This is a genomic window from Mesorhizobium sp. SARCC-RB16n, from assembly GCF_008520305.1.
In the GTDB taxonomy this organism is placed as follows: domain Bacteria; phylum Pseudomonadota; class Alphaproteobacteria; order Rhizobiales; family Rhizobiaceae; genus Mesorhizobium.
On the sequence record NZ_ML703270.1, the window covers coordinates 1 to 102,004 of the forward strand.

Genomic DNA, 102,004 nt, shown 5'->3' on the forward strand with positions numbered 1-102,004 from the left:
GTGAATCACAATGCCAGAATTGTGCAACAGGCCCACGAGGGGGGAGATTGGATGCACCTCGACTTTCGCCAACTGCCAACGTCGAAAAAGGGGCGGGACCGCCAAGTTGCCAATCTCCCCCCATGTGGACCCCATGTGGGGAGATGCCCGGCAGGGCAGAGGGGGGCGCCTCGCGCCTACATCTCCTATTTCTGTCGGCTCACCACGGCACGACCGAAATCTCCGGCCATTTCTCCCGCGCCCGCTTGCCCTTCGCCTCATGTGTCCGCCGATTATCCATCACCCGGTTCGGTATGATGCGAAACGAGAAGATATCGTCGAGCCCGAACGGCGCCACCAGCTCCAACTGCCCGTCGGTGTCGTAGCGCACCCCGACCGCATGCGTCTTCGAGGCGAAATAACCGACGGACTCACTGGCACTCGTATAGCGCGGGCAGGGCTGGCCGAACTTCTGCGGATACCACAGATGCACGCGGGCCTGGTTGCGCACTTCGACCGGCAGCGGCAGTCCCTCGAAATGCGCCGCCGCCCGGCGGATGACGCTGTCCTCTGCCTCATAGGACAGGTCGGAGTCATCGAAATAGAAGAGGTCGACATCCCTGACGCCATAACCCGACGGCTTGCCGGTCAGATGGTTCCAGACGCTGTTATAGAGCGCGCCGGACACGACGAGCCAATCCGGCAAGGCAAACGCGCGCACCCGTGCCAGCGTTTCGACAAGCAGCGGATCAGCCGCGACGATGTCGAGAAACGCCGCACGCTGTACCTCGAAGGGAAGCCCGGAATACGAGAGATGGTTCATCGCCTTTTGGAGGGCGATTCGCCACCTGCTCGCAATCCTGAATTCTCTACGCCCTCAGCACGCCGCCCGTCTGCTTGCCGACATTGTCGACGATGCGCTTGGCCAGCGCCTCGAAATCCTCGTCGGTCAGCGTCTTCTCGACCGGCTGGATCGACACTTCGATGGCGATCGACTTCTTGCCTTCGCCGAGCGACGCGCCCTCGAAGACGTCGAAGACCGAAACGGCTGTGATCAGCTTCTTGTCGGCGGCAAGTGCGGCGCGCACCAGTGTGCCTGCCTCGACCGCTTTGTCGACGACGAAGGCGAAGTCGCGCTTCACCGCCTGGAAGGCGGAGAGTTCGAGCTTCGGCTTGGTCTTGGTCGGCTTGGCCTTCGGCTCGGGCACGGCATCGACGAACACCTCGAAGCCGCACAGCGGCCCGGAAACATCGAGCCCTTCCAGCGTCTTCGGATGGAACTCGCCGAATGTGCCAAGCACGGTCTTCGGACCGAGCTTGATCGTGCCGGAGCGGCCGGGATGATACCAGGCCGGTCCGCCTGCCTCGATCTGCAGCCGGTCGACCGGCGCGCCACAGGCTTCGAGGGCGGCGATCGCGTCGGCCTTGGCGTCGAACACGCCGACCGAGCCCGAATTGCCGGCCCAGTTGCGGCCGGAGCCGTCGAGCTTGGCCGTGCCGCGCCGCACGCCGGCGGCGACGCGGCGCTGCTGGTCGGCGCCGTCGCCTTCATAAGTGCCCGACACTTCGAACAGCGCCACGTCGCCAATGCCCTTGTCGGCATTGCGCTGTGCGGCCGAAATCAGCCCCGGCAGCAGCGAAGGCCGCATGTCGGACATGTCGGCGGCGATCGGGTTGGCCAGTTTCAGCGCCGTCTGGCCGCCGCCGAACAGTTCGGCGTGTTTGGCCGGAATGAAAGACCAGGTAACGGCCTCCATCATGCCCCGCACGGCAAGCGAACGCTTGGCGGCGCGGGTGCGGATCTGCAGCGTGGTCAGGATCTTGCCGTTGACCGCGTCATGCGCGCCGAGCGGCTGCGGCGCGATGTTGTCGACGCCATGGATGCGCATGACTTCCTCGACCAGATCGGCCTTGCCGTCGATATCGGGGCGCCAGGAGGGCACGGTCACGTCGACGACCTCGCCCGATCCCTGCGCGTGGAAGCCGAGATGCGACAGGATGTCGAGGCTCTCCGCCTTTGGCACCTCGATGCCGGTCAGCCGCTTCACTTCCGACAGCGGGAAGGAAACGATCTTCGGCTGATGTCCGGCATAGCCGGCCACCTCGGTCTCCGTCGGCGTGCCGCCGCAGAAGTCGATCACCAGCTTGGTCGCCAGCTCGATACCCGGTACCATGAATTCAGGGTCGACACCGCGCTCGAAGCGGTAGCGCGCATCGGTGATGATGCCGAGCGTGCGGCCGGTGCGGGCCGTGGTGATCGGGTCCCAAAGCGCCGATTCGATCAGCACGTCCGTCGTGTTCTCGTCGCAGCCGGAATGCTCGCCGCCCATGATGCCGGCAATGGACTCGACGCCATTGTCGTCGGCGATCACGCACATCTCCGGCGTCAGTGTGTATTCGCGCCCATCGAGCGCCTGCACCTTTTCGCCATCCTTGGCGCGGCGCACGACGAGATTGCCGGCGACCTTGGCGGCATCGAAGACGTGCAGCGGCCGGCCGCGATCGAAGGTGACGTAATTGGTGATGTCGACCAGCGCGCTGATCGGCCTGAGACCAGTGGCGATCAGCCGCTGCTGCAGCCACTTTGGCGACGGCCCGTTCTTGACGCCCTTGACCAGCCTGAGCGCGAAGCCGGGGCAAAGTTCCGGCGCTTCGATCGTCACCTTGACCGGACACATGCCGCTGCCGACATGCGGCATGATCGCCCCGCCGACGAGGCGGCCGAGGCCGCTCGCCGCCAGATCCCTGGCGATGCCGTAGACGCTGGTGGCATCGGGCCGGTTCGGCGTCAGATTGATCTCGATAACCGGATCGTCAAGATTCGCATAGGCGGCGAAGCTGGTGCCGACCGGCGCATCCTCAGGCAGGTCGATGATGCCGTTATGCTCGTCGGACAGTTCCAGCTCGCGCTCGGAACACATCATGCCATGGCTTTCGACGCCACGGATCTTGCCGACCGTCAGCGTCACGTCGATGCCGGGCACATAGGTGCCGGGCGCGGCGAAGGCGCCGATCAGGCCCGCCCGAGCGTTCGGCGCGCCACAGACGACCTGCACCGGCGGCTTGCCGTCACCGGTATCGACGGTCAGTACCCGCAACCGGTCGGCGTCGGGATGCTGCACCGCCGTCAGCACCTTGGCGATGACGAAGGGTTTCAGGCCCGCCTTGTCGTCGACATGCTCGACCTCGAGGCCGATCGACGTCAGCCGCTCGACGATCTCATTGAGCGAGGCGCCGGTCTCGAGATGATCCTTGAGCCAGGAGAGGGTGAATTTCATTGGGCTGTTCCGTAATAGCTGGCAGCAGGAGTCTTCAGGAAAGTCACGGGCTCAGGCCCCCGAACAGCGTCGGCATATCGAGCGGACGGAAGCCGTAATGCGACAGCCAGCGCACATCCGCGTCGAAGAAGGCGCGCAGGTCCGGCATGCCGTATTTCAGCATGGCGATGCGGTCGATGCCCATGCCCCAGGCAAAGCCCTGGTATTCGTCGGGGTCGAGCCCGCCGGCCCTGAGCACGTTGGGATGCACCATGCCGCAGCCGAGGATCTCCATCCAGTCGGAGCCTTCGCCGAAACGCACTTCGCCCGGCCGCGAGCGATCGCACTGGATGTCGACCTCGAGGCTCGGCTCGGTGAACGGGAAGAAGGACGGCCGGAAGCGCATCTTGACCTGCGGCACTTCGAAGAAGGCCTTGCAGAACTCTTCCAGCACCCACTTCATGTTGGCGACATTAGCCGTTTTGTCGATCACCAGCCCTTCGACCTGATGGAACATCGGCGAATGGGTTGCGTCGGAATCCTGGCGGTAGGTCTTGCCGGGAATGACGATGCGGATCGGCGGCTTCTGCTTCTCCATGGTGCGGATCTGCACTGGCGAGGTGTGTGTGCGCAAAAGCTTGCGTTCGCCCTTCTCGTCCGGCTGGAAGAAGAAGGTGTCGTGCATCTCGCGCGCCGGGTGGCCCTCGGGAAAATTCAGCGCGGTGAAATTGTAATAGTCGGTCTCGATATCGGGACCCTCTGCGATGGCGAAGCCGAGATCGCCGAAGATCGCCGCGATCTCATCGATGACCTGGCTGATCGGATGGATGCGGCCGCGCTCGGCCGGCGACTGCCGCACAGGCAGGGTGACGTCGACCTTCTCGGCGGCAAGCCGTGCGGCGATCGCCACGTCTTTCAGCTCCGACTTGCGCAGAGCAAGCGCCTCGGTGACGCGGTTCTTCAGGCCGTTGATAACAGGGCCCTTCACCTGCCGTTCCTCGGCGGTCATGGCGCCAAGCGTCTTCAGCATCTCGGACACGGTGCCCTTCTTGCCGAAGGCAGCGATGCGCACGGCCTCGATGGCCGGCTCATCGGCGGCCGATGCGATGTCGGCAAGCAGTGAAGCTTCCAGGGTTTCAAGATTTCCAGCGGTGGCGTTCACGGCGAAACTCTCTCGATCGGCGACCGATACCATTTTGGTTTCGGTGTCACCATTTTGGTTACATCAGGCATAAGAAAAACCCGCGCCAGCCGTGCCAGCGCGGGTTCCCCAAATCAGAATTGCGAATGCTTGGGAAGCGCTGGTCTTAGGCGACAGCGCTCTCAAAAGCGTTCGGCGTAGTGTTCTTCAGATATTCGAGCGCGACCTTGGCCTTGGCGACCAGGGCGGCGAACGCCTGCGGCTCGTGGATGGCCATGTCGGACAGGATCTTGCGATCGATCTCGATGCCGGCCTTGTTCAAACCGTCGATGAAGCGGCCATAGGTCAGGCCGTGCTCGTGGGTCGCGGCGTTGATGCGCTGGATCCACAGCGCGCGGAACGAGCGCTTGCGGTTCTTGCGGTCGCGGTAAGCGTACTGCAGCGACTTTTCCACCGCCTGCTTGGCGATGCGAATGGTGTTCTTGCGGCGGCCGTAGAAACCCTTGGCGGCTTTCAGGACCTTCTTGTGCTTGGCGTGCGAGGTGACGCCTCTCTTTACGCGTGCCATGTCATGATCTCCTTAAAAACTTAAAGGCCGTTCGGAAGAAAATTCTTGATGACCTTCTTGCCATCCGGTTCAGCCAGAACCATCGTGCCGCGGGCATTTCGAATGAACTTGTTGGAACGCTTGATCATGCCGTGACGCTTGCCGGCCGCAGCCGACAGGACTTTACCCGTACCTGTGATCTTGAACCGCTTCTTGGCGGCCGATTTGGTCTTCATCTTGGGCATTTTGCTACTCCGTATTGTTGGCGCACGATCGCGCTTCTTGTTCGCTCCGGGCCGACCAAAGCCCGAAAAGCAAATGAAACCGCCACGGCATGCCCTGCCGGGCGGTTTTCTTGGAACGCGGTGCTATAGATCAAAGACGGCGCGGGCGCAACACCTGAAGCCGTGCGACGCTCTGCCCCCGGTCAGGGCAATGTGAACCAGACCGGCAGCATACCCGACTGCTGGGCGCCATCGATCAGTTCGAAAGCCGGCAGCGCTATGAGAAACACAAGGCCGTCGAGCAGGGTGGTCAAAAGCAGGCGCGGCTTGAAGCTGCCGGTGTCGCCTTCCTGGTAGAGCGAAAGCTTGGGGAAGAAGCGCGGCACGCGCGCCAGATAGTCGGCATACGGGGCGCCGAGCGCTTCCTTGAGGAATTTCTCCTCGCGCAGGATGACGATATGGAACGCACCAGCGCACAGAACCGCGAAAAGGATGATGCCGGAGAACGAGCCGATCTGCGCGCCAACGCCGGCGGCGGCCACGGTCGAGAACACATAGAGCGGGTTGCGGGTGATCGAATAGGGCCCACCGGTCACCACCTCGGAGGATTTGCGCCCGCCAATATAGAGCGTCGCCCAGAGGCGTCCGACGATGCCGAGGAAAATCAAAAGCACGCCGAACATCTCGATCGTTTCGTGCACCGGCGTGTCCGGCGGGAACGTCGACTGGCCGAACAGCAGCGCCAGAAACAGCACCACCACGAGCACGGCAAGCACCAGCCGGCGCATCTGCTGGTAGTTGCCCAGCCCGTGTTTGTATTCTGTGTCCAAGGTTGGGATCCGATCGTCGAGGAGCTTAGCCGGCGATCGCAGCTCTAGCCAGGAAACAGGCGTCCCGCCGATCGTCGGGACGCCCTGTAGCACAATTCAGGCGGATTTTAGCGCGATAACTGGGTCTGACGTCATCGTGATCCAAGCGGGTTCCGCCAAAGTGTCCATGGTTTTGCGGTGAGAACCCGCGACAACCATGGAAACCATGCGGACGACGCGTTGCGAAGCGAGCGGAGCCTGCTCAGCGCGGCGCCAGCACCATCATCATTTGGCGGCCTTCGAGTTTCGGCTCGGCTTCCACCTTGGCGATGGTCGACACTTCCTCGCGCACCTTGTTCAGAAGCTGCATGCCGAGCTCCATATGCGCCATCTCGCGGCCGCGGAAGCGCAGCGTCAGCTTGACCTTGTCGCCTTCCTCGAAGAAGCGGCGGACCGCCTTCATCTTGGTCTCGTAGTCATGGCTGTCGATGTTCGGGCGCATCTTGATCTCCTTGATCTCGATGACCTTCTGGTTCTTGCGCGCCTCGGCCGCCTTCTTCTGGTTGGCGTATTTCAATTTGCCGAGATCGAGGATTTTTACGACGGGCGGCACCGCGTTGGGCGATATTTCGACCAGATCGAGCCCGGCCTCTTCGGCGAGCAGCAATGCGTCGTTGATGGAAACATCGCCGCGGTTCTGGCCTTCGGCGTCGATAAGCTGGACCCGGGGAACCCGGATGTCACGGTTGGAGCGCGGCCCATCCTTGGTCGGCGCCGCTGCTTTGAAAGGTCTGCGAATGGTCGTGGTCTCCTTGGCCGTTTCGTTCAGGGTTCGGACAAATCTGTGTGCGGACGCGCAATGTGGGAAGCGCGCGGCGCAAGTCAATAGCACAACGTTCTCAAGAAATCACCTGATCACGAGCCTGTGCCAAGCAAAGAAACGTCGCGAGCACTTTCCGCCTTGCCTTTGGCCGTGCCAAAAGCGAGGCGTGAAAAAAACCAGGACCGCCCCACAGCCATGACCGCCGCTCCGACCTTTCTGGATGTTGATGGATCCGATATCGCCGTGCGCCATACGGGCGGCTCGACGCCCGGCATCGTCTGGCTGGGGGGCTACAAGTCGGACATGCTGGGCACGAAGGCAGAGACGCTGTCGGACTGGGCAGCACGGGAAGGCCGCGCCTTCCTGCGGCACGACTATTCGGGCCATGGCGAATCCGGCGGCGCCTTCGCCGACGGTACGATTTCGAAATGGCTTGCGCAAAGCCTTGCGGTTTTCCGGCATTTCGCCAAGGGCGATCAAATACTGGTCGGTTCGTCGATGGGTGCCTGGATCGCGCTGCGCATGGTGCAGGAATTGCGCAAGGCGGGCGACGCAAGCGTCGTCGGCCTGGTGCTGCTGGCGCCGGCGCCCGATTTTACCAGCGACCTGGTCGAACCGATGCTGACCAAGGCGCAGAAGCGCGACCTCGCCAAAAAGGGCTACTTCGCGGAGCCGTCGGACTATTCCGCGGAACCCTACATCTACACGCGTGCGCTGATCGAGGACGGGCGCGAAAACCGCGTGATGACCGGGCCGATCGACACGCATTGCCCGGTTCACATCTTGCAGGGTCTGGCCGATGCGGACGTGCCGTCGAGCCACGCGTTGAAACTCGCCGCCCTGCTGCCGGCCGACGATGTCACGCTGTCGCTGATTCCTGACGGCGACCATCGCCTGTCGCGGCCACAAGACCTCGACATGCTGGTGCGGGCCGTCGGCGACATGGCCGGACGGGGCAAATGACGATGCGCCTTTCCATCCCGATCTCCGCCTTCGTCGCGGCAATCGTCGGCTTTGGCGGCACGCTGGCCATCGTCATTGCCGCCGCCAAGGCGGTCGGGGCGACGCAGGTCGAGACGGCAAGTGGCGTGACGGCGATCTGTCTGGCCATGACGGTTGAGTGCCTGTGGTTGTCATGGCGCACCAAAATGCCTGTCATCACCGCCTGGTCGACACCGGGCCTGGCACTGGTCGCCGCCTCGAGCGGCTTTTCGATGGGCGAGGCCGTCGGCGCCTATATCGTCACGGGCGTGCTGCTGGTCGCAACCGGCCTGTTTGGGCCGCTGACCCGGTTGATATCGAGGATACCGGCTTCGGTCGCCTCAGGCATGCTGGCTGGTATCGTCGTCACCTTCGCCATCAATGCCATGAAGGCCATTCCGGCGGACCCTTGGCTCATCCTGCCGCTGATCGCGGCATTCTTTGTCATCCGGCTGTTCAATCCGGCTCTATCGGTGCTGGCGGTGCTGGTTGGCGGCGGCCTGGCCGCTTTCCTGACCGGCCGCGTCGGCGGCTTGCCCGCGCCCGAACTGTCGACACTGACGTTTATTGCTCCCCATTTCACCGCAAAGGCGATCATCGGCCTGGCGCTGCCGCTCTATCTCGTCACCATGGCCTCGCAGAACCTTTCCGGCCTCGCTGTGCTGCGCGCCGCGGGGTACCACCCCGAGCCCGGCCCGCTGATCGGTGTCACCGGCCTGTTTTCGCTCTTGTCGGCGCCATTCGGGGCCGGAACCACCAATCTGGCGGCGATCTCGGCGGCGATCTGCACCGGGCCTGACGTGCATCCCGATCCGGCTGAGCGCTGGAAGACCGGCCCGTTCTATGCGCTCGCCTATTTGATCTTCGCGATTTTCGGGGCCTCGCTGGTGGCGATCTTCGCCGTCCTGCCGCAGAGCCTGATCGTGCTGGTGGCGGGTCTCGCACTGATGGCGTCGCTTGCCAACGCGCTGGCGATCGCGCTCAAGGATGAGGGCGACCGCATGGCCGCCACCGTCACCTTCGTCGTCACCGCCTCCGGGCTGACGCTGTTCGGCGTCGGTGCGGCATTTTGGGGCCTGATCGCCGGCTTGGCCGTGCTTTTCCTCGATATGCTCAAAAAGCGACAATCATTTCAGAAGCTTGTCCGGTTTTGGCCGACATTGTCTTGAATCGCCGTTTTCGCCTTCCCATTTCGATTCCACGCAGCCGGTTCTGGCTGTCTCCAACCGAAGGAATGGGAGAAAATGAACACATCTGCATTGATCCGCCCGGCCTGGACGCCGGCGACCATCGCGTTGATGGTGATCGGCTTCATGGTGTTCTGGCCGCTCGGCTTCGCCATGCTCGCCTACATCATTTGGGGCGACCGGCTCGAGGGCTTCAAGCGTGACGTCAACCGCGCGACCGACGGCATCTTCGCCGGCTGCCGCCGTGGTTCCGACAAGGCCGCACGCTGGGGTAACGGCTCCGCTCGCACCGGCAACGTCGCTTTCGACGACTGGCGCGAAAAGGAGCTTGAGCGCCTGAACGAAGAGCGCCGCAAGCTCGACGAGATGCTGACCCAGTTCGACGAGTACGCTCGCGAATTGCGCCGCGCCAAGGATCAGGACGAGTTCGACCGATTCATGGCCAACCGCAACAAGTCGACCGCCCCGACCAAGACCGATCCGAGCACCGAAACGACTTCCACCAAGCGTGGCAAAGGCTCGAACCTGCTCGACGACTAAGGCCTAGCGACAGGGCCAAGGTAGGATGACGGCGTCGCGCGAGCGGCGCCGTTTCTTTTTTGTTCTATTCGTTTTCCTCGAATCGCGTATCGTCCCGCCATGACCATTGGGTTCTTCCGCAATCTGACGAAGCCCAAACCCACGCCTGCCGTGGAGCGGGAATATTGTGTCGCCGGCCGCACCCTGCCGCTCAAGATCGTCGAGAGCGCCAGGGCAAAGCGCCTGACGCTGCGCATCGATTCCGGCGGTCAGGGCCTGCGCATCACCGTGCCGCCGGGCTTGCGCCGGGGCGAGGTGGACAGGTTCCTCGACCGCCACCAGGACTGGCTGGAGCAGCGGCTGGCCAAGGTGCCGACGCGGCCGCAGGTGCGGCCCGGCATCAAGATCCCGGTGCGCGGCGTGCCGCACCGCATTGTCCATGAACCATCAAAGCGCGGCACCGTCACCATATCGCGCGACGAGCGCGGACCGCTGCTCATCGTGCATGGCGAACGCATCCATCTGCCGCGCCGCATCGCCGACTTTTTGAAGCGCGAGGCCAAGAAGGAGATCGAGAAGCTGGTCGTCAGACACACCGAGGCGCTCGGCAAGCGCGCCAAGGCGATCCGCTACAAGGACACCTCCAGCCGCTGGGGCTCCTGCACCTCCGAAGGCAATCTGTCCTTTTCCTGGCGCATCATGATGGCGCCGCAGCCGGTCATCAACTACCTCGTCGCGCATGAAGTGGCGCATCTCAAGGAGATGAACCACGGTCCGAAATTCTGGAAACTGTGTGAAAAGCTCTGCCCCGACACCGACCGCTGCAAGGATTGGCTGAAGCGCAATGGCGGCGCGCTGCAGGCTATCGTGTTCGAGTAGGGGACGACCGCGTTTCAGCTACCGGCCGCCACTTAATCATCATTCGCCGCGTTGAGCTCATCCGGCCGCAATCCCTCATCGCCATGATGCGGCCAGGGCAGAAAGTTCCGGTCGAAGCCGTCGCTGCCGAAATATTCCAGCGCCCGATGTGCTTCGGCGCCGTTGAAGGCGGCCTTGTCCATCAGATGCGCGATCACCTCGCGCGCCTGGGCGATCTTCTGCTTCAGTTCGGCAACGGTCTGGTCGGCCATGGTCTTTCTCCCGCCTGGCATGCTGTCCATCCATAGGTAGCGCCTTTGGCCTTGCCGGCAAACAGCATGCTTTTTCTCGACTCTTGGCGCTTTTCGTGCCAATTCCGCGCCATGGCGCTCGACATCAAGATCTGCGGCTTGAAGACCGACCAGGCAATGGCGGCGGCGCTGGCCGGCGGCGCCAGCCATGTCGGCTTCATTTTTTTCGCCAAAAGCCCGCGTTACGTCGAACCGGCCGAAGCCGGTCGTCTGCGCGAAGCGGCGCGTGGCAAGGCCTTGGCGGTTGCCGTCACCGTCGATGCCAGCGACGCCTTCCTGGATGAAATCGTGGAAAAGATGCAGCCCGACATGCTGCAACTGCATGGCTCCGAGACCCCCGAGCGAGTGGCCGAACTGAAAGCCCGCTATGGTCTGCCGGTGATGAAGGCGTTGCCACTCAGCGACGCTGCCGATCTCGACCGGATCAATCCGTTCATCGGCATCGCGGACCGCTTCCTGTTCGACGCAAAGCCGCCAAAGGGCTCCGAGCTGCCGGGCGGCAATGGCGTCGCCTTCGACTGGCGCATCCTCGCCGGCCTTGACGCCGGGATCGATTACATGCTTTCCGGTGGGCTCAACGCCGCCAACATCGGCGATGCCCTTCGGCTTTCCAATCCGCCCGCAATAGACATTTCGTCGGGCGTGGAAAGCGCGCCGGGCGTCAAGGATCCGGCGCTGATCGAACAGTTTTTCCGGGCCGTCAGGGCCGCGCGGGACGACCGCGCCGCCTGAACAGAATTTCGAACCCTGAGCATGTCCCGGAAAAGTGGAAACCGGTTTTCCGACAGGGACATGCTCAAAGTATAGATCTAGGAGATCGGCGATGAACAAGCCGGCGACACCCAATTCCTTCCGCACCGGACCTGACGAGCAGGGAATGTTCGGCATTTTCGGCGGACGTTTCGTTGCCGAAACGCTGATGCCGCTGATCCTCGACCTGGAGAAAAACTGGAACGAGGTCAAGAACGATCCGGATTTCAGGGCTGAGCTGACCGATCTGTCGACCCACTATGCCGGCCGGCCCTCGAAGCTCTATTTCGCCGAAGGCCTGACCAGACATCTCGGTGGCGCGAAAGTCTATTTCAAGCGCGAGGATCTGAACCACACCGGCTCGCACAAGATCAACAATTGCCTCGGCCAGATCCTGCTGGCCAAGCGCATGGGCAAGAAGCGCATCATCGCCGAAACCGGCGCCGGCCAGCATGGCGTGGCGTCGGCGACCGTCGCCGCCCGCTTCGGCTTTCCCTGCGTCGTCTATATGGGGGCGACCGACGTTGCCCGCCAAAGCCCCAATGTCTTCCGCATGAAGCTGCTGGGCGCCGAAGTGCGGCCGGTCACCGCTGGCCACGGCACGCTGAAGGACGCCATGAACGAAGCCCTTCGTGATTGGGTGACCAATGTCGAGGACACCTATTATTTGATTGGCACCGCCGCCGGTCCGCACCCCTATCCGGAACTGGTGCGCGACTTCCAGTCGGTGATCGGTACCGAGGCGCGCGCGCAGATCCTCGAACAGGAGGGACGGCTGCCCGACACCATCATCGCCGCCGTCGGCGGCGGTTCCAATGCCATCGGCATGTTCCATCCCTTCCTCGATGACAAAGAGGTTCGCATCATCGGCATCGAAGCGGGCGGGCGCGGCCTCGACGGCATCGAGCATTGCGCCTCGATGAATGCCGGTTCCCCCGGCGTGCTGCACGGCAACCGCACCTATCTCCTGCAGAACGCTGACGGGCAGATCATGGACGGCCATTCGATCTCCGCCGGCCTCGATTATCCCGGCGTTGGCCCGGAGCATTCCTGGCTGCGCGATTCCGGCCGTGTCGAATATGTGCCTATCCTCGACGACGAGGCGCTCGAAGCCTTCAAGCTGACGACGCGCGTCGAAGGCATCATCCCGGCGCTGGAATCGGCGCACGCCATCGCTCATGCGGTCAAGATCGTACCAGCCATGGACAAGGACCAGATCGTCATCGTCAACCTGTCCGGCCGTGGCGACAAAGACGTGCACACGGTGGCCTCGATGCTGGGCATGGAGATCTAGGCCCTTTGGACAGTTTCGATTTGGGAGTTGATTATGAGCAAAATTCGTCCAAAGGGCCAGACATGGTGACCCGCATCGACCGCCGCATGGCGAAGCTCAGGAACGAAGGCCGCCCGGCGCTCGTCACCTATTTCATGGGTGGCGACCCCGACTATGACACCTCGCTGTCGATCATGAAGGCGCTGCCCAAAGCGGGCGCTGACGTGATCGAGATGGGAATGCCGTTTTCCGACCCGATGGCTGACGGCCCGGCCATCCAGGCAGCCGGCCTGCGCGCGCTGAAGGGTGGCCAGACGCTGGTCAAGACGCTGAAACTGGCGTCCGACTTTCGCGCCGGCGACGACGAGACGCCGATCGTGCTGATGGGCTATTACAACCCGATCTACATCTACGGCGTCGACCGTTTCCTGAAGGACGCGATCGCCAGCGGCATTGACGGGCTGATCGTCGTCGACCTGCCGCCGGAGATGGACGAGGAACTCTGCATCCCGGCGCTCAAGGCCGGCATCAACTTCATCCGGTTGGCGACGCCGACCACCGACGACAAGCGCCTGCTCAAGGTGCTGCAGAACACCTCCGGCTTCGTCTACTACGTGTCGATGACCGGCATCACCGGCTCGGCGCTAGCCGACACCGGCAAGGTCGCCACGGCGGTCCAGCGCATCAAGGGTCACACCAACCTGCCGGTCTGCGTCGGCTTCGGCGTCAAGACCGCCGAACAGGCGCGCGTCATCGGCGCCAATGCCGACGGCGTGGTCGTCGGCACGGCAATCGTCAATGCGGTTGCCAATGTGCTGGGGCCGAAGGGCGAAAAGACCGCCGATCCGGCCGAGGCCGTCGCCACGCTGGTCAGCGGCCTTGCGCAAGGCGTGCGCTCGGCCCGCCTTGCTGCCGCCGAATAGTTTTCTTATCTCTTCCCCACTCTTCGTCAGGACAGGAGCCGAAGCGATGAACTGGATCACCAATTACGTTCGCCCGAAGATCAACTCGATGCTCGGCCGGCGTACCGACATGCCCGAGAATCTCTGGATCAAGGATCCCGAGACCGGCGAGATGGTGTTCCACAAGGACCTGGAATCCAACCAGTTCGTCATCCCGTCTTCCGGCCATCACATGAAGATCTCGGCCAAGGAGCGGCTGAAATACTTCCTCGACGACGGCAAATACGAGCAGCTCGAAAACCCCAAGGTCGTGCAGGATCCGCTGAAGTTCCGCGACGAGAAGCGCTACACCGACCGGCTGAAGGACGCCAAGGCCAAGACCGGCCTGGAAGATGCCATCATCAATGCGCTGGGCACCATCGAGGGCCTGCCCGTGGTGGTGACGGTGCAGGATTTCGCTTTCATGGGCGGTTCGCTCGGCATGGCGGCCGGTGATGCCATCGTACATGGCTTCGAGGTCGCCCTGCAGCGCAGACGGCCGCTGATCCTGTTCGCTGCTTCCGGCGGCGCCCGCATGCAGGAAGGCATCCTGTCGCTGATGCAGCTGCCGCGCACCACGGTCGGCGTCGACCGGCTGAAGGAAGCCGGCCTGCCTTATATCGTCGTGCTGACCAATCCGACCACTGGCGGTGTCACCGCCTCCTACGCCATGCTGGGCGACGTGCACATCGCCGAGCCAGGCGCGCTGATCGGTTTTGCCGGGCCGCGTGTCATCGAGCAGACCATCCGCGAGAAATTGCCGGACGGCTTCCAGCGCTCCGAATACCTGATGGAGCACGGCATGGTAGACATGGTGGTGTCCAGGCTGGAAATGCGCCAGACGATCGCGCGGCTCCTGAAAATGCTGCTCAAGATGCCGGAAGAGCAAAAGCCGCTTGAGCCGGAAATCCTGCCGCCGGCCGTGCCTGCCGCCGAAGCCCGGCCGCAGGCTTGACGCTACAATGGCCGGACGCGACACCAGCTTGACGCGACACTGGTTGCCGCGAACAGCGATTGCACAGCATCCGTGGCGCGCTGTAGCCTTTTGATAGCCGTGGTCATTGCGGGAGCGATTCTGGCTCTCGGGCCATGCGCCGGGATTGTGCCATGACGACGCTTGCCGCCGACCGCGAAATCGAAGCCCTGATGGCGCTTCACCCGAAAGGCTTCGACCTTTCGCTCGACCGCATCACGCGGCTGTTGGAGCGGCTGGGCAATCCGCAGGACCTGCTGCCGCCGGTCATCCACATCGCCGGCACCAACGGCAAAGGGTCCTGCGCCGCCTTCTCGCGGGCGCTGCTGGAAGCTTCCGGCCGGCTCGTCCATGTCCACACCTCGCCGCATCTGGTCAGCTGGCACGAGCGCTACAGGCTGGCCGCCGAGGGCGGCGGCAGGCTGGTCGACGATGACATCTTCGCAGAGGCCATTGCCCGCGTCGCGAAGGCCAATGCAGGCCAGAAGATCACCGTCTTCGAAATTCTCACCGCGGTCACCTTCATCCTGTTTTCGGAACATCCGGCCGATGCCGCCATCATCGAGGTCGGTCTTGGCGGCCGCTTCGACGCCACCAATGTCGTCGCGCGGCCGGCCGTGTCGGTGATCATGCCGGTGTCGATGGACCATGAGGCCTATCTCGGCGACCGTGTCGAACTGATCGCCGCCGAAAAGGCCGGCATCATGAAACGCGGCTGCCCGGTGGTCATCGGCGCGCAGGAAAGCGAGACTGCGCTGCAGGTGTTGATCGACACCGCCGAGCGGCTGGAATGCCCGACCCTCGTCTATGGCCAGGATTTTCTCGCCTTCGAGGAAAACGGCCGCATGGTCTACCAGGACGATGATGGGCTGATGGACCTGCCGCCGCCTCGCCTGCCGGGTCGCCACCAGTTCGCCAATGCCGCCGCCGCGATCGCCGCGGTCAAGGCCGCCGGCTTCGAGATCAGCCACCGCGCCGCCGAGAAGGCGCTGACCAACGTCGCTTGGCCCGGCCGCATGCAGAAGCTGGGGCAGGGCCGGCTGGCCGAACTTGCGCCGAAGGGCGCCGATATCTGGCTCGACGGCGGCCACAATCCGGGCGCCGGCGTGGTCGTCGCCGAAGCGCTGGCCGAGCAGGAAGAAAAGAACCCCCGTCCGCTCTTCCTCATTTCGGGCATGATCAACACCAAGGACCAGAGCGGCTATTTCAGCGCCTTCAAGGGCTTGGTCAGGCATGTCTACACGGTGCCGGTGAGCCAGAGCGACGCCGGCGTGCCCAACGACGAACTGGCCATCCGCGCCACGGAAGCCGGGCTGACGGCCGAGCCGGTAAGCTCCGTCGCCAGCGCGCTGATGCTGCTGCGCGACACCTGGGACGGCCCGACGCCGCGCATCCTGATCGGCGGCTCGCTCTATCTCGCAGGCGCGGTGCTGGCGGAGAACGGCACGCCGCCAACCTGAGAACGGTAACAATTTACGCCCTGCATCTTTAGACGCCTGCGGCGGAATTCTGCCCTATCTCGCTTTTGACCGAAAGATCCAAGGGCCGTTCAGAAGTCCCACGGCGAGATCAGGTCAAGGCTGGTGGCACCAAAGTCATTGAGATTACGCGTTGCCAGTCGACCACCATTCACGCGCGCGATCGCGGCAATCATTCCGTCGGGAGCCGACATGCCGCGGCCTTGGCGCGCCGCGGCCCCCATGATCTCGCCATAAGCCAAGGCAGCCTCTTCCGTCAGCCCAAAAATCCGGTCGGCAAATCGATGGCGCCATTGGGAAAGGCCCTGCTCCAGCCGATCGGCACGCTCGTCAGGTCTTATTTTTTGAATGCCGAAGGCAATTTCGGCAATCGCCACTGTGGGAAGGGCCAGTTCAGCATCATTCCGGACAAGCCACGCCAGGACGGCCGCATCCGGCGCCTTCCTCAAGGTCTCCGAAATCACATTGGTATCGACAAAAATCAAAGCTCAGGTCCTGGATGGACCTGGCGGCCTTCGCGGATAATCTTCTCCAGATCGATGTCGGTGCCACTGGTTGACGCAAGTCGAGCATAAAAGGTGGATGCCGGTTCGCGACCCGCTTCACGAATCTCGTAGGATTCAAGCGCACGTTCGACCACATCGGCTATCGAACGATTTTCGCGGCGAGCAAGTCTATGGGCTAGGTCGCGCGCTTTTGCACTGCGGACTGAGAGCTGTGGTTCGGCCATTTCAAACTCCCGTTCGAAAAGGGACATATATATCGATTAGGGTGTGCCATCAAGATGGCAGTTGATGGCATGCCATCAACCCTGGCAGCTACTTCAGCTCGATCTCGATAAAGGCGTACTCGCCCTCATTGGCGCTGATGACGTCATGTTCGACGCCCTCCTTGCGGAAATAGGGGGAACCTTTCTTCATCTCGGCGAAGGTTTCGCCGTCCTTGGTCACCAGCTTCAGCTTGCCGTCCATCAGCGGCACGACGACATAGTCGTGGCCATGGCGATGCCAGCCGGTGTTGTCGCCCGGCTGGAAGCGGTACTCGGTGACGATGACGCGCTCATTGTCGATGAAGACGGTGGCCTTGGCGGATCCGGTCATTTCTCTCTCCCTGCTTCTGCTGCCAACAGAGGACATGGAGTGCCCCGATGTGAGGGCCAGAGCGGCGCACCGATGACGCCAACAAAAAGCCCGGCGATGGCCGGGCTCATGCTTCGAATGCAGATAGTATCAGGCGAGATTGCCATTGACCCAGTGCGACAGCGCGGTCTTGGGCGCGGCGCCAACCTTGATGTCGGCCACTTCGCCACCCTTGAAGATCATCAGCGTCGGGATCGAGCGCACGCCAAACTGGGCGGCAAGCTCCGGGTTCTCGTCGATGTTCAGCTTGGCGATCTTGACCTTGGCACCGAGTTCGGTGGCGATGTCCTCAAGCGCCGGTGCGATCATCTTGCAAGGGCCGCACCATTCCGCCCAGAAATCAACCACGACCGGTACCTGAGCATTGAGCACATCGGCCTGGAAATTGTTCTTGTCGACCTTGACGGTGGTCATGCGGAAATCCTTTCGAAATTTTTCGTCGCACCAAATGTGGTGGTTGTCGCGCCCTTCTTCAAGCAGTTCTTGTGTCACGCTCCCGTGAGTCGGGCAAGGGCGTCGTCCATCGCCCGGGCCGGGAGCTCGATCAGTCTTGGCGCTTCGGTGAACAGCAGGGCCGCCTTGACTTCTCGCCCGGGATAGAGCGGCTGCAGCAGGGCGCGATAGAGCGCGAGCTGAAGCAGATAGGCGGCGGGGACGTCGGCCAGAGAGGTGGGTGCTGGCCTGTTGGTCTTGTAGTCGACGATCGAAACCGTATCGGGCGTCGCCGCCAGCCGGTCGATCTTGCCGGAGATGGAGCGGATTTTCCCCTTGACCTCCAGGCTGCCCATGATCGCGACCTCGGCGCGTGACGATGGCGCGAACAGTTGACCGAGGGCGGGGTCGGCCAGGATGGCCATGACCGATGCCAGGGCCTTTTCACGCTCGGCTTGCGGCCATGCCGCACCCGTTCGCGAGAGGTAACGCTCCGCCGCACTTTGACGTTCGCTCTCGGCAATGCCGGGCAGCATCTGCAGCAGTTTGTGCAGGGCGAGCCCGCGCAGCACGGCAAAACCCGGCTCGGCATCGGCGTCCAGCACCGGCGACGCCTTGTCGACCACCGCTTCCTTGCCTTCCTCGATCAGCGCCGAGGCGCCCGACGGCGACAAGGGGCGCGGCAGGTCCTCGAAAGGTGGCAAGGGCCGGAACAGGGTCGCCGGCAATGGACCGAAAGCATCTGCCTGCCGCGCCTGCTCGCCCGGAGCGGGCGCAACCGGCGGCAGTTTGGTGACGTGGAAACGGTAGACAGGCTCGCCGCCAGCAGGATGCGGACGCTGTCCGCTCTCGGGTGCGTCGCTCAGCGCGCGGCTGACGATCGAATGCCAGGTGCCGGTGTTCGGCGCCCGCTTGCCATGGTAGCCGCAGACGATAAGCCGGTCCTCGGCACGCGTCATGCCGACATAGAGCAGCCGGCGGTACTCGTCGTCCGCAAGTTCGCGTGCCCTCGCGGCTGCCGTTTTCGAGAAGCCGTTGGCGACGTCGCCGGCAGAACGCCAGAGATAGCCCTTGCCGTCCCAATGCCGGCCCGAGCCGTCGAAAGGCATCAGGCGCGGCAGATGCTGGTCACTGAACGGGGCGGAACCGCCGTCGACCAGGAACACCACCGGGGCCTCCAGGCCCTTCGCAGCATGCACGGTCATCACCCGGACCTCGTCGCGGGTCTGATCCATCTCGCGTTTGATCTCGGGGCCGGCGTTTTCCAGGGTCGACAGGAAGGCTTCCAGCCCCGGCAGGCCGGTCCGCTCCTCGGCAAGGCAGAAGCTCAGGAACTCATCGAGAATATCGCCGGCTTCCGGCCCGAGCCGCGCGACCATCTTGCGGCGCACGCCATCGCGCGCCAGCAGGGCGGCGTAGAACTCGAACACCGGCTTGAAGGCAGCCTCGTCAGCCCAGGCGTCGAGCCGCGTGACGATCGCCGCGAGCGCTTCGCTTTCGCCGGCATGCTGGCGCAGGGACGCCGCCAGCGACACGCCGGGCGGCCGCTGCGCGGCGAGCGTGAACAGCGTCTCCTCCGGCAGGTCGAAGATCGGGCTGCGCAGGACGGCGGCCAGCGACAGGTCGTCCTGCGGTTGGATCAGCAGGTGGCCGAGCGCGATCAGGTCCTTGACCGCGATATGGCCGGGCAGGCTCAGCCGGTCGGCGCCGGCAACCGGGATGTCGCGCCGTTTGAGCGCTCGCGTCAGCGCATGGACGAAGCTGTCGCGCTTGCGCACCAGCACCAGCACGTCGCCCGGCCGCAGCCGCTTGCCACGGCCCTCGATGACTTCGCCCTTGCCGATCCAACCGGCAATGGTGGCCGCGACATTCTCGGCCACACGCACCGCCGGCGCATGGGCATGGTCGATCGCCTGCGTCCAGTCGTCGGGCTCGTCGACGGCCTCGGCGCCGATCGACGGCCAGACCTCGACATAGCCCGGCGCATCGGTGCGGATCGCCTTGTGGTTCAGCGGATCGGGATCGTGGCTGATGCCGCGCCGCACGATTGGATCGGCAAAGACGCGGTCGACGGCGGCCAGTACATCGTCCGTGGAGCGGAACGACCAGGTCAGCTTGAGGTCGGCGAAGGACGCCTCGGCGTCACGCACCCGCCCGGCGAACAACAACCGGCTGTCGGCGAAGGAATCCGGGGCAGCACCCTGGAAGGAATAGATCGACTGCTTCTCGTCGCCGACGGCGAAGACCGTGCGGTGGACCCGGTCGCGGGAGCCGAAGCCGGCAAAGAATTCTTCCGCCAACCGTTTCACCACCTCCCATTGATCCGGGCTGGTGTCCTGCGCCTCGTCGAGCAGGATGTGGTCGATGCCCTGGTCGAGCTTGTACTGCACCCATGGACCGGCATCGGGCCGCGCCAGAAGGTTCACTGTGCGGGTGATCAGGTCATTGAAGTCGAGAAAGCTGCGGCTGCGTTTCAACACTTCGTACCGCGCGATCAGCCAGTCGGCGATGGTCAGGGCCGCGCGTGTGCCTTCCAGCATCCGGAACAGCGCCAGCCGGTCGGCGGTCTCCATGATGGCGCGGGCAGCCGAGAGATAGCGCTCGGCCAGGTCCGGCAGCCGGTCGGTGAGCGCCTTCTTGAAGGCGTTTGCCGGGTCGTAGGGGGCGCCATCGGTCTTGAGGAAGGCTCTTGCCAGCAGTTGCAGCCGGCGCAGAGGATCGCTTTCTGCAAAGGCCTGACGCGCATAGGGCAGGATGTTGTTCAACACCGATCTGGCTTCGGTGGCTTCGGCGGCCTGGGCAAAGCCGGCGAAATAGTCCGGCAGGAAGCCGGGCAGCGGCCATATCGATCCCGCCAGGCCCTCGGCGGTCAGACCGGAGCGGAAATGGAATTCATCGAACAAGGGCTGGAAGCCGTCACGCCCGACGGCATCGAGGAATTGGCGCAACCCGTCGCGCTTGCGCACGATCTCGCCGAGCAGGGCGTCGAGGCCGGCTTCGCCGCCGCGTTCCAGGACAGTGGCGAAGGCCTCCGCCAGAGCCCTGTCGCCGGCGGCGGAAATCATCTCGCGGCGCGCGGCGGCAAAAAGCGAGGCCTCCATCTGATTGTCGAGCATTTCGAAATGGGCCGGGATGTTGGCTTCCAGCGGGAACTGGTGCAGCACCGATTCGCAGAAGGCGTGGATGGTCTGGATCTTCAGCCCGCCAGGCGTCTCCAGGGCCTCGGCGAACAGGCGGCGGGCCCTGCGCATGGTGTCCCGATCGGGCCGGCGCCCCTCCAGCCCCTCGACTTTGGAGCCCAGATCGGCGTCGCTAAGCGTCGTCCACTCCGAAAGCGTGGAAAAAACCCGGTTCGACATGTTGGCGGCGGCGGCACGCGTATAGGTCAGGCACAGGATCTTCGACGGGTCGGTGCCGTTGAGCAGCAGCCGGATGACACGCTGGGCAAGCACATGGGTCTTGCCCGAGCCGGCGTTGGCCGACACCCAGGCGGAATTGCCGGGATCGGCGGCGCGGGCCTGGCTCGAAGCGGTATCGCTCGGGATCGGATAGGCTTTCTTCATGCCTCCCCTCCCTCATCCCCGGCATCTCCGCCGGCGGACCATTCGAGCACGCGGGCGAGATGGTCGTAGTCGCCATCGGTTTCGCCTTCGCGAAACGGCAGCGCCCGCGACAGATAGCCGGTCGCCGGGTCGGCATAATGGATCAGCAGTTTCTCCAGCCGCGCCCAGGCCTCTTCGGCGAGATCGGCCGCGGTGCGTGGCTGGCGGTTGTGTTCGAGAATGGACTCCTCGAACACCTCGCCATTCGGCTTCAGCCTGATGAAGGCCAACTGCGACGGTTCGCGTGCGCCCAAATCCTTGAACGCGCCGCGCCTGAGCAGTGCGCCTTCCAGTGCCAGCTGAGGCGCCAGCAGCGTATGCGCCTGCGCCTTGGAGGGCGAGGACCCGGTCTTGTAGTCCAGAATATCGGCCATGCCGCCGGCCAGCAGATCGACCCGGTCGGCATAGCCGGACAGCGTCACGCCGGACTGGCCGACCACGGTCTTGCCGGCCCTCTCCTCGGCATGCCGCCGCGCCACTGCGTCGGCGCGCGTGCGCTCCCATTCGACGATGTTGGCCGCGAGTTTTTCGAAGCGCGGCCACCACACCGCCTCGACATCGGCCGGAAGCGCCGCCTCGGCAAAGCAGGCGCGGCCGGCGGCGATGAGCCCGGCCAACGCGTCCGGCGCGCGCGGGTCGGCCACCTCGGACGAGAAGAGATGCAGGATGGCGTGAAACAGCGTGCCGCGCTCGGCCGCACCGGGATCACGGATGAGAGGATCGAGCGCCATCAGGCCGAGGATTCTCCGGGCGTAGATGGCGTAGGGGTCGCGGCGCAGCGTCTCGATCTCGGTGACGGAGAAATGCGTCGGGCGCACCGAAAGCGGCGGCTTCGGCTGCGGTCGCGGCGCGAAATCCCGCTTCGGCCCTGTGTCCAGCGCGCGTGCCCAGGCAAGCAATTCATCGCCGCGCCGGCGTAGCACCGCTGCGTGGTCATTGCCTATAAAGGTGAGCAGCCGCTGCAGCCAGCGCGACGGGACGGCAGGTGCGTCGCCGGCACGCGCCGAGCGGGCCAACAACACCTTCCTGGCGCCCATGGCCATCTGGAAATCATGCGCGGCTAGACCGATGCGCCGCTCCGGCGGCTCGAGATCGATGCCGGTCTTCATCAGCCGCGACATGAAGCGGTCGCTCTCCGGCTTGCGCGGCCAGACACCTTCGTTGAGCCCGCCGATGACCAGCGTGTCGACATCCTGCAGCCGCGCTTCCAAGGCGCCCCAGATCGCGATGTTTCTGTCGGTGCCTTGCGCCGGCTTGACGGTCTCGGGCGCGATCAGCGCCTCCATCACGTCGGGCCATTCGATTGCTGAGAGCGACAGTGGCGCCGAAGCCGCGACCAGCCCGCGCAAAAGTTCGGCGAGCTTTTCGCCGGCGTCGCCGGCGTAGAGTTCGCCAAGGCCGCCATCCGCCGAGCGGCCAAGATTCTCCAGGGCAACGACGCTGGCTTCGACCAGCGCGGCAAGGCCGGCTTCCGCCTGGCCGCGAAGGACCGAAAGCGGCGCCAGTGCTTCAGTCAGGCGTGCGAGAAGGATCCGCGCGCTTTCGATGGAGCGTACGGTCAGCCGGGCAAACCAGAAGGGAGGGCGGCTGTCGCCTCCCAGGCCGGTGAGGCGAGCCTCGAAAAGATCCGGCAGTGACGCGATGTCGGGGCGGCCGGTGCCGCCGCGCAGCGCGACCAGCTCGACCAGTTCCGCCGCGTGACGCACATCGGCCCTCTCCAGGCCAAGGCCAAGCAGGGGATGCTTGAGCAGCGACAACAGGCCGACCGGGTCGCCCGGCCGGAACATCGCTTCAAGCGCCAGCCTGAGCAGGCTGGCCGCCGGGGTGTTGGAAAGCGGCGTGCCGCCGGAATCGTCGGCAACAACACCGAAGCGCTTGAGTTCGACGCTGACGCGACGTGCCAGGGCGCGGTCACCGGTGACGAGCGCCGCTCTCTGGCCTGGTTCTTCGACCGCGCGCTTGAGCGCGACGGCGATCGCGACGGCCTCATCGCGTTCGCTTGCCGCTTCGAGTAGGGTCACGTCGGCAAAGGCGCCGGCAATATCGGACGCCGAAAACCCACCGCGCGTCTCCGCCCACAATTCGGTGGTCTCGGCCGGCCGCAGCGCCTCGCCGACAAGGGCGGCGCGGAGCGCAAGCCTCGGCTCGGCCACGCCGATCTCCTCGACATCGCCGCGCAGCACGCCAATCCTGCCGATCAGCTTCGCCAGGCCGTATTGCGGATGGCCAAGCACGGCTGGACGCGCGCCAGGTGCGACGAGCGCCTGGAAGGAGGCTTCGTCCAGCATCTGGTCGAGCCCTGGCAGCACGACGGCGCCGCCTGAGAGCCCGGCGATGGTCGCAAGCAACTCCGCCGTGGCTGGGATGGAGCCGGTGGATCCCGCGGCTATGACCGGCCCGGTGGACGGATTGCGTCGCAGCCGCGCGGCCTCTGCACGGATCAGGGCGCTGCGATGCGCGGCCGGGTTGGAGCGGTCGCTCTCTTCCAGGAATTTTGGCCAGGCATCGGTGACGATACCGAGGAATTCGAGCGTCACCTGCCACCATCCGGCAAGGTTCCCGCTCACAAGGCCGGCGAGTTTGGCCCAATCGGTGCCTTCCGTCTCGATCTCGTCCATCAGGCCTGCCAGATCGCGCGCCAGCCAGATCGCGTCGGTCGTGGAGGCAGGCACAACGATCTCCTCGGCGAATAGGGCCGCGACATGGGCGGGCAAGCGGCGTTTCCACGCCCGCACCAGCGGCGTAAGCAGCAACAGCCGTTCGGTCGCCGAGATCGGTGGCGCGAGATCGATTGCCGCAGTTGGCTCGGCATCGAACGCGGCCTCATCCTCGTCGAATTCGCCGAGCGGACGGATTACCGGCAGGATCGCCGAACCGCCGCCGCCACGCGCCTTCAGGCTGTCGACGAACACGCCGCGCAAGGCCCGTGCGGCGCGGCGCGTCGGCACATAGATGGTAACATCGGCCAAAGCGAGCGGGTCGCCGTCGAAACGAAACCCGGGAACAAGGCGGCCGTCAAGCAGCGCCTCGGCCAGCGTCGGCAGAAACGGCGCTCCGGAGGGAATGGAGAAAACGCGGCTCGAGCCGCTCATTGCGATCCGATGAGTGCGCCGGCCACCGCGTCTTCGGCGAGCGGAATGGCATCGGGCGTGCCGACGGTTATCCAGTGGCCATGCATCGGCATGCCGAACAGGCGGCCGGCGGCAATCGCCTTGTCGAAATAGGCGTTGAGCGAATGCGGTTCGGCGGGTGCGTCCTTGAACAGGCGCGGATGGATGATCGCGGCGCCGGCATAGACCAGGCCGGCAGGATCGCCTTTCGAACGCCGCAGGGCGCCGTCCGGCGCCACCAGGAAATCGGTGTTGCCACAATGTCCTGTCGCCTGATGGAGATCCGCCAGCATCAGCAGAATATCCATTTTCGCCGCGTCCCATGCAAGGGCAAGCCGCCCGAGATTGAGCGGGCCGTGGTCGATCCAGAATGTATCGGCGTTGAGGATGTAGAACGGCTGTTGACCGAGCTCCGGCAGCGCCTTGACGATGCCGCCGGCGGAATCGAGCAGCCGGTCGCTCTCGTCGGAAATGACGATGCGCGGCGCGCGGCGCGCGGCGACATGGGCGACGATCTGTTCGGGAAGGTAATGGACGTTGACCACCGCCTTGCCGACGCCGGCCGCGGCCAGGCTGTCGAGGCCCCAGTCGAGCAGCGTCTTGCCGGCGATGCGGACCAGCGGCTTGGGGATGGTGTCGGTGATCGGCCGCATGCGCTTGCCGAGCCCGGCGGCAAGAACGATGGCGGTGTCCGGTCTCGTTGTCACAGCGCTCGTTCCTCCAGCAACCCGTGCGCGCTGTAGAAATCCCGCAGGTCGGCGAGCGCGGGATGCGACAGCGCCCGCCTGAGATAGTCGCGAATGCGCGGCAGGTGCTTGAGATAATAAGGCTTGCCGTCGCGCTTTTCGAGGCGCACGAAAATGCCGAGGATCTTGGAATTGCGTTGCGCGGCCATGATCGCATAGGCTTCGAGGAAGGCAGCTTTGTCAAATGGGCCGGCGGCCTGGCGCGCGGCGACGTAGGCGGCAAGCGTCCGCTGTTCCATATCGGGCGAGATGGTGACGCGCGCGTCCATGGCAAGCGAGGCGACGTCGTAGGCCGAAGGCCCGATCAGCGCGTCCTGCACGTCCACGATGCCGAGCCGGTCGAGGCCCGACCGCTCCCCGCGCCAGATGATGTTGGGCGAGTGGAAGTCGCGCAGCATCAGCGTGTATTCGCTGTCCTGCAACCGGTCGAGAAGCGCGTTCCATTTTCCGTGATAGCCGGAACGCAGCGCGTCGCTTGCCGGGCGGCCCGATATCGCTGGCACGTACCAGTCGATCAGCAGGTCCGCTTCGATCAGCATGGCGTCGCGATCGAAGGGCGGCACGTCATGGACGACGCCGGGAGCCGCCTCCATGCGGTGAGGCCAGGCATTGCCGTGCATCATGGCGAGAAGTTCGGCCGCCGCCTCATACCGTTCGGCGACCGGCTCGTCATTGCCGTCGAGGAAGCCTTCCGAGCCCAGATGCTCGAGCAGCAGGAAACCTTGGTCGAGATCCTGCGCGTCGATCCTGGGCACCGCGACCCCGGCGGCCAGCAGCGCACGGTCGATGGCGACGAAGGCGGACACCGACTGGGCGGTGTGGGCGATCACGGCATAGGGTTTGCCGTCGCGCACGGGAGGGCCGAGCACCAGCCGCGGCGAATTCATCAGCACGCGCGGCGCCTCGCCGGGAAGCGACACGATCTCGTAGGAACGGGCCGAGGCATCGCCGATGAAATGCCGGCGACGCGCTTGCCCCCATCCGGCGCTCTCCAGGAAGCCGCGCATGGCCAGCGAGCGCGCGACACGGTCGAAGGTCGCGCCTTGCCCCGACAGGCGTGCCAGCCGACCCTCGCCATGCTGGACGAGTTCGATCAGCACTGTCGTCTTGGGCAGATAGCCGTCAGCCCGTTCCGGCCATTCGATCAGGGCAGCACCTTGCGCCAGCGCCTCATCGAAGCCGAGTTCGTCCAGTTCGGCCGCCGACGACAGCCGGTAGAGATCGAAATGATGGACGGGGATGCGTGTGTCGTAGCTCTGCACCAGCGTGAAGGTCGGGCTCGGCACTTCGAGAGCGGCATCGTCGGCCAGTGTCCAGATCAGCGCTCTTGCCAGCGTCGACTTGCCGGCGCCGAGATCGCCCTTGAGCGCCAGCACGTCGCCCACGCGCAGCGCCAGCGCCAGGTCCTCGCCCAGCCGCGCCGTCTGGGTCTCGTCGGCGAGCAAACGCTCCAGCACCGGTTCCATCATCGAGCGCGCTACTCGGCCGCTGCGCGGATACCCGGCATGTCGGGAAAGGTGCAGATGACGGTCGTGCCCTTGTCCTTGCCGGTTTCGATGCGAACGGCGCCGCCGTGCAGTTCGACAAAGCTCTTGACGATCGACAGGCCGAGGCCGGCGCCGCGCCGGCGGCCGCCATTGGCGCGCGGCTCGAAGCGGCGGAATACCGAATCGAGCACGTCGGGCGGCATGCCTGGCCCATCATCGTGGACCGAGAATTCCACCCCGTCCGCCAACTGGCGGCAGGCCAGCCGGATGGTGCTGGCCTCCGGCGCGTAGTTGGCGGCGTTGCTCAGCAAATTGTAGAGGATCTGGCGGATGCGGGTTTCGTCGCCGTGGAACGTCTTCGGCGCGGCGGCGGCGTCGACCGCAAGCCGGATCGAATGCTCCTCCAGCCGGTCGGCGACAAGCTCGGCCGCGGCCGCGATGGTGCGGTCGACATGCACTTCGGAAATGTCGAGCTGCATAATGCCGGCATCGACCGTCGCCAGGTCGAGTATGTCGTTGACGATGGTCAGCAGCACCGAGGAGGACGAGCCGACATGCTCGACATATTCGCGCTGCTTCTGCGTCAACGGGCCGGTAGACGGCAGCGACAACAGCTCGGTGAAGCCGATGATGTTGGTCAGCGGCGAACGCAGTTCGTAGGACACATGCTGGACGAATTCGTTCTTGAGCTGGTCTGATTTCTCGAGCGCCTCGTTCCTGTCCTTGAGCGCGCGTTCGACATGGACGCTGTCGGTGACGTCGACGAAGGTCATCATCACTTGCCCGTTGGGCAGCGGGATCACGGCGTAACGCAGCACGGTGCCGTTGTTGAGCTCGGTCTGGCCGTGGCGGTCGCGGCGCTCGTCGTCGAAGCCGGTGATGGCGGCGACGAAGCCGGGCCAGGGGCTCTCGACCGCTTGCCGATCGGAGAGATCGCGTATGGCCGATACATGCACATTGGGCTTGGCCGCTTCCCTGTCCAACCCCCACAGAGTGGCGAAAGCCGGGTTCGACAGCCGCAGCCGTCCGTCGGGGCCGAACACCGCGACGCCTTCGGCGAGATTGTCGAGTGTTTCACCCTGGACCCGAACCGCGGTGCGGTAGCGGCTTTCGAGATCCATCTTCTCGGTAAGGTTCTCGAACACCCACGTGACGCCGCCCTTGGGTTGCGGGTTGGCGACGACGCGGATCGTCTTGCCGTCCGGCAGGTGCCACCAGTGTTCCTGAGATTCGACCGCACGGTAGGCGCCGAGCAGGCCTTCCTTCCAGCGGCGCCATTCCGGCTGTTCAGCGATCTTGCCCTCGCTGCGCAGCCGGTCGAGCAAAAGGGCATTGTCAGGCGCGCTGTGCAGGAAGCCGCTGTCGAGCCCCCACAGTTTCTGGAAAGCCTGGTTGAAGAAGCGCAGCTTCTCGTCGGTGTCGAAGATGGCGACCGCGGTATTGAGCTGGTCGAGCGTATCGGCGTGGCTGCGTACGGTCCGCTCATATTCGCCACGGATGGCTTCGATGGCGCTGGTGTCGCAGGCAAGGCCGGCCGAACCGTCGGCGCCGGCAAAGTCGGTCACGGCGAACACGCGGCGGTCGCCCTCGATCACCGTCGAAAGCGACTGCTCGAACACCGGATGCGATTTGTGTTGCGTGGCGATGGCCTCGCGCGCCTGGCCGCCGAGGAACTCCTTGGCGTCACGCACCGCGGCTTCCGCGCTCTCGGCTTCGACCGCGTCGGCATAGGCCCGGTTGACCCATTTCAGGCGGCCATGCTCGTCACGCAGCCATGCCGGCATCTTCAGCGCCTCGAGCAGGCCGATCATCGTGTCATGGTCGGTGGCCAGCCGCTGGTTGTCGATCTTGAGCCGGGCTTGGCTGCGCTGTGTCTCGGACAGCGAAACGAACCGCACCAGCACATGCGCCGCGCTCTTGCGGCCGTGCACTTCCAATGGAGCGCCGGCCTGGGATTCGATCACCAGGTCGAACGGCCTGCCTTTTTCGCGCAGACCCGCCACGGCATGTTCGAGTGCCGCGGCCGAACGCGGCATCAGCCAGCGGCCAAAGGCGAGGAACGCGGACCGTTCCTCCGGCGCGCCGCTTTCGGTCGGCAATGTGCCGATGAGTTCGGGTTTCTTGTTTTCCGAGGCCCAGACGACGACACGCTGATCGCGCAAATTGAGCAGTGCTTCCGAACGCCGCAACGCCGCGCTGATATCGGCGACGCGGCTTCTCAGTTCGACATTCTCCGCCGAGGTACGCGCCCGTTCGCGGATGAGAACGATGGCCGACAGGAATGCCGTACCCGTCACGCCGACGAATACGGCCAGTTGTACGACCTCGACGGTGCTGATCGAAAGATTGGCCACCGAGGCGCCGGCGGCCTGGGCATGCGCGACCGCGCTCGCCAAGGGACAGGCAAGAGCGGAGCCGGCAAGGAGCAATCCCGCACGGGCGCGCCATGAAAGGCGCTCGCCTCGCGTGGCGGAGCCCATGGTCCTCGAATCGTCATGGCCGCCGGAAACGGCCTGTCCCGCGTGAAGCGGGTTATCCCCCGGCATGTCTTGGTCCTCTTCGCCGCCTGAATGCAAGACCGCCCTGATGCGTGCGCCGATCCTCGTCCCCGGACCCGCGAATCACAACAATAGCGCCTGCCGGAATCGGCGTGAAGAATCATTCGGCGCAAAAATAAAGCCGGGCGAAAAGTCAATCGCCCGGCGTCAATATCTGGTGGCAAATTTGGATTTGGTTAATAGCGGTAGTGTTCCGGCTTGAACGGACCCTGCGGCGTGACGCCGATATAGGCTGCCTGCTCGCCCGATAGTTCGGTCAACCGGGCGCCGAGCTTGTCGAGATGCAGGCGCGCGACCTTCTCGTCAAGATGCTTGGGCAGCACATAGACCTGGTTCTGGTACTGCTCGCCCTTGGTGAACAGTTCGATCTGCGCCAGCACCTGGTTGGTGAAGGACGCCGACATGACGAAGCTCGGATGGCCGGTGGCGTTGCCGAGATTGAGCAGGCGGCCCTCCGACAGGAGGATCATCCGCTTGCCGTCCGGGAAGGTGATCATGTCGACCTGCGGCTTGACATTGGTCCACTTCAGATTGCGCAGCGAGGCGACCTGGATCTCGTTGTCGAAATGGCCGATGTTGCCGACGATCACCATGTCCTTCATCGAGCGCATATGGTCGAGGGTGACGACATCCTTGTTGCCGGTGGTGGTGATGACGATGTCGGCGGTCGGTGCCGCATCTTCCAGCGTGACCACTTCAAAGCCGTCCATCGCCGCCTGCAGCGCGCAGATCGGGTCGACCTCGGTGACCTTGACGCGGGCGCCCGCACCCTTGAGCGAGGCCGACGAGCCCTTGCCGACGTCGCCATAGCCGCACACGACCGCGACCTTGCCGGCCATCATCGTGTCGGTGCCGCGACGGATGCCGTCGACCAGCGATTCCTTGCAGCCATATTTGTTGTCGAACTTCGACTTGGTGACCGAGTCGTTGACGTTGATGGCGGGGAAGGGCAGCAGGCCCTTCTTCTGCAACTGGTAGAGCCGGTTGACGCCGGTCGTCGTCTCTTCAGTAACGCCGCGGATCGCCGCCTTCTGCTTGGTGAAGAAGCCAGGCGAAGCCTTCAGGCGCTTCTTGACCTGGGCGTAGAAGTATTCCTCTTCCTCGCTCTGCGGATTGGACAGCACGTCCTCGCCGGCCTCGGCGCGGGCGCCGATCAGGATGTACATGGTGGCGTCGCCGCCATCATCGAGGATCATGTTGGAGAGGCCGCCATCTGCCCACTGGAAGATCCTGTCGGTGTAGTCCCAGTACTGCTCGAGGCTCTCGCCCTTGACGGCGAAGACCGGAATGCCGGTCTCGGCAATGGCCGCGGCGGCGTGGTCCTGGGTCGAGAAGATGTTGCAGGAAGCCCAGCGGATGTCGGCGCCGAGCGCCTTCAGCGTTTCGATCAGCACCGCCGTCTGGATGGTCATGTGCAGCGAGCCGGTGATGCGCGCGCCCTTGAGCGGCTGCTTGGCGCCGAATTCCTCGCGGCAGGCCATCAGGCCCGGCATTTCGGTTTCGGCGATATCGAGTTCCTTGCGGCCCCAGCCGGCAAGCGAGATGTCGGCGACCACATAGTCTTTGCTACCCGTCATGGCAGTGCTCCGATGCGAATTGTTATGCGTGCGAATTGTTTGCGGATGCGCCCGTGCCGGAAGACATTTCCAAGGGCGCGAATTGCCGGCCTGACTAGCAGATCAGGCTTCGCACGACAATGGGATATAAAGAAATCTTTATTCGTGCATGTCCCGGAGACCTGACTTGGGGGTCAGCACTCTTCGCCGAAACGGGAGGCGACAAGCTGCTCCAGCGCATCCATGACCTCGAGCGCCTCCGGTCCGCTGGCGGTCACGCGGATCGAGTATCCCGGGCTGGCGGCCAGCATCATCAGGCCCATGATCGAGGTGCCGCCGACTTTGACGCCGTCCTTTTCGACATGGACCGAAGCGTTGAAACCGCTGGCAAGCTGGACGAATTTCGCCGAAGCGCGCGCATGCAGGCCGCGCTGGTTGACGATCGGAAACTCCCGGACGATCTGGTCTTTTTCCGGGGATATCGCGTTCATTTACTGCTCAGAAGCTGGCTGGCGACGTTGATGTATTTGCGGCCTGCGGCCTGCGCCTCGTCGAGCGCGGCCGCCATGTTGTCGCCCTTGCGAATCGACGACAGCTTGATCAGCATCGGCAGGTTCATGCCGGCGATCACCTCGGTGCGGCCGGACTCCATCACCGAGATTGCCAGGTTGGATGGCGTGCCGCCGAACATGTCGGTCAGCACGATCACACCTGCCCCGGTATCGACGCGGGCGACCGCGTCGACGATGTCGCGGCGACGCTGCTCCATATCGTCGTCGGCACCGATCGCCACGGTTTCGAAATTGTCTTGTGGCCCGACGACATGTTCGACGGCATGTCGGAACTCGGTGGCCAGTTGACCGTGCGTTACAAGCACGAGTCCGATCATTCTTTGGTGGCTCCCGTCATCGACGCTTCACAGGCGCATTTTATGCTCGCCAGCCATTCCAGGCGGCGGGAGCGCTATCTTGTCGACGCGCGGCCCGTTGACAAGCCCAAAATTGCGCCGGCCCATGCCATTTTGACGCATTGCAGCAAAAAACCCTGGGCGGATCATAGAAAAGGCGCGATCGACAGCCGCGCCATGATGGCCGGCAAGGCCGTGGCGGCGTTGCGCTCGGCAAGGTCGATACGCGGCACCGGGCAGCCTGCGACCGGCTCACTGAGTTCCTCCTGGAAACGGGCCATTTCCGCCTTCGGCACAAGCCGCACATGCAGGTCGATTACGCCGCCCGGCTCGAATGGCAGCGGGCGCGGCATGAACCCAGGCACCTCGGCGAGACCAGCGATGGTCGGCGGCACGCGGCAGACCAGCCGCCCGGCGTGGGCCGAGGCAAGCAGCCTGTCGTCGCCGATCAGCCGCGAGAACAGCGCGCGCGCCCGGCAGTGGTCCAGGAGTGTCAGCGCCAGTGTCGTCTTGCCGGCGCCGGACGCCCCGGTGATGAGAACGCCGCGATCGCCGATCAGGATCGCGGTTCCGTGGATGTTTTCAGGCTGCGCGGCGGCTTCGGGCATGGTTATGTTCGAGCCAAGGTCATCCCTCGGCCGGCAGCGTCACGACGAAGCGTGCGCCCTTGATCTCGCCAGGCTTGGTGCCGGGAATGTTTTCGGCGGTCAGCGTACCGCCATGGGCCTCGACGATCTGCCTGGAGATCGACAGGCCAAGGCCCGAATTCTGGCCGAACGCCTCGCCGGCGGGCCGGTCGGTATAGAAGCGTTCGAAGATGCGGTCGATGTTGTCGGCGCGGATGCCGGGACCATTGTCGTCGACGGTCAGGATGTTGAACTTGCCGGCGCGCGCCAGCGACAGGCTGATGTGGCCATGGTCCTCGGGCACAAAGGAGCGGGCGTTCTCGATCAAATTGGTGATGACCTGGCCGATGCGCAGGTCATGACCGACGACGACATAGCCCTTGGCGCCCTGCGGTAGCTTGGCAACCTTGAGCTCGATCTCGACCGCCTTCTTGTTGCGCGTCGCTTCACGCGAAACAGCGACGAGGTCGGTAACGAATTTCTTCAGGTCGACGGTTCCCGCGTCCTCGCGCGCCAGTTCGGCGTCGAGACGGGAGGCATCGGAAATGTCGGTGATGAGGCGGTCCAGCCGTTTGACGTCATGCTGGATGATCTCCATCAGACGCGCGCGAGAGGTGTCATTCTTCGCCAGGGGCAGTGTTTCGACAGCGCTGCGTAGCGACGTCAACGGGTTCTTCAGCTCATGCGAAACATCGGCGGCGAAGCTCTCGATCGCCTCGATGCGCGCGTAGAGCGCGTTGGTCATGTCGCGCACAGCGATCGACAGATTGCCTATCTCGTCCTGGCGGTCGGAAAAATCCGGGATTTCTTCGCGGCTCTTGACGCCGCGCCTGACCCGTACGGCAGCGGCGGACAGACGCCGCAGCGGATTGGCGATGGTCGAAGCCAAGAGCATCGACAGGATGGCCGTGACGAGGGCCGCGATGCCGAAGACGCGCAGGATCGCCTTGCGTTCGGCGGCGACGATCTTGTCGATATCGCCGCCTTCGGTCGACAGCATCAGCACACCGAGAACGGCGCGAAAACGCTGGATCGGCACCGCCACCGAGACGATCTGCTCACCCTGTTCCGAGACGCGCACGATGGTCGACGGGCTGCCGGTCAGCGCCTTGACCACTTCCGGATAGGCGGCACCATTGCCGCCCGGCTGCTCGTGATAGACCGGCAGGTCGGTATTGCGGAAGAAGTCGAAGATGAATTTCTGGATGCTCTCGACAAGGTCGGGCTCTTCCTCGTCGACCGGCGGCAGGTCGTAGCGCAGGATCTGGCCGCGCGAATAGAGATGGCGCGAATCGAGCAGCAGGTTGGCGTCGCGGTCATAGATGCGGGCGCGAGTACGGGTCGGCGAGATCAGCCGCCGCAGCACCGGCGCCACGCGCTCGGGATTGATCGGAAAATCCAGATTGTCGAGCTGGTCCGAGCCCGGCCCCAGGCTTTCGCCGGCCTGCAGCTCGAGCAGCTTTTCCGGGTCGATGCTGATCGAATCCGTCTCGACCGTCGCCGACGCCGCGATGGCGCCGGCGATGATCTCGCCCTGCGTCATCAAGCTTTCGACACGCGCGTCGATCAGCCCGTCGCGGAAGGTGTTGAGGTAGAGAATGCCGGTGACCAGGACAGCCAGGCCGGCAAGGTTGAGGAAGAGGATACGCCGCGTCAGGCTGGAAAAGATATGGTGGCCGAGGAAACGGCGCATCGGCACCGTGAATTTCGACACGAAGGACGGCATGATGCGCGACGGCCGCCTGGCAGCGCCCGCCGGTCTTGTTCGCTGTGCTTCCACTGCCATCGAATAGCAGCTCCCGCTAGTCCTTGGTTTGACGCATGTCGCAGTCCCGAGCCCAGGACCGCTTTTGGTCGACATACATCAAATTATGCTTCGCGGAACCGGTATCCGACTCCGTAAAGGGTTTCGATCATCTCGAAGTCGTCATCGACGGCCTTGAACTTCTTGCGCAGCCGCTTGATGTGGCTGTCGATCGTGCGGTCATCGACATAGACCTGCTCATCATAAGCCGAATCCATCAGCGCATCACGGCTTTTTACCACGCCGGGGCGTTGCGCCAGCGAATGCAGGATCAGGAACTCGGTGACGGTGAGCGTCACCGGTTCGCCCTTCCAGGTGCAGGTATGGCGTTCCTGGTCCATGACGAGCTGGCCGCGCTCGAGCGAGCGGGCCTGCTGGCTCGGCGCTTTTGCCGCAGCCTCGCGGGCGCTGGCCCGGCGCAGCACGGCGCGCACCCGTTCGACCAGCAGGCGCTGCGAGAACGGTTTGCGGATGAAGTCGTCGGCGCCCATCTTGAGACCGAACAATTCATCGATCTCGTCGTCCTTGGAGGTCAGGAAGATCACCGGCAGATCGGATTTCTGGCGCATCCGGCGCAGAAGCTCCATGCCGTCCATGCGCGGCATCTTGATGTCGAGGATGGCGAGATTCGGCGGCCGGGCCGCCAGGCCTTCCAGCGCGGACGCACCATCCGTATAGGTCTCGACGCGATACCCCTCGGATTCGAGGGCGATCGACACCGACGTCAGAATGTTGCGGTCGTCATCGACAAGCGCGATTGTTGCCATTTCAAGCGGCTCCCTCATGAGCTGTCCCTTCTGTCGTAAGAGAAGGGGCTTTTGCAGGACAAATTAGGTACAAAATGTGGCATAGGCCTTGTCCGCTGTCACGAGCGGCGTGCCGGCGGCCACAATCCTACCTCGCCGAGGATTGGACGAACGAGCACCGCCAATCCTTTGGGCAACCACCAAACTTTTTGCATATATAAACGATTTAAACAACTTTCAAAATATTTAAATCGATTAAAGATTTGATATCATTTGGCTTTTCTGGTTCTGACCATCTATCCTGCTTAGTAGGTTGCCGGAAATATGCCGGCACAGATGCGGCAAATCTTGAGAAGGGTCACCAATGTCGGAAGTCGGCAAACGCAATCCTGCCTGCGCGATCGATCGTATCGGTCTGAAAACCTCCGGCGTGGTGCGCTACAATTTCGGCGCGGCCGCCCTTTACGAGGAATCGATCCGGCGCGGAGAGGCCCGGCTGACCGCGCATGGCGCGCTTGTCGCCGAGACCGGCCAGCACACCGGTCGCTCTCCCAAGGACAAGTTCGTCGTTCGCGACGGCGCCACCGAACCGCAAGTCTGGTGGGACAATAACAAGGCGATCTCGCCGGCTCAATTCGACACGCTGCTCGCCGATTTCCAGGCCCACGCCGCGGACAAGGATCTCTATGTGCAGGATCTGGTCGGCGGCGCCGACGCGGAGCTCAAGCTGCCCACCAGGGTGATCACCGAATTTGCCTGGCACTCGCTGTTCATCCGCAACCTGCTGATCCGTCCCGGCGCGGCCGAACTCGAACAGTTCGAGCCCGGAATGACGATCATCGACCTGCCGTCTTTCCGCGCCGATCCCGCCCGCCATGGCAGCCGCGCCGAGACGGTGATCGCCGTCGACCTGACGCGCAAGATCGTGTTGATCGGCGGCACCTCCTATGCCGGCGAGATGAAGAAGTCGGTGTTCACCATGCTCAACTACCTCCTGCCGGCGAAGGGCGTGATGCCGATGCACTGCTCGGCCAATGAGGGACCGGCCGGCGACGCCGCCATCTTCTTCGGCCTGTCGGGCACCGGCAAGACCACGCTGTCGGCCGATCCGTCGCGTACATTGATCGGCGACGACGAGCATGGCTGGGGCCCGCACGGCATCTTCAATTTCGAAGGCGGCTGCTACGCCAAGACGATAAAGCTGTCGGCGGAAGCCGAGCCGGAGATCTTCGCCACCACGCAGCGCTTTGGCACGGTGCTGGAAAATGTCGTGCTCGACGCCGACGCCGTGCCGGATTTCAATGACGGGCGGCTCACCGAAAACACACGCTGCGCTTACCCGCTCGACTTCATCCCGAATGCGTCCAAGACCGGGCGCGCCAATCACCCGAAAAACATTATCATGCTGACCGCCGACGCTTTCGGCGTGATGCCGCCGATCGCCAGGCTGACGCCGGCGCAGGCGATGTATCATTTCCTCTCCGGCTACACGGCCAAGGTGGCGGGAACGGAAAAGGGCGTGACCGAGCCCGAAGCGACCTTCTCGACCTGTTTCGGCGCGCCGTTCATGCCGCGCCATCCGTCGGAATATGGCAATCTTCTGCGCGAGCTCATTGCCCGCCATGGCGCCGATTGCTGGCTGGTCAACACCGGCTGGACCGGCGGCGCCCATGGCACCGGCAAGCGTATGCCGATCAAGGCGACGCGCGCCTTGCTCGCCGCCGTCCTCGACGGCTCGCTGAAGGCAGGCGCGTTCCGCACAGACGCCAATTTCGGCTTCGAGGTGCCGGTGGCGGTGCCTGGCGTCGACAGCGCCATTCTCGACCCGCGCTCGACATGGGCCGACAAGCTTGCTTATGACCGACAGGCGGCAAGGCTGGTCGGCATGTTCGCCGTCAATTTCGAGAAATTCGAACCGCATGTCGATGCAACCATCATGGGCGCGGCGCCCCGCATGCAGGAAGCGGCGGAGTAATCGCCAAGGCATCGTTGCGGCTCAGCACCATTGAAGGCTCGGTTTCGATCGGGCCTTTTCTTTTTCGGTCCGCCGCGCCATGACTGCGGCATGCCGATCGACGACGACATCATCATCTCAGGCGAGGCCGTGATACACCCGGGCGACCTGCACGAGGATTTCATCCGCTCGTCCGGTCCGGGCGGCCAGAATGTCAACAAGGTGGCGACGGCGGTGCAGCTTCGCTTCGACGCGCAGAACGCGGAGGGCCTGTCGGAGCGCGTGCGCGAGCGGACCATAAAACTTGCTGGCCAACGCGCCACCAAGGACGGTGTCATCGTCATCGAGGCAGGACGCTTCCGCACGCAGGAGCAGAACCGCGCCGATGCGCGGGCCAGGCTCACGGCACTGGTGGCCAAGGCCGCCGAACCCCCGCCGCCGCCGCGCAAGAAGACACGGCCGTCCAAGGGTGCGGTCGAGCGGCGGCTGAAGAGCAAGGCGGGACGCGGTACGATCAAGAAGCTGCGCGGCCGGGTAGAGAACGATTAATCATCCCCATCATGTGTACAAACGGTCTCCCATTCTTGTTCATCAACCGCCTTTGGCCACTTGGGAAACGCGAATTCACCGCCTATTCCCGCTTCCGAAATTTCAGTGAGATCGACGACGGATTTCGGGTCGCCCCATGCCTGTGATGGTGGCATCCTGTGGCTCCGAACATCCGCGAGGTGAGCCAATCCCATGCTCGTTCTGCCCAAGGGCGTCCGCCACATGCCGGGCCATCTGTCCCGCGCCATCCAGGAGACGCTGGTCGAGGAAGTGAGGAGCATCGTCCAGCAAGCGCCGCTGTTCGTGCCGGCCATGCCGCGGACCGGCAAGGAGATGAGCGTGCGCATGACCAATTGCGGTCCGCTCGGCTGGGTCACCGACAAGGAACGCGGCTATCGCTACCAGCCGACGCATCCGCTGACCGGAGAGCCATGGCCGCCTATCCCCGACAGCCTGCTCGACTTGTGGCGGCAGGTGTCGGGCTATCCGAATCCACCGGAGGCCTGCCTGATCAATTTCTACGCGCCTGACGCGAAGATGGGCCTGCATCAGGATCGCGACGAGGCCGATTTCTCGGCACCCGTCGTCTCTGTCTCGCTGGGCGACGACTGCCTGTTCAGGGTCGGCCAGACAACGCGCGATGGCGCCACCAAATCGTTCAGGCTGAAAAGCGGCGATGTCGTCGTGCTTGGCGGCGAGGGCCGTCTTGCCTTCCATGGCGTCGACCGCATCTACCCTTCGACCTCGGCGCTGCTCAAAAACGGCGGCAGGATCAATCTGACGCTGCGGCGGGTGACGAAGCCCGACGAGACCTCCAAATAAGCCGATCTTAACGCGCGTCCCCTATCAAGGCTGCCAGGGTCTTGAAAAACAGCGCAATGGCATCAGTCAACCAGACTGCCCCCAATCGATCCGATATCCGTTTCGCGGCACTTGTGCTGTGCACCGGGATTCTGATCGGGCTGCGCTATCACCTGGGATTGTGGACATCCGACGAGCGCGGCTTGTCCGTGGTCAGCCACGGAATGCCCTATTGGGACTTCACAAACCTCTGGGCGGGCGGACGCATGGCGCTCGACGGGCATGTCGCGTTCCTGTTCGACATGGACAGCTACCGCGCAACCCTGCGGCACATGTTTTCGCCAGACCTCCCCAACCAGGAGTGGAGCTACCCGCCCAGCATCCTGATTTTCGGCGCGCCGCTTGCGCTGCTGCCGATATTTCCCGCCTATCTCGTCTGGACCTTGGGCACGGTGTTTTGTCTCTGGCTGGCCATCCGGCCGCTGCAACTGGGCAAGGCTGCCGAAGCAGCCATCCTCTTTTGTCCGGCGGTGCTGCTCAACGCGGCCTTCGGCCAGAACGGCGCCCTGACGACGGCCTTGCTCATCGGCGGATTGGCGGCGGTGCCGAAGCGGCCGGTCCTGGCAGGGCTGCTCTTCGGCCTGCTGACGGTAAAACCGCATCTCGGCATACTGGTGCCATTCTGCTTGCTGGCGAACGGCAACTGGCGCGCCATTGTCGCCGCCGCGCTGTCGTCGTCGGCCCTGATCGTCCTGACCGGCCTGCTGCTGGGCTCCGAGGTCTGGACGCTGTTCTGGACCGAGACCCGTCCCCTGATGACGAAGATTCTCGAGGCTCCCTACCCTCAGCCCTATCAGTCGAATGCGGCGACCATGTTCTTCCTGGCTCGTGCATCGGGTCTGGGACTGACCGCGGCCTATGCGCTGCAAGCCATTGCCGCGGTCGCGGCGATCGCAACGGCGATCTGGATCTGGTTGCCATGGCGGCGGGTCGAGCACCGCGAACGGGTCGTGCTCACCGCCGTGCTGGCGACACTGGCGACGCCTTACGGCTATAGCTACGATACGATCGGCCTAGCCGTTGCCGTCGCCTATCTGTTCTCGACGCGCAATGCCATGCCAAGGATTTTTCTGGCTCTGATCTGGCTATACCCGGCCATCGCCCATCTGGTGAACAATGCCGGGCTTGGCGTCGGCGTGCTGGTACCGTTGTTTCTGTCGGCATGGATGCTTGCCGACATAATAGCCCGCGAGCGCAGGACCACGGTTGGCGGCACGCCTGGCATCGACATGCCGTCGTAGGACGCTTGGCTGTAAATATCTATTGGCGGGCCTTGACGTCGGCGCGGATGAACACGGTCACCGACCCGTTCTGAAGCAATGGGCGGTAATCCGACAAGGTCTTGGCGATTGCGATGTTGTCCCTCAAGGGTATTGGCGCACGCGGCTCCGCCGTCCCGTCGTCGACCACGATGTCGGGCCGCTTCGCGGCAAGTTCGCCGGCGATCGCCGCGGTATATTGCTGGCGCAAGGTTTCCAGATCCAGCCGTTGGGCAGGGTCCTGCGCCAACTGAATGAGGATCCCGGCATCGTTGACCATCCAGGCGGACGGGTTACGCGCCACGACACGGGCGCCCGTCATTCGGGCGAGGGGGTTGCCGGCTTGCAGCCGCGAGCCGATCGACATGAAAGTTGGATGGTCGATCGCGCGGGTGACGGCGACCGCCGCCGCGTCGAGATCGCCGCGTGGCTGAGTGAATGCCAGACCTTGCTGCGCCACGACCAATTTCACGATCGAAAACAGCCCAAGCGCGGTCCCAAAGATGGCCGGCGAGGGGAGGCTTCGCAATGGTCTCAGCCTGACAGACTGCAGCATCAATGCCAGGACCCCGACTGTCAGGAACGGCAGCGCCTGATACGTCCACCCCTTGCCCATGATGACGAAGGCAGGGACATAGGCCGCTCCCGCCAGAAGCAGTATTTGCGCATCGCGATGAGGCCGGCCGGGATAAGCCATCACCAGTGTGGCCCCTGCCATGGCCGCGAACATAGGGATAGGCCATAGCATCAACATGTCCATGACCGGCATCCGCGTCGGCAAATAGACCTGACGCAACAAAGGCAGCACCTCGGCGAAGAAAGGCTGCATGAAAACGCCAAGGGCAATCAGGTAGGCAACAGTCAGAATACCGCCGACCACACTCTCCGTTGTAAAAAGCGGACGCAGCGAGCGTCGCTGTAATGCAATCACAAGGGCCGGCAGCGCCAGAGCCAGCACGCTGTAGGGTGGTTTGATCATCACGAAAATACCGGCGCCGACACCGGCGACGATCTGTTCGGCGGTGCTGCCCGCACGAAAATTCGGCGTCCGGTCACGTGCCGAAAGCAACGCCAGCCACGGCAGCAAGGCGATCATGGCAATCTGCTCGCGCTGGCCGAAATCCGGCGGAAACAGGAACAGCACGACAAACACCGCCGCCGGAATGATCCAGACGTGCCGCTTCAGAACCTCGTCGGCCCGTGCAAGAATGCGAGCTGAAAAGCAGACGGAAGCTGCCGCGAGCGCCGCTACGCCCACACTCACCCAGAATTCCGCCGACAGCCCGGTCAGGCGCTCCATGACGAGGAAAGGCAGATAGAGCCAGGTTGAAAAAGGGGGATTGCCTTCGGCGATATCGACGTAAAGGCGTTCGCCGTTGAGGACACGGTCGCCAACCGTCAGCAGCCAGGACACGTCGACATTGCTCGGCACCACGAAGAGCGAGACGACGATCGCGTAAACGGCGATCAACAGCGTTGCGACAACCGGCCCGACAAGTCGAAATACGGCCTTGCTAGATTTCGAGCTTGCCAGCTTGCCCTGAGCAACGAGCGGCGCATCCATGGCAAATGGCTTTCATCACCAGAACAACCAGTATCGGTGCGTGTCTAGCAGCCAGCAGTTAAGGGCGTTCTAACTGGCGGTTGAACGAACGTTACAGATTGCACGGCGCGTCGCTGTCGGCCTGGATGCTTACCGGGCTCAGGGTCCGCGAACGCGGGAACCGTCTGCAGGCCCGCCAGACAACATAGCCATAGCGAGCAGATGCGGTTGCTGTCTCAGCGCAGCGGCGAAAAGGTCGCCGAGACCAGCTCGAACGGCAAGGCGCCATAGGCGGCGACCGTCGCCTGATCATCCCATTGGCGGAATTGTCGCGACGGCCGCGCTTCCAGCGTCAAGGCATGCTGACGGCCGTCGACCATGACCTTGCCGCGGAAGCGCAGCACCCTTTCCCCACCGGATCGACTGATGGCCATGGCACGCAGGCGCGCGACGTGGTCGTCATCCCGGTTGATCTCCATTTCGATGCGGCGCCGGACCGGCGGAATGCTGATCCTGACCACGATGTCCAGCATCATCTCCCCCACCGTTGGCGGGCACGGTATGGTCTGCGAGAAGACCAGCGGCGACGGTCCCTCCAGCGGCTCGCGTGGGCCTGGCCTGCCACGCCATGCCTTGCCTCGCCACCCCTTGGCGGCTGGCTCTTGCCGCAGCCGGCCGCTCTTGCGTCTCAGCCGCAACTGCTTGGCAAAGCCGCGCGACAGCCAGATCAGCCTGCCGAAATCGGTTCGCGGCTTGGCCTGCAGCACCGCTGACCAGCGCGAAAGGCCGGTGCGGTCGGCCATGTCAAGAACGTGCGCCAGCACCCTGTCCGGCACCGCCACGCCAATATCGAGCGCAAGGTAGGAGAGCGCCACCGCCGCGGCAACGGCAAGGCCACGCCTGGCGACCACATCGAGGAACACATCCCAGTCGACGTCGCCGGCGCGAATGGCCACTGCGCAATCGACCAGCCAATCGCTATGCGTGTGGGCGTCGAGCCCGCCATGCGCGATGGCGAGCGCGATGCGGTCCGCAGGCGACGGCACCAGCACGCCGACACCGCTGAATTCGGCCGCCGCCGCCCGCCGCCAGATCGCCTGGTCGTCCTCGTCGCTTTGCTGCGAACCGTCATAGGCAAGCTGGTGCAGATCGATGTCGCCATAATTGCCCTTGAAGAAGTTCATCGAGCGCAGCGAGGCCAGTCTTGTCCTCAGATATTGCGGGCTCACCCCGGTGGCGATCTGCCAGTCGCGGTCGCGTAGCACGTCGAACGCCGTTCGCATGTCCTGCGGCCGCACCAATATGTCGATGTCGTGCGCCACCCGGCCACGCTGCGCCGATGCGTTCAAGGCGATGCGGCTGGCCCCCTTGATCAGCATCACCAGGCATCCGGCGCCCGTCATCGCCTGCAGCGTCGGTTCGGCCTCGCGCATCGCCATGCGCGACTTGGTCCACAGCATCTTTTGCAGGCCGACAAGACGTGGATAGGCGGAATGGCCGGCCAATTTCCGGCCGAACCGGTCGCAGATGGCGGCCAGCAGCCGATGCTCCCTGAAGGAAACGAGATCGATGTCGTTGGCGCTCAGCCACTGCATCGCTTGACCGGCGGCCGCGTCGTCGTCGGCAAGAAGCGCGGCCTTGAGCAACTGGTCGAGCCCGCCCGTCGGCCAGGACCAGCCATAGTCCGGGAAACGTCGGCTGATGCGGCGGATGCGCGCCATCAGCCCGCGCCGGCCTTGTTCCGGGCCCGTCGCAGCATGGCCAGCCGCGCCACTTCGAGGTAGCCGCGGTCGCGCGTCGCATCACGCCCGTAGGACAGGCTGCCGGGCCTGATGCGGCGCAGCGCCAGGACCTCCTCCATCATGTCGAGGACAAGGCCCGCCTCGCGTGCCCGCGCGATCCAGTCGATCATTTCGCCGCGGCCGCCCGGCGGATCGACGACTGGTCCGACGGTCTCGGCTACCTCGCGCCGGATCAGCATCGTGGTCCGCGACCAGCCGGGCACGGTGGCGTCCTCGGGTGCGTCCGGCCGGTCATTGCGGAAGTTTCGCACATGGCAGAAGACGCCCGATGTGCCGGGCAATCCTCGCAGATAGGCAAGCTGACCCTCTATCTTGGTCGGCAGCCACAGATCGTCGGCGTCGAGCGTTGCGATGAACGGCGTCGACAGCGCGGCGATGCCTCTGGTCGTGGCGCTGCCCGGTCCGGCATTTGCCTGGCGCAGCAATTGCAGCGGCAGGTCCGTTCCGCCGATCGCCGCGGCGAGATCGTCGGTTGATCCGTCGTCGACGATCACCACCAGTTCCGGGCGCACCGTCTGCGCCGCGACCGATCGCAGCGTCTCGGCAATGGTGCCGCTGGCGTTGAAGGCCGGTATGACGACGCCGTATCGGTCCATCACAGGGAACGCCAATCTGAAAGTTTGTCGAGCTCGAAGATACCTTCGATCGGGCGCAGCGACGGGTCGGCCTTGCGCCGTTTCATGGATTTATAGATAGCGCGCAGGAATTCCCGCGACTGGACGCCCTCCTGCCTGGTCATGTTGCCCGCATGCCGTCTGTAATAGAGCGCGACCGTGTCGGGAAGCACGTAACTGGGGCCGCTCTCAAAACCGCGCAGCAGGTAGTCGGTGTCTTCGGCCTGGACGAAGTCCTCGTCGAAATCGCCTATCCGCGCGACGAGCCGGCGCGCGAAGATCGCCGCCGACAGATGAATGCCACGAACCGTGATGCTGTTGCTGTCCGCCGTCGGCTCCAGGGTCCCGTCGTCGATCTTGTCGACCAGCATCATCCTCGAATAGGTCAGATCGAGATCGGGTTTCTTCCGGAAAAGCTCGACATCGGCCTTGAAGCGTCCGGCTGGCGAGATGTCGTCCGAGTCGAGGAACGACACGAGTTCCGCCTCGGGCTTGAGCTGCCTGAGCCCGCTGTTGCGCGCCCGTGTCACTCCCATGTTCTCCTGTTGGAACAGCCGGATGCAGGAATGATCGTCCATGATGGCGCGCACGGCCTCGGCCGAGCCATCGGTCGAGCCGTCATCGATGACGATGATGTCGAGGTCTGCGGCGTCGCCTTGCCTGATCAACGAGCGCAGCGCAGCGCCGACATAGGCCTCACGATTGTAGACGGGCATGATCACGCTCAGTCTCATCCTCGACCTCGCGGGCGCTGCGGCACCATCCGATTTGATCGCGAGATAACGTGCATCAAAGCACCCGCCAGTCGGGCGAGCTCTTGAGCTCGAAAATGCCGGGGATCTCACGAAGGGACGGGTTGGCCCTGCGTCGCCGAATCGATTTGTGGATCGCCCGCATGTGGTTGCGAAGCCGGCCCTCGTGCTCCTTGGTGACATTGCCGGCATGGCGCCTGTAGTAGATCGCGACGGTCTCCAGAAGGCGGTAATTCGGACCCGTTTCGAAGATGCGCAGCAGATAGTCAGTGTCCTCGCCCTGATCGAATTCCTCGTCGAAATAGCCGATGCGATCGACAAGCGCCCGGCTGAACAGGCCGGTGCTCATCGAAATTCCGCGCAGCGTTACAGTGCGGCTGCCCGCTACAGGCTCCAGCGTGTTATCGTCTATCTGCTCGGCCAGGGTCATCAGGGAGTAGGTCAGGTCAAGGCCCGGGTCGGCCTCGAAGCAAGCCAGATCCGTCTTGAAGCGTCCGGCAAGCGAGATGTCGTCGGAATCGAGGAACGACACAAACCCGGCATCCGGCGGCAACTGCCTCAGCCCGGCATTGCGCGCCTTCGCGACACCCATATTGGGTTGCAGGAACAGGCGGATGCAGGACGCCTCGCGCATCGTTGACGTTATGGCCTCCACCGAGGCGTCCGTGGAGCCGTCGTCGATGACGATGATGTCGAAGTCGGCGTCAGCGCGCTGCCTGATCAACGAGCGCAGCGCAGCGCCGACATAGCGCTCGCGATTGTAGACAGGCAGGATCACGCTGAGCTTCACCAGGCGCCCCGTGTCAGGAAATCCTCGATCGTGCCGGCGATCTCTGTCGGGTCGGTGCCGAGGGACAAACGAAAGCAGGGCAGGTGGCGCGTCAATTCGCTGAAGAAGCGAAAGCCGCTCTCGCGCTCGCCCGGCATCTGTGCGGTGCCGGACGGCGCCAAGGCAATCATGGCGTCCCTGCGCGACACCGGCATGATCGAACTTGCTCCGCCTCCGCTGATATGTGGCACCACCAGCGCAACGATGTCCAGCATCGCGGGCACCGGCCCAGGCGCGATGTCATCAATGTGAAACGTGTGCTTGCCCTGCCAGTTCAGCGGGCCCTGCGCCGTTAGCCGCTGTTGCAGGCCCAGTCGCGTGAAACCTTGCGCATCCTGCTTCAGCGTCGAGAAAAGGGGCCGCGCGGCCACGCCTCCGGCGAGATCGATCAGCACATAGTCGTCGCCGACGCTGTCGAGCCCGTTGAGCAGGCCGGCTGCGACGGTGCCGGATTTCCCTGCCCCGCCCGAGCCGGCAAGCAGGATACCCTTGCCGTCGACGCCGAGCGTGCCGGCATGGGTCAGCCGCATGCCGCGCGCGGCATATTCCCAATGCAGGAAGGCGCGCAACGGTGCTCCCGGCTCCCATGGCGGAAAGGCCTCGGCCGAGGCCATCAGCTGCACGCCAATGCGACGTTGCGGATCGTAGATCTGCCAGAAATCCAGGTCGTGGAAATAGTGCCCGCGCAACCCGGCCTCGGCGAGCCGTTTGGCAAAACCGTGCTCGGTGAAATGCGCATCGCCCCAATGCGCTGGCTCGGGGATGCTGTCGATGCCGGGATGAGCGATGAAGATGCGGCACGTGGACGGTTCCGGTTGATCGTGACCGGCCTCGACAAATGCATGGCTCAGTGCATCGGCAAGCACACCATGGCCGAGATGCGCGGTCAGTTCCAGACGGGGCAGGCGAACCTTTCGTGTGGTCGGATAGCGCGCGGTCGCGCCTTCGGCGGCGGCGATGAGATACCGGGCGTAGTCGGGTAAGGTTTCGAGCGTGACGCGCGGCATCAAGCGCCTTCCATCACGGGCTGCGCCCGGCCGGTCAGGAAGCCTGCTTGACCGCCGGCCAGCCAAGAGGCTCTTCGACCTCATGGATGGGATCAACGACGATCAGGTCGGCGAGGTCGTCGTGAATGCTCACATTGAGCGGCTCGTTCGTGGCGGCAAGCTCGGCAGGCAATTCGCCTGGCAATGGCTGCGCAGTCGTTTCCAGACGCACCAGCAAACCCAATTCGAGCAATTGCGATATGAAGTGTTCGAGTTCGGCCAGGGCTATTGTCGAGCCGCCCGCGGCCAGCCCGACCAGAGCTCGGGCATCTACTCCGGACGAAAGCGCCTGCCAGACCTTGCTGCCGGAATCGGAGAAGCCGAAATATTTGCCGTTCGCAAGGTTGAGCACCACGGCTTCGCCATCGAAGGATTCGAAAACGATATCCCGGCTCGCAACCGCATAGGCATGGGAAACATGCTTCATTGTTGCCCCGCTTTACATTCCTGCCCGCCAGCAGGACCGCATCCACCAACAACGCCTGTAAACGCTCGGTTCTTCGTTGGCAAGGCAAGCTGTGCCGACAAGGTGCCGACTATCTCTGGGATCAGTTCGGGATCACGCCTCGATTTCCAGTGCCGATAGCGGCCTGGAGCAGCAGGCCAGGATAAAACCATCATCGATCTCGTGATCGAGGATGCCGCCATTGTGGCTCATTTCGACAGCTCCGGTGACCTTCTTCACCTTGCAGGTTCCGCACAGGCCGAATTCGCAGGCCGCTGGTATCCGCACACCCGAGGCACGCGCCGTCTGCAGCACGGTCTGGCCGGCGACGCATTCGGCGTCGACATCCGAAAGCGCGAAGCGGATCGGTGTTGTGGCATCGACGGAAATTGCCGTGCCGTCTTCAACCGGTGAGGCAAACGGCGCCGGGATCTCTTCCACGGTCGGCGCGGCAAAGCTCTCCTGATGGTACTTTGCCATGTCGAATCCAGCGGCCTCAAGCATGCCGCGCACCGCGCGCATGAAGGGATCTGGGCCGCAACAGAAGATTTCGCGTTCGCGGAAATCGGGCGCCAGCAGCGGCAGCCGGATGGCGTCGATGCGACCCATATGGCCGTACCAGCCCTCGCGGCTCGACCGCTCCTCGATCATGAAGCCGAGGGACAGGCCCGGCATATTGCCACCGAGCAGTTCGAGCTCCTTGCGGAAGATGATCTCTTCCGGGCGCCGCGCGCAGTTGACGAAGCCGACATCGGTCCATGGCGCGCAGTCGTTCAGCCAGCGCAGCATCGACATCATCGGCGTCACGCCGGAACCGGCAGAGATGAACAGATATTTCGCCGCCGGATGGCTGTGCAGTGAAAAGTCGCCGCCTGGTCCATAGGCCTTGACGTGCGAGCCCGGCGCCAGGTGATCGAACATCCAGCGTGTGCCGACGCTGCCCGCCTGCGCCTTCACCGTCACCGCGATCGAGAACGGTCGCGACGGCGAGGACGACAGTGTGTAGGTGCGCATCAGCGGGCCGTCCGTTGTCGGCAACTCCAGCGTCACGAACTGGCCTGGCTTGTAGCGGAACCAGGTCTGGTTGTCGGACCGGAAGGTAAAGGTCTTCACGTCGGGGGCCTCGTCGGTGATGCCGGTCACCTCCAGCACCTGCAGCCTGTCGTTCCATGGCGCCATCTGGTCGAGATGGCGATAGAGGCCAAGGTCGGTCATCGCATTCACCCCTCAGCCTCTCATGCGACGCTGCGCAGCGCCGGCCGCCCGCCTTCGGCAAGGCGCGGGCCGATGAAGCGGGCATACCAGTCGACGAACTGGATAACGCCGCCCTCATGCAACTCCGAATAAGGGCCGGGCTCGTAGGCCGGCGACAGGATACCGAAGGCGTTCTCCTCGACGATGCGGCGATCCTGGTCGTTGGTCTCGGTCCAGACATGGGTGAGTTCGGCGAGATCGTAGTCGACGCCCTCGACCGCGTCCTTGTGCACCAGCCATTTGGTCGTCACTGCTGTTTCTGTGGCGCTGACCGGCAGCACGCGGAAGGTAACCGCATGATCCACGAGGATGTGGTTCCAGGTCGTCGGATAATGATAATGCATCAAGGTGCCGATCTGGTCGGCCGAAACGCTGTCGGACAGGTTCTTCTTCACTGCCCGCCTGCCGGTCATCGTGTAGCTCTGGGCATCGCGCAGCAGCGGCGCCCGGGTGGCGCGGTATTGCCCGGCCGGATCGATGCGGAACTTGCTGGGCAGGCCAGCAGCCTCGCACTTCGCCCAGTGGGCCAGCATCTCCGGGTCTCTGTCGGCGCCTTGCACTCCGGTCACGGTCGGTGCTTCCGGGAACGTCTTGCACAGCTCCGGATGATTGCCTGCACAATGGTAGCACTCGCGGTTGTTTTCCCAGACCAGCTTCCAGTTGCCCTTCTCGATGATCGTGCTCTCGAAGGCGACCTTGGCCTCGCTCAGCCGGTGCGGCTGGAGATAGGGCTCGATCAGCGCCCGCATCGGCGCGAAGTCGGGGGGCTCCTTGGCCAGGCAGATGAAGACATAGCCGGCGACGCTTTCGCAGGCGACCGGCTTGAGCCCGAACTGGCTCTTGTCGAACCCATCGGTCATCTGGCGGGCGAACAGTAGCCGGCCGTCAAGCTCGTAGGTCCACTGGTGATAGGGACAGACCAGTTTGGCGGCCATGCCCTTGTCGCTGTTGCAGACGCGGCTGCCGCGATGGCGGCAGGAATTGTGGAAGGCGTTGATCTTGCCTTGCTGATCGCGCACCAGCACGACCGGATAATCGCCGATCTGCACGGTGATGAAGCTGCCCGGCTTGGGCAATTCGCAATCATGGCCGATGAACAGCCAGTCGCGGTACCAGATCAACTCCATGTCCAGCTTGAAGTAGTCCGGGTCGGTATAAAAGGGCTGTTCCAGTGAAAAGCCCTGTCTGCGGCTGTTCAAGAGCCTCAGCATGTCGTTGCGCGCGTCCATGTCCTGTCCTCATTTTCAAGGACTGAACTGGTGGTGATTGAGGAAGGACTGGGCGCAGATCGGCGAAAAGCCGGACAAACACCATCCGCCTCTTGACCGCCCACCGCGATCAGTCGAGTTCTAGCCATCTCGGGCTGGTTTCCGGGCTCTGGAGTTGTCCTTGCGGACGATCGCGACACCTTCCCAGGCCTTCGCCCAGTGGTCTCCCGTTGCGACTTGAACTCCACCACCGTTGCGGGGGCAGCGCCGGAATCTGACCGGCTTCCCAATTCTCCGCTCCATCGTCACGCAGCGGCACCTGAGATGCCTGATCTAATCACGACAGGGTTTGGGACATCGGCACGAAAGCGACATCGCATCCATGCGGCGCGACACGCATGCTGGATCGTCGTGACAGGGTCGTGGAATCGCCTTCTGTCAGCCAGGCGCGCCGGCACTGTTTCGACCTTTGCCGGGGATAAAAAGGTTAACAGTTTCAAAAAGTGACTATTAGCAGAGTCTAAAATCGAACCGAACGGTTCGTTTCTGTTGACGGTGCGTGCAGGACGGTGTGAACGCCGAGCCTCCGACACAGTTGGTGATCGAGGCGCTGGTCTTAGATAACGACTTGATATTACGAAGAAAAAGAACGAATGTGGAAAGCCCTGGTACAATTTCAAGTGGTGGAGTCATGGTCCACGCTGAACAACTTCGTGATTGGAAACGGCCGGAGGGCTCTCCCACATCGGGGCTGTCCGAACGACGCGATTTTTAATCCCAAGACACGCCGCTAGACGGACGGAAAAATACTGGAGTACCCAAAATGAAAAAGATTGTTCTCACTGCCGCCGCCCTTCTGGCCATTTCCGGCAGCGCCTTCGCTGGTAGCGACAACTACGGTTCGAACGGTGCCAATCAGCCCGCAGCAGCCGTGGACAGCTCGTACACCGCTTCGACCGGCAAGTCGGAGCCGGCTGCTCATGCGCCTGTGACGGGCGCAGACCACAACCTCTTCGGCAACAACTAACAGCCGATCCCCGGCACGCGGCGGGGTGACCCTTGCCGCGCCGGTGGATGCCACAAATTCAGGAGTACTTAAAATGAACAAGACCCTCATTGTTGCCGCCGCCGTCCTGGCCCTCTCCGGCAGCGCCTTCGCCGGCAGTGACAATTACGGTTCGAGCGGCGCCGACCAGGCCGCTGTCACTTCGACCGACAACTCGAACACAGCGTCGATCGGCAAGTCGGCTCCGGCCACGCAGGCGCCTGCCCAGCAGGGCAGCGATCGCAACCTCTTCGGCCGTTAACGGCCCATCCGCGAGTGGCGGGCTAGCCCGCCGCTCGTGGAATTCAAGAAATCAGGAGTATTTGAAATGAACAAGATCCTCATTGCTGCCGCCGCCGTTCTGGCCCTCTCCGGCAGCGCCTTCGCCGGCAGTGACAACTATGGCTCCAATGGCGCCAATCAGCCCACTGCGTCGTCGACCGTCAATGTCGATACGTCGAATACGGGTTCGATCCGCAACAGCGACTCGCCCGTCTACAAGCTGCTCAATTCGTCCGGCGACGTGCAGAAGCCGGCCCATCAGGGTGCCGATCGCAATCTGTTCGGCAATAACTAACAGACCCGAACCATAGACATAGACAAAAAAGAGCGGCGGGCCATGCCCGCCGCTCTTTTTGCGTCGTCGAGAACAGTTGGTTTCAGGCCGCCTTTGCTTCGGCTTCGTGCAGGGCGAAGGAGCGACCATCCGCATCGAAGATATGAAGGTCGCCGGCATTGGCGGTCAACCGCAACGTCGAGCCGCGCTTGACCTCGACATTGCCCGGCAACTTGGTCACCAGCGGCAGGTCGGCCCGGCCGATGTCGATATAGACCAGCTGGACCTCGCCGAGCTGCTCGACATAATCGACCGTCCCTTCGAACAGATAATCCATGCCGCCGGCGATCATCAGATCTTCCGGCCGCACGCCGAAGCTGACCGCCGCTCCCTTTGCCGAAGCAGGTGTCGCGATCGGTACCGTCGCCTTGCGGCCGCCGACATGGCTGATGATGGTCGGATTGCCGGTCTTGTCGACCGTCGCCGGCAGGATGTTCATGGCCGGCGAGCCGATGAACTGGGCGACGAAGAGGTTGCCGGGGCTCTTGTAGAGCTCCATGGGCGTGCCGACCTGCTCGATGTGGCCATCCTTCAGCACGACGATGCGGTCGGCCAGCGTCATCGCCTCGACCTGGTCGTGCGTGACATAGATCATGGTCGTGTTGGGCATCGATTCCTTGAGCTTGGCGATCTCGATACGCGTGGCGACGCGCAGGGCCGCGTCAAGGTTCGACAGCGGTTCGTCGAACAGGAACACTTTCGGATTGCGCACGATGGCGCGGCCGATGGCGACACGCTGGCGCTGGCCGCCCGACATCGCCTTGGGCAGACGGTCGAGATATTTGGTCAGCTGCAGGATCTCGGCAGCCTGCCGCACCCGCTTGTCGATCTCGGCCTTGCTTTCCTTGCCGATCTTCATCGAGAAGGCCATGTTGTCGTAGACGGTCATGTGCGGATAGAGCGCGTAGGACTGGAACACCATGGCGATGCCGCGCTTCGACGGCGGCACGTCGTTGACCACCTGGCCATCGATCTTGAGTTCACCCGACGTGATTTCCTCGAGCCCGGCGATCGAGCGCAGCAAGGTCGACTTGCCGCAGCCCGACGGGCCGACGAAGACGATGAATTCGCCCGATTTGATGTCGAGGTCGATGCCGTGGAGAATGTTGAGATTGCCGTAGGACTTCTTCACCTGTCTCAAATTGACATCGGCCATTGATTTCCTCCCAGTGGTTCCTCAGATGTTTCAGCCTATGCGCCCGAACCAGGCGCCGTAACCGCCGAGTTCGATAGAACCGGTGCTCGGCTGCCCCGAGAACCCGTGTCCCGGCAAAGGTTGCAGGGTTCGGTTGCCGAGGTCAACCTTCGCCGGCCTGGCGCCCAGATTGAAAGCGCACACGATCTCCTCATTGCCCGCCCGGCGGGTGAAGGCAACGGTGTCGCCCTGGCTTTTGATGAAGCTGATATCGCCCTTGGCCAGCGCCGGATGGGCGCGGCGGAAGGCAAGAAAGCGCCGGTAGTGCTCAAGCAGGGAGGTTTCGTCACCTTGCTGCACGTTGACCGCCTTTGACAGATGCTTGGCCGGCACCGGCAGCCAGGGCTTTGCCTGGGAGAAGCCGCCATTCCTGGCGCTTCCATCCCACACCATGGGCGTGCGGCAGCCGTCGCGGCCCTTGAATTCCGGCCAGAAGCGGATGCCATAGGGGTCCTGCAGGTCCTCGGAGCGCAGGTCGGCCTCGCCGAGCCCAAGTTCTTCGCCCTGGTAGATGCAGACCGAGCCGCGCAGCGACATCAGCAATGCCGAGATGACCTTGAGATAAGCGGTCGGGTCGGCTTCGTCGGTGGCCCAGCGCGAGGCCGGTCGCATCACGTCATGGTTGGAAAACGCCCAGCACGACCAGCCGTCGCTGGCCACCCTGCCAAACGCTTCCAGCACCGAGCGAACCTTGGCGGCGCTGATCTTTTCCGGCGCCAGGAAGTCGAACGAATAGCACATATGCACGCGCTTGCCGCCGGCGGTATAGGCTGCGACCACGTCCAGCCCGCGCTGCGAATCGCCGACTTCGCCAACTGCGGCAGTGGCTGGATATTCGTCGAGCAGCGCCCGGAAGCGCTCGAGGAAGGCGAGGTTCTCCGGCCGGCTCTTGTCGTAGATGTGATCCTGGTAGTTGTAGGGGTTGACCGCCGGCGCCGTCTGGTCGTTGCGTTCTTCCGGCGGCAGCGGCGGGTTGTTTTCCAGCCCCTGGCTGTGGAAGTAGAAATTGATCGTGTCGAGGCGGAAGCCGTCGACGCCGCGCTCCAGCCAGAAGCGGGTGACGTCGAGCAGCGCGTCCTGGACTTGGCGGCTATGAAAGTTGAGGTCCGGCTGCTCGGCCAGGAAATTGTGCAGGTAGTATTGCTGGCGGCTGGTGTCCCATTGCCAGGCCGAGCCGCCGAAGATCGACAGCCAGTTGTTGGGCGGCGTGCCGTCGGGCCTTGCGTCCGCCCAGACATACCAGTCGGCCTTCGGATTGGTGCGGCTCGAGCGGCTTTCCTTGAACCAGGGATGGATGTCGGCGGTATGCGACAGCACCTCGTCGATCATCACCTTGAGCCCCAGCCGGTGCGCCTCCGCCGTCAGTGCGTCGAAATCGGCCAGCGTGCCGAACATCGGGTCGACGTCACAATAGTCCGAGACGTCGTAGCCGAAATCCTTCATTGGCGATTTGAAGAAAGGCGAGATCCAGATGGCATCCGCGCCAAGGGCGGCAATGTAGGGCAGCCTGCCGATGATGCCCTTGAGGTCGCCGATGCCGTCGCCATTGGAGTCCTGGTAGCTGCGCGGATAGATCTGGTAGATCACCGCGCCCCGCCACCAGTCCTGGTCGACGGCGGGGTCTGGTTTAGAAGTCGCCTTCAAAGCCGATTGCATTGTCTCAACCTCCTTTCACCGAGCCGGCCAGCAGCCCGCGGACGAAATAGCGCTGTAGTGAGAAGAAGACGATCAGCGGCACGATGATGGTGATGAAGGCCGATGTCGTCAGGATCTCCCAGTTGCCGCCGCGCGAACCGAGCAGCGCGTTGAGCTTGGCCGTCAGCACGATCTGGTCGGGCGCCGTTCCGAGGAAAACCATTGCCACCAGCAGATCGTTCCATACCCACAGGAATTGGAAGATGGCGAAGGAGGCAAGCACCGGGAAGGACAGCGGCAGCACGATCTTGACGAAGATCTCGAAATCGCTGGCACCGTCGATGCGCGCCGATTCCATGATCTCGCGCGGCAGGCCGGCAATATAGCTGCGCAACAGGTAGATGGCGAAGGGCAGGCCGAAGCCGGTATGCGCCAGCCAGATGCCCAGATAGGTCTTGGACGGCACGCCGAAGAAAGTGCCGACGCCGTTGTAGAGCCTAAGCAGCGGGATCAGCGACATCTGCAGCGGCACCACCAGGAGGCCGATGATGACCGCGATCAGTAGCGCCCGGCCGGGAAACCGCATCCAGGCCAGGGCATAGGCAGCAAAGGCCGCGATCAGGATCGGGATCACGGTCGCCGGGATGGTGACCGTCAGCGAATTCATGAAGGAGCGGCCGATGCCTTCGGAAAACAGCACGGTCTGGTAGTTGTCGGTGGTGAATTTTGGCGGCGCCGACGAGGCGTAGTAGACGCGCTGGCCGCGATCGCCTTCGAACGCCTTGGGCGATGACATGACGAAGCTGCCGTCGGCGTTGACCTGCAGCGTCACGCCGTCACCGAGGTCGGCCGACGTGCCGGCCGGATATTGTGTCGGTGCCGCTGCCTTGATGCCGAAGGCGCTGATGTTGCGCTTGGCGCTGTCGCCGAAGATGTTGCCCTCAAGGACGAACTTGCCATCCTTCTGGGTCTGCGCCGAGGCGGCGGGGAGACGCCCGGCCTCGGTCTGGCTGGAGCTGGCGAACGAATTCCACCAGCCCGAGGCGATGATCTGGTCCTTGTCGCGCAGCGACGAGACCAGGATGCCGAGCGTGGGGATGGTCCAGATCACCACGAAGACAAGCACCGCGATATGGACGCCGAAACGGCTGGCGAATGAATTTCCGGTCGCGACGGCCATCTCAGTGCCCTCCCGTCTCTTTGTTGGCCTGGCGGATGTTCCAGATCATGATCGGAATGACAGCGATCATGATGATGATGGCAATGGTCGCGCCGCGGCCGAAATCGCCGCCGCCGCGGAACATCCAGTCGAACATCAGATTGGCCAGCACCTGGCTGTTCCATTGGCCGTTGGTCATGGTCAAGACGATGTCGAACACTTTCAGCACCAGGATGGTGATGGTGGTCCACACCACCGCGATGGTACCCCAGATCTGTGGCACCATGATCTTCCAGAAGATCTGGAACGGGTTGGCGCCGTCTATGACCGCGGCTTCCAGCGTTTCTTCGGGGATGCCGCGCAGCGCCGACGAAAGGATGACCATGGCGAAGCCGGTCTGGATCCAGATCAGGATGACCATCAGGAAGAAATTGTTCCAGAACGGCAGCGATATCCAGACCTGCGGCTGGCCGCCGAAATGCTGGATGATGGCGTTGAGCAGGCCGATCTGGATCTGGCCCTGGCCTCGATATTCGTAGATGAACTTCCAGATCACACTGGCGCCGACGAAGGAGATGGCCAGCGGCAGGAAGATCAGGCTCTTGGCAATCGTGCCCCACCATATCTTGTCGGTGAGCACGGCGATGATCAGGCCGAGGAAGGTGCAGGCCGCCGGGACCACCGCCAGCCACAGGACGTTGTTCAGGATCGCGTTTCGCAGATCCGGATCGCGCAGCGCCCATTCGTAGTTGGCGGCCCCAACGAAACTCGTGCCGCCGCGGTCGAAGAAAGACAGCCACAGGGTCGCGATCACCGGATAGATCAGATAGATGGTCAGGATGATCAGCGCCGGACCCACGAACAGCCAGGGCCGCACCAACCCCTGCCGGCGCAGATTGTTGACGGCAGCCGTTCCGGACACCCCGCGCGAGGGGAAGGTCAAGTCGAGCAGCTTGTTGGCGCCCCAGAAATAGGCGACACAGCCGCCGACGCCGATGATGATGACGAATATTGCCGAGAAAATCTGAGCCGCCATGGGTCCCTCTCCCTGCGCATGACCTGCCAGGCAGTCCTGGCGATCGGATGCACCGACTTTCAGTTGTTCGGAACAATCGAAACGCGAAGGCTTCCGGCGTGCACCGCCGGTCGGATCCGGGCCGTAGCCCGGATCCAGTAGGAAGATTTAGAAGGCCTTAGGTCGCGCTGCGGCCTATTTGATAGCGTCCCAGCTCTTCTGGATGTCGGTGGCGACGTCCTGGGCGGACTTGCCGCCGACCAGGTCGATCATGCCGGTCCAGAAGGAGCCGGCGCCGACCTTGCCAGGCATCAGGTCGGAGCCGTCGAAGCGCACCGTGGTGGCGCCGACCAGGATCTCGCCCTGCTTCTTCAGCGCGTCGCTGCCATAAGCGTCCTTGTTGGCCCCCTTGAAGGGGGTGACGAAGCTCTTCTGCGCCATCCACAATTCATGCGCGAGTGGCATCTGCAGGAACTTGATGAATTCGCGCGATGCCTTGGAATCCTTGGTGATCATCACCAGGGTTCCGGCCACTTCCAGCGGCGTCCCGAGTTCCGGCTTGGAGGCGTAGGGCGGGTAGGGGAAGAAGTCGGCATCCTGGCCGAGCTTTGTGCCCTCGGGGAAGAAAGAGGGGATAAACGATGCCTGGTGATGCATGTAGCACTTCGGCGGCACGGTGAAGAGGCCCTTCGGGCTGTCACGGAAGTCGGTCGCCGCTACCGCCTTGGCGCCGCCGTCGACCATCTTGTCGTCGGTGGCGATCTTGCCGAAGATGTCGATGGCGTTGACCACTGCCGGATCGGTGAACGGGATCTCGTTCTTCACCCACTTGTCATAGACTTCGGGCGGCTGCGTGCGCAGCATGATGTCCTCGACCCAGTCGGTCGCCGGCCAGCCGGTCGCGCCGCCCGACCCGAGCCCGATGCACCACGGCTTGCCGCCATCGGCGATGATCTTCTTCTCGAGTTCGGCGAGTTCTTCCTGCGTCTTCGGAACCTTGTAGCCGGCCTCCTGGAAATTGTCGGGCGAGTACCAGACCAGCCCTTTCACGTCGATCTTGTAGGGAAAGGCATAGAAGCCCGGCTTGCCGTCCTTGCCGTTGTAGGTGCCGAGCTTGGCCCAGGAGTCGCCGGCGGCGTAATTCTCCTTGACCCAGGCCGCGACGTCGTCGCCGAGCGGGGTCAGCACGCCCTTGGAAGCGAGGTCTTGGATCAGGCCCGGCTGCGGCAGGACCGCGATGTTGGGCGGGCTGCCGGCCTGGGTGTCGATGACGATCTGCTGCTCGTAATTCTCGGACGAGGAATATTTGACCTCTGCGCCGGTAGCCTCGGAGAAATAATCGAGTACCGACCGGACAAGCGTCTCGTCTTCGCCACGCCACGGCCCGAAGATCGACAGGGTCTCACCCTTGAGGTCGACTTTCTTGAGGTCTTCGTAATTCGCCCAGTGAAAGCGCTGGTCCTCGCCGGGCTTGAACTTCAGTTCGGCGTGCGCGGGTGCGCTCAGGGCGAACGCGGCAGACGCAACGCCCAGCAAAAGCATCTTCTTCATCGGTATTCCTCCCAGTGGGTCACACATACCGGACGGAACCTCCATTCCGCCCGCCGACGCCGCAGGACTGTGACTCAGTCGCAAGGGAACCGCAACCTTTTGAAGAGTCTTCCAAAGCGCTTTGGCTTTGCTGATCTCGCCATTGAATCGGGTGAGAGTCAAGAGGCTCGAGAGCTAATCGATTTAATTATCGGCGGTGCCGGCTCGAAAAGTGCACCGCAACATGCTTTTTTTGGCGGTGAAACTGCAATTTCTGTTTCAAACCCGGCCGCGGCACGCTTATGGTCTCTGCGATATGGCCGCATCCTTGATGGTGTTTGGGCCGATTCAATTTAAAAGCGCTTTGAGGCAGGGAGGCCTCTCGTGAACCTCAAGCAACTCGCGCACATGCTGGCGCTTTCCCAGACAACGGTAAGCCGGGCACTGAACGGCTATCCCGAAGTCAACGAGGAAACCCGCAGGCGCGTCATGGACGCCGCCAAGCGCCATGGCTATCGCCCCAATCCGAGCGCGCGCCGGCTGGCCACGGGCAAGTCTGGAATGATCGGCTACGTGCTGCCGACGGGAGCCGCCGTCGACATCGACCCGCACTTCGTCGAATTCCTGTCCGGCCTGGGCGACTATGCCCGCTCGCACGATCTTGACCTGGTGCTGTCCCCGGCTGATGCCGACGATCAGGAGACGACCTACCGGCGTATCGCCGCCAACCGGCAGGTCGATGCCATTTACATCTCTTCGCCCAGGCCCGCCGACCGGCGTGTGGCGCTGGTCAACACGCTGGGCATTCCCTTCATCGTCCACGGCCGCAGCGAGGGCTCGGGTTTCGACTATCCCTATCTCGATATCGACAATGAGGGCGCCTTTCACGAGGCGTCCCGGCTGCTTGTCCAGCTCGGCCACCGGCGCCTGGCGCTGATCAACGGAGATGACAGGGAAACCTTCGCCATTCATCGCGAGCGCGGCGTGCGCCGGGCGCTGGCCGCAAGCGGCCTGAGATTGGAAAATCGCCATGTCTGTTCCGTCGTCATGACCGAGGAGAACGGCTATCGCGCCGCCCGGCGCCTGCTCGAACAGGACGGCGCGCCGACGGCAATCGCCTGCTCCAGCCTGATCATGGCGCTCGGCGTCGTGCGCGCGGTGCGTGATCTCGGGCTCAGCATTCCCGGCGACGTGTCGCTGATTGCCCATGACGACGTCTTTCCCTGGCTGAAGCCGGAGAATTTTTCCGTGCCGCTGTCGACGACGCGCTCGTCGATCCGGCTAGCCGGCGCACGCATCGCCGAGCGGCTGGCGGCGCGGATATCGGGACTCGAGGAGGGCGCGCGCGGCGAAGTCTGGCCGGTCGACCTGGTGGTCAGGGGATCGGTCGCCGGCGCGCCGGTTTAGCGATCAAGTTTCAATCACTCTGCGTTCGATCCCCAAATGCTAACCTTGTCGGCCAAAACCGAGGCTCCCATTAACGTCGCTTTAGCCAGCCTACTCCAACATGGGCCGATGAATACCGATCAGCCCGGCACGGTTTTCGGCCGACGCGGACGCAAGAGTCGCGCCCGGGCTGTACTGACGGACCGCAGCGCGAGACCGACGCGCGTCGTCGGTCATGTCGCATGTCTGTTTGGTTTGGCGAGCCTTTTGCCGGCCGTCATAGGCACTATCTTCTGGACGCTGCCAGGCATCGAGAAGCTGAACGCCGAGGCCGCTCGGGCGGAACAGAAGGTGGTCGAAATTGTCAACCAGCCGATTACCCATCTGCCCCGCTCGGGGCCAGTGTCGGAGTTTTCACCAGGTTGGTTTCATCCGGGAGCCACGAAGCCGGACTTCAACAACGTCGATATCCGCGCCACACAGGAACTTACCTATGATGGCCACGTCACGTCCGATCTGAACCCCTCCGAAATGTTCAACGGACGTGAACTCGAATTCAACACGATGACCAAGTACTTCTATACTGACCGAACACTGCCGAAAAAGCGGCTGTCTGAAGCCGAAATGGTCGAGATCAACGGTCTCTATCGCGTCATCGGCGGCGATGAGTATGGCGTCTTGACGCGATGGGCGGCGGTGATTGGGTTGGCTGCCGTCGGGTTTTGTCTTGGAGTCGCCTTGCTTCTGCTATTGCTTCGGAGCCGGCGACTGGTCACAGGTTGATCGATACGGTTCGCTCGCCGCAGATCGACGAAATCGACGCCTGAAGCGAAAAGCCTACTCCCTCGCGGCCTCGGCCGCCTTAAGATCCAGCAGCCCATAGCCGAAATCATTGTCGCGTCCCTTCGGGCCTAGATCCTTGGCGGTCGCGGCAAGCGCCTTCTCGATGTCGTCGGCCGAGCGGTCGGGCGCGGCGTGGATGAGATTGGCGATGGCGCCGCTGACGATCGCCGCGGCGAACGAGGTGCCCGTAACGACATCCGAGCCGGCGCCGCTCGGCGCCACCATCTCGACGCCCGGCGCCGAGATGAAGACGTAGGCGCCGCGATTGGCCTGCGGCATCAACCCGTCCTTGGCGTCGGTGGCCGTCACCGCGATGACGCCGTCGAAAGCGGCCGGATAGCCATACGGTGCCTTCGGACCGTTGTTGCCGGCGGCAGCGACCAGCACCATGCCGAGCGCGCGCGCGTTGCGGCAGGCGGTGCCGAGCAGGTCGTTTTTCGGGCCGACGAAGCTCATGTTGATGATGCTGACATTCTGGTCCGCCGCCCAGTCGAGCGCCGACAGGATGACGTCCATGGTCGACTTGCCGCCCTCGAAGGCGCGCGCATGGTAGATCCTGGCGCCCGGCGCCATGCCTTCAAGCGCGCCGACGCCGGCGATCAGGCCATCGACCGAAGTGCCGTGATCGCGCTTTTCGATCGGCACGTCCGGCATGGCGTCGAACTGCGCGGCGATGACGCCGGCCAGAGCCGGATTGCTGTCGTCGATGCCGGTATCGATGACGGCGACACGCACGTTTTCGCCGCTGGCCTGTTTGGCGTCGAGCACGATGTGGTCGAAAGCATAGTTGACGATGCTGGCCGCCTGCTGCAGCGAATAGATGTGGTTGGGCTCGCGGCGCTGGGTGCGGCCGTCGGCGGCAAGCTGCGCCAGCACGACGCCGACCGGGCGGCCGTCGGGAATGCCGAAGCGCACCAAAGTGCTGCCGAGCAGCCGGGACTGGCGCTGTGAGCGCACTTCAAGGCCGAAGGAGGCGGCGATCTGCTGCACGGCGCCGGCATCGCCATTAACGGTCACCAGCACCTCGTCGGGCACGAACTCGCCGGTCACGGCGCGCGGCGGCTGAACGGCGATGAGATCGGTCGGCGAGACGATCGGGCCACCCGGTGGCGAACCGGCCTGGTTGCCTCCAGGGGGTGTCGCGGGCTCCGGCTGTGGTGGCGGCGCCGGTGCGGGAGGGGCGACCGGGTTGGGGAAGAGGTCGACAATCAAGGCGGGCAGAAAAACGGCGCCGGCCTGGGCTGCACCCGAGCCGCCCTTGGTGCCGCCCCTGGCCTTGACACATTCGGCCGCCGTCGCATTGGCCTCTTTGCTGCAATCGATTTTCGTCCGGTCTGGATTGGCATCGTTGGTCTGCGCCGACGCAGGCACGGCGGCGATTGTCATCGCCGCCGCAAGGATAGCCGCAAATCGAATGACCGCCTCAGCCGCCATCAACAGGTTTCCTTCCCTCGATCACAGTCTCCGCGAAAGGCTGGGCGGCAATAAGGCCGCGCAGCTTCTCGTAGTCGGCGGCGGTCGTCGCCGGAATGGCGAGCCTGAAGACGCCGTCGGCGGTCGGTCCGCCGATGATCTTGAGCTTGTTGGTATCGAGGAAGACGGCAATATCGGCCATCCTTGCATCCGGCTTGAACTTGACCAGCGCGAACGGCATCTTCGCCAGGTCGTCTTCAGTGCCGGCGATCTCGAAATTCCCGCCCTTGCCGCCAGGCTGCACCAGCGACTGTACCGCGATCAAGACAAGCAGGACCGCCGCCGCCGCCCACGCGACGCCGACCGGCACAGCCATGAAGCGGCCCCAGGCCCGCGTCAGCCAGGACGCGCTTGCCGGCGCTCGGGCCGACCCTGCCTCGGCGTCCAGCGCCTTGGCGAAGCGGCTGAGTGCATCGGCCGGCGGGCGGATCGCTTCGTTGGCGGCTGATGTGCCGGAGAATTCGGCCTCGGCCTCGCCAAGGGCGGCAAGTGCGGAGGGATCGCTGGCCAGCCATTCCTCGACGGCTTCCAGCTCCGAACCTTCTAGGGACCCGTTCAGGTAGAACGGCAGCAGCGTTTCCATTTCGTCGCGGCGCGACATCTTTTCAGCGGCGCTCATGGCCACCCCCTGTCGTAACCGGCGGCCTTCAGGGCCTCGCCGAGTTTCTTGCGGGCGTAGAACATCCGGGTCTTGACGGTGGCGACCGGGATGCCGAGCACATCGCCGATCTTGGTCACTGACTGCCCGTGATAGTAGGCAAGGTCGATCACCGTACGGTGCTCTTCCGGCAAGGCATCGATGAAGCGCCGCAAGGCAGCGGCCTTGTCCTCCTTCATGGTGACGACTTCCGGCGTGTCGGCGCTGTCGGGCACCGCGGCGGCGGCCTCGTCGTCGATCCAGTCTTCCTTCTTCTTGCGCAGCAGCGAGAGCGCCTTGAAGCGGGCGATGCCGAGCAGCCATGTCGAGACTTCGGAGCGTCCCTCGAAGCCCGGCGCCTGTCGCCACAGTTCGAGGAACACCTCGTTCGCGATATCGTCAGCCATCATTTCCGATCCCGTCTGGCGCGCCACGAAGCGGTAGATCCGCGCGTGGTGACGCATGAACAGGAGCCGCACGGCAGCCCGGTCGCCCTTCGCGACCCGGTCGACGAGCGCGCGATCGGTCTCCGTCGCCGCGGTCATGGCCGGTCGAGCCGCCTGGCTCCTGTCTGCTCTGTCGCCGATCGGTCCAAAAAGGTTCATCCTCCGCCAAGGAATTTTCGGAGGCTAACCGAAGAGCGGGGACGTGGCCAGAGCATCCCTTCTCTCCGTTTCACGGGGAGAAGGCGCCGGCAGGCGGATGAGGGGCGGCGCCGGCCGCCCGATCAGGTGAGAAAAGCCTTCGCCTTCATCGTTGCCGGTACCGGCACGCCGAGACGGCTCAAGATGGTCGGCGCCAGTTGCAGCTGGTCAAGCAACACATCTCCCTCCGGCCCTTTGCCTTGTCCGAAATAATACAGGGCAAAATCCTGCATCTCGTCGTCATGGCCGCCATGGTGGCCGCGATCGGTCTGGCCGTGGTCGGCGGTGACCACGACCTCGTAGCCGGCTTCGATCCAGCCCGGCAGGAAGGCTGCCAGCATGCCGTCCATGGCGTAGCAGGCATGGTCCATCTCATGGCAGTCATGGCCGAAACGGTGGCCCATCGAGTCCAGCGTGCAGGTGTGCAGGATGCCGTAGTCGATGCCGTGGCGCCGGGTGAGCATGCTCAGCGTCGCGAACAGGTCGACATCGCTCGGTGTCATCTGGTTCTTGAGATTGTAGCCGGTCATGGTGTGGAAGCGGCCATGCGTGATCGGGCCGCCCGGCTCGTCATATTCCATGTTCTCGACGAGGTCGAACGGGTAGGAGCGGAAGAATTCCGACCAGTAGGAGTGGGTGACGGCACCGGTCTTGCCGCCGGCCTTGCTGACTTCCGAGAAGATGTCGGGCTGCCCGACGCGAAACCGGTTCTCGTTGGACAGGATGCCATGCACCTGCGGCGACACGCCGGTGTGGATCGAGGCGTAGCAGCAGGCCGAGGTTGACGGCAGCACCGAGCGCATCTTCCACACCCGCGCCTCGCCCGACTGCACCCAGCCTTCGAGATTGCCCATCAGCCGGCGCCAGTTGCGGTAGGGAACGCCGTCGAGGATGATCAGCAGAAGCTTGGTCTTGAGCGCCACGGGCTGCTCCATGCGATTGTGTGTCGAAACGAGTGCGCCGCGTGTCATCAGGACACGCGGCGCTTTTCACTATGTAATGGATGTCAGGCGTTCAGCCAGCATTCGCCGAGCGCGTAACCGTCCATCATTTCGCCGTTCGGGTTCTTGACCCAGCCGCTGATCTTGTTGGTGGCGGCGGCGTCGATGAACTGGTTGAAGAAGGGCACGATCAACCCGCCTTCGTCGCGCATCATCACGGCCATGTCGTGATAGATCGCCTTGCGCTTGGCATGGTCGAGCTCGGCACGGGCCGTGAACAGCATCTTGTCGAACTCCGGCCGCTTGAAGCGCGTGTCGTTCCAGTCGGCGGTCGAGACGTAGCCGGTGGAATACATCTGGTCCTGCGTCGGGCGCCCGCCCCAGTAGGAGAGCGAGAAGGGCTGCTTGTTCCAGACTTCGGACCAGTAGCCGTCGCCGGGCTCACGCTTGATCTCGATCTTGATGCCGGCCTTGGCCGCGCTCTGCTGATAGAGTTGGGCGGCGTCGACGGCGCCGGGGAAGGCGACATCCGATGTGCGCAGCAGGATGGAGCCGCTATGGCCCGACTTCTTGTAGGCGGCCGCGGCCTTTTCCGGATCGAACTTGCGCTGCTCGATGTCGGTGGAAAACAGCGGATAGGCTTCGTTGATCGGGAAGTCGTTGCCGACCGAGCCGTAGCCGCGCAGGATTTTTTCCAGCAACTCGTCGCGGTCCATGGCAAGCTTCAGCGCCAGCCGCAGGTCGTTGTTGTCGAAGGGAGCGGTGTCGCAGAACATGTTGAACGGGTAGTAGCCGCGCCCCGACACGTTCTCGATGGTGACGCCCGCGATGCGCTTGACCAGATCGACCACTTTCGGCTCGACCCGGTTGATGAGGTGAACCTGGCCGCCCTGCAGCGCGGCAAGCCGTGCAGTGGCATCGTTGATGACGACGATCTCGATCTGGTCGGCGTGGCCGGCCTTGTCGCCGCGCCAGTAATTGGCGAAGCGCTCGCCGCCATGGCGCACGCCCGGCTGGTTGACGGTGACCTTGTAGGGACCGGCGCTGATGCCGGCATTGGGATTGTCCTTGCCGCCATTCGGCTGGATGACGAGATGGTAGTCGGCCATCAGATAGGGGAAGTCGGCATCGGCGTCGCCGAGCGTGACCACCACTTCCTTGCCAGCCGGCTTGATCGTCTTGATGTTCTTCAGCACGCCCAACGCACCCGACTTCGACTTCTCGTCGGCGTGGCGCTCGAGCGTGGCAGCAATATCCTCCGCGGTCACGGTCTTGCCATTGTGGAATTCGATGCCGTCGCGCACCTTGATGGTCCAGGTCTTGGCGTCCGCCGAGGCGCCGATCTCCTGCGCGATCAGGTTCTCGACGCCACCTTCCGGGGTCAGGCGGACAAGATATTCGCCCCACTGCTTGCTGAAACTGTAGGTGACCTGGCTGAGGTTCAGCGCCGGGTCGAGGCTGTTGGTCGATTCACCGCCCTGCAGGCCGGCCTTGATGATCCCGCCCTTCACCGGGCTCTGTGCGAAGGCCTTCCCGGCCAGCGTCGTTGCCAGCGCGGCAGACACACCCAGTGCCGCGGTGCGGCCAAGAAAGTCGCGACGCGATATCCGGCCCTTGCCAGCGAGTTCAGCGAGATGGTCGAGTTCAGTCTTCATGTCCTACCCCTTGTTGAAAACAACGTCACACCAGTGGCGCCCGTCCAAAGGAGGTGTGGCGCCCTAGTGTTGCATGCGGATGACGGCCGCCATCTCCCCTGGTTGGCGGCTGCTGGCTGGCTAGTTCCCCGCGCTGGCCATGCGCCGCCCCTTGATCGCCTTTTCCAGCCAGCCGATCTCCATTTCCGGAACGGACGACAGCAACAGGTCGGTATAGGCGTCGAAGGGCGGTGTGAGCACCTTGCTCTTGGAGCCGTAGCGCACCACCTCGCCGCGATACATCACCGCGATCGAATCGGCGATCGACTTCACCGTGGCCAGATCGTGGGTGATGAAGAGGTAGGCGACCTTTTCATGCTGCTGCAGGTTGAGCAGCAGCTTGAGGATGCCGTTGGCCACCAACGGGTCGAGAGCCGATGTCACCTCGTCGCAGATGATCAGCTTCGGCTTGGCCGCGAGCGAGCGGGCGATGCAGACGCGCTGCTTCTGGCCGCCCGAAAGCTCGGCCGGATAGCGGTCGACGAAGCCCTTGCCCATCTCGATCTCGTCGAGCAGCTCGGCCACACGCCGGTCGCGTTCCCTGCCGCGGATGCCGAAATAGAATTCGAGCGGCCGGCCGATGATGGTGCCGACGGTCTGGCGCGGGTTCATCGCCACGTCGGCCATCTGGTAGATCATCTGCAACTGGCGCAAATCCTCCTTCGGCCGGTCGGCAAGCCGGTTGGCCAGCGGGCGCCCATCGAAGGTCACCGTGCCCTGTTCGGGCGGCAACAGGCCGGTGATGGCGCGCGCCAGCGTCGATTTGCCGGAACCGGACTCGCCAACCACAGCCAGTGTCTGGCCGGGATAGATGTCGACGGAGACATTCTTGAGCACTTTGACATGGCCGCCGCCATAGGCCGCGGTGACGTTCTTGACCGACAGGAACGGCGTCGCGCCCGGGTTCTGTTCGGCATGCTCGATTTCGTGCACCGAGACCAGCGCGTTGGTGTATTCCTGGCGCGGCTCCTTGATGATCTGGCGGGTGCCTCCCCATTCGACCAGGCGGCCGTGGCGCAGCACCATGATCTCGTCCGAGACCTGGGCAACGACGGCAAGGTCGTGGGTGATGTAGAGCGCCGCCACATGGGTGTCGCGGATGGCGTCCTTGATCGCCGACAGCACGTCGATCTGCGTGGTCACGTCGAGCGCGGTGGTCGGTTCGTCGAAGACGATCAGGTCGGGCTCCGAGCACAGCGCCATCGCCGTCATCACACGCTGCAGCTGGCCGCCCGACACCTGGTGCGGAAAGCGTTCGCCGATGGTTTCCGGATTGGGTAGGCTCAGCTTCTTGAACAGCGCGACAGCCCGCTTCTCGGCCTCCGCCCGTGTCGCGGTGCCATGCAGCAGCGTGGCTTCCACCACCTGGTCCATCAGCCGGTGCGCCGGATTGAAGGCAGCTGCCGCCGATTGCGCGACATAGCAGACCTCGCGGCCGCGCAGCTTGCGGAACCCTTCCTTGCCGCCCTTCAAGATATCGCGGCCGTTGAGGATGACTTCGCCACCGGTGATGCGCACGCCGCCACGGCCATAGCCCATGGACGACAGGCCGATGGTCGACTTGCCGGCGCCGGATTCGCCGATCAGGCCGAGCACCTTGCCCTTCTCCAGTGTCAGCGACACGTCGTGGACCAGTGTGATGGTCTTCGGCGCCTCTCCAGGGGGATAGACTGTCGCCTCGATGCGCAAATTGCGGATGTCGAGCAGAGGGGTGGACTTTGCCTTGCCGTCAGTCATCAGCCGCGTCCTCCCTTCAAGCTTGTCGTGCGGTTCAGCACCCAGTCGGCAACAAGATTGACCGAGATCGCCAGGGCCGCGATCGCGGCCGCGGGAATGAGCGCGGCGCCTATGCCGAACACGATACCGTCCTTGTTCTCCTTGACCATGCCGCCCCAGTCGGCGTCCGGCGGCTGCACGCCAAGGCCAAGAAAGGACAGCGTCGACAGGAACAGCACCGCATAAATGAAGCGCAGGCCGAGTTCGGAGATCAGTGGCGACAGCGCGTTGGGCAGGATTTCACGGAAGATGATCCAGGCGCTGCCCTCGCCGCGCAGCTTGGCGGCTTCGACATAGTCCATGACGTTGATGTCGACGGCGACCGCGCGCGACAAACGGTAGACGCGCGTCGAATCGAGAATGCCCATCACCAGGATCAGCGTCACCAGGTTGGTTGGCAGCACCGAGAGCACCACCAGGCCCATGATCAGGGTCGGGATCGACATCAGGAGGTCGACGAGGCGCGACAGGATCGTGTCGAACCAGCCGCCGAACACCGCGGCCGAAAAGCCAAGTATGGCACCGAGCGAGAACGACAGGGCGGTGGCCAGCACCGCGATGAACAAGGTGATGCGGGCGCCATAGATCATCCGCGACAGCAGATCGCGGCCGAGATTGTCGGTGCCCAGCCAATGCGCCGCCGAGATCGGCTCCCAGACATCGCCGACAATCTCGGCGTTGTCATGTGGTGAGATCCAGGGCGCGAAGAGCGCCGCCAGCACGAACAGTGCTGTCAGGACTATGCCGATCAACGCGGGAATGGGGATGCGTTTGATGTCGAGCATGCCCGTCCCCCTATTTCGGATGTCGGAGACGCGGATTGGCGACAATCGCCGCTATGTCCGCGATGATGTTGAGACTGATGTAGACGGCGGCGAAGATCAGGCCGACGGCCTGCACCACCGGCACGTCACGCTTGGTCACGTGATCGACGAGATATTGTCCCATGCCGGGATAGACGAAAATCACCTCGACCACGACGACGCCGACGATCAGGTAGGCGAGATTGAGCATGACGACGTTGATTATCGGCGCGATGGCATTGGGGAAGGCGTGCTTGCGGATGACGTTGAACGCTGACAGGCCTTTCAGTTCCGCCGTCTCGACATAAGCCGACTGCATGACATTGAGGATCGCCGCGCGGGTCATGCGCATCATATGCGCCAACACCACCAGCGTCAGCGCCGTCGCCGGCAGCGCGATCGCCTGCATCCGCTCGCCGAACGGCATGCCCTCATAGACGGTCGAGATGCCGGGAAAGATCTGCCATTTCACGGCGAAGAAATAGACCAGCACATAGCCGATGAAGAATTCCGGGAAAGAGGTCGAGGCGAGCGCCAGGCCGGAGATCAGCTTGTCGACCCAGCCATTGCGGTAGCGCACGGCGATCAGGCCGAGCGTGATCGCCAGCGGAATTGCCACGATCGCCGCCCAGAAGGCGAGGAACAGTGTGTTCCACAAGCGCGACTTGATCGAGGTCGCGATATCCTGTCCGCTCGACATCGCCGTGCCGAGGTCCCCGGTCAGAACGCCACCGAGCCAATGGAAATACCTGATATAGGCCGGGTCGTTCAGCCCAAGCTGCTCGCGCAGATTGGCCAGCGATTCCGGTGTCGCCGATTGTCCCAGAATGGCTTGCGCGACGTCGCCGGGCAAGATCTGCGTGCCGGCGAAGATCAGGACCGATATGGCCAACAGAAGGAGGATGCCCAGCGCAATGCGCTGGGCAATTAGTTTCAGGATGGGTGAAGACATCTCCGCAATGCCGGACTCAGGCCTGCAGCCAGCACTTCGCCAGGGCGTAGCCGTTCATGAGCTCCTGATGCGGATCGTCCACCCAGCCATCGACCTTGGCGCCGGTCGCGTCGATGAACTGGTTGAACATCGGCAGGATCAGGCCGCCTTCGTCGCGCACCATGACCGCCATGTCGTGGTACATCTGCTTGCGCTTGGCCTCGTCGAGTTCGGCGCGCGCCGCCAGCACCATCTTGTCGAAATCCGGGCGCTTGAAACGCGTGTCGTTCCAGTCGGCGGTCGACAGATAGGCGGTCGAGTACATCTGGTCCTGCGTCGAGCGGCCGCCCCAATAGGAGGCGCAGAAGGGCTGCTTGTTCCAGACCTCGTTCCAGTAACCGTCGCCAGGCTCGCGCTTGAGCTCGATCTTGATGCCGGCCTTGGCCGCGCTCTGCTGGAAGAGCTGAGACGCATCGACAGCGCCCGGGAAGGCGACATCCGAGGTCCTGAGCAGCACGGTGCCGTCATGACCTGATTTCTTGTAGTGGAATTTGGCCTTGTCGGGATCGTACTTGCGCTGCTCGATCTCGGTGAACAGCGGATAGGACGCATTGATCGGGAAGTCGTTGCCGAGCGAACCGTAGCCGCGCAGCACCTTGTTCAGCATCTCCTCGCGGTCGATCGCCAGCTTCAGCGCCATCCTGAGGTCGTTGTTGTCGAACGGCGCCGTGTTGCAATGCATGATGAACACGTAGTGGCCGGGGCCGGCATGGTTACGGATGGTCACGCCCGGAACGCGCTTGATCAGGTCGACGATCTTCGGCTCGACGCGGTTGATCATGTTGACCTGGCCGCCCTGCAGCGCCGCCGTGCGCGCCGTGGCGTCGTTGATGACGATGACCTCGATCTGGTCGGCATGGCCCATCTTGTCGCCCTGCCAGTAATTGGCGAAGCGCTCGCCACCATGGCGCACGCCGGGCTCGTTGGTCTTGACCACATATGGCCCTGCCGAGATGCCGGCATCGGGCTTGTCCTTGCCGCCATTGGGCTGGACGATCAGGTGATAGTCGCTGAGCAGGTAGGGAAGGTCGGCATTGGCCTCCTTCAGCGTCAGCACCACTTCCTTGCCGCTGGCCTTGATCGTATCGATGCCCTTCATGTAGCCGAGCGCGCCGGATTTCGACTTCTCGTCCGAATGGCGTTCGAGCGTGGCGGCCACGTCCTCGGCGGTCACGGTCTTGCCGTTGTGGAATTCGACGCCGTCGCGGATCTTCAGCGTCCAGGTCTTGGCGTCCTTGGACGAGCCGATATCTTCGGCGATGCGGTTCTCGAGCTTGCCTTCCGGCGACAGCTCGACGATCATTTCGCCCCAGCACTTGCCTAAGGCGAACGGCACCTGCGTCATCATCAGCGCCGGATCGAGGCTGTTGGTGGATTCACCGCCGACCAGGCCGGCCTTCAGCGTGCCGCCCTTGACCGGCCCCGCCGCCCGCGCCGCGCTCGAAAGCAATGCGTTGGCGAATGGGGCGGCGATGCCGAGCGCTGCCGCCCGGCCGAGAAAATCACGACGGCTCAGTTTGCCCGACGCAACGCGTCGGCTAAGGAATTCCAGTTCGTTTGACATTTGAGTTCCTCACTCTGTTGGTTCGACTCTGCGGTCGATTTTCTTGCTTCTTGTTAAGGGGAATAATGACCGCAAGGGAAAGCGGTAAGCAAGACCGAATGCGACATGCCGTGGCGTAAATCGCACGTCGCAATTGGACCAACGATTTCAGCGCTCAAACCAGCGCGCGCGGGACCTTTTCGTCGAAATCGCGCTCGAAGACGAGGTTTTCGCCTTCGTAGGCCTCGATTCTGGCGCTGACGATGAAGTTTTGCGCGTCCGATCGCATCTGCGCCCATGTTTCGGTACGGACCGACCATCCATTTCGCGACAGGGTCTGCGTCCAGTGGGTTTTCCCCGAGGCTGACAAAGGATCGTCAGGATGGATGGTCCAGGTTTCGCGGGCGATGCTGCCGTTGACCAGACCGTGGTCGAGATCGCGCACTTCGCCGAAGTCGTCCGTTATCGACAGCGTGACAATCCCGGTCTTTTCGTCGCGGTCGACATGGCGTTCGGAATTGGCGGGCCGAACCGTCTCGGTCGCCCAGGGCATAGCGCCTTCCGGTTCGCCGAAAACGGCTTCGTCGCCTGTTGCCAGCGGGCGCAGCGGCACCGATAGCGTGGCCGCCGACAAGGTCAGTCGTACCGGCTCCGGCGAGGGCCAGATGGCAGGCCAGTAGGTGGTCGAAACAGCGACGCGCAGACGGTGGCCGGCCGGCACGCGGTAGGCGCATTGATCGAGCACGACACGCGCCGAAACTGTCTCCCCGGGGACCAGCGCCTCGGGGAATTCATGCGAGTTGCGGTGCGTCAGATTGAGCACGCCATAGGAGATCAGTTCCGAGGCGCCGTCGGGATGCACGTCGCAAAGCCGGACCGCGATGTTGGCCTGGGGCCGGTCGGAGGCAAGCTGGATCTCAAGCTCCGGTGCACCGACGATCTCGATCGGCTTGGTGAGCACAGGTTGGTCGAAACACGCCGACAGCACATCATCAAGGCGCTGGTCGCCCGGCAATTCCGGCCCGAAAGTGAACGGAAAGTATTCGCCGCCGGCAAGCCCGCAGGTCTGCGGCGAAGCGACGGTTGAAGGCCCCGCATCAGCGGAAATGAGTTCGATCGCTTCAATCGCTATGTTGGACGACGGCCACTCCTGCTCGGCTATCCAGCGGCCAGGCCGCTCCGGGTGCCAGCGGGCGGGGCGCACGCTGTCCATCACATAGGCGCGGTAGGCGGGATCGGCCTCGACCCCGGTCTCGGCGCCCTTCAGCCAGTGGTCCCACCAGCGCAGCGCTTCCTGCAGGAAGCCGATGGCGGGCTTGGGGCCGGCATAGTGCGGGTATTTGTGGATCCACGGTCCGACGATGCCCTTGACGGGTGCCTCGATGTTGGTGACGAGGTGCGAGATCGTGTTGCGGTAGCCGTCGTGCCAGCCGCCGATCGACAACACCGCGGCTTTGATGGCGGAGAAATCCTCGCAGATCGAACCGCGCTTCCAATAGGCGTCGCGATGCTGGTGGCCGAGCCACAGCGGCGCCATGAAGGCCAGGTTCTCCAGCCGGGTCATCCAGAGGTCGCGCCACCTGTTGTCGCCGGCAATCAGCGGATCCGGCGGCCGCGACGAATAGGACAGCATGGTCGAGGCCCAGCCGAAATTCTCGTTCAAAAGGCAGCCGCCCTTGTAGTGGATGTCGTCGGCATAGCGGTCGACGGTCGAGCACAGGCTGATCACCGCCTTGAGAGCCGGCTGCTGCTTGGCCGCCACCTGCAGGCAATTGAAGCCGCCCCAGGAAATACCCATCATGCCGACATTGCCGTTGCACCAGGGCTGCGCCGCCGCCCAGGCGATGACATCGCAGGCGTCCTGCAGTTCCTGCTCGGAATATTCGTCGTCCATCAGCCCTTCGGAATCGCCATTGCCGCGCATGTCGACGCGGATCGAGGCGTAGCCGTGGCCGGCGAAATAGGGATGCGTCAGCTGATCGCGAAAAATGGTGCCGTCGCGCTTGCGGTAGGGCAGGTGCTCGAGGATGGCAGGCACCGGATCGTCGCCCGCATCGTCCGGCATCCACACCCGCGCCGACAGGCGGCAGCCATCGGGCATCACGATGCCCATATCGGGAAATTCGACGACCTTGCGGGGAAATTCGGTGATGGTTTTCATGCCAGGCATAACGCCCCGCGGTACGAGAACTTTCAATCGCCATTCGCGACTGGAGCAGCGAAAAATGCGACCTGTGCCGCTACCGCAATTCGTCGAGCAGTTCGGGATGTTTCTCCAGCAGTGTCATCAATTGAATGGTCGGGCCACTCGGTTCGATCAGGCCCCTTTCGTACTTGTCGAAGGCATTCTCTCCGACCTTGAACAGGGATCCCGCCTCGCGCTGCGACAGCTTGAGCTTCGTGCGCATGCGGCGGATGGTTGATGGGGCTGGCACGCCGTCGATCTTCTCCTTGAGGGCGCGCAAGGCGACATCGACAGCGGCCATGTCGTCGCCGACATGCACACCCTCGTCTCCGGACGCCGGGTAATAACCGGGAAGGTCGACGACCATGCTTTCGCCCTTGTACGTCACGGCAAACGGACGCGTCCCGCGCTTCAGCGTTTCCCCGGTTTCGGGGGAAGTCATCTTTTCACTATTTTCTCTTGCCACGGTCATTTCTCCTTGAACGCCATGACCGTGAATTCAGTCACGACATCCGCTTGGAATTTCACATAGAGAAGCATGTTGCGCGCTGGCACGTGATAGACATCCTGCCACAGTCGATGATCCGCGAAAGTCGTCATCGACTTCACAAACATTTTCCGCGTCATGCTGTCGATCACCTCGATCATGCCGGCGCGATCGAAGCCCAGCCCAACAGCATCCCGCAGTGCAGACGTTGTGATCGCCAGCGTGTCGACAGACCCAAACGTCGTCTTGATTGCATCAAGATCGTAAGTGGGTCTGCGTTTCTCCATAATTCAATATGCCCCCATAAAGGGGGTAATTCAAGCGACGATTATTGAGACGGAAGCTCAGTTAAGCGGAATGTCGTTCTCAGCCTTGCTCGCCTGGTAGTCACCCGACAACTCATCGTAGCGCGCGGAGATTTCTGCAATGCGCCTTTCCAGCCGGCCACGTTCGGCTTCCGGCAGTGCCCGCACCAGCCGACGGATCGAAAAACTTTTCCAATAGGCATTTTCGGCATTGTAGCCGCCGGGGTCGAGAGTGAAGACCTCCTTCAGGATTTTGAGGTCATGCGGGATGGCAAAACTGTCGCGCGAATCCTCGTGGCTGAACAGGTAGTAAAAATTGTCGAAGCCGGTCCAGGTGATCGCCGACAGGCAGAGCGAACAGGGCTCGTGCGTGGCAATGAAGATCGCGTCTTTCGTGTCGACACGTTCGGCCTTGGGCATCTCGTAAAAACGCTTCAGGCAATGCACTTCGCCATGCCAGAGCGGGTTTTCCATCTCGTTGTTGGTCTCGGCCAGTACCAGCGAATGGTCGTCCTTGCGCAGGATCGCCGCGCCGAACAGCTTGTTGCCGTGGGCTACGCCTTCTGCCGTCTTCGGCACGATGTCGTGCTCGATGACGTCGAGCAGGCGGTCGATCAGCGAAATGTCGGTCATCACAAGCTCTCGTCGGGGAGGTGGATTTCGTAGGGGTGCGAGAAATGAAATTCCTCGAGATTGGAGCCGTCGCCGCCGCGGTCGACGATCAAAAAGTCCTGCGCCTCGCCGAGCGGCGTGAGCACGCCATGCCAGAGATTGCGGGAATAGTTGATGCCTTGTCCCGGCGCGGTGATGAAGGCATGCGGCTCGCCCGGGCCCTCCTTGCCGTCATGGCAGACGACGACCAGGAACGGACGCGGCGACAGCGGGATGAAGGCCTGGCTGCCCAAGGGGTGGCGCTCGACCATGGTCAGCTTAAGCGGCAGTTCGTAAGGGGTGCCGCGCACCATCGAGATCAACACGCGGGCATTCGGCCCGGCGGCCTCGGCGGTTGCCAGATCGTGATAGCGCTCGGCCCTGCCGCCATTGATCGGGTAGTGGTTGTCGCCGCCCATGTCGATGACGTCGCCGAACTCGGCAAAGTCCTCGCGGGTCAGCGGCCGCGCGACGACGCGGGTCACCGCGCGCGACCGCCGATATCAGCCCCGCCGAGCTTGGCGTGCCGGTTGACGTCCTTGTAAAGCAGATAACGGAATTTGCCGGGGCCGCCGGCATAGCAGGCCTGCGGGCAGAAGGCGCGCAGCCACATATAATCGCCGGCCTCGACTTCGACCCAGTCCTGGTTGAGCCGATAGACAGCCTTGCCTTCGAGCACATAAAGCCCGTGTTCCATGACATGTGTCTCGGCGAAAGGAATGACCGCGCCGGGCTCCAGCGTGACGATGGTCATATGCATGTCGTGGCGCAGATCGGCGGGGTCGACGAACCGCGTCGTTGCCCATCGGCCCTCCGTGCCCGGCATCGGCGTCGGCGCGATCTCCTGTTCGTTGGTGAAGAAGGCCTCGGGAATCTCGAGGCCATCGACCGCCTCATAAGCCTTGCGTATCCAGTGGAAGCGGACCGCCGCCTTGCTTTCGTTGCGGACTGTCCAGCCGCTGGCCGGCGGCAGGAAAGCGAAGCCGCCGGGGCTCAAGCTATGCTTCTTGCCGTCGAGCAGAACCGTCAGTTCGCCCTCGACCACGAACAGGGCGCCTTCGGCGCCGGCATCGGGCTCCGGCCGGTCGCTGCCGCCGCCGGGCGCGACCTCGACGATATATTGCGAAAACGTCTCGGCGAAGCCGGACAGCGGTCGCGACAGGATCCAGACACGGGTCTTGTCCCAGAACGGCAAGGCGCTGGTGACGATGTCCTGCATCACACCCTTGGGAATGACGGCATAGGCCTCGGTGAAGACGGCGCGGCCGGTCAGAAGTTCGCTCTGGCCGGAATGGCCGCCCTGTGGGGCATAATAGGTTCGCTCGGGCATCCTGATCGTATCCATGGGGTCAACCTATTGTGGAAGCATGTCCTTGAGGCGCAGCAGCGCAATGCGCTCGACCTGTTTGCAGGCGGTTTCGAATTCGACGCCGCGGCCGTTGCCGATACGGGCCTCGAATTCGGCGAGGATTTCCTCCTTTGTCTTGCCCTTCACCGCGATGATGAAGGGAAAGCCGAAGGTGGTGACGTAGGCGGCGTTGAGCTTGGAGAACAGTTCGCGTTCCTTGTCGGTCAGCGCGTCGAGGCCGGCGGAAGCCTGTTCCCTGGTCGATTCCGCCGTCAGCCGCCTGGCCTTGGCGAGTTTGCCGGCAAGGTCGGGATGGGCGTTGAGCACGCCGAGCCGCTCGGTCTCGCTGGCGGAACGGAAGATGCGGCAGAGCGCATTGTGCAGGCCGCCCGCCGTGTCGTGCGCCGGGCCGAGCTCCAGCTCGTAGGCTCGCTCGGCGATCCAGGGCGAATGTTCGAACACGCCGCCGAAGGTGTGGACGAACGTCTCGAATTCCATCTTCGATGGGCGAAGAGCGGCCGGCTTGTAAGGATGATTCTCGTGCCAGTGCCTGGCAATGTCGATGCGCCGCGCCAGCCAGACCTTGTCGTGCGATTTGACATAATCGACGAAGCGTTTCAGCGCCGCCACCCGGCCCGGCCGCCCGACGAGGCGGCAATGCAGGCCGATGTTCATCATGCGTGGCCGGCCTGCCTTGCCCTCGGCATAGAGCGTGTCGAAACTATCCCTGAGATAGGCGAAGAACTGATCGCCCGAGTTGAAGCCTTGCGGTGTGGCAAAGCGCATGTCGTTGGCGTCGAGCGTGTAGGGGATGATGAGCTGCGTGCCGTCCTCATGTTCGAACCAGTAGGGCAGTTCGTCGTCATAGGTGTCCGAGACGTAGTCGAAGCCGCCTTCCTCGGCCACCAGCCGCACCGTGTTGACCGATGTGCGGCCCGTATACCATCCCGTCGGGCGCTGGCCGGTCACCTCGTAGTGCAGCTTGATCGCCGCTTCCAGGTCGGCGCGCTCGTCCTCGGCGCTGTGGTCGCGGTAGTCGATCCATCTCAACCCGTGCGAGGCGATTTCCCAGCCGGCTTCCTGCATGGCCGTGACCTGGTCGGGTGAGCGCGCGAGCGCTGTGGCGACGCCATAGCAGGTCACGGGCACTTGCTCTTCGCTGAACAGGCGCAGCAGCCGCCAGAAGCCGGCCCGCGCCCCGTATTCGTAGATCGATTCCATGTTCCAGTGGCGCTGGCCCACCCACGGCGCCGCACCGACGATTTCAGACAGGAAGGCTTCCGAAGCCTTGTCGCCGTGGAGCACGCAGTTCTCGCCACCCTCTTCGTAGTTGACGACGAACTGCACGGCGACATGCGCGCCGCCAGGCCATTTCGGATCTGGCGGATTGGCCCCGTAGCCTCGCATGTCCCTGGTGTAACGCATCGTCCCTCCGCGCCCGGCATCACCGGAAGTATGATCAGGATATCGAAAGGGTGCTTCTCGCATTCCCCTCAAAATTTTTGAAAGTGTTTTTGTCGCACTCCGCTCGACCGGGACTTATGCATCGCCTTTAATTGGCGCACAATTCATCAGTAATGTTCAAACGCTTGGCTGTACCGGCCAATTCGTCCGAACTGGAAATGGGAGGCGGCCAATGGCAGAAACGTCGAAAGCCGATGGCGGGCGTCTGACGACCCATGTCCTGGATACGGCGACCGGCAGGCCGGCGGCAGGATTGTCGATCGCGCTCTACCGTCTCGACGGTGCTGCTCGCACGCCTCTGAAGACGGTCGTCACCAATGCGGACGGCCGCTGCGACGCACCGCTACTGGCAGGCGCCGACTTCCGCACCGGCGAATACGAACTGGTGTTCGCGGCCGGCGACTATCTGCGCGGCCAGGGCACGAAGCTGCCCGCGCCTGCCTTCCTCGACAGCGTGCCGATCCGCTTCGGCATGGCGGAGCCGGTGCACTATCATGTACCATTGCTGATCTCGCCCTACGGCTATTCCACCTACAGGGGGAGCTGAGGCATGGCCAAGGTCAACATCCGCAACGAAATCCGCTTCATTCTGAATGGCAGGGATGTCGCGCTGTCGTCCGTGACGCCCGACGCGACCTTGCTCGACTGGCTGCGGCTCGACCGTTCGCTGCGCGGCACCAAGGAAGGCTGCGCCGAAGGCGATTGCGGCGCCTGCACCGTGCTCATCGGCAGGCTGTCGGCCACCGGACTGGTTTATGAAAGCGTCAATGCCTGCATCCGCTTCGTCGGCTCGCTCGACGGCACCCATGTCGTGACGGTCGAGCATCTGCGCGGCGAAGCTGGTCAGTTGCATCCTGTGCAGCAGGCGATGGTCGATTTCCATGGCTCGCAATGCGGATTCTGCACGCCGGGTTTCATCATGTCGCTCTACGGCTTGTGGATGAAGTCGCCGGACCCGTCGGACGCGGCCATCGAAAAAGCCTTGCAAGGCAATCTCTGCCGTTGCACCGGTTACGAGGCGATCATGCGCGCCGCGCACGCCATCTCGAGCTATGGCAAGGCGGCGAAGGATCCGCTGTCGGCGGAGCGCCGGGACATCACGGCACGGTTGCAGGCATTGCGCGATGACGCCAGGATTGAGATCGGCTCCGGCAGAACGCGGCTGGTCGTTCCGGCCGACGTTGACGATTTCGCTTCTGTCTTGGAGAAGGAACCCACCGCTACCGTCGTCGCCGGTTCGACCGACGTTGGCCTGTGGGTGACCAAGCATATGCGCGACATCTCGCCGGCGATCTTCATCGGCAATCTGCCGGGGCTTTGCACAATCACGGAAGAAAATGGCGTCATATCGATTGGCGCCGGCGTCACCTACACCGAAGCCTTTTCGACACTGTCGAAACGCATCCCGGCATTGGGGCCATTGTTCGACCGCATCGGCGGCGAACAGGTGCGCAACATGGGCACGATCGGCGGCAACGTCGCCAACGGCTCGCCGATCGGCGACACGCCGCCACCGTTGATCGCGCTCGGCGCACGGCTGACTTTGCGCAAAGGCGAAAAGCGGCGCACGATCCCGCTGCAGGATTTCTTCATCGCCTATGGCAAGCAGGACCGCCAGCCAGGCGAGTTCGTCGAGGCCGTGCATGTGCCCGTGCCGGCAAAGGATGTGAAATTCGCCGTCTACAAGGTCACCAAGCGCCGTGACGAGGACATCACGGCGACCCTGGGTGCCTTTTGTCTGGCTCTGGCCAAGGACGGCACGGTAGCCGATATCCGCATCGCCTATGGCGGCATGGCGGCAACGCCGAAGCGGGCGTCGGCTGTCGAGAAGGCGCTGATCGGCAAGGCCTGGAACGAAGGGACGGTAGAGGCGGCGATGGCTTGGTATGCCAGCGATTTCACCCCGTTGACCGACATGCGCGCAAGCGCAGAATACCGAGCTTTGGCAGCGAAAAACCTTTTGTTGCGGTTCTACGTGGAAACCACCGGCACCAAGGCGCCGTTCCAAGTATCACGCAGCGAGGCGGCCTGATGAACGAGCACGCACCATCAAACCTCAAGGCTGAGAAGATCGTCGGTGGCGTCGCTACCGAGCAGCGGCACGATTCCGCCCATAAGCATGTCAGCGGCGGCGCCGTCTATATCGACGACATGCCGGAACCGGCAGGCACGCTGCATGTCGGCCTTGGTCTGTCTAGGGTAGCGCATGGCGTCCTGAAAAGCGTCGATCTCTCGGCGGTGCGCGCGGCCCCTGGCGTCGTCGACGTGCTGACCTATGCCGACGTGCCGGGTGAGAACGATGTCTCGCCCAGCAACATGCATGACGATCCGGTGCTAGCGGAAGGCAAGGTGCAGTTCTTCGGCCAGCCGATCTTCGCGGTGATTGCCGAGACACGCGAGGCAGCCCGGCGCGCCGCGCGCCTGGCTGGGATCGAGTATGACGAACTTCCCGCCGTGATCGACATCTGGGACCTTGATCCGTCGAAGGACAAACAGGTGACCACGCCGCTGATCCTGAAGCGCGGCGATGCGGCTGCCGCAATCCAGGCAGCGCCCCGCCGCACCAAGAACCGTATGTGGCTTGGCGGCCAGGACCATTTCTACCTGGAAGGCCAAGTGTCGCTCGCCATCCCCGGCGAAGACGACGAGGTCACCGTCTACTGTTCGACCCAGGGCCCGAGCGAGACGCAGCATTTGGTCGCCCACACGCTTGGCGTGCCGAGTAACGCGGTGACGGTGGAAGTGCGCCGCATGGGCGGCGGCTTCGGCGGCAAGGAAACACAGGCCAACCAGTGCGCCGCGATCGCCGCCATCGCCGCCAAGAAGTTGAAGCGTGCGGTCAAGATCCGGCTCGACCGCGACGAGGACATGACCGCAACCGGCAAGCGACACGATTTCGCCATCGATTACGAGGTCGGCTTCGACGACGAGGGCAACATCCTCGGCGTCGACTTCACCTATGCCTTGCGCTGCGGCTTTTCCGCCGACCTGTCCGGGCCGGTCGGCGACCGGGCGCTGTTCCACTGCGACAACGCCTATTTCTATCCTGCGGTGCACGCCAAATCGGCGCCGCTCTACACCAACACCGTCTCCAACACCGCCTTTCGCGGCTTCGGCGGCCCGCAAGGCATGATCGGCGCCGAACGGGTCATCGACGAGGTCGCCTTCGCGGTAGGCAAGGATCCGCTCGAAATCCGCAAGCTGAATTTCTACGATCCGATGGAAGCGATCAGCCACCGCAATATCACGCCCTATCACCAGAAGGTCGAGGACTGCATCATCCAGCGCATCGTGGCGGAACTGGAAGAGAGCGCCCGCTATGCGCGCCGCCGTCGCGAGATTTCCGCGTTCAACGCCAACAGCCGCTTCGTCAAGCGCGGTCTGGCGCTGACGCCGGTCAAGTTCGGCATCTCCTTCACCAAGACCGAGTCCAACCAGGCCGGCGCGCTGGTGCATGTCTACAATGACGGGTCCGTGCACATGAACCATGGCGGCACCGAGATGGGCCAGGGCCTGCATCTCAAGGTAGCGCAGGTCGTGGCCGAGGAATTCCAGATCGACCTCGACCGCGTCAAGATCACAGCCACCACCACCGCCAAGGTGCCCAACACCGCGCCGACGGCGGCGTCCTCGGGCGCCGACCTCAACGGCATGGCGGCGCAGAACGCCGCGCGCCAGATACGTCAGCGGCTGACCGACTTCGCCGCCGAGAGGTACCAGATCCCTGTCGACCAGGTGGTGTTCCTGCCCAACCGGGTGCGCGTCGGCAACCAGGAGGTCAGCTTCAACGATCTGGTCAAGCAGGCCTATATTGCGCGCGTGCAGTTGTCCGCTGCCGGCTTCTACAAGACGCCGAAAATCCACTGGGACCGCAGCAAGGGCCAGGGCCACGCCTTTTATTATTATGCCTATGGCGCGGCCTGCGCCGAAGTGTCGATCGACACGCTGACCGGCGAATATGTCGTCGAGCGCGCCGATATCCTGCACGATTGCGGCCGTTCGCTGAACCGGGCCATCGACCTCGGCCAGGTCGAGGGCGGCTTCATCCAGGGCATGGGCTGGCTGACCACCGAGGAATTGTGGTGGGACGATAAGGGCCGGCTGCGCACGCATGCGCCGTCGACCTACAAGATTCCGCTGGCGTCGGATCGGCCGAAGATTTTCAACGTGGCGCTGACCGACTGGTCGCAGGCTTATGAGCCGACCATCCATCGCTCCAAGGCGGTCGGCGAGCCGCCGCTGCCGCATGGCATGGCGGTGCTGCACGCCCTGTCGGATGCCGTGGCAAGCGTCGCCGACCACAAGATCTGCCCGCGTCTCGACGCGCCGGCGACACCCGAACGCGTGCTGATGGCGATCGAGCGGCTGAAGAGAGAGATCAAGGCTGGCGCCTGAGAGCCGGCAAACGTGCAATCTCAGCCGAAAAAGCCTATATTTCCCAGTCGGGAACCGTGAACCATGAACTCGAACGTGCAAAGCCTGAAAGCCTTTCTCGGCGGCGCCGGTCGGCTCGCTTTGGTCGAAGTGGCCGGGACAAAGGGTTCGACGCCGCGTGAGAAGGGCGCCTTCATGCTTGTTTCGCCGACGGCGGCCCACGGCACGATTGGCGGCGGTCAGCTCGAATACATGGCCATCGACAAGGCGCGGCAGATGCTGGGCTCTTTGCGCTCCGCACCTTTCAGCGAATATGCCGACGTCGGCGCCGCCCCTCATCCGCCTGCCGGCACCTTCTCCCCGTATAGTGACGGGGAGAAGGGAAGCGGCCGTAACGCCGGCGACCCCCTCTCCCCGTCCTTACGGGGAGAGGGTAAGGGTGAGGGGCGGCGCGACGCTGACGAAGCTGTCGTCACGCTCGACGTTCCGCTCGGGCCGGAAATCGGCCAATGCTGCGGGGGCCGGGTCAAGGTGTTGATCCGTTTGGTCGACGGCACAATCGAGGAAAAGCTGATAGCGAACGCTGAATCGGAAGAGGCGCATCTGCCGCATGTCTATCTCTTCGGTGGGGGCCATGTCGGCCAGGCGTTGGCCGCGTCGCTGGCGCTGCTGCCGATCCACGGCGTCGTCATCGAAACACGCGCCGAGGCGCTAGAAGGCATGCCGGAAACCGTCGAGACACGGCTGACGCCGATACCCGAGGCCGAGGTGCGCAACGCCCCTGCCGGTACCGCCTTCGCCATCCTCACTCATGACCATGCGCTCGATTTCCTGATCGTCGCCGAAGCGCTGAAACGCGGTGACGCGGCCTATGTCGGCATGATCGGCTCGAAGACCAAGAAAGCGACGTTCAGGACCTGGTTCCTGAAGTCGGCGGACGGCGCAGAGGCCGAATTCGCCCGCCTCGTCTCGCCGATCGGCGGCGATGCCGTCAAGGACAAGCGCCCGCCTGTCATCGCCGCGCTTGCCGCCGCCGAGATCATGACGGCGCTGGTCAGCCACGCGACTGCGGGTCATCGGGCTCTGCAAGGCAAGGTGACAGCCGGCTAGCTCGGTCGCCGGAGGCCGAGGTGCGCGCGTAGCGTGGTGCCTTCATACTCCTTGCGGAACAGGCCGCGCCGTTGCAGTTCCGGCACGACCAGAGTGGCAAAGGCATCGAGTTCGCCGGGGAAATAAGCGGGCATGACGTTAAAGCCGTCGGCGGCGCCGCCTTCGAACCGCGCCTGCAACTCGTCCGCGACCTGGATCGCTGTCCCGACGATGCGCCAATGGCCGCGCGCGCCGGCGAAATGTCGCGCAAGCCGGCGAATGGAAAGGCCGTCGCGGCGCGATTGTTCGATGACCAGGGCCTGCCGGCTTTTCATGCCCTCGCTCTCGGGCAATTCGGGCAGTGGCCCGTCGATCGGATGGCGCCAGAGGTCGGAGGTGCTGAGATAGCTGGACAGCAGGGCCACGCCGACATCGTCGGGGATCAATTCCTGCAATTCCTCGAATTTCTCGCGGGCCTCGGCCTCGGTTTCCGCCACCACGGGCGCGACGCCGGGCATGATCTTGATGTCGTCGGGCTCACGCCCATAGGCCGCCAAGCGCCCTTTGAGGTCATCGTAAAAGGCCTTCGCTTCCTCGAAAGTCTGCGCGGCCGTGAACACCACGTCGGCGGTGCGGGCGGCGAGGTCGCGGCCGACATCCGAGGCGCCGGCCTGCACCATGACAGGCGCGCCCTGTGGCGAAGGCGGCAGGTCGAGTGGATCGCGCACCGAAAAGCTCTGGCCGTCATGGCCGGACGGCCCGCCGTGCCACAGTCCGGTGACCACCACGGCGAATTCGCGCGCCCGCTCGTAGCGGTCGGCATGGGGCTTGAGGCCTGTCGCGCCGAAATTGGCGGCCTCGATTGGGCTGGCTGATGTGACGAGGTTCCAGCCGGCGCGGCCACCGCTCAGATGGTCGAGCGACAGGAAGGTCCGCGCCAGGCCGTAAGGTTCGTTGTAGCTGGTCGACGCCGTGGACACGAGGCCTATACGGCTGGTCTGGACAGCCAGCGCCGAAAGCAGGCTGATTGGTTCGAAGCCGATCGAGCGCGACGTCTGGCTGGCGATGCCGACATTGGCCTCGCGCAGGCCGGCGGCGTCCTCGCAGAAGATCATGTCGAACTTCGCCGCTTCCGCCGTGCGCGCCAGCGCGATGTAGTGATCGATGTCGATGCCGGCGGTCACATGCGCCTTGGGGTGGCGCCAGGCGGCGATGTGATGGCCCGTCGCCCACAGGAAGGCGCCGAGCTTCATCTGCCCGGTCATAGATCACCTCCGCCGACCAATCCGAGATGCGAGCGCAACGTCGTTCCGCGATAGCTCTTCCGAAACAGGCCGCGTCGCCGTAGCTCCGGCAAAACGCGGTCGACGAAATCGTCGAGCACCGAAGGCTGCGCGGGTATCAGGATATTGAACCCGTCGCAGGTTTTCGCCCGGAATTGTTCCTCCAGCCTGTCGGCGACGGCGGCCGGCCTATAAGCGGCGGCTAGCGTGATGGTCGTCAGCACCTTCACGGCATCCGGCTCGTGCCTGGCGGCCATGACGCGGCGCTTCAGATCGTCATAACGTGCTTTCGCACCTTCTGCCGGTCCGTCTTCCAGCAACATGACATCGGCCGTGCGGGCAGCAATATCCAGGTCCGCCGCCGCCAGGCCCGACAGCGCCAGCACCGGCATGTCCTGCGGCGAGCGCGCGACGTTCAGCGGGCCGCGCACGGAAAAGAACGCACCCTTGTGGTCGAGCAGGTGCATCTTTTCGGGGTCATGGAAGCGGCCGCCGCTCTTGTCGAACAAGAGCGCGTCCGCATCCCAGCCGTCCCACAGGCCTTGGACGATGCCGATATATTCCTCGGTGCGGCGGCGAAAATCGTCGTCGGAGAACCCTTCCGGCCGGCTGAAATTGCCTGCTTCCCGTGGCGCTTGCATCATTGTCGCATTCCAGCCGGCGCGGCCATGGCTGATGATGTCGAGCGAGGCAAAGCGGCGCGCCAGATTGTAGGGCTGGTGGGTAACAGTCGAGGCTGCGGCGAGAAGGCCGATCTTCTCGGTCACGGTCGCCAGCGCGGCGACGAGAGTGGTCGCTTCGAACGGACTGCTCGACCGCTCGTCGCCCGGCAAGGAGTCCGAGATGATGACCATGTCGATACTGGCCGTCTCCGCGTTCCGTACCAAGGCTGCTATCTCGCCGAATGTCAGGCCGGCCTGCCCTGTGGAAGCAATGTCGAGCGAAACGGCGAGATGCATTTGCGGCCCATTTGGCTGCCAGCGACGTCGCGCAGCCATCCGGCTACCAACCTAGGCTGGCTTGCGCGTAAGGCAACCGGATCAGATGGGCCAAGAGGCCATCACTTGCCGGCCAGAATGTCCTTGATCAGCCGCTGGCAGCGCTCCGCCATGAAGTCGAGCAGGAGCCGCACCTTGGGATCCTGCAGCTTCTTGTGTGGATAGACGGCCGCGAACTGCACCGGAGTCGGCGGGGTGCTGGTCAGGATCACTTTCAGCCGGCGGTCGCGAATGAACGGCTCAACCTCGAAGCGCGGCTTGTTGATGATGCCGCGCCCCGACAGGGCCCAACCTGTCAGCACGTCGCCGTCGTCGGTGTCGTAGGGGCCATGCACCTCGAATTTCTGCGGGCCAGCCGGCGTTTGCAAGGTCCAGACATATTCGCGCGCGCCGGAATAGCGCAGCATCAGGCAGTCATGCTTCCTGCCGATCAGCTCCTGCGGCTCCATCGGCTCGCCGCGCGCCTCCAGATATCTGGGTGCGGCGACCAGCACACGCTCGCATTCCATGATGCCGCGCATCCGAAGACTGGAATCTTCGATGATGCCGAGCCGGAAGGCGACGTCGATGCCTTCCTTCATGATGTCGACATTGTGGTCCGAGAGCCTGAGCCGCACCTCGATGTCAGGGTATTTGTCGTGGAAATCGGGAATGCCCGAGGCCACCAGCCGGCGCCCGAGGCCGAGCGGTGCGGTGACGCGGATGGTTCCGCGTGGCTGGCCGGACAGGGCAGAAACCGCGGCTTCCGCCTCGGTGATCGCCTCCAGCACCTGCTTGGCGCCGGAATAGAAAACAGTGCCGTGTTCGGTCGGCATCAATTGCCGGGTGGTGCGGTTGAACAGCCGCACGCCGAGATGCTTCTCCAATTCCTTGATGCGATTGGAGGCGACAGCCGGCGAAATGCGCATGTCGCGGCCCGCCGCCGACAGATTGCCGAGCTCGACGACACGGACGAAGACGGCAATGTTGTCGAGATAGGCCATGAGTTTTCCGTGGCGTCACTGAGCTGCGTGCGATGAGCGTAGTATTTTCCATTTTTTTTTGAAAGTCATCGCACACCTCGCCTCTTTCCGTTTGCGCTCCAGTCCGTAAAGTCACCTGATCGGCAGGGACGACTTCAATGATGGATTTCGCTATTTTCTGGGACTGGCTGAGCTTTGCCGTGCGCTGGCTGCACGTCGTCACCGGAATCGCCTGGATCGGCTCGTCCTTCTATTTCGTCGCGCTCGATCTTGGCTTGCGCCAACGACCCGGCATGCCGGTCGGTGCCTTCGGCGAGGAATGGCAGGTGCATGGCGGCGGCTTCTACCACATCCAGAAATATCTGGTGGCGCCTGCCGAGATGCCCGAGCACCTGACCTGGTTCAAATGGGAATCCTACGCCACCTGGCTGTCCGGCTTCGCCATGCTGTGCGTGGTTTATTACGCCGGCGCGGACCTGTTCCTGATCGATCCCAATGTGCTGCCGATGTCGGTGCCGGTTGGCATCCTGCTGTCGATGGCCACGATCGGCGTCGGCTGGGTCGGCTATGATCTTTTGTGCCGCTCGCCGCTCGGTAAAAGCGACACCGGCCTGATGCTGGTGCTCTATGGCGTGCTGGTCTTCATCGCCTGGGGGCTGACGCATCTGTTCACCGGCCGCGCCGCCTTCCTGCATCTGGGCGCCATCACCGCGACAATCATGTCGGCCAATGTCTTCATGGTCATCATCCCCAATCAGAAGATCGTCGTCGCCGACCTCATCGCCGGCCGCAAGCCCGATCCGAAATACGGCAAGATCGCCAAGCAGCGTTCGCTTCACAACAACTACCTGACGTTGCCGGTGCTGTTCCTGATGCTGTCGAACCATTATCCGCTGGCTTTCGGCACGCAGTTCAACTGGGTCATCGCGTCGCTGGTGTTCATCATCGGTATCCTGATCCGCCATTATTTCAACACCGTGCACAAGCGTGCCGGTAATCCGCACTGGACGTGGCTGGGCGCCCTTGTCCTGTTCCTCATCATCATCTGGCTGTCGACCGTGCCGAAGGTGCTGACCGGCGAACCGAAGGCCTCCGCCTCGGCGGACATCTATATCGCCTCGGCGCATTTTCCCGCCGTTCGCGACACCGTGCTCGGCCGCTGCTCGATGTGCCATGCGCAGGAGCCGGTCTATGAGGGCATCTACCACGCGCCCAAGGGAGTGATGCTCGATACCGACGCCAACATCGCCAACCACGCTCGCGAGATTTATCTTCAAGCCGGCCGCAGCCACGCCATGCCGCCCGCCAACGTCAGCCAGATATCGGACAAGGAACGGGCGCTGCTGGTAGCCTGGTTCGAAGGCGCGGGGAAATAGGCATGACCTCGACACTTCTGCGCGGCCGCACGCTGTTCTTCGTGCGCTGGCCGCAAACCATCGACGACCATTCCGCCTGGCGCTACGAGGAGGATGGCGGCCTGCTGATAAGGGACGGCAGGATCGTTGCATCAGGCACCTATGCCGATGTCGAGAAACAGGCCGGTGAAGGCGTAAGAAAGATCGATCACCGGCCGCATCTGTTGCTGCCGGGCTTCATCGATGCCCATGTGCATTTCCCGCAGATGCAGATCATCGCTTCCTATGGCGCCGAACTGCTCGACTGGCTGAACACCTACACCTTTCCCGAGGAAACAAAATTCGCCAACGCGCAGCATGGCCGCCGCATCGCGCGGCTGTTCCTTGACGAGACGGTGCGCCATGGCACCACGACGGTTGCCGCCTATTGCTCGGTACACAAGGCCTCGGCGGAAGCCTTCTTCGCCGAGTCGCATGCGCGCGACATGCTCAACATCGCCGGCAAGGTGATGATGGACCGCAATGCGCCCGACGGCGTGCTCGATACGCCGCAATCTGGCTATGACGACACCAAGGCACTGATCGCGGAGTGGCACGGCAAGGGGCGGCAGCACTATGCCATCACGCCGCGCTTCGCCATCACCTCTTCACCGGAGCAGATGGAGATGGCCGGCGCGCTGTGCCGCGAATACCCTGGCCTGCATATGCAGACGCATCTGTCGGAAAACCACGCCGAGATCGCCTTCACGCAACAGCTTTACCCCTGGTCGCGCGACTACACCGATGTCTACGAACATTATGGGCTGCTGGGCAAAAAGAGCCTGTTCGGCCACTGCATCCATCTGTCGGAGCGTGAGGCGGACGCGCTGTCGGACAGCGGTTCGGTGGCCGTGTTCTGCCCGACCTCGAACCTGTTTCTCGGCTCAGGCTTGTTCGACTATCAGCGCTTTCGCCGCCGCGACAAGCCGTTGCGCATAGCGGCCGCCACGGATGTCGGCGGCGGCACCAACTATTCCATGCTGCGCACCATGGACGAGGGTTACAAGGTGATCGCGCTGAACGGCGAGAAGCTGAACCCGTTCCAGTCGTTCTGGCAGCTGACACGCGGCAACGCCGAGGCGCTGTCGGTGGTGGACAAGATCGGCACGCTGGACGAAGGCACCGATGCCGACATCGTCGTCCTCGACGCCAGGGCAACGCCGGCGATGCGGCTCCGGATGGAAACGGTCGAGACGCTGGCGCAGGAGTTGTTCCTGCTGCAGACGCTGGGCGACGACCGCGCGGTGCGCGAGGTCTATGTCGCGGGGCGGCCTGCCAAGAGCGACATCGCAATTTAGCACTGCGGTGTGTTCCAGCTTGACCCGGCGGCAGCCATCGGTCAAAGCGTGCGGCGAAGTTGACAGGGAAACGACATGGCCGTTGCTGACGACATCGCTCTGATCAAGAGACAGGAAGAGGCCCTTGTCTTCAAGGCCTTCGACGAGGCCGTCGCCTTCAAGCTCGGCTCGGCGATCCGTGACCGCGCGCTGGCTGAGAATCTGCCCGTCATTGTCGATATCAGGACTTTCGACCGGCCGCTTTTCTATGCCGCCATGCCGGGTTCGAATGCTTCCAACCCCGATTGGGCGCGGCGCAAGATCAATGTCGTGAAGCGCTATCTCAGAAGCACTTATCGTCTGGTGCTGGAGCAGCAGCGCTCCGACCGCACCTTCAAGATCGGCGAGGGGCTCGATATTGCGGACTATGTGCTCGCCGGCGGCGGCTTCCCGGTCACGGTCAAGGGCGCCGGTGTCATCGGTGTGATCGCGGTGTCCGGCCTGCCGGAGCGCCAGGATCATGGCGTGGTGGTCGATGCGCTGTGCGATCACCTGGGCGTGGACAGGCGCGAACTGGCGCTGTCCGCGGAATGACCGAACCCGATCCCAAGGCTTTTCTTATCTCGATCTTCGATGCGGCCGTCGCCGCCGCCGATCCGGAGCGCACCATCCGTGACCATCTGCCGGCCAGGCCAAAGGGCCGCACCATCGTCATCGGCGCAGGCAAAGGCTCGGCGCAAATAGCGGCGGCGTTCGAGAGGGTCTGGGATGGCCCGATCGAAGGGCTGGTCGTCACCCGCTACGGCTATGGCGCCAAATGCGAGCGCATCGAGATCATCGAGGCGGCGCATCCGGTGCCGGACGCGGCCGGTCTCGAGGCCTCGCGTCAGCTGCTGGAGAAGGTGCGAGGGCTGACGGCGGACGATCTGGTCGTGGCGCTGATTTCCGGCGGCGGTTCGGCGCTGCTGCCGTCCCCAGCCGCCGGCCTGACACTGGCCGACGAGATCGCGGTCAACGAGGCGCTGCTCGCCTCCGGCGCGCCGATCGCGGCGATGAATACCATCCGCAAGCACCTCTCCACCATCAAGGGCGGCCGGCTGGCTGCCGCCGCCTGGCCGGCCAAGGTGGTGTCGCTGGTGGTCTCAGACATTCCTGGCGACAATCCGGCCCTGGTCGCGTCCGGCCCGACCGTTCCCGATACTGGCAGCCGTGAAGACGCACTGGCCTCGATATCCGCCTATGGCATGAAACTGCCGGCCTCGGTGATGGCGCATATCCAGTCGCCGGAGGCCGATGCACCAGATCCCGAGGACGAGCGCTTTTCGCGCAACGAGGTGCATCTGATCGCCTCGGCTGGGGTGTCGCTGGAAGCGGCAGCAGTGGAGGCGAGGCGGCAAGGCATAGAAGCCGTCATCCTTTCCGATGCCATCGAAGGCGAAGCGCGCGAGGTCGGTGGAGTCCACGCCGCGATCGCCCGCGAAGTGGCGACGCGCAACCGGCCCTTTCAAAAGCCGGTTCTGATCCTCTCGGGCGGTGAGACCACCGTGACCCTGCGGGCCAAAGGCAAGGGCGGCCGCAACTCGGAATTCCTGCTCGCCTTCGCCATCGGCATCAATGGCGTAGAGGGCATTCACGCCCTTGCCGCCGATACTGACGGGATCGACGGTTCGGAAAACAATGCCGGCGCCTTCGCCGATGGTTCGACCGTCTCGCGCATGCGCGCGGCGGGCGTGGATGCCAAGGCGATGCTGGCCGGCAACAATGCCTGGACGGCTTTCAACGCCATCGGCGATCTTTTCGTACCTGGCCCGACCGGCACGAATGTGAATGATCTCAGGGCAATTCTCGTTCGTTAGAACCGGCAATTAAGCGGCCATCAGCTTCTTCACCTGTTTCATATCCTGCAAAAACCGCTCGCGCTCGGCCTCCTTGTCGGCGTGATCCCGAATGCGCAGGATGAAGGACGGATGGATGGTGACGAACACCCGCAAACCATCCTCGCGCTCGATCACCTGGCCGCGCATCTTGGTCACCGGTATCGCCTTGCCAAGCAGGGATAGCGCCGCCGTCGCGCCGAGCGCCACGGCGAGGTTCGGCTTGATCAGGTCAAACTCTTGGTCCAGCCACCAGCGGCAGGCTTGAACCTCGCCGACATTGGGCTTGGAATGGATGCGCCGCTTGCCGCGCGGCTCGAATTTGAAGTGCTTGACCGCGTTGGTGACATAGACCTTCAGGCGATCGACCCCGGCATCGTCCAATATGGCATCCAGGATCTTGCCTGCCGGGCCGACGAATGGCTGGCCGGCGAGGTCTTCCTGGTCGCCCGGCTGTTCGCCGACAAAGATTACCTTGGCATTGTCAGGCCCTTCACCGAATACGGTCTGCGTCGCATTGCGCCAAAGCGGACAGCGGCGGCATCCCTTGGCGGCCTCGCGCAATTCGGAAACCGTGTCCGCGGCATCGTCATCAGGCGCCTCGGTGGGCTGCTGCTTCGGCCAGTGCCTCGCCTGCACCTTGGCGTGGTGCGGCGTCGTTGGCATCTTCGCAATCATATCTCTGGCGGCCTTGTCCGCTCCCGCGATCAGGTGAGGAATGAACGAGGCCTCGGGAAGGTTCCGCCAATTTTCTGCCTGAAGCGCCGGCACGCCATCTCATTGATGATGACGGCGGAAAAAATGATTGCCGCCGGATCGTTCAGCCATCACACTTCGTGCAGGTAAAGGTGATAGTCTAACTCGCTGACCGTGCGCGCCACGCGCAGGTATTCGGACTGCTTGATCGCCACGAAGGTGCGGTGCAGGTCCTCGCCGAGCGCGCCCTTCAGGAAGCTGGACGCCCTGGCCGCTTCGATGGCGGCGCGCCAATCCGCCGGCATCGTCGTGCGGGTGACGGCTGCCTCATAGCCATTGCCGGTCGTTTCGGGGCCAGGATCGAGCCCCTCGTCGAGGCCTTTGACGATGCCGGCGAGCACCGTCGCCGCGATCAGATAGGGATTGGCGTCGACGCCGGACGGCCGATGCTCGATGCGCCGGTTCTTCGCATCGCCCGCCGGCACGCGCAACGCCACCGAGCGGTTGTTGACGCCCCAGGTCGGTGCCACCGGTGCGTAGGATTGCGAGACGAAACGGCGCCAGGAATTGGCGTGCGGCGCAAACACCAGCATCGATTCCGCCATCGTCTGGATCAGGCCACCGAGGCCACGCAGCAGCGGCAGCGACCAGCTTTCGCCGGCGGCTTCCGAAAAGACGTTTCGGCCGTCCCTGTCCTGCAGCGAGACGTGGAAATGCATGCCCGAGCCGGCATATTTCTCGATCGGCTTGGCCATGAAACAGGCGGTGACGCCGTGGCGGCGCGCCTGCGCCCGCACCAGCCGCTTCAGCATGACCAGATCGTCTGCCGCCCGCATCACGTCCTTGCGGTAGTTCAGCGTCAATTCGTACTGGCCAGGCGCATATTCGGAAATCACCGTCTCGGCCGGAATGCCTTGCGCCTTGGCGGCGGCATAGATGTCGGAGAACAGCGGCTCCATGCCGTGCAGATGGTCGACGGAATAAACCTCGGTCTTGCCCGAGATGCGGCCGTCGAGCACCGCGCGCGCCGGCTGCACCTTGCCGTCGGCATCGCGCTCATTGGCCAGCAGAAAGAACTCCAGTTCGAAGGCGCCAGCCGGATGGAGGCGCTTGGCCGCCAGTATGTCTACCTGCCGGGCAAGCGCCAGCCGCGGGTCCGACGACATGGGCTGGCCGTCGAGATGGTACATCGCCATCAGCACCTGGCCGCGCGGCGGGTTCGTGCCATAAAGCGGCACCAGCGTGCCTGGAATCGGCCATGCCCTGAGATCGCCGTCGCCGCTATCCCAGATCAGCCCGGTTTCGTGCACATCCTCGCCGGTGATGTCGAGGCCGAGGATCGAGATTGGCATGTGCCGGCCGCCATCGAAAATGCTTTTCAGCTCGTGCCGGCGCACGATCTTGCCACGCCCGACGCCATTGGCGTCGGTCAGCACGATATCGAAGGCCTCGATCTCGGGATGGGCGTCGAGGAAGGCCTGCGCCTCGGTGGGCGTGGAGCCCGAAGGTGAAGTCATGATGGAACTCGGGTTTGGCTTGGTGGCTTGTCTCATGCCGCAAGCTTTGCCGCAACCGCGCCAAACGCGGTGATCAGCCGGTTGACCTGGGCGCCCGACGTTGCTGGCGAGATCAGCATCATGTTGTGGAAGGGTGCGATCAACACGCCGCGATTGACCAATGCGACATGGATGGCGGCTTCGAGTTCCGGCGCATGCGCGCCCTCGGCCTCGGCGCCATTGCGCAGCGGGCCGGGCGCGCAGATGAACTCGACGCGAGCCCCGACACGGGCGACATGCCAGGGCAGGCGGTAGCGATCGATCACGCCGGTCAGTCCGGCATCGAGCCGCCGCGCCAGATGGTCCATGCGGTCGTAGTTCTCCTGCGTCATCACCTCCTCGAGCGTGGCGCGCATGGCGGCGAATTGCAGCGGGTTGGCCGAGAGTGTCGTGCCCATGCCGGAATAGCCCGGCTCTTTCGTCCTGTTGTAGTCGGCATAGCGCGAGGCGACTTCATCGCTCATGCCCCACACGCTCGCCGGCACGCCGCCGGCAATCGGCTTGCCCAGCACGAACAAGTCCGGCTCCAACCCATATTTCCGGGTGTAGCCGCCCGGGCCGGTTGAGATCGTATGCGTCTCGTCGATCAAAAGCAGCGTGCCCGCTTCGCGCGTCAACTTTCGCAACGCATTATGGTAGCCGGGATCAGCCAGCACCATGCAGGAATTGGTCAGCACCGGCTCGGCGATCACGCAGGCCACATCCCTGTCCTTGAGCGCTGCTTCCAGCGCGGCAATGTCGTTGAATTCGATGACTTTGGCCGTGCGGGTCAGGTCGCGGAACTCGCCCGCCAGCCCGGGCCGGTTGACGGGCTTGCCGTCGATCAGCCGTACCATCGTCTCGTCCACCGAGCCGTGATAGCAGCCATTGAAGACCAGGATTTTTTCCCGTCCGGTGACCGCACGCGCCACCCGCAGCGCGAAGCGGTTGGCGTCGGTCGCCGTCGTTGCGATCTGCCAGAACGGCAGGCCGAAGCGCTGCTGCAGCAGCGGCCCGATGGCGAGTGCGTCTTCCGAAGGCAGCATATAGGTCAGGCCGCGCCCGGCCTGCCGGCGAATGGCACGCGCTACCGGCGGCGGCGAATGGCCGAACATCGAACCGGTGTCGCCGAGGCAGAAATCATCGAGCCTGTTGCCGTCCATGTCGGTGATCGTGGCGCCTCGGGCGCTGTGGACCAGGATCGGAAAGGGCGTCGGCCAGTCGTTCATCCAATGCATCGGCACGCCGCCGAAGAAGCCGGGCAGTCCGTTGCCGACCTTGGCCTCCGATTTCGGCCGGGCCTTGCGGAAGGCGGCCCCTTCCGTCTCGCGCAATTGCGCGATGCGGTCACGACCGATGCCGCCGATGGTCGTTGAACTGTCGCTGCTGTGCATGAAAATCCCTCTGGCTTGTCCCTCTTAGCCAATCCACCTCAGCAACGGCAATCGGCCGCGCGTCCGTTCTGCATTGGCTCAGCCCTTGCTGGCGGCGCTTGACGCTCTCCGTGAACTGGGCGCCAATGCGGATGGCATTGGGGGCTGGGCAAAAGCGGACGATCATCTGCACGACGACACTGCTCCAGGGCGATGAAGGCGTCTATGGTGGCAAATACAAGCTCGCCGTCTATGACAGCACGGCCGACAAGGACAGCGATGGCAAGGCGGTCGATCTGACCGGCAAGGTCTCCTGCGGCGCCGAGTGATCGGCCATCCGGATTACGCGGTGATGTCGATGACGCCGCAGTCGCCGGCGGCACTGCCGAAGGCGACGCGGCGTTCTTCCTTGTCCCACATCATCGCGGTGATGGCGCCCTTGCCCGGGCGTCGCAAAAGCACTTCCTTGGCATCGGAAAAGCGCACGGCCATAACCATGCCGTCGTCGTAACCGACGGCCACGACGTCCTGGCTCGGGTGGCAAGCGACCGCTGTCACCATGGCATTGCCGCGCGTGCCGAGTTCCAGCGGCGCCTTGCCCATCGGGCCGTCCTTGCCCGAAAACGGCCAGACGATCGCCGCTGGCGCACCGGAACTGGCCAGCCATTTGCCTTTCACGCTCCAGGACAGGCTTTTGACCTTGCCGGGATAGCCGCTCATGCGCATGTGCTTGCCGTCGGCGAGCTTCCAGCCATGCAAGGCGTTTTCCTGCATGGTGGTGACCAGAAAGGCGCCGTCCGGCGAGAAGGTGATGCCAGTGTGCGCGCCCGCCCATTCGAGCTCCACCGGCTTGCCTTCGGCGGCCGGGAAATGCAGCGTCGCGCCATTGTAGCGGGCGACGCCGAAGCGCATGCCCTTGGGCGAGAAGGCTAGCCCCTCGACCGAGCGCGGATGGGCAAATTCCCGGGTCTTGCCATCGGCGAAGCGCACGAAGGCGGTCTTTCCCGTGGCATAGGCGATGGCGCCTTGCGGCCCGGCGGCAACGCTGGTGACCCACTTCTTGCCGGCGCTCGCCACCTCCTGGGTCTCACCGCCGGCTTTCACGGCAAACACCTTGCCGTCCTCACCGCCGGTGATCAGCCGGTCGTTCGCCGCGTCATGGAAGGCGGCAAGCAGCCCGTCATTGGCCTGCACTGTCTTGTGGCCATTGTCGAGCCGGTGGACAGCGCCATCGGCCAGCGCGAAATGCGGCACGTCGCCGAGGAAGACGGCGGCAACGCAATGGCCTTCGAGATCAAGCGGGGCGACCGTGGGCATGATTGTCTTGTTCAACTGGATAAGATTGAAGAGGCGGCTTACTCGACGTTTGTGGTTCCGGCAACCGGCGAATCAGCGATGGCGAGAGGCTGTCGTCAAAGCAGCCCCTTCGCCCGCAGATCGGTTGCGAACGTGGCCAATGGCATCACCAAAGTTAGGTTCGATCCCTGGAGGCGCTCGGCCCCGTAGCTGGCATACCATCTTGCGGCCCTCTCGCTCTTGGCATCGATGATGAGCAGGATGCCGCCACCTTCGCCGGCAAGTCGCAAGCAGCGCAATGCGGCGGCGGCAAGCAGTTGACCACCGAGTCCTTGCCCGGCAACGCTGCGGTCGGTCGCGAGCCGGGCAAGCTTGAACCCAGAAACCTCGTGCCGCGCCAGCCCTCTCGTCATCGTCTCCGGTACGGTTTCATGAGCAATGGCTGATGGCGCGATCGTATAGAAGCCAAGGATCCGCTCCAAAGCCGCATCGTCGATGGCGCAGAAAGTCTTGGCGGCATTCTGTTCGTGGCTTTGCCGTGCGAACCGCCGCAGAAAATCGTTCATCTGCGCATCGCCGCAATCGAACGAGACCCGATCATGGCGTTTCGCAATCGGCTCCTCGTGCCAGGACGGAAGCGTCACAGAGTGTCCGGCAAGGCCGTGATCGCTGCTCGGAGCTTGGCATTGGGTTTCGGCGGATTCTCCAGCAGGTTGAGTATCCGTGTGAAATCACGGTCGGACACTTTCGCAACCTCGGCTGCTTCGATTACGGCCTGTGCTTCGGGAACCACCTTGTTGAGAATGAAGTCGGTAACGTCCTGATGAGATAGCGCAGCGGCACGCGCGATCATCGCCTTTTGTGCAGGCGCGATGCGAATTTGATAGCGCTCGGTTTTGTTGTCGGCCGACCTGGGCATCGGAAATCTCCTCGGGTCCATGTACACATGATATGTGTACATGGACCCATAGTCAATCTCGAAGGCCCATCAATACAGCCTTACGAGGCCTGGCAGGCCTCGAAACTCTTCCTCAGCCGTTCGGCGTCGAGTTCGCGGCCGATGAACACCAGCCGGCTTTCGTGCTTTTCGCCGTCTTTCCAGGCGCGCTGGTGGTCGCCTTCGATGATCATGTGCACGCCCTGGATGACATAGCGCTCGTCATCGCCCTTGAGCGCAATGATGCCTTTCAGTCGTAGGATGTTCGGGCCTTCCATCTGGGTGATCTTCTCGATCCAGGGGAAGAATTTCTTCGGGTCCATCTCGCCACCGCGCAGCGACACCGACTGCACCGTCACGTCATGGATGTCGGACGGATGCGCGTGGTGATGGTGGTCGTGCCCATCGTGGTCGTGGTCGTGATCATGATCATGGTGATCGTCATGCGCCTCGAGGAAATGCGGATCGTTTTCCAGCGCGCGGGTAAGGTCAAAGGCGCCGCGGTCGAGCACCTCCGACAGGGCTACGCCGGCGCGCGTCGTGCGGTGGATCCTGGCCGCCGGATTGATGGCACGGATCGTCGCCTCGACCTTGGCGAGTTCTTCCGGTGTGACGAGGTCGGTCTTGTTCAGCACCACGACATCGGCGAAGGCGATCTGGTCCTCGGCTTCCTTGGAATCCTTGAGTCGCAGCGGCAGGTGCTTGGCGTCGACCAGCGCCACCACGGCATCGAGCTTGGTCTTGGAGCGCACGTCGTCGTCCATGAAGAAGGTCTGCGCCACCGGTACCGGATCGGCCAGCCCCGTGGTCTCGACGACGATCGCGTCGAAGCGGCCGGGCCGGCGCATCAGGCCCTCGACGACGCGGATCAGGTCGCCGCGCACCGTGCAGCAGATGCAGCCATTGTTCATCTCGTAGATTTCCTCGTCGGATTCCACGATCAGGTCGTTATCGATGCCGATCTCGCCGAATTCGTTGACGATGACGGCGTAGCGCTTGCCGTGGTTCTCCGACAGGATGCGGTTGAGCAGCGTCGTCTTGCCGGCGCCGAGATAGCCGGTGAGAACGGTTACGGGGATTTGCGTCTGTGCGTCGCTCATGGCTTGCCTCGAAATGACTGGGCCCTGAAATCCAGGCCGCGAAAGGGATGTCGGCTCCATATAGGATGTGTGCCGGGCTTTTGCACGGGGCAAAACATGGACCAAAAGCCGCCGGCAGGGATCGTGCTGTGATCATGGCCGCGCAAACTGGTCGTCGTCCCGGCGATGAAATGGTTCGCGGACCGCCCTGCCAGGAGCAGTCGGCCGTGGGATCTCAGTTGCCGGGAATCCGCTTCTCGCCAAACTCGTTTGTCATCTAACTGAAATAAACATCTGGCATCACCACGGCGGACACCGCAATGCTTGCCGGCAAAGCTGTTTCGAATGCCGGAATCTTTTCGATCGTCGATTGCCAACCGGCCGGTTGCGTCTATGCTGTGCGCACCGGTACGGCCGAAGAGGGATGACCATGGCCAAGGCGGACAAGACTGCAACGATGAGCCGGCTGCATTCAGCGGCAAGGCTGGCAAGGACCGCGCTGGCGGCACGACTTCTGGCTCACGGCTTCTATGCCGGCCAGGACCAGATCATGCTGGCGCTGGACCGCGAGGACGGCCAGACGCCGGGCAATCTTGCCGGGCGTCTCGGCGTGCGTCCGCCGACCATCACCAAGACCATCAACCGGCTGCAGGCGCAGGGGTTTCTGGAAAAACGCGCGTCGGAATCCGATGCCCGCCAGGCCCATATCTTCCTCACCGATACCGGCCGTGAAACCATCCGCGCCATCGAGAAATCGGTGAAGAAGACCGAAAAGCAGGCGCTGAAGGGCCTCGACAAGAAGGACCAGAAGGCGCTGTTCAAGCTGCTCGCCCGCATCGAGGCCAACCTCTCCAACGAGGAACTGGTGCTGATCGACGACGACGCCGAGTCGGACGACTGATCTCGTTGGCCGTCAGGCCGCCGCGGCGGCTCCGTGGATCAAGGACGACCAACGTCCCGGCGTGATGCCGAACGCTTTCTTGAATTGCCTGTTGAAATGGCTCTGGTCGCTGAAGCCGGCCTCGATCGCGATCTGCGCCAAGGGTTCGCCGGCGGCGATCATCCTGCGCGCGCGCTGAAGCCGGCGCATCACCAGGAAACGATGCGGACTGGTCGAGAAGGCCGTGCGGAAATGTCTCGACAGGGCATAGCGGTCGAGACCCGTGACGGCTTCCAACTCGCCCGAACGCACGGGCCGGTCGAGATTTTCCGTGAGATACTCACGCGCCACCGTCGCCGCCCGCCACGCCGTCCCGGCTAGTGGCTTTGCCGGCTTGCCGGCATGCCGGGCCAGGCTTTGCATCAGCTGCGCCAGGAAGTCGTCGACGAACAGCTCGTCGAGTTCCTGCTCCAACGGCCCGAGCGCCGAAAGCAGCGTCGCGCAGAGCGCATCGTCCGTCACCACCCCGTCCCTGACGAACGGCAGCGCCGTGCCGCCGAGACAGTCGAGCATCAGCGACGGCTCGAGATAGAGCATTCTGTAGCGCAGGCCTTCCTCCGTGCCCGCGCCGCCATCGTGCAATTCGTCGGGATGCAGCACGATCACCTGGCCGGGCAGGCTCAGCCTTGCCGCGCCGCGATAGCGGAAGGTCTGCACGCCGCGCAATGTCACCCCGATCGCATAGGTGTCGTGGCGATGCGGATCGAAGGCGCTGCCGTGAAACCGTGCCTCGATGCGCTCCATCCCGGCAGGGTCGGGAGCGGAGATGATGCAGTTTTCAGCGGCATCGGCGCACAAACGTCCAAGACCCTCGAAGGCCTGGCGGTCTAGTTCGAACGACATCGTCTCCTTCAGCCTCGCAACACGGGGCCTAACCTCGAATGGTCCATTTTCTCATGTTCGATACGAAATTTGCAATCGTACTGCGGGAAGATCTGCCCGTCTGGCAGAAACTCAACGTCACCGCCTTCCTAACCAGCGGCATCGTCGCGCAGTTTCCCGACATCATCGGCGAGCCCTATCGTGACCGCGCCGGCAATCTCTACAATCCGCTCTCGGTCCAGCCGGTCATCGTGCTCTCGGCCGACCAGGCGACGCTTAGTGCGATCCACCGGCGTGCGCTGGAACGCGGCGTCACCACCTCGCTCTACGTCGAAGGTGGCCGGCATCGCGCTGCGCGCCGACAAGAAGGTCGTCGACAAGATCACCAAGGGCGCCCGTATGCATGCGTAGCGCCCGGAGACTAAGCCTGGCGGCAACTGTTGTTGTACCAGCGATCCCAGGCGCGGCAGCGGGCGACAATTGACTTGCCGGCAAGCGACAATTCCCGCAAAGGTGAGGCTCCAGCCCAGCTTCCCCCGGCCTGCACGTGAATCCTTCCCAAAGATATGTCGAAAGCGCGACGCCGCCGGTGGCGATCCTGTGCATGCTGACCACCTATGTCTTCTTCACCTTCCTCGACACCTCAAGCAAATATCTCGTCCTGGCCGGCGTTTCCGTCCTGATCGTCGCCTGGGTGCGCTTTGCCGTGCATGTCGTGCTGGTCGGGGCGCTGCTGCGCGGCTGGCGCGAACCGGTGCGGTTTCGCCCGGTCAACCTGCCGGCGCATGTGATGCGCGGCGCCTTCCTGTTCGGCTCGACCATTTTCAACGTCCTGGCGTTGCGCTCCCTGCAACTGGCCGAGACGACATCGATCTATTTCTTCGGGCCGATGGTGATCACCGCCCTTGCCGGCCCGCTGCTCGGCGAATGGGCAGGCTGGCGGCGCTGGCTGGCGATCCTGGCCGCTTTCGCGGGGGTCCTGATCATCACGCGGCCAGGTGTCGGCGTTTTCGGCATCGGACATCTCTTCGCGCTCGGCTCGATGCTGTCGAACTGCTTCTATGTCATCATGACGCGCCGCATGTCGGCGACCGAGACGCCGGAAAGCCTGATCCTGTTTTCGGCGCTGGCGCCAGCGGTGCTGCTTTTGCCCATGCTGCCGTTTTCATTTTCCCTGCCGCATGATGGCTGGCACTGGTTAGTCCTGCTGATGCTTGGCGTGTTCGGCGGCGTCGGCCACTGGCTGCTGGTCCAGGCCTATCGGCTGGCGACGACCACGGCGCTGGCGCCATATCCCTATTCGCAGATGGTGTGGATGATCATTTCCGGCTGGATCGTCTTTAAGCAGTTCCCCGACCGCTGGACGCTGGTCGGCGCCGCCATCATCGTCGCCAGCGGCCTCTACATCGTCCATCGCGAACACCGGCTTCGGTTGCGCAGCCGCGCGGCCTCCGATGTGGAAGCGGAAGCGCTGGCAAAAAAACTTTGATTTAGCCCCGATCGATGGCATAAGGCCGCCCTTAAACAGTTTAAAAAACGACGGGGAGCGAAAGGCTGGCACAGAAGATCAAGCTGTCGACGATCGCGGATGCGCTCGGCGTGTCCACGGCCACGGTTTCGCTGGCGCTGCGCGACAGCCCGCTGGTTGCCGGCTCGACGCGCGACCGCATCAAGGAACATGCGCGCGCCATCGGCTATATCTACAACCGCCGCGCCGCCAGCCTGCGCACTTCGCGCTCGGGCATCGTCGGTGTCGTCGTGCACGACATCATGAACCCGTTCTTCGCCGAGATCCTGCGCTCGATCGAGAGCGAGCTCGACCGCAGCCGGCAGACCTTCATCCTGTCCAATCACTATGATCAGCTCGAAAAGCAGCGCACCTTCATCGATACGCTGCTGCAGCTCGGCGCCGACGGCGTCATCATGTCGCCGGCCATCGGCACGCCCGCGTCCGACATCGTCATGGCCGAGGAGAACGGCCTGCCGGCGGTGCTGATCGCACGCACCGTCGAGGGCGCCGACGTGCCGGTGTTTCGCGGCGACGATGCCTATGGCACGGGCCTCGCCACCAACCACCTGATCTCGCTCGGCCACAAGCGTATTGCCATGGTCGGCGGCACCGACCAGACCTCGACCGGGCGTGACCGCTACCAGGGCTATGTCAACGCCATGGAGGCGGCCGGGCTCGAAGTCAGGCCCTCCTGGCGCATCGCCGGCCCGCGTACCAAGCAGGCCGGTTTCGAGGCCGCCGGGCAGTTCCTGGCGCTAAAGGACAGACCGACCGCCGCTTGCTGCTGGAACGATCTCGTCGCCATCGGCTTGATGAACGGCATCGCGCGTGCCGGCCTGGTGCCGGGCGTCGACATCTCCGTCACCGGCTATGACGATCTCGAAGAGGCGGCGATCGCCACGCCGGCGCTGACCACCGTCTGGAACGGCCAGCGCGAGGTTGGCCGCCGCGCCGCCAGCGCGCTGCTCGACAAGCTCAATGGCCAGACGGTGCGGCCCTCGCAGGAATTGATCAGGCCGGAGCTGCATGTGCGCCAGTCGACCGGCAAGCCGGTGGAGCGTGCATGACCCAGGCCGAATATCTGCAAGCCGTTGCCATTCTGGTGCCGGCGGATTTCAGCGACCATGCTGTCGCGCGCATCGACCGGACGTTCAGGCGCGTCGGCATCGAGCGCGCCGATCCGGCGCTGGTTACCGAGGAGATGCGCCGCACCGTGCGCGGCATTGCATCCTTTGCCGGCATCAGCGCGGCGATGATGGATGCATTGCCCAACCTCGAACTCATCGCCTCATTCGGTGTCGGCTACGATTCGGTCGATGTCCGCCATGCGGCGGCGAAGAACGTCATGGTCACCAACACACCCGACGTGCTGACCGAGGAGGTCGCCGACACCGCGATCGGGCTGCTGATCAACACCATCCGCGACCTGCCGCGCGCCGAGACCTGGTTGCGTGACGGCAGCTGGGTTCGCAAGGGCAACTATCCGCTGAGCCGGCTGACCTTGCGTGCGCGCCGTGTCGGTATTTTCGGCATGGGTCGCATCGGGCAAGCGATTGCCCGGCGGCTGGAAGCCTTCGGACTGCCGGTCGCCTATCACAACAGGCGTCGTGTCGAAGGTCTTGCCTACCAGTACCACCCGACGTTGAAGGGCTTGGCCGAGGCAATCGACACACTGATTTCGGTGGCGCCCGGCGGTGCTTCGACGCAGAAGGCGGTCAATGCCGAGGTCCTGTCGGCGCTCGGCGCGAACGGCGTCTTCGTCAACATCGGACGCGGCAGCACGGTCGACGAGGCGGCTCTCGCGGCCGCTCTCGCCGACGGCACCATCGCCGCCGCCGGACTCGATGTCTTCGCCGACGAGCCGAATGTCCCCAAGGCGTTGCTCGACTTGCCAAACACCTCTTTGCTGCCGCATGTCGGCTCGGCCTCGGAGCACACGCGCCGCGCCATGGCGGACCTGTGCGTCGACAATCTGGTGTCCTGGTTCACCGAGCGCCGGCCGCTGACCCCAGTGCCGGAGACGGCTGACGTTCAGGCGCGCGCTTGAGTGCCCGGCTTCGCCATATTTATTAACATCGCAAGCTTCACCGTTGTTGTCGCCAGTCGTGACGTTGGACCAGCGGAGATTGGTACTGCGCCCAGGTCTCGGTTCCGGAATCGCGATCTGATTCGCATTGGCGGCCGATCAGCGACGTCTGTCGATGCCGACGCGGATAGGGCGGTCACCATTCGCCTAATGCATGTCGCCCGGAAGTGTCCTCGGTTCCGGGATAACGACATGCATAAAATCAGAAGCTTACAGCAGGTCGGGCGAATCCT

Annotated in this window: 96 protein-coding genes, 1 pseudogene and 1 riboswitch; of the genes and pseudogenes, 33 read left to right on the forward strand and 64 right to left on the reverse strand. The window is 63.6% G+C overall.

The annotated features are described in order from the left end of the window. Positions 1-199: 199 nt before the first annotated feature. From C7I87_RS18340 to infC, 7 genes are all read right to left on the reverse strand, one after another. Complete coding sequence (locus C7I87_RS18340; protein WP_149905532.1) at positions 200-802, reverse strand: nucleotidyltransferase family protein; 603 nt, start codon at positions 800-802, stop codon at positions 200-202. A gap of 46 nt (positions 803-848) precedes the next feature. Further along, a complete protein-coding gene (gene pheT, locus C7I87_RS18345; protein WP_149905533.1) occupies positions 849-3,257 on the reverse strand; it encodes a phenylalanine--tRNA ligase subunit beta in 2,409 nt (802 codons plus the stop codon). A gap of 43 nt (positions 3,258-3,300) precedes the next feature. Then, positions 3,301-4,431, reverse strand: a complete 1,131-nt coding sequence (gene pheS, locus C7I87_RS18350; protein ID WP_149905534.1) for a phenylalanine--tRNA ligase subunit alpha — start codon at positions 4,429-4,431, stop codon at positions 3,301-3,303. 112 nt (positions 4,432-4,543) lie between these two features. Beyond that, positions 4,544-4,945, reverse strand: a complete 402-nt coding sequence (gene rplT / locus C7I87_RS18355) for a 50S ribosomal protein L20 (RefSeq protein ID WP_006201247.1) — start codon at positions 4,943-4,945, stop codon at positions 4,544-4,546. Between the two features lie 20 nt (positions 4,946-4,965). Continuing rightward, a complete protein-coding gene (rpmI, locus tag C7I87_RS18360) occupies positions 4,966-5,169 on the reverse strand; it encodes a 50S ribosomal protein L35 (RefSeq protein ID WP_006201248.1) in 204 nt (67 codons plus the stop codon). 182 nt (positions 5,170-5,351) lie between these two features. Continuing rightward, a complete protein-coding gene (locus tag C7I87_RS18365) occupies positions 5,352-5,978 on the reverse strand; it encodes a methyltransferase family protein (RefSeq protein WP_149905535.1) in 627 nt (208 codons plus the stop codon). Between the two features lie 241 nt (positions 5,979-6,219). Continuing rightward, complete coding sequence (infC, locus tag C7I87_RS18370) at positions 6,220-6,756, reverse strand: translation initiation factor IF-3 (RefSeq protein ID WP_112559872.1); 537 nt, start codon at positions 6,754-6,756, stop codon at positions 6,220-6,222. A 219-nt stretch (positions 6,757-6,975) separates the two neighbouring features. Here infC and C7I87_RS18375 point away from each other — a divergent pair, with 219 nt between their 5' ends. From C7I87_RS18375 to C7I87_RS18390, 4 genes are all read left to right on the forward strand, one after another. Further along, a complete protein-coding gene (locus C7I87_RS18375; protein ID WP_149905536.1) occupies positions 6,976-7,743 on the forward strand; it encodes an alpha/beta hydrolase in 768 nt (255 codons plus the stop codon). Between the two features lie 2 nt (positions 7,744-7,745). Beyond that, the gene (locus C7I87_RS18380; protein ID WP_149905766.1) at positions 7,746-8,930 is read left to right on the forward strand and encodes a benzoate/H(+) symporter BenE family transporter; all 1,185 of its coding nucleotides are present in this window, start codon (positions 7,746-7,748) and stop codon (positions 8,928-8,930) included. 75 nt (positions 8,931-9,005) lie between these two features. Beyond that, the gene (locus C7I87_RS18385) at positions 9,006-9,488 is read left to right on the forward strand and encodes a DUF2852 domain-containing protein (protein WP_149905537.1); all 483 of its coding nucleotides are present in this window, start codon (positions 9,006-9,008) and stop codon (positions 9,486-9,488) included. A 99-nt stretch (positions 9,489-9,587) separates the two neighbouring features. Next, positions 9,588-10,346 carry a M48 family metallopeptidase gene (locus tag C7I87_RS18390; protein ID WP_149905538.1) on the forward strand — a complete coding sequence of 253 codons (759 nt, stop codon included), beginning with the start codon at positions 9,588-9,590 and terminating at the stop codon, positions 10,344-10,346. A gap of 32 nt (positions 10,347-10,378) precedes the next feature. Here the strand turns inward: C7I87_RS18390 and C7I87_RS18395 are convergent, their stop codons facing one another. Next, on the reverse strand, positions 10,379-10,597 hold the full coding sequence (locus C7I87_RS18395) for a hypothetical protein (protein ID WP_149905539.1): 219 nt from the start codon (positions 10,595-10,597) through the stop codon (positions 10,379-10,381). Between the two features lie 111 nt (positions 10,598-10,708). Here C7I87_RS18395 and C7I87_RS18400 point away from each other — a divergent pair, with 111 nt between their 5' ends. The 5 genes from C7I87_RS18400 (at position 10,709) to C7I87_RS18420 (ending at position 16,033) form a co-directional block, all read left to right on the forward strand. Further along, positions 10,709-11,368, forward strand: a complete 660-nt coding sequence (locus C7I87_RS18400; RefSeq protein WP_149905767.1) for a phosphoribosylanthranilate isomerase — start codon at positions 10,709-10,711, stop codon at positions 11,366-11,368. A gap of 91 nt (positions 11,369-11,459) precedes the next feature. After that, on the forward strand, positions 11,460-12,680 hold the full coding sequence (gene trpB / locus C7I87_RS18405) for a tryptophan synthase subunit beta (RefSeq protein ID WP_140757248.1): 1,221 nt from the start codon (positions 11,460-11,462) through the stop codon (positions 12,678-12,680). Between the two features lie 62 nt (positions 12,681-12,742). After that, the gene (gene trpA, locus C7I87_RS18410; RefSeq protein WP_149905540.1) at positions 12,743-13,582 is read left to right on the forward strand and encodes a tryptophan synthase subunit alpha; all 840 of its coding nucleotides are present in this window, start codon (positions 12,743-12,745) and stop codon (positions 13,580-13,582) included. Positions 13,583-13,628: 46 nt separating this feature from the next. After that, a complete protein-coding gene (gene accD / locus C7I87_RS18415) occupies positions 13,629-14,555 on the forward strand; it encodes an acetyl-CoA carboxylase, carboxyltransferase subunit beta (protein ID WP_149905541.1) in 927 nt (308 codons plus the stop codon). A 152-nt stretch (positions 14,556-14,707) separates the two neighbouring features. Continuing rightward, positions 14,708-16,033, forward strand: coding sequence for a bifunctional folylpolyglutamate synthase/dihydrofolate synthase (locus C7I87_RS18420; RefSeq protein WP_149905542.1), 1,326 nt, complete (start codon positions 14,708-14,710; stop codon positions 16,031-16,033). An 89-nt stretch (positions 16,034-16,122) separates the two neighbouring features. Here the strand turns inward: C7I87_RS18420 and C7I87_RS18425 are convergent, their stop codons facing one another. The 15 genes from C7I87_RS18425 to C7I87_RS18500 form a co-directional block, all read right to left on the reverse strand. After that, positions 16,123-16,536: a type II toxin-antitoxin system VapC family toxin gene (locus C7I87_RS18425; RefSeq protein WP_149905543.1), complete on the reverse strand. Its 414-nt coding sequence runs from the start codon at positions 16,534-16,536 to the stop codon at positions 16,123-16,125. Beyond that, positions 16,533-16,781, reverse strand: coding sequence for a type II toxin-antitoxin system VapB family antitoxin (locus tag C7I87_RS18430; protein WP_149905544.1), 249 nt, complete (start codon positions 16,779-16,781; stop codon positions 16,533-16,535). Before C7I87_RS18430 ends, C7I87_RS18425 begins: the two co-directional genes overlap by 4 nt. An 88-nt stretch (positions 16,782-16,869) precedes the next feature. After that, positions 16,870-17,151 carry a cupin domain-containing protein gene (locus C7I87_RS18435; protein ID WP_140506860.1) on the reverse strand — a complete coding sequence of 94 codons (282 nt, stop codon included), beginning with the start codon at positions 17,149-17,151 and terminating at the stop codon, positions 16,870-16,872. A gap of 129 nt (positions 17,152-17,280) precedes the next feature. Continuing rightward, a complete protein-coding gene (gene trxA / locus C7I87_RS18440) occupies positions 17,281-17,604 on the reverse strand; it encodes a thioredoxin (RefSeq protein ID WP_015314366.1) in 324 nt (107 codons plus the stop codon). A 74-nt stretch (positions 17,605-17,678) separates the two neighbouring features. Beyond that, a complete protein-coding gene (gene addA, locus C7I87_RS18445) occupies positions 17,679-21,185 on the reverse strand; it encodes a double-strand break repair helicase AddA (RefSeq protein ID WP_149905545.1) in 3,507 nt (1,168 codons plus the stop codon). After that, on the reverse strand, positions 21,182-24,316 hold the full coding sequence (addB, locus tag C7I87_RS18450; RefSeq protein WP_149905546.1) for a double-strand break repair protein AddB: 3,135 nt from the start codon (positions 24,314-24,316) through the stop codon (positions 21,182-21,184). The genes addA and addB overlap by 4 nt, the downstream gene beginning before the upstream one ends. Beyond that, complete coding sequence (locus C7I87_RS18455; RefSeq protein WP_149905547.1) at positions 24,313-25,041, reverse strand: nucleotidyltransferase family protein; 729 nt, start codon at positions 25,039-25,041, stop codon at positions 24,313-24,315. The genes addB and C7I87_RS18455 overlap by 4 nt, the downstream gene beginning before the upstream one ends. Continuing rightward, on the reverse strand, positions 25,038-26,549 hold the full coding sequence (gene tsaE / locus C7I87_RS18460; RefSeq protein ID WP_149905548.1) for a tRNA (adenosine(37)-N6)-threonylcarbamoyltransferase complex ATPase subunit type 1 TsaE: 1,512 nt from the start codon (positions 26,547-26,549) through the stop codon (positions 25,038-25,040). Before tsaE ends, C7I87_RS18455 begins: the two co-directional genes overlap by 4 nt. 8 nt (positions 26,550-26,557) lie before the next feature. Beyond that, the gene (locus tag C7I87_RS18465; protein ID WP_149905549.1) at positions 26,558-29,113 is read right to left on the reverse strand and encodes a sensor histidine kinase; all 2,556 of its coding nucleotides are present in this window, start codon (positions 29,111-29,113) and stop codon (positions 26,558-26,560) included. Between the two features lie 188 nt (positions 29,114-29,301). After that, positions 29,302-30,702, reverse strand: coding sequence for an adenosylhomocysteinase (gene ahcY / locus C7I87_RS18470; protein ID WP_149905550.1), 1,401 nt, complete (start codon positions 30,700-30,702; stop codon positions 29,302-29,304). Between the two features lie 173 nt (positions 30,703-30,875). Next, positions 30,876-31,172, reverse strand: coding sequence for an HPr family phosphocarrier protein (locus C7I87_RS18475; protein ID WP_149905551.1), 297 nt, complete (start codon positions 31,170-31,172; stop codon positions 30,876-30,878). Beyond that, a complete protein-coding gene (locus tag C7I87_RS18480) occupies positions 31,169-31,570 on the reverse strand; it encodes a PTS sugar transporter subunit IIA (RefSeq protein ID WP_010912939.1) in 402 nt (133 codons plus the stop codon). The genes C7I87_RS18475 and C7I87_RS18480 overlap by 4 nt, the downstream gene beginning before the upstream one ends. Before the next feature lie 164 nt (positions 31,571-31,734). Beyond that, positions 31,735-32,196, reverse strand: a complete 462-nt coding sequence (locus C7I87_RS18490) for an HPr kinase/phosphorylase (RefSeq protein WP_149905552.1) — start codon at positions 32,194-32,196, stop codon at positions 31,735-31,737. Positions 32,197-32,215: 19 nt separating this feature from the next. Beyond that, on the reverse strand, positions 32,216-34,000 hold the full coding sequence (locus C7I87_RS18495; protein ID WP_149905553.1) for a sensor histidine kinase: 1,785 nt from the start codon (positions 33,998-34,000) through the stop codon (positions 32,216-32,218). Between the two features lie 83 nt (positions 34,001-34,083). Continuing rightward, positions 34,084-34,785 (reverse strand): response regulator transcription factor, encoded by a 702-nt coding sequence (locus C7I87_RS18500; RefSeq protein ID WP_010912942.1) that lies wholly within the window; start codon positions 34,783-34,785, stop codon positions 34,084-34,086. A 343-nt stretch (positions 34,786-35,128) separates the two neighbouring features. Between C7I87_RS18500 and C7I87_RS18505 the strand changes: the two genes are divergently transcribed. The 4 genes from C7I87_RS18505 to C7I87_RS18520 all read left to right on the forward strand — a co-directional run bounded on the left by C7I87_RS18505 (position 35,129) and on the right by C7I87_RS18520 (position 39,369). Beyond that, complete coding sequence (locus tag C7I87_RS18505) at positions 35,129-36,739, forward strand: phosphoenolpyruvate carboxykinase (protein WP_149905554.1); 1,611 nt, start codon at positions 35,129-35,131, stop codon at positions 36,737-36,739. Positions 36,740-36,829: 90 nt separating this feature from the next. Next, positions 36,830-37,267, forward strand: a complete 438-nt coding sequence (gene arfB, locus C7I87_RS18510) for an alternative ribosome rescue aminoacyl-tRNA hydrolase ArfB (RefSeq protein ID WP_140506833.1) — start codon at positions 36,830-36,832, stop codon at positions 37,265-37,267. Positions 37,268-37,459: 192 nt separating this feature from the next. Beyond that, positions 37,460-38,089 carry an alpha-ketoglutarate-dependent dioxygenase AlkB family protein gene (locus C7I87_RS18515; protein ID WP_149905555.1) on the forward strand — a complete coding sequence of 210 codons (630 nt, stop codon included), beginning with the start codon at positions 37,460-37,462 and terminating at the stop codon, positions 38,087-38,089. Between the two features lie 56 nt (positions 38,090-38,145). Further along, positions 38,146-39,369, forward strand: coding sequence for a glycosyltransferase family 87 protein (locus C7I87_RS18520; protein ID WP_149905556.1), 1,224 nt, complete (start codon positions 38,146-38,148; stop codon positions 39,367-39,369). Positions 39,370-39,388: 19 nt separating this feature from the next. Here the strand turns inward: C7I87_RS18520 and C7I87_RS18525 are convergent, their stop codons facing one another. From C7I87_RS18525 to C7I87_RS18565, 9 genes are all read right to left on the reverse strand, one after another. Next, positions 39,389-40,951 carry a hypothetical protein gene (locus tag C7I87_RS18525; protein WP_149905557.1) on the reverse strand — a complete coding sequence of 521 codons (1,563 nt, stop codon included), beginning with the start codon at positions 40,949-40,951 and terminating at the stop codon, positions 39,389-39,391. A gap of 215 nt (positions 40,952-41,166) precedes the next feature. Then, positions 41,167-42,651, reverse strand: coding sequence for a nucleotidyltransferase family protein (locus tag C7I87_RS18530; RefSeq protein ID WP_188393893.1), 1,485 nt, complete (start codon positions 42,649-42,651; stop codon positions 41,167-41,169). Beyond that, positions 42,651-43,328: a glycosyltransferase family 2 protein gene (locus C7I87_RS18535; protein WP_149905559.1), complete on the reverse strand. Its 678-nt coding sequence runs from the start codon at positions 43,326-43,328 to the stop codon at positions 42,651-42,653. The genes C7I87_RS18530 and C7I87_RS18535 overlap by 1 nt, the downstream gene beginning before the upstream one ends. Next, positions 43,328-44,080: a glycosyltransferase family 2 protein gene (locus C7I87_RS18540; RefSeq protein ID WP_149905560.1), complete on the reverse strand. Its 753-nt coding sequence runs from the start codon at positions 44,078-44,080 to the stop codon at positions 43,328-43,330. The genes C7I87_RS18535 and C7I87_RS18540 overlap by 1 nt, the downstream gene beginning before the upstream one ends. A gap of 55 nt (positions 44,081-44,135) precedes the next feature. After that, positions 44,136-44,888 (reverse strand): glycosyltransferase family 2 protein, encoded by a 753-nt coding sequence (locus C7I87_RS18545; protein ID WP_188393894.1) that lies wholly within the window; start codon positions 44,886-44,888, stop codon positions 44,136-44,138. Next, positions 44,885-45,934, reverse strand: coding sequence for a serine kinase (locus C7I87_RS18550; RefSeq protein ID WP_149905561.1), 1,050 nt, complete (start codon positions 45,932-45,934; stop codon positions 44,885-44,887). The genes C7I87_RS18545 and C7I87_RS18550 overlap by 4 nt, the downstream gene beginning before the upstream one ends. Positions 45,935-45,968: 34 nt before the next feature. Then, a complete protein-coding gene (locus C7I87_RS18555; RefSeq protein WP_149905562.1) occupies positions 45,969-46,400 on the reverse strand; it encodes a PqqD family peptide modification chaperone in 432 nt (143 codons plus the stop codon). 132 nt (positions 46,401-46,532) lie between these two features. After that, entirely contained in the window at positions 46,533-47,633 is a 1,101-nt protein-coding gene (locus tag C7I87_RS18560) for an FAD-binding oxidoreductase (protein ID WP_149905563.1), read from the reverse strand. Positions 47,634-47,653: 20 nt separating this feature from the next. Continuing rightward, on the reverse strand, positions 47,654-48,901 hold the full coding sequence (locus C7I87_RS18565) for an aromatic ring-hydroxylating oxygenase subunit alpha (RefSeq protein ID WP_149905564.1): 1,248 nt from the start codon (positions 48,899-48,901) through the stop codon (positions 47,654-47,656). Between the two features lie 114 nt (positions 48,902-49,015). After that, positions 49,016-49,218, reverse strand: a riboswitch (cobalamin riboswitch). Positions 49,219-49,703: 485 nt separating this feature from the next. On the opposite strand from C7I87_RS18565, the gene C7I87_RS18570 reads away from it, so the two are divergent. The 3 genes from C7I87_RS18570 (at position 49,704) to C7I87_RS18580 (ending at position 50,502) form a co-directional block, all read left to right on the forward strand. Continuing rightward, positions 49,704-49,907, forward strand: a complete 204-nt coding sequence (locus tag C7I87_RS18570) for a DUF680 domain-containing protein (RefSeq protein WP_149905565.1) — start codon at positions 49,704-49,706, stop codon at positions 49,905-49,907. A gap of 73 nt (positions 49,908-49,980) precedes the next feature. Beyond that, positions 49,981-50,187: a DUF680 domain-containing protein gene (locus tag C7I87_RS18575; RefSeq protein ID WP_149905566.1), complete on the forward strand. Its 207-nt coding sequence runs from the start codon at positions 49,981-49,983 to the stop codon at positions 50,185-50,187. Positions 50,188-50,253: 66 nt separating this feature from the next. Beyond that, positions 50,254-50,502: a DUF680 domain-containing protein gene (locus C7I87_RS18580; RefSeq protein WP_149905567.1), complete on the forward strand. Its 249-nt coding sequence runs from the start codon at positions 50,254-50,256 to the stop codon at positions 50,500-50,502. An 82-nt stretch (positions 50,503-50,584) separates the two neighbouring features. Here C7I87_RS18580 and C7I87_RS18585 read toward each other — a convergent pair whose 3' ends face one another. The 5 genes from C7I87_RS18585 to C7I87_RS18605 all read right to left on the reverse strand — a co-directional run bounded on the left by C7I87_RS18585 (position 50,585) and on the right by C7I87_RS18605 (position 57,096). Further along, positions 50,585-51,697 (reverse strand): ABC transporter ATP-binding protein, encoded by a 1,113-nt coding sequence (locus C7I87_RS18585; protein WP_149905568.1) that lies wholly within the window; start codon positions 51,695-51,697, stop codon positions 50,585-50,587. Between the two features lie 30 nt (positions 51,698-51,727). After that, a complete protein-coding gene (locus C7I87_RS18590) occupies positions 51,728-53,392 on the reverse strand; it encodes a beta-galactosidase BglA (protein ID WP_149905569.1) in 1,665 nt (554 codons plus the stop codon). 4 nt (positions 53,393-53,396) lie between these two features. Next, positions 53,397-54,551 carry a carbohydrate ABC transporter permease gene (locus C7I87_RS18595; protein ID WP_149905570.1) on the reverse strand — a complete coding sequence of 385 codons (1,155 nt, stop codon included), beginning with the start codon at positions 54,549-54,551 and terminating at the stop codon, positions 53,397-53,399. Between the two features lies 1 nt (position 54,552). Further along, positions 54,553-55,566 (reverse strand): carbohydrate ABC transporter permease, encoded by a 1,014-nt coding sequence (locus C7I87_RS18600; protein ID WP_149905571.1) that lies wholly within the window; start codon positions 55,564-55,566, stop codon positions 54,553-54,555. 174 nt (positions 55,567-55,740) lie between these two features. Beyond that, positions 55,741-57,096, reverse strand: a complete 1,356-nt coding sequence (locus C7I87_RS18605; RefSeq protein WP_149905572.1) for an ABC transporter substrate-binding protein — start codon at positions 57,094-57,096, stop codon at positions 55,741-55,743. Positions 57,097-57,195: 99 nt separating this feature from the next. Between C7I87_RS18605 and C7I87_RS18610 the strand changes: the two genes are divergently transcribed. The 3 genes from C7I87_RS18610 to C7I87_RS18620 all read left to right on the forward strand — a co-directional run bounded on the left by C7I87_RS18610 (position 57,196) and on the right by C7I87_RS18620 (position 59,244). Beyond that, positions 57,196-57,432, forward strand: a complete 237-nt coding sequence (locus tag C7I87_RS18610; protein WP_149905573.1) for a hypothetical protein — start codon at positions 57,196-57,198, stop codon at positions 57,430-57,432. Between the two features lie 27 nt (positions 57,433-57,459). After that, positions 57,460-58,482 (forward strand): substrate-binding domain-containing protein, encoded by a 1,023-nt coding sequence (locus tag C7I87_RS18615; protein ID WP_149905574.1) that lies wholly within the window; start codon positions 57,460-57,462, stop codon positions 58,480-58,482. Between the two features lie 108 nt (positions 58,483-58,590). Further along, positions 58,591-59,244 carry a hypothetical protein gene (locus C7I87_RS18620; RefSeq protein ID WP_149905575.1) on the forward strand — a complete coding sequence of 218 codons (654 nt, stop codon included), beginning with the start codon at positions 58,591-58,593 and terminating at the stop codon, positions 59,242-59,244. A 54-nt stretch (positions 59,245-59,298) separates the two neighbouring features. On the opposite strand, the gene C7I87_RS18625 is transcribed toward C7I87_RS18620, so the two are convergent. The 16 genes from C7I87_RS18625 to puuE form a co-directional block, all read right to left on the reverse strand. Then, a complete protein-coding gene (locus C7I87_RS18625) occupies positions 59,299-60,738 on the reverse strand; it encodes a S8 family serine peptidase (RefSeq protein WP_149905576.1) in 1,440 nt (479 codons plus the stop codon). Continuing rightward, positions 60,728-61,396 carry an anti-sigma factor gene (locus tag C7I87_RS18630; RefSeq protein ID WP_149905577.1) on the reverse strand — a complete coding sequence of 223 codons (669 nt, stop codon included), beginning with the start codon at positions 61,394-61,396 and terminating at the stop codon, positions 60,728-60,730. The genes C7I87_RS18625 and C7I87_RS18630 overlap by 11 nt, the downstream gene beginning before the upstream one ends. Continuing rightward, the gene (locus C7I87_RS18635) at positions 61,393-61,959 is read right to left on the reverse strand and encodes a sigma-70 family RNA polymerase sigma factor (protein ID WP_149905578.1); all 567 of its coding nucleotides are present in this window, start codon (positions 61,957-61,959) and stop codon (positions 61,393-61,395) included. The genes C7I87_RS18630 and C7I87_RS18635 overlap by 4 nt, the downstream gene beginning before the upstream one ends. Before the next feature lie 182 nt (positions 61,960-62,141). Next, on the reverse strand, positions 62,142-62,981 hold the full coding sequence (locus C7I87_RS18640; RefSeq protein ID WP_149905579.1) for an alkaline phosphatase family protein: 840 nt from the start codon (positions 62,979-62,981) through the stop codon (positions 62,142-62,144). 83 nt (positions 62,982-63,064) lie between these two features. Then, positions 63,065-64,654 carry an ABC transporter substrate-binding protein gene (locus tag C7I87_RS18645; protein WP_149905580.1) on the reverse strand — a complete coding sequence of 530 codons (1,590 nt, stop codon included), beginning with the start codon at positions 64,652-64,654 and terminating at the stop codon, positions 63,065-63,067. A 120-nt stretch (positions 64,655-64,774) separates the two neighbouring features. Continuing rightward, positions 64,775-66,430, reverse strand: coding sequence for an ABC transporter ATP-binding protein (locus tag C7I87_RS18650; RefSeq protein ID WP_149905581.1), 1,656 nt, complete (start codon positions 66,428-66,430; stop codon positions 64,775-64,777). Then, on the reverse strand, positions 66,430-67,254 hold the full coding sequence (locus tag C7I87_RS18655) for an ABC transporter permease (protein WP_149905582.1): 825 nt from the start codon (positions 67,252-67,254) through the stop codon (positions 66,430-66,432). The genes C7I87_RS18650 and C7I87_RS18655 overlap by 1 nt, the downstream gene beginning before the upstream one ends. Positions 67,255-67,264: 10 nt before the next feature. Continuing rightward, the gene (locus C7I87_RS18660; RefSeq protein ID WP_149905583.1) at positions 67,265-68,224 is read right to left on the reverse strand and encodes an ABC transporter permease; all 960 of its coding nucleotides are present in this window, start codon (positions 68,222-68,224) and stop codon (positions 67,265-67,267) included. Between the two features lie 16 nt (positions 68,225-68,240). Beyond that, entirely contained in the window at positions 68,241-69,827 is a 1,587-nt protein-coding gene (locus C7I87_RS18665; protein WP_149905584.1) for an ABC transporter substrate-binding protein, read from the reverse strand. Between the two features lie 154 nt (positions 69,828-69,981). Then, positions 69,982-71,967, reverse strand: a complete 1,986-nt coding sequence (locus C7I87_RS18670) for a CocE/NonD family hydrolase (RefSeq protein WP_149905585.1) — start codon at positions 71,965-71,967, stop codon at positions 69,982-69,984. A gap of 79 nt (positions 71,968-72,046) precedes the next feature. Next, complete coding sequence (locus C7I87_RS18675) at positions 72,047-72,433, reverse strand: type II toxin-antitoxin system MqsA family antitoxin (RefSeq protein ID WP_149905769.1); 387 nt, start codon at positions 72,431-72,433, stop codon at positions 72,047-72,049. Positions 72,434-72,459: 26 nt separating this feature from the next. Further along, a complete protein-coding gene (locus C7I87_RS18680) occupies positions 72,460-72,765 on the reverse strand; it encodes a type II toxin-antitoxin system MqsR family toxin (protein ID WP_149905586.1) in 306 nt (101 codons plus the stop codon). Positions 72,766-72,822: 57 nt separating this feature from the next. Further along, positions 72,823-73,416 carry a nucleoside deaminase gene (locus C7I87_RS18685; RefSeq protein ID WP_149905587.1) on the reverse strand — a complete coding sequence of 198 codons (594 nt, stop codon included), beginning with the start codon at positions 73,414-73,416 and terminating at the stop codon, positions 72,823-72,825. Next, positions 73,416-73,919 carry an ureidoglycolate lyase gene (locus tag C7I87_RS18690; RefSeq protein WP_149905588.1) on the reverse strand — a complete coding sequence of 168 codons (504 nt, stop codon included), beginning with the start codon at positions 73,917-73,919 and terminating at the stop codon, positions 73,416-73,418. Before C7I87_RS18690 ends, C7I87_RS18685 begins: the two co-directional genes overlap by 1 nt. Then, on the reverse strand, positions 73,916-74,779 hold the full coding sequence (locus tag C7I87_RS18695) for a bifunctional allantoicase/(S)-ureidoglycine aminohydrolase (protein WP_149905589.1): 864 nt from the start codon (positions 74,777-74,779) through the stop codon (positions 73,916-73,918). The genes C7I87_RS18690 and C7I87_RS18695 overlap by 4 nt, the downstream gene beginning before the upstream one ends. A 9-nt stretch (positions 74,780-74,788) precedes the next feature. After that, positions 74,789-76,207 (reverse strand): allantoinase PuuE, encoded by a 1,419-nt coding sequence (gene puuE, locus C7I87_RS18700; protein WP_149905590.1) that lies wholly within the window; start codon positions 76,205-76,207, stop codon positions 74,789-74,791. Between the two features lie 211 nt (positions 76,208-76,418). Here puuE and uraH point away from each other — a divergent pair, with 211 nt between their 5' ends. The 4 genes from uraH to xdhC all read left to right on the forward strand — a co-directional run bounded on the left by uraH (position 76,419) and on the right by xdhC (position 81,730). Beyond that, the gene (gene uraH, locus C7I87_RS18705; protein ID WP_149905591.1) at positions 76,419-76,793 is read left to right on the forward strand and encodes a hydroxyisourate hydrolase; all 375 of its coding nucleotides are present in this window, start codon (positions 76,419-76,421) and stop codon (positions 76,791-76,793) included. A 3-nt stretch (positions 76,794-76,796) separates the two neighbouring features. Continuing rightward, positions 76,797-78,278 carry a xanthine dehydrogenase small subunit gene (gene xdhA / locus C7I87_RS18710; protein ID WP_149905592.1) on the forward strand — a complete coding sequence of 494 codons (1,482 nt, stop codon included), beginning with the start codon at positions 76,797-76,799 and terminating at the stop codon, positions 78,276-78,278. Then, the gene (xdhB, locus tag C7I87_RS18715) at positions 78,278-80,641 is read left to right on the forward strand and encodes a xanthine dehydrogenase molybdopterin binding subunit (protein WP_149905593.1); all 2,364 of its coding nucleotides are present in this window, start codon (positions 78,278-78,280) and stop codon (positions 80,639-80,641) included. The genes xdhA and xdhB overlap by 1 nt, the downstream gene beginning before the upstream one ends. Before the next feature lie 63 nt (positions 80,642-80,704). Then, positions 80,705-81,730: a xanthine dehydrogenase accessory protein XdhC gene (gene xdhC / locus C7I87_RS18720; RefSeq protein WP_149905594.1), complete on the forward strand. Its 1,026-nt coding sequence runs from the start codon at positions 80,705-80,707 to the stop codon at positions 81,728-81,730. On the opposite strand, the gene C7I87_RS18725 is transcribed toward xdhC, so the two are convergent. The 3 genes from C7I87_RS18725 to C7I87_RS18735 all read right to left on the reverse strand — a co-directional run bounded on the left by C7I87_RS18725 (position 81,727) and on the right by C7I87_RS18735 (position 84,973). After that, on the reverse strand, positions 81,727-82,974 hold the full coding sequence (locus C7I87_RS18725; protein WP_149905595.1) for an LLM class flavin-dependent oxidoreductase: 1,248 nt from the start codon (positions 82,972-82,974) through the stop codon (positions 81,727-81,729). The genes xdhC and C7I87_RS18725 overlap by 4 nt on opposite strands. Then, positions 82,971-83,951 carry an LLM class flavin-dependent oxidoreductase gene (locus C7I87_RS18730; RefSeq protein ID WP_149905596.1) on the reverse strand — a complete coding sequence of 327 codons (981 nt, stop codon included), beginning with the start codon at positions 83,949-83,951 and terminating at the stop codon, positions 82,971-82,973. The genes C7I87_RS18725 and C7I87_RS18730 overlap by 4 nt, the downstream gene beginning before the upstream one ends. Before the next feature lie 101 nt (positions 83,952-84,052). Continuing rightward, the gene (locus tag C7I87_RS18735; protein WP_149905597.1) at positions 84,053-84,973 is read right to left on the reverse strand and encodes a LysR family transcriptional regulator; all 921 of its coding nucleotides are present in this window, start codon (positions 84,971-84,973) and stop codon (positions 84,053-84,055) included. 137 nt (positions 84,974-85,110) lie between these two features. On the opposite strand from C7I87_RS18735, the gene C7I87_RS18740 reads away from it, so the two are divergent. The 4 genes from C7I87_RS18740 to C7I87_RS18755 all read left to right on the forward strand — a co-directional run bounded on the left by C7I87_RS18740 (position 85,111) and on the right by C7I87_RS18755 (position 89,479). Next, positions 85,111-86,328 carry a urate hydroxylase PuuD gene (locus tag C7I87_RS18740; protein WP_149905598.1) on the forward strand — a complete coding sequence of 406 codons (1,218 nt, stop codon included), beginning with the start codon at positions 85,111-85,113 and terminating at the stop codon, positions 86,326-86,328. A 2-nt stretch (positions 86,329-86,330) separates the two neighbouring features. Further along, entirely contained in the window at positions 86,331-87,644 is a 1,314-nt protein-coding gene (gene guaD, locus C7I87_RS18745; RefSeq protein ID WP_149905599.1) for a guanine deaminase, read from the forward strand. A 75-nt stretch (positions 87,645-87,719) separates the two neighbouring features. Further along, on the forward strand, positions 87,720-88,217 hold the full coding sequence (locus C7I87_RS18750) for a heme-degrading domain-containing protein (RefSeq protein WP_149905600.1): 498 nt from the start codon (positions 87,720-87,722) through the stop codon (positions 88,215-88,217). Beyond that, on the forward strand, positions 88,214-89,479 hold the full coding sequence (locus C7I87_RS18755) for a glycerate kinase type-2 family protein (protein WP_149905601.1): 1,266 nt from the start codon (positions 88,214-88,216) through the stop codon (positions 89,477-89,479). The genes C7I87_RS18750 and C7I87_RS18755 overlap by 4 nt, the downstream gene beginning before the upstream one ends. 9 nt (positions 89,480-89,488) lie before the next feature. Here the strand turns inward: C7I87_RS18755 and C7I87_RS18760 are convergent, their stop codons facing one another. From C7I87_RS18760 to C7I87_RS18770, 3 genes are read right to left on the reverse strand one after another with little or no spacing between them, the layout of a single operon-like run. Continuing rightward, positions 89,489-90,268, reverse strand: coding sequence for a UdgX family uracil-DNA binding protein (locus C7I87_RS18760; RefSeq protein WP_281409063.1), 780 nt, complete (start codon positions 90,266-90,268; stop codon positions 89,489-89,491). Between the two features lie 56 nt (positions 90,269-90,324). Beyond that, positions 90,325-91,710, reverse strand: a complete 1,386-nt coding sequence (locus tag C7I87_RS18765; RefSeq protein WP_149905603.1) for a glutamine synthetase family protein — start codon at positions 91,708-91,710, stop codon at positions 90,325-90,327. 32 nt (positions 91,711-91,742) lie between these two features. Next, a complete protein-coding gene (locus tag C7I87_RS18770) occupies positions 91,743-93,122 on the reverse strand; it encodes an aspartate aminotransferase family protein (protein ID WP_149905604.1) in 1,380 nt (459 codons plus the stop codon). A gap of 131 nt (positions 93,123-93,253) precedes the next feature. On the opposite strand from C7I87_RS18770, the gene C7I87_RS35285 reads away from it, so the two are divergent. Next, positions 93,254-93,430, forward strand: a complete 177-nt coding sequence (locus C7I87_RS35285; protein WP_188393908.1) for a hypothetical protein — start codon at positions 93,254-93,256, stop codon at positions 93,428-93,430. A gap of 13 nt (positions 93,431-93,443) precedes the next feature. On the opposite strand, the gene C7I87_RS18775 is transcribed toward C7I87_RS35285, so the two are convergent. The 4 genes from C7I87_RS18775 to C7I87_RS18790 form a co-directional block, all read right to left on the reverse strand. Further along, positions 93,444-94,418 (reverse strand): WD40 repeat domain-containing protein, encoded by a 975-nt coding sequence (locus tag C7I87_RS18775; RefSeq protein WP_149905605.1) that lies wholly within the window; start codon positions 94,416-94,418, stop codon positions 93,444-93,446. A gap of 95 nt (positions 94,419-94,513) precedes the next feature. Beyond that, positions 94,514-95,041: a GNAT family N-acetyltransferase gene (locus C7I87_RS18780; protein WP_149905606.1), complete on the reverse strand. Its 528-nt coding sequence runs from the start codon at positions 95,039-95,041 to the stop codon at positions 94,514-94,516. Then, on the reverse strand, positions 95,038-95,316 hold the full coding sequence (locus C7I87_RS18785; protein WP_149905607.1) for a type II toxin-antitoxin system TacA family antitoxin: 279 nt from the start codon (positions 95,314-95,316) through the stop codon (positions 95,038-95,040). The genes C7I87_RS18780 and C7I87_RS18785 overlap by 4 nt, the downstream gene beginning before the upstream one ends. A gap of 80 nt (positions 95,317-95,396) precedes the next feature. After that, positions 95,397-96,434 (reverse strand): CobW family GTP-binding protein, encoded by a 1,038-nt coding sequence (locus tag C7I87_RS18790; RefSeq protein WP_149905608.1) that lies wholly within the window; start codon positions 96,432-96,434, stop codon positions 95,397-95,399. 409 nt (positions 96,435-96,843) lie between these two features. Between C7I87_RS18790 and C7I87_RS18795 the strand changes: the two genes are divergently transcribed. Then, positions 96,844-97,314, forward strand: coding sequence for a MarR family winged helix-turn-helix transcriptional regulator (locus tag C7I87_RS18795; protein ID WP_127278016.1), 471 nt, complete (start codon positions 96,844-96,846; stop codon positions 97,312-97,314). 12 nt (positions 97,315-97,326) lie between these two features. Here the strand turns inward: C7I87_RS18795 and C7I87_RS18800 are convergent, their stop codons facing one another. Next, positions 97,327-98,196, reverse strand: a complete 870-nt coding sequence (locus tag C7I87_RS18800; protein WP_149905609.1) for an AraC family transcriptional regulator — start codon at positions 98,194-98,196, stop codon at positions 97,327-97,329. A gap of 53 nt (positions 98,197-98,249) precedes the next feature. On the opposite strand from C7I87_RS18800, the pseudogene C7I87_RS18805 reads away from it, so the two are divergent. From C7I87_RS18805 to C7I87_RS18820, 4 genes and pseudogenes are all read left to right on the forward strand, one after another. Further along, positions 98,250-98,586, forward strand: a pseudogene (locus C7I87_RS18805) (DUF2000 family protein). A gap of 193 nt (positions 98,587-98,779) precedes the next feature. Continuing rightward, a complete protein-coding gene (locus C7I87_RS18810) occupies positions 98,780-99,664 on the forward strand; it encodes a DMT family transporter (protein ID WP_188393906.1) in 885 nt (294 codons plus the stop codon). A gap of 65 nt (positions 99,665-99,729) precedes the next feature. Then, positions 99,730-100,752, forward strand: a complete 1,023-nt coding sequence (locus C7I87_RS18815) for a LacI family DNA-binding transcriptional regulator (RefSeq protein WP_149905611.1) — start codon at positions 99,730-99,732, stop codon at positions 100,750-100,752. Then, a complete protein-coding gene (locus C7I87_RS18820) occupies positions 100,749-101,732 on the forward strand; it encodes a 2-hydroxyacid dehydrogenase (protein ID WP_149905612.1) in 984 nt (327 codons plus the stop codon). Before C7I87_RS18815 ends, C7I87_RS18820 begins: the two co-directional genes overlap by 4 nt. The last annotated feature ends 272 nt before the right edge of the window (positions 101,733-102,004 follow it).

Excerpts from the sequence above, each read along its gene's own strand:
- C7I87_RS18340 (WP_149905532.1), bottom strand. The coding sequence starts at position 802 with ATGAACCATCTCTCGTATTCCGGGCTTCCCTTCGAGGTACAGCGTGCG.
- pheT (WP_149905533.1), bottom strand. The coding sequence starts at position 3,257 with ATGAAATTCACCCTCTCCTGGCTCAAGGATCATCTCGAGACCGGCGCC.
- pheS (WP_149905534.1), bottom strand. The coding sequence starts at position 4,431 with ATGGTATCGGTCGCCGATCGAGAGAGTTTCGCCGTGAACGCCACCGCT.
- rplT (WP_006201247.1), bottom strand. The coding sequence starts at position 4,945 with ATGGCACGCGTAAAGAGAGGCGTCACCTCGCACGCCAAGCACAAGAAG.
- rpmI (WP_006201248.1), bottom strand. The coding sequence starts at position 5,169 with ATGCCCAAGATGAAGACCAAATCGGCCGCCAAGAAGCGGTTCAAGATC.
- C7I87_RS18375 (WP_149905536.1), top strand. The coding sequence starts at position 6,976 with ATGACCGCCGCTCCGACCTTTCTGGATGTTGATGGATCCGATATCGCC.
- C7I87_RS18380 (WP_149905766.1), top strand. The coding sequence starts at position 7,746 with ATGCGCCTTTCCATCCCGATCTCCGCCTTCGTCGCGGCAATCGTCGGC.
- C7I87_RS18385 (WP_149905537.1), top strand. The coding sequence starts at position 9,006 with ATGAACACATCTGCATTGATCCGCCCGGCCTGGACGCCGGCGACCATC.
- C7I87_RS18390 (WP_149905538.1), top strand. The coding sequence starts at position 9,588 with ATGACCATTGGGTTCTTCCGCAATCTGACGAAGCCCAAACCCACGCCT.
- C7I87_RS18395 (WP_149905539.1), bottom strand. The coding sequence starts at position 10,597 with ATGGCCGACCAGACCGTTGCCGAACTGAAGCAGAAGATCGCCCAGGCG.
- C7I87_RS18400 (WP_149905767.1), top strand. The coding sequence starts at position 10,709 with ATGGCGCTCGACATCAAGATCTGCGGCTTGAAGACCGACCAGGCAATG.
- trpB (WP_140757248.1), top strand. The coding sequence starts at position 11,460 with ATGAACAAGCCGGCGACACCCAATTCCTTCCGCACCGGACCTGACGAG.
- trpA (WP_149905540.1), top strand. The coding sequence starts at position 12,743 with ATGGTGACCCGCATCGACCGCCGCATGGCGAAGCTCAGGAACGAAGGC.
- accD (WP_149905541.1), top strand. The coding sequence starts at position 13,629 with ATGAACTGGATCACCAATTACGTTCGCCCGAAGATCAACTCGATGCTC.
- C7I87_RS18420 (WP_149905542.1), top strand. The coding sequence starts at position 14,708 with ATGACGACGCTTGCCGCCGACCGCGAAATCGAAGCCCTGATGGCGCTT.
- C7I87_RS18430 (WP_149905544.1), bottom strand. The coding sequence starts at position 16,781 with ATGGCCGAACCACAGCTCTCAGTCCGCAGTGCAAAAGCGCGCGACCTA.
- C7I87_RS18435 (WP_140506860.1), bottom strand. The coding sequence starts at position 17,151 with ATGACCGGATCCGCCAAGGCCACCGTCTTCATCGACAATGAGCGCGTC.
- trxA (WP_015314366.1), bottom strand. The coding sequence starts at position 17,604 with ATGACCACCGTCAAGGTCGACAAGAACAATTTCCAGGCCGATGTGCTC.
- addA (WP_149905545.1), bottom strand. The coding sequence starts at position 21,185 with ATGAAGAAAGCCTATCCGATCCCGAGCGATACCGCTTCGAGCCAGGCC.
- addB (WP_149905546.1), bottom strand. The coding sequence starts at position 24,316 with ATGAGCGGCTCGAGCCGCGTTTTCTCCATTCCCTCCGGAGCGCCGTTT.
- tsaE (WP_149905548.1), bottom strand. The coding sequence starts at position 26,549 with ATGATGGAACCGGTGCTGGAGCGTTTGCTCGCCGACGAGACCCAGACG.
- C7I87_RS18465 (WP_149905549.1), bottom strand. The coding sequence starts at position 29,113 with ATGCCGGGGGATAACCCGCTTCACGCGGGACAGGCCGTTTCCGGCGGC.
- ahcY (WP_149905550.1), bottom strand. The coding sequence starts at position 30,702 with ATGACGGGTAGCAAAGACTATGTGGTCGCCGACATCTCGCTTGCCGGC.
- C7I87_RS18475 (WP_149905551.1), bottom strand. The coding sequence starts at position 31,172 with ATGAACGCGATATCCCCGGAAAAAGACCAGATCGTCCGGGAGTTTCCG.
- C7I87_RS18480 (WP_010912939.1), bottom strand. The coding sequence starts at position 31,570 with ATGATCGGACTCGTGCTTGTAACGCACGGTCAACTGGCCACCGAGTTC.
- C7I87_RS18490 (WP_149905552.1), bottom strand. The coding sequence starts at position 32,196 with ATGCCCGAAGCCGCCGCGCAGCCTGAAAACATCCACGGAACCGCGATC.
- C7I87_RS18495 (WP_149905553.1), bottom strand. The coding sequence starts at position 34,000 with ATGGCAGTGGAAGCACAGCGAACAAGACCGGCGGGCGCTGCCAGGCGG.
- C7I87_RS18500 (WP_010912942.1), bottom strand. The coding sequence starts at position 34,785 with ATGGCAACAATCGCGCTTGTCGATGACGACCGCAACATTCTGACGTCG.
- C7I87_RS18505 (WP_149905554.1), top strand. The coding sequence starts at position 35,129 with ATGTCGGAAGTCGGCAAACGCAATCCTGCCTGCGCGATCGATCGTATC.
- arfB (WP_140506833.1), top strand. The coding sequence starts at position 36,830 with ATGCCGATCGACGACGACATCATCATCTCAGGCGAGGCCGTGATACAC.
- C7I87_RS18515 (WP_149905555.1), top strand. The coding sequence starts at position 37,460 with ATGCTCGTTCTGCCCAAGGGCGTCCGCCACATGCCGGGCCATCTGTCC.
- C7I87_RS18520 (WP_149905556.1), top strand. The coding sequence starts at position 38,146 with ATGGCATCAGTCAACCAGACTGCCCCCAATCGATCCGATATCCGTTTC.
- C7I87_RS18525 (WP_149905557.1), bottom strand. The coding sequence starts at position 40,951 with ATGGATGCGCCGCTCGTTGCTCAGGGCAAGCTGGCAAGCTCGAAATCT.
- C7I87_RS18530 (WP_188393893.1), bottom strand. The coding sequence starts at position 42,651 with ATGGCGCGCATCCGCCGCATCAGCCGACGTTTCCCGGACTATGGCTGG.
- C7I87_RS18535 (WP_149905559.1), bottom strand. The coding sequence starts at position 43,328 with ATGGACCGATACGGCGTCGTCATACCGGCCTTCAACGCCAGCGGCACC.
- C7I87_RS18540 (WP_149905560.1), bottom strand. The coding sequence starts at position 44,080 with ATGAGACTGAGCGTGATCATGCCCGTCTACAATCGTGAGGCCTATGTC.
- C7I87_RS18550 (WP_149905561.1), bottom strand. The coding sequence starts at position 45,934 with ATGCCGCGCGTCACGCTCGAAACCTTACCCGACTACGCCCGGTATCTC.
- C7I87_RS18555 (WP_149905562.1), bottom strand. The coding sequence starts at position 46,400 with ATGAAGCATGTTTCCCATGCCTATGCGGTTGCGAGCCGGGATATCGTT.
- C7I87_RS18560 (WP_149905563.1), bottom strand. The coding sequence starts at position 47,633 with ATGACCGACCTTGGCCTCTATCGCCATCTCGACCAGATGGCGCCATGG.
- C7I87_RS18565 (WP_149905564.1), bottom strand. The coding sequence starts at position 48,901 with ATGGACGCGCGCAACGACATGCTGAGGCTCTTGAACAGCCGCAGACAG.
- C7I87_RS18570 (WP_149905565.1), top strand. The coding sequence starts at position 49,704 with ATGAAAAAGATTGTTCTCACTGCCGCCGCCCTTCTGGCCATTTCCGGC.
- C7I87_RS18575 (WP_149905566.1), top strand. The coding sequence starts at position 49,981 with ATGAACAAGACCCTCATTGTTGCCGCCGCCGTCCTGGCCCTCTCCGGC.
- C7I87_RS18580 (WP_149905567.1), top strand. The coding sequence starts at position 50,254 with ATGAACAAGATCCTCATTGCTGCCGCCGCCGTTCTGGCCCTCTCCGGC.
- C7I87_RS18585 (WP_149905568.1), bottom strand. The coding sequence starts at position 51,697 with ATGGCCGATGTCAATTTGAGACAGGTGAAGAAGTCCTACGGCAATCTC.
- C7I87_RS18590 (WP_149905569.1), bottom strand. The coding sequence starts at position 53,392 with ATGCAATCGGCTTTGAAGGCGACTTCTAAACCAGACCCCGCCGTCGAC.
- C7I87_RS18595 (WP_149905570.1), bottom strand. The coding sequence starts at position 54,551 with ATGGCCGTCGCGACCGGAAATTCATTCGCCAGCCGTTTCGGCGTCCAT.
- C7I87_RS18600 (WP_149905571.1), bottom strand. The coding sequence starts at position 55,566 with ATGGCGGCTCAGATTTTCTCGGCAATATTCGTCATCATCATCGGCGTC.
- C7I87_RS18605 (WP_149905572.1), bottom strand. The coding sequence starts at position 57,096 with ATGAAGAAGATGCTTTTGCTGGGCGTTGCGTCTGCCGCGTTCGCCCTG.
- C7I87_RS18620 (WP_149905575.1), top strand. The coding sequence starts at position 58,591 with ATGAATACCGATCAGCCCGGCACGGTTTTCGGCCGACGCGGACGCAAG.
- C7I87_RS18625 (WP_149905576.1), bottom strand. The coding sequence starts at position 60,738 with ATGGCGGCTGAGGCGGTCATTCGATTTGCGGCTATCCTTGCGGCGGCG.
- C7I87_RS18630 (WP_149905577.1), bottom strand. The coding sequence starts at position 61,396 with ATGAGCGCCGCTGAAAAGATGTCGCGCCGCGACGAAATGGAAACGCTG.
- C7I87_RS18635 (WP_149905578.1), bottom strand. The coding sequence starts at position 61,959 with ATGACCGCGGCGACGGAGACCGATCGCGCGCTCGTCGACCGGGTCGCG.
- C7I87_RS18645 (WP_149905580.1), bottom strand. The coding sequence starts at position 64,654 with ATGAAGACTGAACTCGACCATCTCGCTGAACTCGCTGGCAAGGGCCGG.
- C7I87_RS18650 (WP_149905581.1), bottom strand. The coding sequence starts at position 66,430 with ATGACTGACGGCAAGGCAAAGTCCACCCCTCTGCTCGACATCCGCAAT.
- C7I87_RS18655 (WP_149905582.1), bottom strand. The coding sequence starts at position 67,254 with ATGCTCGACATCAAACGCATCCCCATTCCCGCGTTGATCGGCATAGTC.
- C7I87_RS18660 (WP_149905583.1), bottom strand. The coding sequence starts at position 68,224 with ATGTCTTCACCCATCCTGAAACTAATTGCCCAGCGCATTGCGCTGGGC.
- C7I87_RS18665 (WP_149905584.1), bottom strand. The coding sequence starts at position 69,827 with ATGTCAAACGAACTGGAATTCCTTAGCCGACGCGTTGCGTCGGGCAAA.
- C7I87_RS18670 (WP_149905585.1), bottom strand. The coding sequence starts at position 71,967 with ATGAAAACCATCACCGAATTTCCCCGCAAGGTCGTCGAATTTCCCGAT.
- C7I87_RS18675 (WP_149905769.1), bottom strand. The coding sequence starts at position 72,433 with ATGACTTCCCCCGAAACCGGGGAAACGCTGAAGCGCGGGACGCGTCCG.
- C7I87_RS18680 (WP_149905586.1), bottom strand. The coding sequence starts at position 72,765 with ATGGAGAAACGCAGACCCACTTACGATCTTGATGCAATCAAGACGACG.
- C7I87_RS18685 (WP_149905587.1), bottom strand. The coding sequence starts at position 73,416 with ATGACCGACATTTCGCTGATCGACCGCCTGCTCGACGTCATCGAGCAC.
- C7I87_RS18695 (WP_149905589.1), bottom strand. The coding sequence starts at position 74,779 with ATGGATACGATCAGGATGCCCGAGCGAACCTATTATGCCCCACAGGGC.
- puuE (WP_149905590.1), bottom strand. The coding sequence starts at position 76,207 with ATGCGTTACACCAGGGACATGCGAGGCTACGGGGCCAATCCGCCAGAT.
- uraH (WP_149905591.1), top strand. The coding sequence starts at position 76,419 with ATGGCAGAAACGTCGAAAGCCGATGGCGGGCGTCTGACGACCCATGTC.
- xdhA (WP_149905592.1), top strand. The coding sequence starts at position 76,797 with ATGGCCAAGGTCAACATCCGCAACGAAATCCGCTTCATTCTGAATGGC.
- xdhB (WP_149905593.1), top strand. The coding sequence starts at position 78,278 with ATGAACGAGCACGCACCATCAAACCTCAAGGCTGAGAAGATCGTCGGT.
- xdhC (WP_149905594.1), top strand. The coding sequence starts at position 80,705 with ATGAACTCGAACGTGCAAAGCCTGAAAGCCTTTCTCGGCGGCGCCGGT.
- C7I87_RS18725 (WP_149905595.1), bottom strand. The coding sequence starts at position 82,974 with ATGACCGGGCAGATGAAGCTCGGCGCCTTCCTGTGGGCGACGGGCCAT.
- C7I87_RS18730 (WP_149905596.1), bottom strand. The coding sequence starts at position 83,951 with ATGCATCTCGCCGTTTCGCTCGACATTGCTTCCACAGGGCAGGCCGGC.
- C7I87_RS18735 (WP_149905597.1), bottom strand. The coding sequence starts at position 84,973 with ATGGCCTATCTCGACAACATTGCCGTCTTCGTCCGTGTCGTCGAGCTC.
- C7I87_RS18740 (WP_149905598.1), top strand. The coding sequence starts at position 85,111 with ATGATGGATTTCGCTATTTTCTGGGACTGGCTGAGCTTTGCCGTGCGC.
- guaD (WP_149905599.1), top strand. The coding sequence starts at position 86,331 with ATGACCTCGACACTTCTGCGCGGCCGCACGCTGTTCTTCGTGCGCTGG.
- C7I87_RS18750 (WP_149905600.1), top strand. The coding sequence starts at position 87,720 with ATGGCCGTTGCTGACGACATCGCTCTGATCAAGAGACAGGAAGAGGCC.
- C7I87_RS18755 (WP_149905601.1), top strand. The coding sequence starts at position 88,214 with ATGACCGAACCCGATCCCAAGGCTTTTCTTATCTCGATCTTCGATGCG.
- C7I87_RS18765 (WP_149905603.1), bottom strand. The coding sequence starts at position 91,710 with ATGACTTCACCTTCGGGCTCCACGCCCACCGAGGCGCAGGCCTTCCTC.
- C7I87_RS18770 (WP_149905604.1), bottom strand. The coding sequence starts at position 93,122 with ATGCACAGCAGCGACAGTTCAACGACCATCGGCGGCATCGGTCGTGAC.
- C7I87_RS35285 (WP_188393908.1), top strand. The coding sequence starts at position 93,254 with ATGGCATTGGGGGCTGGGCAAAAGCGGACGATCATCTGCACGACGACA.
- C7I87_RS18775 (WP_149905605.1), bottom strand. The coding sequence starts at position 94,418 with ATGCCCACGGTCGCCCCGCTTGATCTCGAAGGCCATTGCGTTGCCGCC.
- C7I87_RS18785 (WP_149905607.1), bottom strand. The coding sequence starts at position 95,316 with ATGCCCAGGTCGGCCGACAACAAAACCGAGCGCTATCAAATTCGCATC.
- C7I87_RS18790 (WP_149905608.1), bottom strand. The coding sequence starts at position 96,434 with ATGAGCGACGCACAGACGCAAATCCCCGTAACCGTTCTCACCGGCTAT.
- C7I87_RS18795 (WP_127278016.1), top strand. The coding sequence starts at position 96,844 with ATGGCCAAGGCGGACAAGACTGCAACGATGAGCCGGCTGCATTCAGCG.
- C7I87_RS18800 (WP_149905609.1), bottom strand. The coding sequence starts at position 98,196 with ATGTCGTTCGAACTAGACCGCCAGGCCTTCGAGGGTCTTGGACGTTTG.
- C7I87_RS18810 (WP_188393906.1), top strand. The coding sequence starts at position 98,780 with ATGCTGACCACCTATGTCTTCTTCACCTTCCTCGACACCTCAAGCAAA.
- C7I87_RS18820 (WP_149905612.1), top strand. The coding sequence starts at position 100,749 with ATGACCCAGGCCGAATATCTGCAAGCCGTTGCCATTCTGGTGCCGGCG.